The 114,105-nt window shown below is 60.5% G+C and carries 109 protein-coding genes (2 of these 109 cut by a window edge); 25 read left to right on the forward strand and 84 right to left on the reverse strand.

Translation table 11 applies throughout. From position 1 onward, the window contains the following. Both gyrA and mtnA read right to left on the reverse strand, forming a co-directional pair. On the reverse strand, positions 1-738 hold the 5' end (the start) of the coding sequence (gyrA, locus tag HU724_RS20400) for a DNA gyrase subunit A (protein ID WP_016770926.1). 1,917 nt of this gene lie to the left of the window's left edge; 738 of the gene's 2,655 nt are visible here — the first part of the coding sequence; it begins with the start codon at positions 736-738; its stop codon lies off the left edge, out of view. Positions 739-1,161: 423 nt separating this feature from the next. Then, positions 1,162-2,238: an S-methyl-5-thioribose-1-phosphate isomerase gene (gene mtnA, locus HU724_RS20405; protein WP_016770927.1), complete on the reverse strand. Its 1,077-nt coding sequence runs from the start codon at positions 2,236-2,238 to the stop codon at positions 1,162-1,164. A 108-nt stretch (positions 2,239-2,346) separates the two neighbouring features. Between mtnA and HU724_RS20410 the strand changes: the two genes are divergently transcribed. The 5 genes from HU724_RS20410 (at position 2,347) to HU724_RS20430 (ending at position 7,457) form a co-directional block, all read left to right on the forward strand. Further along, entirely contained in the window at positions 2,347-3,681 is a 1,335-nt protein-coding gene (locus tag HU724_RS20410; RefSeq protein ID WP_186567804.1) for a TRZ/ATZ family hydrolase, read from the forward strand. A gap of 58 nt (positions 3,682-3,739) precedes the next feature. Further along, positions 3,740-4,438 carry a bifunctional 2-polyprenyl-6-hydroxyphenol methylase/3-demethylubiquinol 3-O-methyltransferase UbiG gene (gene ubiG / locus HU724_RS20415; RefSeq protein ID WP_024013875.1) on the forward strand — a complete coding sequence of 233 codons (699 nt, stop codon included), beginning with the start codon at positions 3,740-3,742 and terminating at the stop codon, positions 4,436-4,438. Between the two features lie 4 nt (positions 4,439-4,442). Continuing rightward, a complete protein-coding gene (gene mupP / locus HU724_RS20420; RefSeq protein ID WP_186567802.1) occupies positions 4,443-5,114 on the forward strand; it encodes an N-acetylmuramic acid 6-phosphate phosphatase MupP in 672 nt (223 codons plus the stop codon). Positions 5,115-5,427: 313 nt separating this feature from the next. Further along, complete coding sequence (locus tag HU724_RS20425; protein WP_186567800.1) at positions 5,428-6,168, forward strand: YciK family oxidoreductase; 741 nt, start codon at positions 5,428-5,430, stop codon at positions 6,166-6,168. A 362-nt stretch (positions 6,169-6,530) separates the two neighbouring features. After that, a complete protein-coding gene (locus tag HU724_RS20430; protein ID WP_186567798.1) occupies positions 6,531-7,457 on the forward strand; it encodes a GGDEF domain-containing protein in 927 nt (308 codons plus the stop codon). A 103-nt stretch (positions 7,458-7,560) separates the two neighbouring features. On the opposite strand, the gene HU724_RS20435 is transcribed toward HU724_RS20430, so the two are convergent. The 7 genes from HU724_RS20435 to HU724_RS20465 all read right to left on the reverse strand — a co-directional run bounded on the left by HU724_RS20435 (position 7,561) and on the right by HU724_RS20465 (position 15,515). After that, positions 7,561-8,322, reverse strand: coding sequence for an iron-containing redox enzyme family protein (locus HU724_RS20435; RefSeq protein WP_166554491.1), 762 nt, complete (start codon positions 8,320-8,322; stop codon positions 7,561-7,563). Positions 8,323-8,401: 79 nt separating this feature from the next. Then, a complete protein-coding gene (locus tag HU724_RS20440) occupies positions 8,402-10,861 on the reverse strand; it encodes an EAL domain-containing protein (RefSeq protein ID WP_186567797.1) in 2,460 nt (819 codons plus the stop codon). Between the two features lie 137 nt (positions 10,862-10,998). Further along, positions 10,999-12,816 carry an ABC transporter ATP-binding protein gene (locus HU724_RS20445; RefSeq protein WP_186567795.1) on the reverse strand — a complete coding sequence of 606 codons (1,818 nt, stop codon included), beginning with the start codon at positions 12,814-12,816 and terminating at the stop codon, positions 10,999-11,001. Further along, complete coding sequence (locus tag HU724_RS20450) at positions 12,809-13,411, reverse strand: DsbA family protein (RefSeq protein WP_177180902.1); 603 nt, start codon at positions 13,409-13,411, stop codon at positions 12,809-12,811. Before HU724_RS20450 ends, HU724_RS20445 begins: the two co-directional genes overlap by 8 nt. 35 nt (positions 13,412-13,446) lie before the next feature. Further along, on the reverse strand, positions 13,447-14,388 hold the full coding sequence (gene trhO / locus HU724_RS20455; RefSeq protein ID WP_122603650.1) for an oxygen-dependent tRNA uridine(34) hydroxylase TrhO: 942 nt from the start codon (positions 14,386-14,388) through the stop codon (positions 13,447-13,449). 293 nt (positions 14,389-14,681) lie between these two features. Beyond that, positions 14,682-14,981: a BolA family protein gene (locus tag HU724_RS20460; protein ID WP_186567793.1), complete on the reverse strand. Its 300-nt coding sequence runs from the start codon at positions 14,979-14,981 to the stop codon at positions 14,682-14,684. 12 nt (positions 14,982-14,993) lie between these two features. Then, positions 14,994-15,515 carry a DUF2059 domain-containing protein gene (locus HU724_RS20465; RefSeq protein WP_039760068.1) on the reverse strand — a complete coding sequence of 174 codons (522 nt, stop codon included), beginning with the start codon at positions 15,513-15,515 and terminating at the stop codon, positions 14,994-14,996. 191 nt (positions 15,516-15,706) lie between these two features. Here HU724_RS20465 and HU724_RS20470 point away from each other — a divergent pair, with 191 nt between their 5' ends. After that, complete coding sequence (locus HU724_RS20470; RefSeq protein ID WP_186567791.1) at positions 15,707-17,101, forward strand: class II fumarate hydratase; 1,395 nt, start codon at positions 15,707-15,709, stop codon at positions 17,099-17,101. A 108-nt stretch (positions 17,102-17,209) separates the two neighbouring features. Here the strand turns inward: HU724_RS20470 and HU724_RS20475 are convergent, their stop codons facing one another. Continuing rightward, entirely contained in the window at positions 17,210-18,169 is a 960-nt protein-coding gene (locus HU724_RS20475) for a DMT family transporter (protein ID WP_186567789.1), read from the reverse strand. Positions 18,170-18,379: 210 nt separating this feature from the next. On the opposite strand from HU724_RS20475, the gene HU724_RS20480 reads away from it, so the two are divergent. After that, on the forward strand, positions 18,380-18,571 hold the full coding sequence (locus tag HU724_RS20480; protein WP_123443761.1) for a DUF6316 family protein: 192 nt from the start codon (positions 18,380-18,382) through the stop codon (positions 18,569-18,571). Between the two features lie 103 nt (positions 18,572-18,674). Here the strand turns inward: HU724_RS20480 and HU724_RS20485 are convergent, their stop codons facing one another. Next, positions 18,675-19,859 carry a thiolase family protein gene (locus HU724_RS20485; protein ID WP_186567787.1) on the reverse strand — a complete coding sequence of 395 codons (1,185 nt, stop codon included), beginning with the start codon at positions 19,857-19,859 and terminating at the stop codon, positions 18,675-18,677. A 103-nt stretch (positions 19,860-19,962) separates the two neighbouring features. Next, a complete protein-coding gene (gene pap, locus HU724_RS20490) occupies positions 19,963-21,477 on the reverse strand; it encodes a polyphosphate:AMP phosphotransferase (RefSeq protein ID WP_016770941.1) in 1,515 nt (504 codons plus the stop codon). Positions 21,478-21,791: 314 nt separating this feature from the next. Here pap and mnmC point away from each other — a divergent pair, with 314 nt between their 5' ends. Next, the gene (mnmC, locus tag HU724_RS20495) at positions 21,792-23,771 is read left to right on the forward strand and encodes a bifunctional tRNA (5-methylaminomethyl-2-thiouridine)(34)-methyltransferase MnmC2/FAD-dependent 5-carboxymethylaminomethyl-2-thiouridine(34) oxidoreductase MnmC1 (protein WP_186567785.1); all 1,980 of its coding nucleotides are present in this window, start codon (positions 21,792-21,794) and stop codon (positions 23,769-23,771) included. A 3-nt stretch (positions 23,772-23,774) separates the two neighbouring features. Here the strand turns inward: mnmC and HU724_RS20500 are convergent, their stop codons facing one another. Further along, positions 23,775-28,601 carry an NEL-type E3 ubiquitin ligase domain-containing protein gene (locus tag HU724_RS20500; RefSeq protein WP_186567783.1) on the reverse strand — a complete coding sequence of 1,609 codons (4,827 nt, stop codon included), beginning with the start codon at positions 28,599-28,601 and terminating at the stop codon, positions 23,775-23,777. Between the two features lie 365 nt (positions 28,602-28,966). Between HU724_RS20500 and HU724_RS20505 the strand changes: the two genes are divergently transcribed. From HU724_RS20505 to HU724_RS20520, 4 genes are all read left to right on the forward strand, one after another. Beyond that, on the forward strand, positions 28,967-30,739 hold the full coding sequence (locus tag HU724_RS20505; protein ID WP_186567782.1) for an N-acetylglutaminylglutamine amidotransferase: 1,773 nt from the start codon (positions 28,967-28,969) through the stop codon (positions 30,737-30,739). A gap of 3 nt (positions 30,740-30,742) precedes the next feature. Then, positions 30,743-32,491, forward strand: a complete 1,749-nt coding sequence (gene ngg / locus HU724_RS20510) for an N-acetylglutaminylglutamine synthetase (protein WP_186567780.1) — start codon at positions 30,743-30,745, stop codon at positions 32,489-32,491. A gap of 159 nt (positions 32,492-32,650) precedes the next feature. Next, positions 32,651-33,841: an osmoprotectant NAGGN system M42 family peptidase gene (locus HU724_RS20515; protein WP_137213866.1), complete on the forward strand. Its 1,191-nt coding sequence runs from the start codon at positions 32,651-32,653 to the stop codon at positions 33,839-33,841. A gap of 170 nt (positions 33,842-34,011) precedes the next feature. Beyond that, the gene (locus tag HU724_RS20520; RefSeq protein WP_003172962.1) at positions 34,012-34,239 is read left to right on the forward strand and encodes a YheU family protein; all 228 of its coding nucleotides are present in this window, start codon (positions 34,012-34,014) and stop codon (positions 34,237-34,239) included. Positions 34,240-34,243: 4 nt separating this feature from the next. Here the strand turns inward: HU724_RS20520 and csrA are convergent, their stop codons facing one another. From csrA to HU724_RS20535, 3 genes are all read right to left on the reverse strand, one after another. Next, positions 34,244-34,429: a carbon storage regulator CsrA gene (gene csrA, locus HU724_RS20525; protein WP_024013891.1), complete on the reverse strand. Its 186-nt coding sequence runs from the start codon at positions 34,427-34,429 to the stop codon at positions 34,244-34,246. A gap of 133 nt (positions 34,430-34,562) precedes the next feature. Continuing rightward, positions 34,563-34,895: a YnfA family protein gene (locus tag HU724_RS20530; RefSeq protein ID WP_016770946.1), complete on the reverse strand. Its 333-nt coding sequence runs from the start codon at positions 34,893-34,895 to the stop codon at positions 34,563-34,565. A gap of 63 nt (positions 34,896-34,958) precedes the next feature. Next, positions 34,959-35,774, reverse strand: a complete 816-nt coding sequence (locus HU724_RS20535; RefSeq protein WP_125926386.1) for an SDR family oxidoreductase — start codon at positions 35,772-35,774, stop codon at positions 34,959-34,961. 330 nt (positions 35,775-36,104) lie between these two features. Between HU724_RS20535 and HU724_RS20540 the strand changes: the two genes are divergently transcribed. Then, positions 36,105-36,257 (forward strand): DUF3309 family protein, encoded by a 153-nt coding sequence (locus HU724_RS20540; RefSeq protein WP_003183939.1) that lies wholly within the window; start codon positions 36,105-36,107, stop codon positions 36,255-36,257. Between the two features lie 72 nt (positions 36,258-36,329). Here the strand turns inward: HU724_RS20540 and HU724_RS20545 are convergent, their stop codons facing one another. From HU724_RS20545 to HU724_RS20590, 10 genes are all read right to left on the reverse strand, one after another. Next, positions 36,330-38,423 (reverse strand): LTA synthase family protein, encoded by a 2,094-nt coding sequence (locus tag HU724_RS20545; RefSeq protein ID WP_056788312.1) that lies wholly within the window; start codon positions 38,421-38,423, stop codon positions 36,330-36,332. Positions 38,424-38,737: 314 nt separating this feature from the next. Continuing rightward, positions 38,738-39,343, reverse strand: coding sequence for an START domain-containing protein (locus tag HU724_RS20550; RefSeq protein WP_056788309.1), 606 nt, complete (start codon positions 39,341-39,343; stop codon positions 38,738-38,740). A gap of 40 nt (positions 39,344-39,383) precedes the next feature. Continuing rightward, complete coding sequence (locus HU724_RS20555; RefSeq protein WP_016770949.1) at positions 39,384-39,638, reverse strand: YkgJ family cysteine cluster protein; 255 nt, start codon at positions 39,636-39,638, stop codon at positions 39,384-39,386. A 162-nt stretch (positions 39,639-39,800) separates the two neighbouring features. Then, positions 39,801-40,274 (reverse strand): translation initiation factor 2, encoded by a 474-nt coding sequence (locus tag HU724_RS20560; RefSeq protein WP_125917294.1) that lies wholly within the window; start codon positions 40,272-40,274, stop codon positions 39,801-39,803. A 78-nt stretch (positions 40,275-40,352) separates the two neighbouring features. Further along, positions 40,353-41,792: an aminotransferase-like domain-containing protein gene (locus HU724_RS20565; RefSeq protein ID WP_024013893.1), complete on the reverse strand. Its 1,440-nt coding sequence runs from the start codon at positions 41,790-41,792 to the stop codon at positions 40,353-40,355. A gap of 201 nt (positions 41,793-41,993) precedes the next feature. Next, positions 41,994-42,806, reverse strand: a complete 813-nt coding sequence (locus tag HU724_RS20570) for an OmpA family protein (protein ID WP_024013894.1) — start codon at positions 42,804-42,806, stop codon at positions 41,994-41,996. Continuing rightward, entirely contained in the window at positions 42,803-43,165 is a 363-nt protein-coding gene (locus HU724_RS20575; protein ID WP_038860459.1) for a DUF4398 domain-containing protein, read from the reverse strand. Before HU724_RS20575 ends, HU724_RS20570 begins: the two co-directional genes overlap by 4 nt. A 9-nt stretch (positions 43,166-43,174) precedes the next feature. After that, complete coding sequence (locus HU724_RS20580; protein WP_186567778.1) at positions 43,175-43,996, reverse strand: substrate-binding periplasmic protein; 822 nt, start codon at positions 43,994-43,996, stop codon at positions 43,175-43,177. 81 nt (positions 43,997-44,077) lie between these two features. Beyond that, positions 44,078-45,007: an electron transfer flavoprotein subunit alpha/FixB family protein gene (locus HU724_RS20585; protein ID WP_056788298.1), complete on the reverse strand. Its 930-nt coding sequence runs from the start codon at positions 45,005-45,007 to the stop codon at positions 44,078-44,080. Then, positions 45,008-45,757, reverse strand: a complete 750-nt coding sequence (locus tag HU724_RS20590; RefSeq protein ID WP_007908338.1) for an electron transfer flavoprotein subunit beta/FixA family protein — start codon at positions 45,755-45,757, stop codon at positions 45,008-45,010. It lies immediately after the preceding gene. 549 nt (positions 45,758-46,306) lie between these two features. On the opposite strand from HU724_RS20590, the gene HU724_RS20595 reads away from it, so the two are divergent. Next, complete coding sequence (locus tag HU724_RS20595; protein ID WP_186567776.1) at positions 46,307-47,971, forward strand: electron transfer flavoprotein-ubiquinone oxidoreductase; 1,665 nt, start codon at positions 46,307-46,309, stop codon at positions 47,969-47,971. Positions 47,972-48,093: 122 nt separating this feature from the next. Here HU724_RS20595 and HU724_RS20600 read toward each other — a convergent pair whose 3' ends face one another. Further along, positions 48,094-48,984, reverse strand: a complete 891-nt coding sequence (locus HU724_RS20600; RefSeq protein WP_016770956.1) for an AraC family transcriptional regulator — start codon at positions 48,982-48,984, stop codon at positions 48,094-48,096. 190 nt (positions 48,985-49,174) lie between these two features. Between HU724_RS20600 and HU724_RS20605 the strand changes: the two genes are divergently transcribed. Then, complete coding sequence (locus HU724_RS20605) at positions 49,175-50,227, forward strand: NAD(P)-dependent alcohol dehydrogenase (protein WP_016770957.1); 1,053 nt, start codon at positions 49,175-49,177, stop codon at positions 50,225-50,227. Between the two features lie 11 nt (positions 50,228-50,238). On the opposite strand, the gene HU724_RS20610 is transcribed toward HU724_RS20605, so the two are convergent. From HU724_RS20610 to HU724_RS20655, 10 genes are all read right to left on the reverse strand, one after another. After that, complete coding sequence (locus tag HU724_RS20610; RefSeq protein WP_016770958.1) at positions 50,239-51,042, reverse strand: IclR family transcriptional regulator; 804 nt, start codon at positions 51,040-51,042, stop codon at positions 50,239-50,241. 61 nt (positions 51,043-51,103) lie between these two features. Then, a complete protein-coding gene (locus HU724_RS20615) occupies positions 51,104-52,414 on the reverse strand; it encodes an MFS transporter (RefSeq protein ID WP_122611459.1) in 1,311 nt (436 codons plus the stop codon). A 191-nt stretch (positions 52,415-52,605) separates the two neighbouring features. Continuing rightward, complete coding sequence (gene dgoD / locus HU724_RS20620; RefSeq protein WP_016770960.1) at positions 52,606-53,754, reverse strand: galactonate dehydratase; 1,149 nt, start codon at positions 53,752-53,754, stop codon at positions 52,606-52,608. A 61-nt stretch (positions 53,755-53,815) separates the two neighbouring features. After that, the gene (locus HU724_RS20625; RefSeq protein ID WP_186567774.1) at positions 53,816-54,436 is read right to left on the reverse strand and encodes a 2-dehydro-3-deoxy-6-phosphogalactonate aldolase; all 621 of its coding nucleotides are present in this window, start codon (positions 54,434-54,436) and stop codon (positions 53,816-53,818) included. Between the two features lie 19 nt (positions 54,437-54,455). Next, complete coding sequence (locus tag HU724_RS20630; RefSeq protein WP_186567772.1) at positions 54,456-55,445, reverse strand: 2-dehydro-3-deoxygalactonokinase; 990 nt, start codon at positions 55,443-55,445, stop codon at positions 54,456-54,458. Between the two features lie 295 nt (positions 55,446-55,740). After that, positions 55,741-56,238, reverse strand: coding sequence for a hypothetical protein (locus HU724_RS20635; protein ID WP_186567770.1), 498 nt, complete (start codon positions 56,236-56,238; stop codon positions 55,741-55,743). Positions 56,239-56,243: 5 nt separating this feature from the next. Next, positions 56,244-56,978 carry an alpha/beta hydrolase gene (locus HU724_RS20640; RefSeq protein WP_186567768.1) on the reverse strand — a complete coding sequence of 245 codons (735 nt, stop codon included), beginning with the start codon at positions 56,976-56,978 and terminating at the stop codon, positions 56,244-56,246. Positions 56,979-56,984: 6 nt separating this feature from the next. After that, complete coding sequence (locus tag HU724_RS20645; RefSeq protein WP_186567766.1) at positions 56,985-57,479, reverse strand: PAAR domain-containing protein; 495 nt, start codon at positions 57,477-57,479, stop codon at positions 56,985-56,987. Then, positions 57,476-58,138 (reverse strand): hypothetical protein, encoded by a 663-nt coding sequence (locus HU724_RS20650; protein WP_186567765.1) that lies wholly within the window; start codon positions 58,136-58,138, stop codon positions 57,476-57,478. The genes HU724_RS20645 and HU724_RS20650 overlap by 4 nt, the downstream gene beginning before the upstream one ends. A 159-nt stretch (positions 58,139-58,297) precedes the next feature. Then, positions 58,298-58,777, reverse strand: coding sequence for a GNAT family N-acetyltransferase (locus HU724_RS20655; protein ID WP_071173199.1), 480 nt, complete (start codon positions 58,775-58,777; stop codon positions 58,298-58,300). 225 nt (positions 58,778-59,002) lie between these two features. On the opposite strand from HU724_RS20655, the gene HU724_RS20660 reads away from it, so the two are divergent. From HU724_RS20660 to HU724_RS20675, 4 genes are all read left to right on the forward strand, one after another. Continuing rightward, positions 59,003-59,656 (forward strand): HD domain-containing protein, encoded by a 654-nt coding sequence (locus HU724_RS20660; protein WP_186567764.1) that lies wholly within the window; start codon positions 59,003-59,005, stop codon positions 59,654-59,656. A gap of 108 nt (positions 59,657-59,764) precedes the next feature. After that, the gene (locus HU724_RS20665; RefSeq protein WP_071173201.1) at positions 59,765-60,109 is read left to right on the forward strand and encodes a hypothetical protein; all 345 of its coding nucleotides are present in this window, start codon (positions 59,765-59,767) and stop codon (positions 60,107-60,109) included. Between the two features lie 44 nt (positions 60,110-60,153). Next, entirely contained in the window at positions 60,154-60,411 is a 258-nt protein-coding gene (locus tag HU724_RS20670) for a hypothetical protein (protein ID WP_024013907.1), read from the forward strand. A gap of 61 nt (positions 60,412-60,472) precedes the next feature. Continuing rightward, on the forward strand, positions 60,473-60,853 hold the full coding sequence (locus tag HU724_RS20675; RefSeq protein WP_024013908.1) for a Rho termination factor N-terminal domain-containing protein: 381 nt from the start codon (positions 60,473-60,475) through the stop codon (positions 60,851-60,853). Between the two features lie 145 nt (positions 60,854-60,998). On the opposite strand, the gene HU724_RS20680 is transcribed toward HU724_RS20675, so the two are convergent. From HU724_RS20680 to HU724_RS20810, 27 genes are all read right to left on the reverse strand, one after another. Then, positions 60,999-61,928, reverse strand: coding sequence for a PfkB family carbohydrate kinase (locus tag HU724_RS20680; protein ID WP_186567763.1), 930 nt, complete (start codon positions 61,926-61,928; stop codon positions 60,999-61,001). Beyond that, on the reverse strand, positions 61,921-63,387 hold the full coding sequence (locus HU724_RS20685; RefSeq protein ID WP_186567762.1) for a purine-cytosine permease family protein: 1,467 nt from the start codon (positions 63,385-63,387) through the stop codon (positions 61,921-61,923). The genes HU724_RS20680 and HU724_RS20685 overlap by 8 nt, the downstream gene beginning before the upstream one ends. 202 nt (positions 63,388-63,589) lie before the next feature. After that, the gene (locus HU724_RS20690; protein WP_186567761.1) at positions 63,590-64,588 is read right to left on the reverse strand and encodes an ADP-ribosylglycohydrolase family protein; all 999 of its coding nucleotides are present in this window, start codon (positions 64,586-64,588) and stop codon (positions 63,590-63,592) included. Continuing rightward, entirely contained in the window at positions 64,585-65,298 is a 714-nt protein-coding gene (locus HU724_RS20695) for a GntR family transcriptional regulator (RefSeq protein ID WP_016770970.1), read from the reverse strand. Before HU724_RS20695 ends, HU724_RS20690 begins: the two co-directional genes overlap by 4 nt. A 272-nt stretch (positions 65,299-65,570) precedes the next feature. Further along, positions 65,571-66,539, reverse strand: a complete 969-nt coding sequence (gene araH / locus HU724_RS20700; RefSeq protein ID WP_038861078.1) for an L-arabinose ABC transporter permease AraH — start codon at positions 66,537-66,539, stop codon at positions 65,571-65,573. A gap of 12 nt (positions 66,540-66,551) precedes the next feature. Further along, complete coding sequence (gene araG / locus HU724_RS20705; RefSeq protein ID WP_186567760.1) at positions 66,552-68,099, reverse strand: L-arabinose ABC transporter ATP-binding protein AraG; 1,548 nt, start codon at positions 68,097-68,099, stop codon at positions 66,552-66,554. Between the two features lie 53 nt (positions 68,100-68,152). Next, positions 68,153-69,157, reverse strand: coding sequence for a substrate-binding domain-containing protein (locus HU724_RS20710; RefSeq protein ID WP_016770973.1), 1,005 nt, complete (start codon positions 69,155-69,157; stop codon positions 68,153-68,155). A gap of 137 nt (positions 69,158-69,294) precedes the next feature. Next, positions 69,295-70,113: an SDR family oxidoreductase gene (locus HU724_RS20715; RefSeq protein WP_186567759.1), complete on the reverse strand. Its 819-nt coding sequence runs from the start codon at positions 70,111-70,113 to the stop codon at positions 69,295-69,297. A gap of 270 nt (positions 70,114-70,383) precedes the next feature. Next, positions 70,384-71,259 carry an SMP-30/gluconolactonase/LRE family protein gene (locus tag HU724_RS20720; RefSeq protein ID WP_186567758.1) on the reverse strand — a complete coding sequence of 292 codons (876 nt, stop codon included), beginning with the start codon at positions 71,257-71,259 and terminating at the stop codon, positions 70,384-70,386. Between the two features lie 133 nt (positions 71,260-71,392). Continuing rightward, on the reverse strand, positions 71,393-72,109 hold the full coding sequence (locus tag HU724_RS20725; RefSeq protein WP_016770977.1) for a FadR/GntR family transcriptional regulator: 717 nt from the start codon (positions 72,107-72,109) through the stop codon (positions 71,393-71,395). 191 nt (positions 72,110-72,300) lie between these two features. Continuing rightward, the gene (locus HU724_RS20730) at positions 72,301-72,861 is read right to left on the reverse strand and encodes a DUF1285 domain-containing protein (protein ID WP_186567757.1); all 561 of its coding nucleotides are present in this window, start codon (positions 72,859-72,861) and stop codon (positions 72,301-72,303) included. 14 nt (positions 72,862-72,875) lie between these two features. Next, positions 72,876-73,481, reverse strand: a complete 606-nt coding sequence (locus HU724_RS20735) for a DUF4823 domain-containing protein (protein ID WP_186567756.1) — start codon at positions 73,479-73,481, stop codon at positions 72,876-72,878. 117 nt (positions 73,482-73,598) lie between these two features. After that, on the reverse strand, positions 73,599-74,567 hold the full coding sequence (locus HU724_RS20740) for a GTP 3',8-cyclase MoaA (RefSeq protein WP_186567755.1): 969 nt from the start codon (positions 74,565-74,567) through the stop codon (positions 73,599-73,601). 138 nt (positions 74,568-74,705) lie between these two features. After that, entirely contained in the window at positions 74,706-75,344 is a 639-nt protein-coding gene (locus HU724_RS20745; protein WP_016770981.1) for a TetR/AcrR family transcriptional regulator, read from the reverse strand. Between the two features lie 351 nt (positions 75,345-75,695). Beyond that, positions 75,696-76,487, reverse strand: coding sequence for a TatD family hydrolase (locus HU724_RS20750; protein ID WP_123443596.1), 792 nt, complete (start codon positions 76,485-76,487; stop codon positions 75,696-75,698). Positions 76,488-76,502: 15 nt separating this feature from the next. Continuing rightward, complete coding sequence (locus tag HU724_RS20755; RefSeq protein ID WP_016770983.1) at positions 76,503-76,859, reverse strand: PilZ domain-containing protein; 357 nt, start codon at positions 76,857-76,859, stop codon at positions 76,503-76,505. A 42-nt stretch (positions 76,860-76,901) separates the two neighbouring features. Next, positions 76,902-77,885: a DNA polymerase III subunit delta' gene (locus tag HU724_RS20760; protein WP_186567754.1), complete on the reverse strand. Its 984-nt coding sequence runs from the start codon at positions 77,883-77,885 to the stop codon at positions 76,902-76,904. Next, positions 77,878-78,510 carry a dTMP kinase gene (tmk, locus tag HU724_RS20765; RefSeq protein ID WP_016770985.1) on the reverse strand — a complete coding sequence of 211 codons (633 nt, stop codon included), beginning with the start codon at positions 78,508-78,510 and terminating at the stop codon, positions 77,878-77,880. The genes HU724_RS20760 and tmk overlap by 8 nt, the downstream gene beginning before the upstream one ends. Positions 78,511-78,529: 19 nt before the next feature. Next, complete coding sequence (gene mltG, locus HU724_RS20770) at positions 78,530-79,711, reverse strand: endolytic transglycosylase MltG (RefSeq protein ID WP_186567753.1); 1,182 nt, start codon at positions 79,709-79,711, stop codon at positions 78,530-78,532. Between the two features lie 3 nt (positions 79,712-79,714). After that, positions 79,715-80,530, reverse strand: a complete 816-nt coding sequence (pabC, locus tag HU724_RS20775; RefSeq protein ID WP_125917279.1) for an aminodeoxychorismate lyase — start codon at positions 80,528-80,530, stop codon at positions 79,715-79,717. Then, positions 80,530-81,774 carry a beta-ketoacyl-ACP synthase II gene (fabF, locus tag HU724_RS20780; RefSeq protein ID WP_038860467.1) on the reverse strand — a complete coding sequence of 415 codons (1,245 nt, stop codon included), beginning with the start codon at positions 81,772-81,774 and terminating at the stop codon, positions 80,530-80,532. The genes pabC and fabF overlap by 1 nt, the downstream gene beginning before the upstream one ends. Before the next feature lie 108 nt (positions 81,775-81,882). After that, a complete protein-coding gene (acpP, locus tag HU724_RS20785) occupies positions 81,883-82,119 on the reverse strand; it encodes an acyl carrier protein (protein ID WP_003175607.1) in 237 nt (78 codons plus the stop codon). Positions 82,120-82,315: 196 nt separating this feature from the next. Beyond that, on the reverse strand, positions 82,316-83,059 hold the full coding sequence (fabG, locus tag HU724_RS20790; protein ID WP_016770989.1) for a 3-oxoacyl-ACP reductase FabG: 744 nt from the start codon (positions 83,057-83,059) through the stop codon (positions 82,316-82,318). 16 nt (positions 83,060-83,075) lie between these two features. Then, positions 83,076-84,014, reverse strand: a complete 939-nt coding sequence (gene fabD, locus HU724_RS20795) for an ACP S-malonyltransferase (protein WP_024013921.1) — start codon at positions 84,012-84,014, stop codon at positions 83,076-83,078. Between the two features lie 123 nt (positions 84,015-84,137). Continuing rightward, the gene (plsX, locus tag HU724_RS20800) at positions 84,138-85,148 is read right to left on the reverse strand and encodes a phosphate acyltransferase PlsX (protein ID WP_083387041.1); all 1,011 of its coding nucleotides are present in this window, start codon (positions 85,146-85,148) and stop codon (positions 84,138-84,140) included. Between the two features lie 4 nt (positions 85,149-85,152). Continuing rightward, entirely contained in the window at positions 85,153-85,335 is a 183-nt protein-coding gene (gene rpmF, locus HU724_RS20805) for a 50S ribosomal protein L32 (RefSeq protein WP_003179396.1), read from the reverse strand. Positions 85,336-85,348: 13 nt separating this feature from the next. After that, positions 85,349-85,876 carry a YceD family protein gene (locus tag HU724_RS20810; protein ID WP_003204262.1) on the reverse strand — a complete coding sequence of 176 codons (528 nt, stop codon included), beginning with the start codon at positions 85,874-85,876 and terminating at the stop codon, positions 85,349-85,351. 105 nt (positions 85,877-85,981) lie between these two features. Between HU724_RS20810 and HU724_RS20815 the strand changes: the two genes are divergently transcribed. Further along, complete coding sequence (locus HU724_RS20815) at positions 85,982-86,560, forward strand: Maf family protein (protein ID WP_186567752.1); 579 nt, start codon at positions 85,982-85,984, stop codon at positions 86,558-86,560. 86 nt (positions 86,561-86,646) lie between these two features. Here the strand turns inward: HU724_RS20815 and sppA are convergent, their stop codons facing one another. The 3 genes from sppA to rluC are packed head-to-tail and all read right to left on the reverse strand — an operon-like array spanning position 86,647 to position 89,269. Beyond that, a complete protein-coding gene (gene sppA / locus HU724_RS20820) occupies positions 86,647-87,636 on the reverse strand; it encodes a signal peptide peptidase SppA (protein ID WP_076563808.1) in 990 nt (329 codons plus the stop codon). A gap of 24 nt (positions 87,637-87,660) precedes the next feature. Further along, positions 87,661-88,323, reverse strand: a complete 663-nt coding sequence (locus HU724_RS20825; protein WP_041479448.1) for an HAD-IA family hydrolase — start codon at positions 88,321-88,323, stop codon at positions 87,661-87,663. Continuing rightward, a complete protein-coding gene (gene rluC / locus HU724_RS20830; RefSeq protein WP_071173217.1) occupies positions 88,310-89,269 on the reverse strand; it encodes a 23S rRNA pseudouridine(955/2504/2580) synthase RluC in 960 nt (319 codons plus the stop codon). The genes HU724_RS20825 and rluC overlap by 14 nt, the downstream gene beginning before the upstream one ends. 699 nt (positions 89,270-89,968) lie before the next feature. Between rluC and rne the strand changes: the two genes are divergently transcribed. After that, entirely contained in the window at positions 89,969-93,235 is a 3,267-nt protein-coding gene (rne, locus tag HU724_RS20835) for a ribonuclease E (RefSeq protein WP_186567751.1), read from the forward strand. Between the two features lie 191 nt (positions 93,236-93,426). On the opposite strand, the gene HU724_RS20840 is transcribed toward rne, so the two are convergent. The 12 genes from HU724_RS20840 to HU724_RS20895 all read right to left on the reverse strand — a co-directional run bounded on the left by HU724_RS20840 (position 93,427) and on the right by HU724_RS20895 (position 104,894). Then, complete coding sequence (locus HU724_RS20840; RefSeq protein WP_186567750.1) at positions 93,427-94,023, reverse strand: nucleotidyltransferase family protein; 597 nt, start codon at positions 94,021-94,023, stop codon at positions 93,427-93,429. Next, on the reverse strand, positions 94,020-95,000 hold the full coding sequence (locus HU724_RS20845) for an XdhC family protein (protein WP_186567749.1): 981 nt from the start codon (positions 94,998-95,000) through the stop codon (positions 94,020-94,022). Before HU724_RS20845 ends, HU724_RS20840 begins: the two co-directional genes overlap by 4 nt. Beyond that, a complete protein-coding gene (locus HU724_RS20850) occupies positions 95,000-97,321 on the reverse strand; it encodes a xanthine dehydrogenase family protein molybdopterin-binding subunit (RefSeq protein WP_186567748.1) in 2,322 nt (773 codons plus the stop codon). The genes HU724_RS20845 and HU724_RS20850 overlap by 1 nt, the downstream gene beginning before the upstream one ends. Continuing rightward, positions 97,318-97,788 (reverse strand): (2Fe-2S)-binding protein, encoded by a 471-nt coding sequence (locus HU724_RS20855; RefSeq protein WP_039760186.1) that lies wholly within the window; start codon positions 97,786-97,788, stop codon positions 97,318-97,320. The genes HU724_RS20850 and HU724_RS20855 overlap by 4 nt, the downstream gene beginning before the upstream one ends. Positions 97,789-98,037: 249 nt before the next feature. Next, complete coding sequence (murB, locus tag HU724_RS20860; protein ID WP_186567747.1) at positions 98,038-99,057, reverse strand: UDP-N-acetylmuramate dehydrogenase; 1,020 nt, start codon at positions 99,055-99,057, stop codon at positions 98,038-98,040. Next, entirely contained in the window at positions 99,054-99,518 is a 465-nt protein-coding gene (locus tag HU724_RS20865) for a low molecular weight protein-tyrosine-phosphatase (RefSeq protein ID WP_186567746.1), read from the reverse strand. Before HU724_RS20865 ends, murB begins: the two co-directional genes overlap by 4 nt. Then, the gene (gene kdsB, locus HU724_RS20870) at positions 99,518-100,282 is read right to left on the reverse strand and encodes a 3-deoxy-manno-octulosonate cytidylyltransferase (protein WP_071173223.1); all 765 of its coding nucleotides are present in this window, start codon (positions 100,280-100,282) and stop codon (positions 99,518-99,520) included. Before kdsB ends, HU724_RS20865 begins: the two co-directional genes overlap by 1 nt. Then, positions 100,279-100,464 (reverse strand): Trm112 family protein, encoded by a 186-nt coding sequence (locus HU724_RS20875; RefSeq protein ID WP_003179363.1) that lies wholly within the window; start codon positions 100,462-100,464, stop codon positions 100,279-100,281. The genes kdsB and HU724_RS20875 overlap by 4 nt, the downstream gene beginning before the upstream one ends. A 23-nt stretch (positions 100,465-100,487) precedes the next feature. Next, positions 100,488-101,498 carry a tetraacyldisaccharide 4'-kinase gene (lpxK, locus tag HU724_RS20880; RefSeq protein WP_133339569.1) on the reverse strand — a complete coding sequence of 337 codons (1,011 nt, stop codon included), beginning with the start codon at positions 101,496-101,498 and terminating at the stop codon, positions 100,488-100,490. Then, positions 101,498-101,926 carry an ExbD/TolR family protein gene (locus HU724_RS20885; protein WP_016771006.1) on the reverse strand — a complete coding sequence of 143 codons (429 nt, stop codon included), beginning with the start codon at positions 101,924-101,926 and terminating at the stop codon, positions 101,498-101,500. The genes lpxK and HU724_RS20885 overlap by 1 nt, the downstream gene beginning before the upstream one ends. Beyond that, entirely contained in the window at positions 101,923-102,558 is a 636-nt protein-coding gene (locus HU724_RS20890) for a MotA/TolQ/ExbB proton channel family protein (RefSeq protein ID WP_174823890.1), read from the reverse strand. The genes HU724_RS20885 and HU724_RS20890 overlap by 4 nt, the downstream gene beginning before the upstream one ends. A 101-nt stretch (positions 102,559-102,659) precedes the next feature. Next, on the reverse strand, positions 102,660-104,894 hold the full coding sequence (locus tag HU724_RS20895; RefSeq protein WP_186567745.1) for a DNA internalization-related competence protein ComEC/Rec2: 2,235 nt from the start codon (positions 104,892-104,894) through the stop codon (positions 102,660-102,662). A gap of 135 nt (positions 104,895-105,029) precedes the next feature. Between HU724_RS20895 and HU724_RS20900 the strand changes: the two genes are divergently transcribed. After that, positions 105,030-105,548 (forward strand): DUF2062 domain-containing protein, encoded by a 519-nt coding sequence (locus HU724_RS20900; protein WP_016770668.1) that lies wholly within the window; start codon positions 105,030-105,032, stop codon positions 105,546-105,548. A 140-nt stretch (positions 105,549-105,688) separates the two neighbouring features. On the opposite strand, the gene HU724_RS20905 is transcribed toward HU724_RS20900, so the two are convergent. The 4 genes from HU724_RS20905 to HU724_RS20920 all read right to left on the reverse strand — a co-directional run bounded on the left by HU724_RS20905 (position 105,689) and on the right by HU724_RS20920 (position 108,857). Next, a complete protein-coding gene (locus HU724_RS20905; RefSeq protein ID WP_039760202.1) occupies positions 105,689-106,468 on the reverse strand; it encodes an ABC transporter permease in 780 nt (259 codons plus the stop codon). Continuing rightward, positions 106,465-107,397 carry an ABC transporter ATP-binding protein gene (locus HU724_RS20910; RefSeq protein ID WP_016771010.1) on the reverse strand — a complete coding sequence of 311 codons (933 nt, stop codon included), beginning with the start codon at positions 107,395-107,397 and terminating at the stop codon, positions 106,465-106,467. The genes HU724_RS20905 and HU724_RS20910 overlap by 4 nt, the downstream gene beginning before the upstream one ends. A gap of 133 nt (positions 107,398-107,530) precedes the next feature. Continuing rightward, positions 107,531-108,154, reverse strand: a complete 624-nt coding sequence (locus HU724_RS20915; RefSeq protein ID WP_076563819.1) for a glutathione S-transferase family protein — start codon at positions 108,152-108,154, stop codon at positions 107,531-107,533. Between the two features lie 43 nt (positions 108,155-108,197). Then, the gene (locus HU724_RS20920) at positions 108,198-108,857 is read right to left on the reverse strand and encodes a transglutaminase-like domain-containing protein (RefSeq protein ID WP_071173232.1); all 660 of its coding nucleotides are present in this window, start codon (positions 108,855-108,857) and stop codon (positions 108,198-108,200) included. 247 nt (positions 108,858-109,104) lie between these two features. Here HU724_RS20920 and HU724_RS20925 point away from each other — a divergent pair, with 247 nt between their 5' ends. Beyond that, entirely contained in the window at positions 109,105-111,552 is a 2,448-nt protein-coding gene (locus HU724_RS20925) for an acyl-CoA dehydrogenase (protein ID WP_186567744.1), read from the forward strand. 73 nt (positions 111,553-111,625) lie between these two features. Next, positions 111,626-112,033 (forward strand): PA2817 family protein, encoded by a 408-nt coding sequence (locus tag HU724_RS20930; RefSeq protein WP_039760212.1) that lies wholly within the window; start codon positions 111,626-111,628, stop codon positions 112,031-112,033. 641 nt (positions 112,034-112,674) lie between these two features. Here the strand turns inward: HU724_RS20930 and HU724_RS20935 are convergent. Continuing rightward, on the reverse strand, positions 112,675-113,673 hold the full coding sequence (locus HU724_RS20935; protein WP_186567743.1) for a LysR family transcriptional regulator: 999 nt from the start codon (positions 113,671-113,673) through the stop codon (positions 112,675-112,677). A gap of 89 nt (positions 113,674-113,762) precedes the next feature. On the opposite strand from HU724_RS20935, the gene HU724_RS20940 reads away from it, so the two are divergent. Further along, positions 113,763-114,105: the 5' portion of an alanyl-tRNA editing protein gene (locus HU724_RS20940; protein WP_186567742.1), read on the forward strand. Its footprint extends 284 nt past the window's final position; 343 of the gene's 627 nt are visible here — the first part of the coding sequence; the start codon lies at positions 113,763-113,765; the stop codon falls past the right edge of the window.

Below are 114,105 nucleotides of genomic sequence, written 5' to 3' on the forward strand. Positions count from 1 at the left end.
CGAGCGGGCACGCATGTAAATGCGCCCGCGACCGGTGCGGTAGGCTTCGATGATGCCGGCGCGACCGTTGATGATCGCAGCCGTCGGGAAGTCCGGACCGGGAATGTATTGCATCAGCTCATCGACGGTCAGCTCAGGGTTGTCGATGAGGGCCAGGCAACCGTCGATGACTTCACCGAGGTTATGCGGCGGAATGTTGGTCGCCATGCCCACGGCGATACCGCTGGAACCGTTGACCAGCAGGTTCGGCACGCGGGTCGGCATGACCGCCGGGATCAGTTCGGTGCCGTCGTAGTTCGGCACCCAGTCCACGGTTTCCTTGTGCAGGTCAGCCAGCAGCTCGTGCGCCAGCTTGGTCATGCGCACTTCGGTGTATCGCATGGCCGCAGCGTTGTCGCCGTCGACCGAACCGAAGTTGCCCTGGCCGTCGACCAGCAGGTAGCGCAGGGAGAAAGGCTGGGCCATGCGAACGATGGTGTCGTACACGGCAGTGTCACCGTGCGGGTGATACTTACCGATCACGTCGCCGACGACACGGGCAGATTTCTTGTACGGCTTGTTGTAGTCGTTGCCCAGCTCGCTCATCGCGAACAGTACGCGACGGTGCACGGGCTTGAGGCCATCGCGCGCATCCGGCAGTGCACGGCCGACGATCACGCTCATTGCGTAGTCGAGGTAGGACTGTTTCAGCTCGTCTTCGATATTGACCGGGAGGATTTCTTTGGCCAGTTCGCCCATGAGAAGCCTGATTCCTTTTTCTGGTGAAACTTCGTCATATCCATGTGGGAGCAACGAAGCTCGTCGGGGCCGGCCGAGTGCCATGCGCCGACTTACGACAAATCAACATTGGATCGCGGATTTGCGCAGTAAAGACAGCTCCGTGGAGCCGCCTCGGAAAACGCCGGATGTTATCACAAAGGCCGCCACGCACCTATCCCCCAGATGCGCATGGAGCATAGTTAGTTGACCGATGACAGGCTTGAGGGGGACGAGAGAGGCTCAGAGCTTGGTTGAATGTGAAATCGGGGTCTGAATTAGCGATGTTTATTGACATTACCGACCTCTTCGCGAGCAGGCTCGCTCCCACACAGGCCAGTGGCGTTCACAAAACCTGTGGGAGCGAGCCTGCTCGCGAATGGCTCAACACAACACCAAAGCCTGTCAATGCAGGCGTTTGCGACACATCAGCTGGGCCATTTTCGCGGTGTCCGGGCGTTCGACGATGCCTTTCTCGGTGACGATCGCATCAATCAGATCCGCCGGGGTGACATCAAACACCGGGTTGAACGCTTCAACATCGGCACCGACGCGTTTACCGCCGACTTCGAGCAGTTCGGCGCCATCACGCTCTTCGATCGGGATGTCATCGCCGCTGGCCAGATTCATGTCGATGGTCGAACTCGGCGCCACGACCATGAAGCGCACGCCGTGGTGCATGGCATTCACCGCCAGTTGATAGGTGCCGATCTTGTTCGCCACGTCGCCATTGGCGGTGATGCGGTCAGCGCCGACGATCACCCAGGTCACGCCTTTGGTTTTCATGATGTGCGCGGCGGCGGAGTCGGCATTCAGGGTCACCGGGATGCCTTCGTTGGCCAGCTCCCACGCGGTCAGCCGCGAGCCCTGCAACCATGGCCGGGTTTCGTCGGCGTAAACGCGCTCGACCATGCCTTCTATATAAGCAGCGCGGATCACCCCCAGCGCAGTACCGAACCCACCGGTGGCCAGCGCGCCGGTATTGCAATGGGTCAGGATGGCTTGAGCGTTGCCCTGATGCTTGCGAATCAGGTCGACGCCAAGCTGCGCCATGGTCAGGTTGGCCTCGCGGTCGCTTTCATGAATGGCGATAGCTTCGGCTTCCAGCGCCGCCAGCGGATCGGCGTTGCTTTTCAGCCGATCCAGGCGATCGTGCATGCGCCCCAGCGCCCAGAACAGATTGACCGCGGTCGGACGCGAATCTGCGAGCAGGGCAAAATCCTCTTCCAGCGCCGCGTACCAGTCGCCGCCTTCGGCAATCCGCGCCCGCGCCGCGAGGACGATGCCATAGGCCGCACTGATGCCGATGGCCGGAGCACCACGCACGACCATCGAGCGAATCGCCTCGGCCACGCCGGCGGCGCTGGTGTAGGCGATCCAGGTTTCCTCGAACGGCAAAATACGCTGATCCAGCAGGTGCAGCGCGCCATCACGCCAATCGATGGCCTTTACTTTCTCCGCAGCCAACAGTCGATCGCGCATCCCACACCCCGCACTCATGAACAAAAGCCGCCGATTATAGCGATCCCCCCGCGAAGACGCTCGGGTATACTTCGCCATCCTTTACAAAAGCACTGGAACCGACCCTCGATGCCGAAACCTGCCATTGCGCTCGACCTGTTATTGCTGCCGACCTGGCTGGTCCCCGTCGAACCTGCAGGCGTGGTGCTCAAGGAGCACGGCCTGGGCATCCGTGACGGTTGCATCGTGTTTATCGGCCCGCGCGCCGAAGCGTTGAAGTGTAACGCGACAGAAGTCCGCGAACTGCCGGATGTTCTGTTGGCGCCGGGACTGATCAATGCCCACGGCCACGCGGCGATGACGCTGTTCCGTGGCCTGGCCGACGATCTGCCGCTGATGACCTGGCTGGAAAACCACATCTGGCCGGCCGAGGGCAAATGGGTCGATGAGGACTTCGTCCGCGACGGCACCGATCTGGCCATCGCCGAGCAGATCAAGGGCGGCATCACCTGCTTCTCTGACATGTACTTTTTCCCGAAAGTCGCCAGCGAGCGCGTACACAACAGCGGCATCCGTGCGCAGATCGCCATTCCGATCCTCGATTTCCCGATCCCCGGCGCCAGCAGTGCCGACGAAGCCATTCGTCAGGGCGTCGAATTGTTCGGCGATCTCAAGCATCACGAACGCATCAAGATTACTTTCGGCCCTCACGCACCCTACACCGTCGGTGATGAGAACCTGGAGAAAATCAGGGTGATCGCCGAGGAGCTGGACGCCTCGATCCACATGCATGTGCATGAAACCGCATTCGAAGTGCAGCAGGCCGTCGAGCAGACCGGCGAACGGCCACTGGCGCGCCTGGGTCGCCTTGGCCTGCTCGGCCCGCGCTTCCAGGCGGTGCACATGACCCAGATCAGCGATGACGACCTCGCGCTGCTGGTAGAAAGCAACAGCAGCGTGATCCACTGCCCGGAATCCAATCTGAAACTGGCCAGCGGCTTCTGCCCGGTCGAACGTTTGTGGCAGGCTGGGGTGAACGTCGCTGTCGGCACCGATGGCGCGGCGAGCAACAATGATCTGGACCTGCTCGGCGAAACCCGCACCGCTGCCCTGCTGGCCAAAGCCGTGGCCGGTTCCGCCACGGCGCTGGACGCCCACCGCGCCTTGCGCATGGCCACTCTCAATGGTGCGCGCGCATTGGGGATCGAGGCGCAGGTCGGCTCGCTGGAGATCGGCAAAGCCGCAGACATCGTCGCCTTCGACCTGTCCGGTCTGGCGCAGCAACCGGTGTATGACCCGGTGTCGCAGCTGATTTATGCCACCGGGCGTGATTGCGTGAAACACCTGTGGGTCGCCGGCAAGCAACTGCTCGACGACCGGCGCCTGACCCGCATGGACGAACAACAGCTGGGCGCGACCGCCCGCCACTGGGGCCAGCGCATCAGCGGCCACACCGAATCGTAAACACCGCGGCGCAATATCCGCGGCTACAGCCCTTTTCAGGTTTTTCGAGGAATTGAACATGAGCAACGTCGACCACGCCGAAATCGCCAAATTCGAGGCCCTGGCCCATCGCTGGTGGGACCGCGAAAGCGAGTTCAAGCCGCTGCACGACATCAACCCACTGCGGGTCAACTGGATCGACGAGCGAGTCAATCTGGCCGGCAAGAAAGTCCTCGACGTCGGTTGCGGCGGCGGCATCCTCAGCGAAGCCATGGCTCAGCGCGGCGCCACCGTGATGGGCATCGACATGGGCGAAGCGCCGCTGGCGGTCGCACAACTGCATCAGCTGGAATCCGGGGTCAGCGTCGAATACCGCCAGATCACCGCCGAAGCCCTCGCCGACGAAATGCCCGAGCAGTTCGACGTGGTCACCTGCCTGGAGATGCTCGAGCACGTGCCGGATCCATCCTCGGTGATCCGCGCCTGCTTCCGCATGGTCAAGCCGGGCGGCCAGGTGTTCTTCTCGACCATCAACCGCAACCCCAAGGCGTACCTGTTCGCGATCATCGGCGCCGAATACATCATGAAGCTGCTGCCGCGCGGCACCCACGACTTCAAGAAATTCATCCGCCCGTCCGAGCTCGGCGCGTGGAGCCGCATGGCCGGCCTGACCGTCAAGGACATCATCGGCCTGACCTACAACCCGCTGACCAAGCACTACAAGCTGGCCAACGACGTTGACGTCAACTACATGATCCAGACCCTGCGCGAGGAATAAGCCGATGGCCATCAGAGCGGTACTTTTCGACATGGACGGCACCCTGCTCGACACCGCGCCGGACTTCATCGCCATCTGCCAGGCGATGCGCGCCGATCGCGGTCTGCCGCCGATCAACGACAAGCACATCCGCGACGAGATTTCCGGCGGGGCCAAGGCCATGGTCGCGGTGACATTTTCGATAGATCCTGAATCGCCGGGTTTCGAGGAACTGCGCCAGGAGTTTCTCGAGCGCTATCTGGTCGGATGCGCAGTGCACAGCAAACTGTTCGACGGCATGGGCGAACTGCTCGCCGATATCGAAAAGGCCAATCTGATCTGGGGCGTGGTCACCAACAAACCGGTGCGCTTCGCCGAGCCGATCATGCAGCGTCTGGGGCTGGCCGAGCGTTCGGCGCTGCTGATCTGCCCGGATCATGTGAAGAACAGCAAGCCGGACCCGGAGCCACTGATCCTCGCGTGCAAGATGCTTGATCTGGATCCGTCGACCGTGCTGTTTATCGGCGATGATCTGCGCGATATCGAATCGGGCCGCGATGCCGGCACCAAGACCGCTGCGGTGACTTACGGCTACATCCACCCGGATGACAATCCACGGCACTGGGGCGCGGACGTGGTGGTGGATCACCCGCTGGAGTTGCGCAAGGTACTCGACAGCGCGCTGTGCAGCTGCTGACCTGACTGCTGCAAGCTCCCTGTGTGGCGAGGGGATTTATCCCCGCTGGGCTGTGCAGCTGCCGACCTGACTGCTGCAAGCTCCCTGTGTGGCGAGGGGATTTATCCCCGCTGGGCTGTGCAGCTGCTGACCTGACTGTTGCAAGCCCCCTGTGTGGCGAGGGGATTTATCCCCGCTGGGCTGCGAAGCGGCCCCCGCTTTTATCCAGGCAATGTGACACACAGGTTTTGCGACGGCTTCGCCGCCGAACGGGGATAAATCCCCTCGCCACAGGGGTGAAGCAGGTCTTCATGAAATGGATTGTGAGGTTTTTATGTTTGATTACACCGCTCGCCCTGAATTGCTCAAGGATCGGGTCATTCTGGTCACCGGTGCCGGGCGTGGCATCGGCGCGGCTGCGGCGAAAACCTATGCCGCCCACGGTGCCACCGTGTTACTGCTGGGCAAGACCGAGGCCAATCTGACCGAAGTCTATGACGAAATCGAGGCTGCCGGTCATCCGCAACCGGCGGTGATCCCGTTCAACCTCGAGACCGCCCTGCCCCATCAATATGATGAGCTGGCCGCAATGATCGAAACCGAGTTCGGCCATCTCGACGGCCTGCTTCACAACGCTTCGATCATCGGCCCGCGTACGCCGATCGAACAACTGTCCGGCGACAACTTCATGCGCGTCATGCAGGTCAACGTCAACGCGATGTTCATGCTGACCAGCACCCTGCTGCCGCTGCTCAAGCTCTCACAGGACGCCTCGGTGGTGTTCACCTCGAGCAGCGTCGGGCGCAAGGGTCGCGCGTACTGGGGTGCTTATGGTGTGTCGAAATTTGCCACCGAGGGCCTGATGCAAACCCTGGCCGATGAAGTGGAAGGCGTTGCGCCGGTACGCTCCAACAGCATCAACCCGGGCGGTACGCGCACCAGCATGCGCGCGCAGGCTTATCCGGGGGAAAATCCGCTGAACAACCCGACACCGGAAGAGATCATGCCGGTGTATCTGTACCTGATGGGCCCCGACAGCGCGGGCGTCAATGGCCAGGCTTTCAACGCCCAATAACGCCATACGTCGCATTTGTTGCCGCGGCAGAATGCTGTCGCGGCAAGCCATTGCCGCTGATAACCGTCACAAAGCCGCCAATAACCCAGCGCGGCCGCCCGGCATCTGTCAGCAAGTCTTTGATTCGAAAAGCTTTAAATTAAATCGAACCGAATGGCACGGGTTTCGCTCTAAATTCCCTCAAAACATGCCGTGTGATGGCCATGGGGCAAACGCCGATTTCGATAGCTGACTGATCGTCTTGCGGCAGACTAAACTTACGCCAAACGTCCTACGGGACTGATGGATCAGTACGACGCGCAGCCCATAGCCGCTCTCACCCAGCCTGTAAGACAGACTTACTGCTTAGGGGCTCACGCCATATGAAATCTCCTTCCCAGACCCATGCAATTGACTTTGACAGTGCCAAATTGCAGCGCCTGGGCTTCGGTCAACTACCGGCGCTGATCGAGCGCCCGACCAGCCTGGCGCAACTGCGTCAGCAAATGAGCCTGCAACTGCAAACCAGCTTGGAGCCACAGCGCATCCTTGGCCTGTTCTTTCGCGAAATCCAACGCCTGGTGCCGCTGGACGCCCTGAGCTATGTGCATCAGGCCAGCGACTTGCGCCTGGAGTTCGGCGCGCGCGGTCACCATTCGGTCAGCTACACCCTGAGCCACGAAGGCGAGCACATGGGCGAGCTGGTCTTCCGCCGCAACCAGCGTTTCAACGACAAGGAACAGGGCGACCTCGAGTCGCTGCTGTCGTGCCTGCTGTACCCGATGCGCAACGCCCTGCTCTATCGCGCCGCAACGCAAAGTGCCTTGCGCGACCCGTTGACCGGTGCCGGCAACCGGGTGGCGATGGAGCAGACCTTGCAGCGCGAGATCGACATGTCGCGCCGCCATGCGCAACCGCTGTCGGTGCTGATGCTCGACATCGACCACTTCAAACGGGTCAACGATGACCACGGGCATGGCGCCGGTGATGAGGTGCTCAGAGCCATTGCCGCGTCGATCAAGGCGCAACTGCGCAACGTCGACATGGTGTTCCGTTATGGCGGCGAAGAGTTTCTGATCCTGCTGTCCAACACCGGTCGCGAGGCGGCGGCGATGGTCGGCGAGCGTTTGCGCCAGGCGACGCAGTCGGAGGAATACTTTGCCGATGGCCAGTTGATCGAGATCACCTTGAGCCTGGGATGCTCGACGTTACTGCCGGGCGAGTCGGCGGACAGCTTGCTGCGCCGGGCCGACAGCGCGCTCTATGTCGCAAAGCGCGAGGGGCGGAACCGGCTGGCGATGGCTGGCTGAAAAACAATTGTGGGAGCGAGCCGGCTCGCGAAGAGGGAGTGTCAGACAACGATTCGTTGCATGACCCAGCGCTTTCGCGAGCAGGCTCGCTCCCACAGTTCGATCAGCTTTCGGTTACGGTCCGGCGCTCGCGGTTGACCAGCAAGCGCTCCGAAGTCTCCAGCTGCATGCACCGCTCCAGAAAGAGGTACATGTAGTCATAACTCTTGCAGATCGCCTGCCGTAGCTCGGCCTGCAACGCCTTGCTCGGGTTCATGCCGGCCAGGGTGCAGATGATTTCCAGCGCTTCCCACGGATGGGCATCGTCGTACTGGGCATGCATCTTCAACCACTTCATCGCGCGCTTGCGGTCCTCTTCCGGGAACGCTGCGGCGTAGACCCCGGTCGAGCAGACCACCGCTGACCACTCCCCGGTCGCCCCCTCGATCGCATAGTTGGTCGCGGCAATCGCCACGATCAGCGAATCCGCCGAGCTGGTGTGCCAGCACCAGTGACTCAAAGCGTGCAGCTCCGGCGGCACTTGCTGGGCCTGGAGGTCTTCGAGACTGACGCCATGGGCGCGGCTCCAGTGCATCCAGTAGTCGGCATGGTTGAGTTCGACGCGGATGTTGCGCATCAGCCAGCGCCGCGCCATGTCTTCGCCGGGATGGCGGGCAAAGCGAGTCTTGGTCAGGTTCTGCGCCATGTACAAGGCAAACTGCTCGACCACCGGCCAGCCGCCGATGAGGTACTGGCGCATGGTTTTCGCGCTGAGTCTGTTGTCGCGCATGCGCTGATAAAGTTCATGTTCGACAACCCGGCGCTTGCTCTCGCTGCAGTCCTTGATGAGCTGTTGCGCCCAGGCAGGATAACTTGCAGCTTCCATGAGGGGTCCGGTTCGGTTGAATGTGTCGATCACTGTTCGGCTCCTTTTGAGTTGTGATGGCAAGGATCGGCGAGAGACTTCAACGGAACGTGCCAGGCGCTTTGAACAACAACGGCTGCGGTCTGGCAGGGCGACTTTGCAAACTGTCACAGGTAAATAATTGCGGACGCTCGATGACATACCCCTGAGCGTAATCCACACCTATTTCAAGCAATGCCTGTTCGATCTGGTTAGTTTCAACAAACTCGGCAATTGTCTGCTTACCCATAACATGACCGATGTGATTGATCACTTCGACCATTGCCCGATTAATCGGGTCGTCCAGCATATCCTTAACGAAACTCCCGTCGATCTTCAGGAAGTCTACAGGCAAATGTTTCAAGTAAGCGAATGAAGACATTCCGGCACAAAAGTCATCCAGAGAAAAGTGACAGCCTAAGCCTTTGAGTTCATTGATAAAACGAATTGCACTGCCAAGATTAGCGATTGCACTGGTTTCAGTAATTTCAAAACAAATCATTTCAGGCGGTATAGCGTAGTTAACAAACTGTTCCCGCAGGAAGTGCAAAAACGCGTCATCTCCTATAGTAATGCCTGACAGATTAATCGCACACATTGCCAAAGGAAGTTCATGTTCCTGTTCAATACACTGGGCAATAACCTTGAAAACATTTTCAACTACCCAGCGATCTAACTGAGTCATCAAACCATATCGCTCCGCTGCCGGAATAAAACTGTCAGGCAAAATCATCCGCCCGGATTCATCATGCAAACGCAGGAGTATTTCGATGTGCCCGGCCTGGCCGGGTTGTGGCTTGAGCGGTGCGATTTGCTGGGCATAAAGGCAGAAGCGGTTTTCTTCCAGCGCCATGTGCAGGCGCTGCACCCAGGCCATTTCACCGAAGCGCATGGACAGTTCGGAATCATCGGCATGGTAGACCTGCACGCGGTTGCGGCCTTTTTCCTTGGCCATGTAGCAAGCCATGTCCGCCGCACGCAACGAGGCCTCAAGGCTGGTGGGATTCTGCGCGATATGCACCAGGCCGATACTGACGGTGGTGAGGAACGGCCGCCCTTTCCAGACAAAATGCAGGTTCTGCACGGTCTGGCGCAGGCTTTCGGCAATCTTCTCGGCGATGTCCGGCGGGCAGTTCTCGAGCAAAATCCCGAATTCATCGCCGCCCAGTCGCGCCAGGGTATCGCCCTCGCGCAAGTCTGATTGCAGCAGCGTGCAGATGTGCCGCAGCAACTCATCGCCCGCCGCGTGCCCGCAGGTGTCGTTGACCAGTTTGAACTGGTCCAGATCGAGGAACATCAGCGCGTGCCGCCCGGGCTGGCGCGTCAGTTTGTGCAAGGCCTGTTCGAGGCGATATTCGAATTCGCGGCGGTTGGCCAGCCCGGTCAGCGCATCGTGGGTCGCCTGCCAGGACAGACTGGCGATGTATTGCCGCTCCTGGGTCATGTCGTGCAGCACCAGCACCGTGCCGCTGACATTCCCGGCATTGCGGATCGGCGCGCCGACCAGGGTCACCGACAGGGTGCTGCCGTCCAGACGTTGGATCAGCTTGGAATGTTCGCTACCGCCGCTGAGCTGGCCGCTGAGAATGCGCTCGATCAACGTCAGCCCTTCGGTCTGGGCGTTATCGTCAAGCAGGTTGAACAGCGCCGACAACGGCAGCCCTGCCGCCTGCTCGGCCTTCCAGTGCGTCATGGCCTCGGCGGCGGGGTTCATGTAATCGATCGCGCCGTTGACGTCTGTGGTGATCACGCCATCACCAATCGACTGCAGCGTGATATGCGCGCGATCCTTTTCCAGTTGCAGCGCCTGGGCAAACTCATGGCGCTGCCTGAGCAGTTTGTGCGTGCGCCAGAGCGCCAGCGCGATCAGACCCAGCGCGGTAGCCAGGTTGGTGAACAGCAGCAGGCGCATGATCACCCGCGAGCCTTCGCCCAAGGCATCGCTGAAGGCTCTGGCGGCTGGAGTCACTGCATCGTTGATCGCGAAAATCTGTGCTTTCCAGCGCTGCACATCGCCGGGACTGGCCTGGTTCTGCGCAATGCCTTGGTGCATCTCCTGCGCGACTTCGTGCAGTCGGTCGAGATAGGCATCGCCGATCGTCCAGCGATCGATGGCGGTTTCCAGATAACTGTAGTGGCGGAAATTGAGGTATAGCCAGATCAGGCTGGAGACATCTTCGGGGTGATTGCCACCTTTGAGAATGCCTTCGCGCGCCGCTTGCAGATCCGGCGGCTGACGATCCAGTGCCAGGCGCAATTGGTGGCCGCCCTGGGGCACGGCGATCGCCGTCAGGTACTTGTTATAGATCGCCTCGTCACGGCTGTCGGCGTAGAGGTTGAGGTAATAGATGGCGTCTTTCTGGCCCTTGGACCACAGGCTTTCGCCAGCCACGTAGCCACGCACGGCCGAAAGCACGTAAAGGCTCACGCCCCCCAGTAATGCCTGGAACACCACGACAGCAATAAAGGGCCAGACGATACCCAACAACCGTGGTGTTCCCAGAGTCTGCTTTTGCTTCATGAGAGTCCTTGCATGAGCACTGCCCGCTCGCCTTCCGGGCGAATTCGCTATGACGAGACTAGGTGGGGTTCTCGTTCAAGGCAAGGCGCGGCGTTACACCGCGCGCAGAACCTCTGACAGGTCGGCGAGGGTTTCGATCAGTGCTGTTGCAAGTTGCCGTAGAGCTTGGCGTACAGACCGCCGTCGGCGATCAGCTGGCGATGGTCGCCGTCTTCGGCGATCTGCCCGCCATCGAACACCAGCACGCGGTCCGCCTGTTTCACCGCCGACAGGCGATGGGCAATGATCAGCGTGGTACGGCCATGGAGAAACTTCGCCATCGCCTGGTGCAGGTTGTACTCGGTGGCGGCGTCGAGGGCCGAGGTGGCTTCGTCGAGAATCACCACTTTCGGCTCGGCGAGAATCATCCGCGCAATCGCCAGACGCTGGCGCTGGCCGCCGGACAGGCGCACGCCGGAGCGACCGACGATGCTGTCGAGGCCAGCGGGCAGCGCACGGATGGTCGCGGCCATTTGCGCGATTTCCAGCGCCTGCCAGCAGGCTTCGTCGCTGCGCATGCGGCCCATGGTCAGGTTGGCGCGCACGCTGTCGTTGAACAGCGCCGGATGCTGCAGCACCACCGCGACGTTCTCGCGCACCGTCTCCAGACCGATCTCCTGCTGGGTCGATCCGCCGAAGCGAATGGTCCCGGCCGCTGGCGTGTACAGGCCCAACAGCAATTGCACCAAGGTGCTTTTGCCGCCGCCGCTGGCGCCGACAATCGCGACTTTTTCACCGGGCAGGATCGACAGGTTCATCTGGTCCAGCACCAACTCGTCGCCATAACCGAAGCTCAGGCCTTGCACCTCGATGCCGACGGTGTCGCGCCCCTTGAACGGATCGACGCCGCCGGGATACTGCGGCTCGTCGGCGCGCGCCAGCAATTCATTGACCCGCGTCAGCGCACCGCCCGCCGCGTAATAGGCGTATTGCAGATTGAGCAGCTGTTCGACCGGGCCGATCATGAACCACAGGTAACTGAACACCGCGAGCATCTGCCCGATCGACAGGTCGGAAAACAGCACGGTGAGCATCGCCGCCGCGCGGAAGATGTCGATGCCGAACTGGAACAGCAAACCACTGGCGCGGTTCGAGGCGTCGGTTTTCCACTGCGAGTTGACTGCGTAGTTGCGCACCTCCTGCGCGCGCAAACCGAGGCGCCCGAGGAAATAGCCCTGACGATTGCCGGCGCGCACTTCCTGAATCGCATCGAGGGTTTCGCTCAGTGCCTGGGTGAAGCGCGAGGTGCTGTCGTTCTCGAGTTTTTTCAGGTGTTTGACGCGTTTGCCCAGCTGCACCGTGGCGTAGATCACCAACGGGTTGAACAGCAGAATCAGCAGCGCCAGCTTCCAGTGCATCCACATCAGAATGCTGGCGGTGCCGACCAGGGTCAGCATCGCGACGAGGAAGCGGCTGAGGGTTTCGCCGACGAATTTGTCGAGGGTGTCCAGATCGGTGACCAAATGCGTGGTCACCGTGCCGCTGCCGAGGCTTTCGTATTCGCCGAGGGAAATGCGCTTGAGCCGCTCGATCAGGCGTACGCGAATGCGGTAGACGATGTCCTTGGCCAGGCGCGCGAACAGCCGCGACTGCAACACGCCAAAACACAGGGCGCTGCAACGCAAGGTCAGGGTCACCACCAGCATCAGGCCGATATAACCCGCCGCCTGCTGCCACATGCTCGGCAGGAAATGGTTCATGACTTTCAGCGCGGCATCGCCGTGGCCGAGCAGCACTTCGTCAACCAGCAATGGCAGCAGCAATGGAATCGGCACGCTGCACAGCGTCGCCAGCACGGCCACGCCGTTGGCGATCCACAGAGATTTCTTGTGATGCAGTGCCAGACGCCGGACTTCAGCCCAGCTCAGCCGGTCGACACGCTCTACCGCTGGCGTGTCATCGCCCAGCTCAGACACAGGCCGCGCGCTCCAGCCAGCGGCCGAGCAACGGCGACAGCTCGCTGAGCGGTTGATAGCCGTTGGTCAGCAGCGCCAGTTGCCCGTTGCGCTCGGCCAGCAGGGTCGGAAAACCGGCGATGCCCAAGTCCTGCACCCAGGTGAAGTCGGCCTGGGTCGCCTTGTGCTGATCGGCGTGATCGAACAACGCGGCGAATTCGATACGCGGCACACCGGCCTGCTCTGCCAATTCGACCAGCACGCTGGCCTGAGTGACATCGCGACCTTCGGCGTAAAACGCTTGCTGGATCAGCCCGACCAATGTCCACGCGCAATCCGGCGCCAGGCTGCGCGCGGTGACAATGGCGCGACAGGCCGGCTCGGTGTCGTAGACAAAACCGTCGGGCAGCGCGCCGTCGAACTTGAACGGCTGGCCGGTGGCCTCGGTGACCGCTTGCCAGTGCTCAAGAATATAGCGCCGCGTGGTCGGCTCCAGCGCCGAACCGCTGCCGGTGCGCAAGCCGCCCACCACCAGATGCAGCTCGACCCCGGCTGCCTGCGCCTGCTCGACCAGTGCCTTGGCCACCGGAGCAAAACCCCAGCACCATGAACACATCGGATCCATCACATAGAGCAGGCGCGCAGACATGGTTAAGCCTCGGTGGATGCTTGCTTATAGTTGTAGCCGATCGGGTGCGGCTGGTTGCGCGCCTTGGCCAGTTCGATCTGCTTTTGCCGATCGATGGCGCTGCGCCGGGTTTTCTCGCTGAGCTTGTCCCAGCAGTGCGGGCAACTGATGCCGGCGACGTAGTGCTCGGAGGCGCGATCTTCAACGCTGACCGGCGTGCGGCAGGCATGACATTGATCGTAGTCGCCTTCCGTCAGGTCGTGACGCACGGTGACGCGGTTGTCGAAGACGAAGCAGTCGCCGCGCCACTTGGTTTCTTCCTGCGGCACCTCTTCGAGGTACTTCAGGATGCCGCCCTTGAGGTGGTAAACCTCTTCGAAACCTTCGCCGAGCATATAGCTCGAGGCTTTCTCGCAGCGAATGCCGCCGGTGCAGAACATCGCGACCTTCTTGTGCACGGCCGGGTCGAAGTGTTCTTTGATGTAGTCTGGAAACTCGCGAAAACTGGTGGTTTTCGGATCGATGGCACCTTCGAAAGTGCCGATCGACACTTCGTAATCGTTGCGCGTGTCGATCAGCAGCACTTGCGGGTCGCTGATCAGCGCGTTCCAGTCCTGCGGTTCGACGTAGGTGCCGACCTTCTTGTTCGGGTCGACGCCTTCAACGCCGAGGGTGACGATCTCTTTCTTCAGCTTGACCTTGGTGCGATAGAACGGCTGTTCGTCGCAATACGATTCCTTGTGATCGATGTCGACCATGCGCGGATCGTTCTTGAGCCAGGCGAGCAGACCGTCGATGCCTTCGCGGCTGCCGGAAACCGTGCCGTTGATGCCTTCTTCGGCGATCAGCAGAGTGCCTTTGATGCCGTTGTCGACCATCGCTTGCAGCAGTGGCTCGCGCAGGTCAACGTAATCTTCGAGGGTGACGAACTTGTACAGTGCCGCCACGACAATCGGTTGTGTCATGGGTATTTCTCCAGGTGGCTACCCTCGCAAAGGGTGAACCGGATTCAAAAAAAACGCGCCGGCTAAGCGGCGCGTTGCGGATTCTAGCAAAAACATGATGTGTTTTGGATTTACTCAGTCTTTGTGACAACACAAAACCTGTGGCGAGGGGATTTATCCCCGATAGGCTGCGAAGCGGCCCCAAACCCTGAGAATGCGGTCTTTCAGGGAGATTGGGTTCTGTGGCTTTCGGGGCTGCTTCGCAACCCAACGGGGATAAATCCCCTCACCACAAAATCCCGCCACATCCAAAATCAGTGCTTGCTACCGCCTGCACAGGTGGGCGACGCCGGGGCGCCGTCGATCCCTGCCCATTCCTGCGGGGTGTAGGTGTGCAGCGCCAACGCATGGAACTCGCCCATCAGCTCGCCGAGCGTGCCGTAGACTTTCTGGTGGCGCTTGACCCGGTTCAGGCCTTCGAACTGCGCACTGACCACCACCGCCTTGTAGTGGGTCTGTGACCCGCGACTGTGCATGTGGCTTTCGTCCAGCACTTGCAGGTGCTCAGGCTGTAACAGGGCCAGCGTCGATTCGATGCGTTGTTGCATGGTCATCACGAACTCCGCTTACTTCTTCTTGGCCGGCGCAGCAGCGCCTTTCGGGTCCAGCTCTTTGGTCATGTCGTCGAGCAATTTGTTGACCACAGGCACCGCGCTTTCCAGCTTGCCCTGGGTCATCTGCGCCGATTGCTGAGTCAGCTGCGGCATTTTTTCGAGGACTTTCTTGCCCAGTGGCGACTGGTAGAAAGCGACCAGGTCTTTCAGCTCGGATTCGCTGAAATTGCTGGTGTAGAGCTTGACCATGTCCGGCTTGAGCTTGTTCCAGCCGATGGCCTGATCCAGCGCGGCGTTGGCCTTGGCCTGGTAGGTTTCGAGCACGGCCTTCTTCGACTCAGGGGCTTTGGTCTGTTCAAAGCGCTGGGCGAACATTTGCTGCACTTGCATGTACACCGGGGTGCCCAGCTTGTCAGCGTGAGCCAGCGTCAGGAAAGCTTCGGCACTGGCGTTGTGGCTGGCGGTATCGGCAAGCACCTGGCCGCTGGCGCAAACCAGTGCAACCGCGGTACAGATGGCGCGAAGACGAGTCATCGAGTTTCCTTTAAGCAAAGCGAGGTCGAACCCCAAGGGCGACCATTCTGCGCCTAACAATCGCTGTGGCTCAACCCCCGGCCCTTGCCGCGCTTGATTGGCGGGGTTTTGCGGTCAACAATCGAGCCGATGGAACCACCCGGGCCGACGCCGGCCTAAATTGCGCCAACAGACCAACAGGAGTGTGCACGATGAGCCGTATCGAAACCGACAGCCTGGGCCAGATCGAGGTCCCGGACGACGCTTACTGGGGTGCTCAGACGCAACGCTCGCTGATCAACTTCGCCATTGGTCAGGAACGCATGCCGCTACCGGTACTGCACGCCCTGGCCCTGATCAAAAAAGCCGCCGCACGGGTCAACGACCGCAACGGCGACCTGCCCGCCGACATTGCCCGCCTGATCGAACAGGCCGCCGATGAAGTGCTCGCCGGCGAGCATGACGAGCAGTTCCCGCTGGTGGTCTGGCAGACCGGCAGCGGCACTCAGAGCAACATGAACGTCAACGAGGTGATCGCCGGTCGCGCCAACGAACTGGCCGGCAACCCGCGCGGCGGCAAGTCGCCGGTGCACCCGAACGATCACGTCAATCGCTCGCAAAGTTCCAACGACTGCTTCCCCACCGCCATGAGCATTGCCACCGCCAAAGCGGTGCAGGAACAACTGCTGCCGGCGATTGCCGAGCTGTCCGGCGGCCTTGCCGAACTGGCGGCGCGGCACATGAAACTGGTGAAGACCGGGCGCACGCACATGATGGACGCGACGCCGATCACCTTCGGTCAGGAACTGTCCGGCTTCATCGCGCAACTGGATTACGCCGAGCGCGCGATTCGTGCCGCGCTGCCGGCAGTCTGCGAACTGGCTCAGGGCGGCACCGCCGTTGGTACCGGTTTGAATTCACCACACGGTTTCGGTGAGGCGATTGCCGCCGAACTCGCAGCACTGTCCGGTCTGCCGTTCGTCACCGCGCCGAACAAGTTCGCCGCGCTGGCCGGTCATGAACCGTTGGTAACGCTGTCCGGCGCGCTGAAAACCCTCGCCGTGGCCTTGATGAAGATCGCCAACGACCTGCGCCTGCTGGGCTCAGGTCCTCGCGCAGGTTTCGCTGAAGTGAAGCTGCCGGCCAACGAACCCGGCAGCTCGATCATGCCCGGCAAGGTCAACCCGACCCAGTGCGAAGCGCTGTCGATGCTCGCCTGTCAGGTGCTCGGCAATGACGTGGCGATCGGTTTTGCCGCCAGTCAGGGGCACTTGCAGCTGAACGTGTTCAAACCGGTGATCATCCATAACCTGCTGCAATCGATCCGTTTGCTGGGAGACGGCTGCAGCAACTTCCAGCAGCACTGCATTGCCGGGCTCGAACCGGATGCGGAGGTCATGGCCAAGCATCTGGAACGTGGATTGATGCTGGTGACCGCGCTGAACCCGCACATCGGTTATGACAAGTCGGCGGAGATTGCCAAGAAGGCTTACAGCGAAGGGCTGACTTTGCGTGAGGCTGCGTTGCAGCTGGGTTATCTGACGGATGAAGAGTTCGAAGCCTGGGTGCGGCCGGAGAACATGATCGAGGCTGGTGCCAAGGGCTGAGTCATTTAGCGCCTGAAAATCCGTCTTCGCGAGCTGGCTCGCTCCCACAGGAAAATTGCATTGCAAAGTGGGAGCGAGCCTGCTCGCGAATACAGGCGCCGCCGACCGTCAGCCTGGCACAACCCTGGCCCGCCGCGCCCTGAGCCCTGCAATCAACGATGGCCCCAACGCCACCAGCGCCGAACCCAGCACCACCAGCACCGCCCCGCCATAGCCCAGCGCATTGATCTGCTCGGCATGCACGTAGTCCGGCCAGATCCGCGCCGCAATCGCCACCGCCACAAACGTCACCAGCGGCGTGATCGCCAGCGTCGCGCTGACCCGCGATGCCTCCCAGTGCGCCAGTGCTTCGGCGAAGGCGCCGTAGGCGATCAAGGTGTTCATGCAGCACGCCAGCAACAGCCAGCCCTGCAACGGGCTCAGGTTGAGCGCTTCCAGCGGATGCACCCACGGCGTCAGCAACAGCCCGCAGAACAGATAGATCACCATCATCACTTGTAGCGAATTCCACACCGTGAGCAATTGCTTCTGGCCCAGCGCATAGAAGGTCCAGACCGTCGACGCCAGCAGCACCAAGAGCACGCCGGCGGTGTAGTCGGACAGCGAGGTCAGCAGCTCGGCCAGACGCTGATTGAAGAACAGACCAAAGCCGATCAGTAACACCAGCAAGCCGATGCCCTGGCCGATGCTGAAGCGCTCCTTGAATACGAACAGGCTGGCGATCAGCAACATGATCGGGCCCATTTGCACCACCAGTTGCGCGGTACCGGGGCTGAGGAGGTTGAGGCCCATCAGGTACAACACGTAATTGCCGACCAGCCCCAGCACCGCCATCAGCACCAGCCAGCCACCCTTGGGCCCGAGCACCTTGCGACTTGGCAGGCGCTTGACCGAAGCCAGATAGATGAACAGGCAGCCACCGGACACCATCAGGCGAAACCAGGTCACCGTGACCGGGTCCATCACCTGCAATACCTGTTTGAGCTTGATCGGCAGGATGCCCCACAGAAACGCGGTCAGCAGCGCCAGGAACAGTCCGTACACCCAGCGCCCCGATGAAATGTGCATGCGAACCCCAAAAGCCTGCTGACAAGAGCACTCATTCTAGGCGTCCGGCTGCGCACAACACAGGGACAGTTACCGGCAGGCCGCGAATGAAACTGTGCAGGTCGCAGCAGTAAACCGGCGCGCCGCCGTTGATCGGCCGGGCAGGCGCGCCAAGTGCCTCAGGCATAAGCTGATTGCAGACTTTTCAACGCATTGATCAGGGAGACCTACATGTACGCCATGCGCGCCGAGGACAGCGCCCCCGCCACCCGTTTTCGCAGCGACCGCGTGTGTCGGGTCAATGGCGAGCTGTATTTCAGCACCCGGGAAAATACCCTTGAAGGGCCGTATGACAGTCAGGTGATCGAGCGGGAGATTCAGGCTTATATAGCGCGGATGCAGCGGCAGGATTCCAGCCGCTGAACCGTGGCGCTGCTTTCGCGAGCAGGCTCGCTCCCACAGGGGAATACCGTCACCTGTGGGAGCGAGCCTGCTCGCGAAGGGGCCTGAACAGGCAACCAATCCTTTAGCGCACCGCCTCAAACAACCCACTCGCCCCCATCCCGCCGCCCACGCACATGGTGACGATGCCGTAACGCAAATTGCGTCGCTGCAATTCCCGGATCAAATGCCCGACCTGACGCGAGCCGGTCATGCCGAACGGGTGGCCGATGGAAATCGAGCCGCCGTTGACGTTGTATTTGTCGTTGTCGATCTCCAGCCGGTCGCGGCTGTACAGGCACTGCGAAGCGAACGCCTCGTTCAACTCCCACAGATCGATATCCGCCACTTGCAGGCCCTTGGCCTTGAGCAGTTTCGGCACCGAGAACACCGGGCCGATGCCCATTTCGTCCGGCCCGCAACCGGCCACAGTGAAGCCACGGAAAAAAGCTTTCGGCTTGAGCCCCAGCTCCAAGGCTTTATCCAGGCTCATCACCAGCGTCATCGAGGCACCGTCGGACAGCTGCGATGAATTGCCCGCCGTCACCGAACCATCGTCGGCGAACACCGGCTTCAGTCCGGCAAGGCTTTCGTAGGTGGTGTCCGGGCGGTTGCAGTCGTCGCGCTCGACGACGCCGTCGACAATCTGCACTTCGCCGCTGTTCTTGCCCTCGACGCGATATTTCACCGCCATCGGCACGATTTCATCGTCGAACAAACCCGCAGCCTGGGCCTGGGCCGTGCGCAGCTGACTTTGCAGCGCATAACGATCCTGGGCTTCGCGACTGACGCCGTAACGGCGCGCCACCACTTCAGCGGTCTGGCCCATGGTGTAGTAGATGCCGGGGGTCTGTTGCTTGAGCAATGGGTTGATCAGGTGATCGGTGTTGACGCTTTTCAGGGTCAGGCTGATCGACTCGACGCCGCCGGCAACGATGATGTCGCTGCAACCGGAGGCGATCTGGTTGGCGGCAATCGCAATGGCCTGCAAGCCCGAGGAACAGAAACGGTTGAGGGTCATGCCGGCGGTGCCGGTGCCCAGGCGCGACAGTACCGCGACGTTGCGGCCGATGTTGTAGCCCTGCGCGCCCTCGTTGGAGCCAGCGCCGACGATGCAGTCCTCGACGCTGGCCGGGTCGATATCGTTGCGGGTCAGCAGCGCATTGACGCAGTGGGCCGCCATGTCATCGGGGCGGGTCTGGTTGAACTTGCCGCGAAAGGATTTGGCCAGGCCGGTCCGCACGCTGTCGACGATCACCACTTCACGCATGGCATACCTCATTGTTGTTGTCGGTTGAGAGTGGACCTGAGCATAAGTCCACCTTCTTGCCGACCGCGAGGATCATTCACCCGGCGTATGCGCGGCCATCGCTTCAGTCCTTGTGCTTTTTGGCCTTCTTGTCGGATTTCTCGAACGCGTCTTCCAGCGCGCGGTTGATGGTGCGCAAAACTTTCACCCGTGCCCAGCGTTTATCGTTGGCCTCGACCAGCGTCCACGGCGCGATCTCGGTGCTGGTGCGATCGACCATGTCGCCGACCGCCCGGCGATAGTCGTCCCACTTTTCCCGGTTGCGCCAGTCGTCCTCGGTAATCTTGAAGCGCTTGAAGGAAATCTCTTCGCGCTCCTGAAATCGCTCCATCTGCGTGTCCTTGTCGATGGCCAGCCAGAACTTGACCACGATGACGCCGGCATCGGCAAGCTGCTCTTCGAAGTCGTTGATTTCGCCGTAGGCGCGCAGCCAGTCGGCCGGGGTGCAGAAGCCTTCGATCCGCTCGACCAGCACCCGCCCGTACCAGGAGCGGTCGAACACGGTGAATTTGCCCCGCGCCGGAAGGTGTCGCCAGAACCGCCACAGGTAGGGTTGCGCGCGCTCTTCTTCGGTGGGCGCGGCGATCGGCACGATGCTGTACTGACGCGGATCGAGCGCCGCTGCCACGCGGCGAATCGCCCCGCCCTTGCCCGCCGCGTCGTTACCCTCGAACACCGCCACCAGCGCATGGCGACGCATGCGTTTGTCGCGCATCAGTCCGGACAGACGCGCCTGTTCGGTGATCAGTTGTTCTTCATAGTCTTTCTTGTCCAGACGCTGGGTCAGGTCGAGGCTGTCGAGCAGGTTCAACTGATCGACCGGCGTGCCCAGCGGCGCGGCACTGACTTCGTGGGGATTGACGTCGGCGCGCTTGAGCGCACTTTGCAGGCCTTCGAGGAGAATCTTGCCCACCGCCAGGCTGCGGTAATTGGCATCGACGCCTTCGATGACATGCCACGGCGCGTAATCGCGACTGGTACGGCGCAGCACGCGCTCGCCGTATTTGACGAACTTGTCGTAGGTCTGCGACTGCTGCCAGTCCAGCGGGCTGATGCGCCAGCTGTGCAGTGGGTCGTCGGCCAGCGATTTGAGCCGCGCTTTCATTTGCTTCTTGGACAGGTGAAACCAGAACTTGAAGATCAGCGCGCCTTCATCGCAGAGCATTTTTTCCAGACGCTCGGCGCCGGCGATGGCCTGGTCCAGACGCGGATCCTTGAACAACCCATGCACCCGCCCCTGGAGCATCTGGCTGTACCAGTTACCGAAGAACACGCCCATTCGCCCCTTGGCCGGCAGCATGCGCCAGTAGCGCCAGGCGGGTGGCCGCGCCAGTTCTTCATCGGTTTGTTGGTCGAAGGTGCGCACTTCGATCAGGCGCGGGTCCATCCATTCGTTGAGCAGCTTGACCGTCTCGCCCTTGCCCGCCCCTTCGATGCCGTTGATCAGGATGATCACCGGAAAGCGCTTCTGCTGCTGCAACTCGAACTGCGCTTCCAGCAAGGCTTCACGCAGCGCAGGGACGGCCGCCTCATAAGTGTCTTTGTCGATGGCGTGACCGATTTCAGCGGATTCAAACATTGGACGGCTCCTTCCAGGGTTCAGCAAGACTAGCGGATTGGGCACGGGCGCAGGGCAGAAATTCCCATGAACTCAGGACGGAATGAGAACTTTGTGGTGAGGGGATTTATCGTTGGCTGGCTGTGCGGTAGTCGCAGATCCGGGAAGTGCGGTTTGGATCGGGAAAACGGGGTGGATGGTTTTGGGACTGCTTCGCATTCCAGCGGGGATAAATCCCCTCGCCACAGGGTTCTTTTCACCGAGAGTCTTGTGCTGGATCAGGTAGTACCGGCGCGATCGGCTAGAATGGCCGCCTTGTGTTTGCCGAGCCTGCCATGAAAGCCGAAATGCCCCACGCCCAACTCGACTGGGACGACCAGGGACGCCCACGTTCGCGGGTGTTTGATGACGTGTATTTTTCCGATCAGTCGGGGCTGGAGGAAACCCGTTACGTGTTTCTTGACCAGAACCGTCTGGCCGAGCGCTTCGCTGCGCTACCGGCGGATGGTCGGCTGGTCATTGGTGAAACCGGCTTCGGCACCGGGCTGAATTTTCTCTGTGCCTGGCAGCTATTCGAACAACACGCAGTGGCCGGTGCGCGCCTGCATTTTGTCAGCGTCGAGAAGTACCCGTTGGCGCCTGCGGATCTGCGCCGGGCCTTGGCACTGTGGCCGGAACTCAAGCCGTTGGCCGATCAGTTGCTCAAGCACTACGTTGCGATTCATCAAGGCTTTCAGCGCATTACTTTGGCCGAAGGTCGAGTGACGCTGACCTTGCTCATCGGCGATGCGCTGGAGCAACTGCCGCAACTCGATGCGCAGATCGACGCGTGGTTTCTCGACGGTTTCGCTCCGGCGAAAAATCCGGACATGTGGACCGCTGAGCTGTTCGTCGAACTGGCGCGCCTGGCCGCACCGGGATCGACTATCAGCACCTTCACCAGCACCGGTTGGGTCCGGCGTCTGCTCAACGCTGCCGGGTTCAAGATGAAGCGAACACCGGGCATCGGCCACAAGTGGGAAATCCTGCGTGGCGAATTTCTCGGCTGGCCCGCCGAGGTGGCGGCGCCAATACCGGCGAAACCCTGGTTCGCCCGCCCTGCTCCGTTGCGCGGTGAGCGCCGGGCGCTGGTGATCGGCGCGGGCCTGGCCGGCTGCGCGACGGCGTCGAGTCTGGCGGCGCGCGGCTGGCAGGTGAGTCTGCTCGAGCGCCACGCGGCGGTGGCGCAGGAAGCTTCGGGGAATCCGCAAGGCGTGCTCTATCTCAAGTTGTCCGCCCATGGCACGGCGTTGTCGCAGTTGATCGTCAGCGGCTTCGGTTACACCCGGCGCCTGCTGGAAAGCCTGCAACGCGGCAGCGACTGGGATGACTGCGGCGTGCTGCAATTGGCGTTCAATGCCAAGGAAGCCGAGCGCCACGGGCAACTGGCGGCGGCGTTTCCTGAAGATCTCTTGCAGTGGCTGGAACAACCCGAAGCGCAGGCTCGCGCCGGTGTCGGCGTAGCCCACGGCGGCTTGTATTACCCCGAAGGTGGCTGGGTGCATCCGCCGGCACTGTGTCAGGCCCAGGCGATGCACGCCAACATTGAATTGCTCAGCCATCACGAAGCTTTGGAACTGCGCAAAGTCGCTGACCAGTGGCAAGCGTTCGACGGCGAGCGAATGCTCGCCAGTGCGCCGGTGGTGATCCTGGCCGGTGCTGCCGAAATCAATCGTTTTGCCCAAAGCGCCGAATTGCCGCTCAAGCGCATTCGCGGACAAATTACGCGTCTGCCTGAAACCGCAGACAGTCGTGAGCTGGCCACCGTGGTGTGCGCCGAAGGCTACGTCGCCCCGGCGCGTCTGGGCGAGCACACCCTGGGCGCGAGTTTCGACTTCAACAGCGACGACCTGACGCCCACGACTGCCGAGCACCAAGGCAATCTGGCGATGCTCGAAGAGATTTCCAGCGATCTGCTGAGCCGTCTGAACATCAGCGAGCAGCCAATTGAGAACCTTGAGGGCCGCGCAGCCTATCGCTGCACCAGCCCCGATTACCTGCCGATTGTCGGTCCGCTCGCTGATCTGCAAACCTTCAATCAAACCTACGCTGCATTGAGCAAAGACGCCCGGCAAGTGCCGGACATCGCCTGCCCATGGCTCGATGGTCTGTACGTCAACAGCGGCCACGGTTCTCGCGGGCTGATCACCGCGCCGCTGTCCGGCGAACTGCTTGCCGCATGGCTGGACAACGAGCCACTGCCGTTGCCGCGCAGCGTAGCCGAAGCCTGCCATCCCAACCGTTTCGCCTTACGGCAGTTGATTCGCGGCAAGTGAATTTCACGGGTCGGGCATTTCGCAGATGCCCAGATCCATCAGCCGTATCGCGTCTTCCGTCAGACTCTTGAACAGCACGTCTTCAGCCTGGTCCTTTTCAAGCTTGAGTGCCTGGTTCTGACTTAAATAATCGCCAGAGGGCAGCGTGTCCTTCTTGTCGAACAGTGCGCTCATTTGCGGATCGTACACGTCATCGATCAGCGCAAACTTGCGGACAAATGTGCGTCGCAGATAGTCACGCCAGAACGTGCGCCCCTGCATGTATTCCAGCCATTGCGGGGAGAGTTCGGCGGTGAAGATGCGATTTTTTGCCACCTCAAGATCCGCGGCCGTCACGCCACTCTGGGCACTGAACAGCATATTTTCCGGTTGACCGCGCAGCCCCAGCGCATCGGTGAGACCGATGCGGTAAGCGAGGTTCATTTCCAGCGCATCGACCTTTGGAGCCCGGAGTGAGTGCTCCAGGGCGATTTCTTCCAGCCTGTCCAGCCGGAACAGACTGCGGCCCAGTTCCAACAGCGCCTTGGCAGTGCCCCTGCTCCCGCTTGCGGCGCTGCTCACCCGCTCGACTTCCACTGCGACCTCAATACGACTGAAAACCAGCGCCGCGTTATCGGTGCAGTGCAGCGGATCGGCCGCAATGTCGAGCAGTTGACGACTCAGTGGCTCGTCAGCTTCCGCCGCCTTCAGTACCGCCCAGACGCGTCGCTGCATGTCAGCGCCACCCTGTTTGCCGTCCGCGGTATCGCCCAGTTGCGCCAGCAACGTGAACAAGCCATCGGCCGTCTGATCGCTACGCAATGCCGCCCAAATGCGCGACTGCTCTGCCCACTCTTCGCCACTGACCTTGGTCAACCAGAGCGAGCGCGCCGTTTGCTCGTTCATCCGTGCGATGTCATCGGCGATGTAGCCCATACCGATGCCGAAATTATCGCGATAGTTTTCCAGATGCGTTTGGGCCGTTTCGGAAAAGGGATTGAGTCCCAACTTGAGTGCGCCTGTGAAACGGCGTGATTTCTCGAACAACCACTCAGGCAGTTCTGTGATTTTGTTGGCGCTCAGATCCATCAGTTCAATGTGCGCAGAATGATCAAGGCCTTCTGGCAGTTCGGTGATGCCGGTATCGTTCAGCGACAAGCGGCGCAGTTGCGTCATTTGACTGAAATCCGGGGTGGCGCCCAACGGATTCTTGTCCAGATTCAGGTAACGCAACGTGCTCAGGTTGTTCAGCTTCGCCAGGGTCTGTTCGGTCAGCTTGAGCTGATTGCCTGCCAGACTCAGCCGTTGCAGACGCGGCATGTGCGACAAAATTTCAGGCAGCCGGGTGATCGCGTTGCTGCCCAGTTCCAGCGAGTCGAGCTGTTTGAAGGACTTGAGAAAGTACGCAACATCATCACCCAGCGCCATGTTCCGCATCGACAATTGCCCTACATGGTCGAAGCTCACCGACGGCGGTAACGTCGGCACCTTACCGATGCGCATGCCGTCAAGGTCAAGGGTACAGAGGTTCTTTCCCTCGTCGTTGGTGGCCCAATGAAAGCGTCGAAACGCTTCCTCGATCAGCTCGGCGGCCATTTTCCGACTGTGCCGCGCTTCGGCCAGATCGCCACCCATGGCTTGCAGCGCGGCGCTATCTTCACTCCAGACAAACAGCGCGTCCCGCAGGGTTTGCAGATTCTGACGCAGGGCTTTGATCCGGGTTGCACGGCTCAACGGATCACCGCCCAGTTCGTTGAGCAATTGATTGAGCTGCGGCTCGTTCAGACGCGGATAAAGCCTGCGGGCTTTGCGCAGCAGTTTGCGTGAATGGCCAGCCACGGGGACCTGATCGCCTTGCACACAGGCCGGCTCGACGGGAAGTGATTCCGTACTGCCTCCGCGCAATGCCCGCGCAGTGAACTCGCGTTCGTCGAGGGCAACGTTGAGCAGCTTTTTGCGTAACTGTTGCGTACTGACCTGTCCGGCATCGGCAAGACCGAGTGCGGTTCGCTGACGTGGCGGCAATGCCTTGAGGATGGCCATGTACAAAGCGTCGGGGCCGGATACCACCTTGCCCAAGGATTTTTTGTCGCCGCCAAACGCCTCATAGCCCTGCGTGGACTTCACCAGATAGCCGGTATTTTCCGAGGTCGCCGACGCATCGCCGATGTCTTCGAGTATCGGTCCGGCCAAGGCCTTGTCGCGTACTTGCAGACGCAGCTGCGCGTTCCAGCTGCTCAGGCGCGGCAGTAATTTCATGGCCAGCCGGTCGGTGTCGGCATTGGCCAGCCACGAGCAGTGCAACCCACTCAGCGCCCGGTCAAGCCGCACCTCGGCAATACCGGCCCGCGCCCGCTGTCCCAGGCGCAAGGGCGCGCTCCCGCTCGAGCGCAGGTGCAGGCGCTCGACAGTAGAGGCGCGGTCGATCAGCCTTTGACCATGGCGCGCCGAAATGTCGGCGAAGACCTGACGCAATTTGCCCAGGTCCTGCGCATCACTGTGGTCATAGCGCTTGTACATCCGCTCTAACGCCGCGCGGTAATCGGACTCGAGCGCAGCACCGAGTTTTCTCGCCAGCGCAGGTGCTTGCGTGCTTTTTGCGACTTTGCCGCCGAGCAAGGCCTCGACTTCATGCTCGTAAAGGCCATCGATGACGGTTTGCAGCAAGCGCCCGAGTGCCAACTGGCCTTGGGTCACCGGCACTCCCAGGTTTTCGTCAAGCGTACTGTTTGCAGGATAAGTCGTGTCGACGTCTCCTTCATGACCGATGACCTCAATGTATCGGTCAGTCGGCCAGCCCGGCAGTTGCGTCAAGGCATGCATCTGTTCTTCAAGAGGCTGCTCGGAGTGGATCTCGCCGTTTTCCAGTTCCGTGGTCAACTCACGCAGCTGGCGCCCGATGCGCACGCGCTCGACGGTATCGCGCAGGCGTACCGGCAGGCTCAGATTGTCGTTGAAGGTTTCCAGCAAGGTCTGCTGCGAGGTGTTGCTCAGCCGGCGAAGGATATCCAGATCGCTGTCAGCAAATTCGCTCAACTGCGGATCGATGCGCTTGAGCGTGTAGGCGCTGCTGCCCCATTCTTCAGGCTCTTCAGCGGGAAACCGCCAGCCGCCCTCGACGTGGCGGATCAGTTCCGGAGCATAGGCGTGTGCGCGTGCGGGGTGTTCCAGGCGCCAGTGCTGGGTGTCGATATCAAAGTTGCCAGCCAACAGGCGGTGCTCGAGGCGGCCGATGGTCTTGTTGCCAATCTGATAGAACTCCTTCGAGCCGGCATCGATGGTGAATCCGGCCGGCAGAGCATGCTCGTACGGGCTCAAATCAGGCTTCCACAGGCGCGGCTTGCCTGCCCGATCAAGAATCGCGGTGAACTGCGCGAAGAACTCCGGATGCGCGCGCAGCAGTTTTTTGCCCAGTGTTCCCAGCGCCTTCTGACCGCCGGCAAAAACGCCCATCAATGCGATGTTCTCTACCACACTGAGCAAATGTGACAGCGCTTGCTGATGATCACCGCGGCGCCAGTCCTCGACGCCGTCATACACCTCACCGAGCAATTGCCCGACCGCGACGCCCATCATCAATTGCCCCAGGACCGGCACGAACAGCCCTGCCAACGACGCCACGGTGACCCCGCGCTGAATGAAATCCAACAGACGTTTTTGTCGGATCTCTTCATCGATATCAGCGGTTGGCACCGCCAGTTTGCGCGCGTCGATCTGCAATTTTCCGACATGGCTTTGCACCATGAAATCGAAAAGCGGCACATCGATCGGCCAATGCTCGACGACGCCCAGGTCAGGCTTTTCAGCTAACGCCTTGAAGAAGTCCGCCTTGTCATCTTCATCCAGAGTACCGGCGAAATACCCTTGATATTCCGTACTCTTGAGTTGTTGCGCGAGGTAGCGCTTGAACGCATTGAAACTCGGGTATTCATACACGGCGCGCTCGGGCTCGCCGGGCATATACACCATGCATCCGTCCTCAGGGTGTTGTTCCACGCAGCGTTTGGAAAATACCACGACGCCCCAAACGCAGCTGTCGAGGATTCTGATGCCCTGCATGATCATCGGGTCTTTGCCGTAGCGCAGGTGCTGCGCCGAAGCGACGCCTTCGCCCAGCATCAGATCCTGCAGCATGCGCAAACCTGCTGCGGTGATATCGCCCCTGAGCTGCGCAAGATGAGCATCCAGCTCCAGCAGCGATTGCTTCAATGCGGCGATATCGCGGGTCATGGCACTGGTGGCCACGACTTTGCCGCAGTCTTCACGCAGACCGAACACTTGCTGCAGATGCTCCTGGTATTTCTTGCCCAGATCCAGCTCGCGGCAAAACGCTGCGAACGCTGCCGGCGTCAGGTCTTTCACGCCGTCGGGCGCGCTGTTGATGCGCACCAGACTGCCGGCGGGGAAACCGTCGGCCTGCTCCTCGTCTGCGCTGAAGTTCTGCATGGCTGCCTGCAACAGGCTTTGCGTCGCGTGATTGACCAAGCCGATATCGGCCTGCTCCGTCGCCGTCACATCGCAGCCGCAATCGACGCCGGGCAGACTGAGCAGATCCTCGCTCACGTCATAGACCGCTGGCCATTTCTCGCTCAGCGCCGCGTTGAGTTCGCTGATACAGAAGCTGTGCAATGGTTTGAGCCGGGTCAGATCCTTGTCGACTTTGACTTGCAGGGTGTGCAGTTCACGATTGATTTCGTCCAGCTTGTTCAGCGTGGCCGCAGAAGCCGTGAGCAGATGCGCCGGCAAGCTTTTTTCCAGGCTTTCAGCGGTATCGAGATCACCGGTAGCGTCGTACAGGGTGCTCAGGACCGAGTCCTGAGTCTGCGGATTGGTCTTGTCTTGGCTGGGCATGGCAATAGTCCTTTATTGCGAGTTTGAACTCTCGACCCTAGCGCTGCCGGACAACCGATAACAGTTCAAAATGCTGGACAGTATCCGCGCAGATCAAACGTTTTTTTGTATGGGAAAAACAGCCCTGCACCACCCCACCCGGAACGTCCGTGCACGTGTGGGCTTATGCAAAAAAAGCGTAACGGCACAAGGGCAAATCCCGACACTCGATCACCGCCGATAGCGTTACGGCAGGAGCCAGCTTTGCCGCCTTATAACTTATCGATCTAAAACTCCACATACCGAGACAGGTCAGTTTCTGAGTACCCGCACTTTTCGCGTGGTACGGCTTGACCTTCCCCAACGGAAAAACCGGTAAGGACTTTATGTGCGGATTAGCTGGCGAGTTACGTTTTGATCAACAACCTGCAGACCTTGCAGCGATCGAGAGAATCACCCATCACCTGGCCCCTCGCGGCCCTGACGCGTGGGGCTTCCATGCCCAAGGGCCGATTGCCCTGGGTCATCGACGCCTGAAAATCATGGACCTGTCGGACGGCTCGGCGCAGCCGATGATCGACAGCCAATTGGGCCTGTCCCTGGCGTTCAATGGCGCGATCTATAACTTCCCGGAATTGCGCGCAGAGCTGGAAGCACTGGGGTATGCCTTCTATTCGGGCGGCGACACCGAAGTGCTGCTCAAGGGTTATCACGCCTGGGGCGAGGCACTGCTGCCGAAACTCAACGGTATGTTCGCCTTCGCCATTTGGGAGCGTGATGCCCAGCGCCTGTTCATCGCCCGTGACCGTCTCGGCGTAAAGCCGTTGTACCTGTCGCGCACTGGCCAACGCCTGCGCTTCGCCTCGGCATTGCCAGCGCTGCTCAAGGGCGGCGACATCAACCCGATCCTCGATCCGGTGGCGCTCAATCACTATCTGAATTTCCACGCGGTCGTACCTGCGCCGCGCACGTTGCTGGCCGGTATCGAAAAACTGCCGCCTGCCACCTGGATGCGCGTTGAAGCCGATGGCCGCACCGAGCAGAAAACCTGGTGGACCCTGCCCTACGGCCCGAATGAAGACGAGAAAAACCTCAATCTGGAAGACTGGGTCGATCGCGTCCTCGACAGCACCCGCGAAGCGGTGGCGATTCGTCAGCGTGCGGCAGTGGACGTCGGCGTGTTGCTTTCGGGCGGTGTCGATTCGAGCATGCTCGTCGGCCTGTTGCGCGAAGTCGGCGTAGAGAATCTGTCGACTTTCTCCATCGGTTTCCAGGATGCCGGCGGCGAGCGCGGCGACGAGTTCCAGTACTCGGACCTGATCGCCAAACACTACGGCACTCGCCACCATCAGTTGCGCATCGACGAGAAGGAAATCATCGAGCAACTGCCCGCCGCCTTCCGCGCAATGAGCGAACCGATGGTCAGCCACGACTGCATCGCGTTCTATCTGTTGTCCCGCGAAGTGGCCAAGCACTGCAAAGTGGTGCAGAGCGGCCAAGGCGCGGACGAACTGTTTGCCGGTTACCACTGGTATCCGCAGGTCGACGGCGCGGCGGATCCGTACGCCGCTTATCGCGATGCATTCTTCGATCGCAGCTACGACGACTACGCGGCGACGGTCCAGCCGAAATGGCTGGTCGATCATGATGCGGCGGGCGACTTCGTCAAACAGCATTTTGCCGAGCCCGGCGCCGATGCTGCCGTGGACAAGGCGCTGCGTCTGGACAGCACAGTGATGCTGGTCGATGACCCGGTCAAACGCGTCGACAACATGACCATGGCCTGGGGCCTGGAAGCGCGTACGCCGTTTCTCGACTATCGACTGGTCGAACTGTCGGCTCGCGTTCCGGGCAAATTCAAGCTGCCCGATGGCGGCAAGCAAGTGCTCAAGGAAGCCGCACGTCGGGTCATTCCAAGCGAAGTGATCGACCGCAAGAAAGGCTACTTCCCGGTGCCGGGTCTCAAGCACTTGCAGGGCGACACACTCAATTGGGTGCGCGAGCTGCTGCTGGATCCGAGCCAGGATCGCGGCCTGTTCAACCCGAGCATGCTCGACAAGCTTTTGACTGATCCGCAAGGCCAGCTGACCCCGTTGCGCGGCTCGAAGCTGTGGCAACTGGCAGCCCTGAACCTGTGGCTCAGTGAACAAGGAATCTGATTGATGAAACCCCATGCCATGTCCATCAACCAACGCCTGTTGCGTGGTCAGGCCCCCTCGTATGAACGTTTGCAGGCGCGCCTGGCCGAAGACGGCAGCGAGCCTGCCAGCGCCCCGATTGCCGTGCATTGCGGTTGGGGCCGGCTGCTGATCGGCCACACCTTTCCCGACCCGGCGTCGCTGGCGCAGGAGCTGCTCAACGAGCAACCCGGCGAGCGCGACATCGCCCTGTATGTTGCCGCACCGCAGCAGATTCTCGGCCTGGAGCCGACGCAGCTGTTTCTCGATCCATCCGACACCCTGCGTTTGTGGTTCAGCGATTACCGGCAGGCCACGCGGGTGTTTCGCGGCTTCCGCATTCGTCGTGCGCAGAGCGAAACCGACTGGCAGGGCATCAACCGTTTGTACCAGGCGCGCGGCATGTTGCCGATCGATCAGGAGTTGCTCACCCCGCATCATCAGGGCGGCCCGGTGTACTGGCTGGCGGAAGACGAGGACAGCGGCGCGGTGATCGGCAGTGTGATGGGTCTCAATCATGAAAAAGCCTTCAACGACCCGGAACACGGCAGCAGCCTGTGGTGCCTGGCGGTCGACCCGCATTGCTCGCGCCCCGGCGTCGGCGAAGTGCTGGTGCGACATTTGGTCGAGCACTTCATGAGTCGCGGTCTGGCTTATCTGGATCTGTCGGTGCTGCACGACAACCGTCAGGCGAAAAACCTTTACGCCAAACTGGGTTTCCGCAACCTGCCGACCTTCGCCATCAAGCGCAAGAACGGCATCAACCAGCCGCTGTTTCTCGGCCCGGGCCCGGAGGCGAATTTCAATCCTTACGCGCGGATCATCGTCGAAGAAGCGCATCGACGCGGTATCGACGTGCAAGTCGATGACGCCGACGCCGGGCTGTTCACCCTTAGCCATGGCGGCCGTCGCGTGCGCTGCCGCGAGTCGCTGAGCGATCTGACCAGTGCGATCAGCATGACCCTGTGCCAGGACAAAAGTCTGACCCACAAGGTGCTCAAGGCCGCAGGCCTGAAACTGCCGGCGCAGCAACTGGCGGGCAATGCCGACGACAACCTGGCCTTCCTCGATGAGCACCAACGGGTGGTGGTCAAGCCTCTCGATGGCGAACAGGGCCACGGCGTCGCGGTGGATCTGCGCACCATCGAAGAGGTGCAGAAGGCCATCGAAAACGCCAAGCAGTTCGACAGTCGCGTGCTGCTGGAAAGCTTCCACGAAGGTCTTGATCTGCGCATTGTGGTGATCGGCTTTGAAGTGGTGGCGGCGGCGATTCGCAAGCCCGCCGAAGTGGTCGGCGATGGTCAGCATTCGATCGGTGCGCTGATCGAAGCGCAGAGCCGCCGCCGGCAAGCCGCCACCAGTGGCGAAAGCAAGATTCCGCTGGACCACGAAACCCAACGCACGCTGCATGCCGCCGGTTACGACTACAGCAGCATCCTGCCGGCCGGCGAGCATCTGTTCGTGCGGCGCACGGCCAACCTGCACACCGGCGGGACGCTGGAAGACGTGACCGACATTCTTCATCCGACGCTGGTCGACGCGGCAGTGCGCGCGGCGCGGGCGCTGGATATTCCAATGGTCGGGCTCGATCTGATGGTGCCGGCAGCGGATCAGCCCGAGTACGTGTTCATCGAAGCCAACGAACGCGCCGGCCTCGCCAACCATGAACCGCAGCCGACGGCGGAGCGCTTTGTCGATCTGTTGTTTCCGCATAGTCAGCCGGCTGTTTCGTGACCCATCGTTGTTCCGGCTGACGCCTTCGCGAGCAGGCTCGCTCCCACAGGGGAATGCATTCCAAATGTGGGAGCGAGCCTGCTCGCGAAGAGGCCCTGAACGTCACCACCAATTTTCCTCATCGAAACCATCGATGTGCTCAACCCATCAGGAGTTTCCATGACCACACAAATCCCTGAACCGGATCTGGCTTACCTGCAAAAAGTCCTGCTGGAAATGCTCGCCATTCCCAGCCCTACCGGGTTCACCGACACCATCGTGCGCTATGTCGCCGAGCGTCTCGAAGAGCTGGGCATTCCGTTCGAAATGACCCGGCGCGGCACGATTCGCGCGACGTTGAAGGGCAAAAAGAGCAGCCCTGACCGCGCGGTGTCTGCGCACCTGGACACCATCGGCGCCGCTGTGCGTGCGGTGAAAGACAACGGTCGCCTGACCCTCGCCCCGGTCGGTTGCTGGTCGAGCCGCTTTGCCGAGGGCAGCCGGGTCAGCCTGTTTACCGACACCGGGGTGATCCGCGGCAGCGTTCTGCCGCTGATGGCGTCCGGGCATGCGTTCAACACCCAGGTCGATGAAATGCCGATCAGTTGGGATCACGTTGAACTGCGTCTGGACGCTTACTGCGCGACCAAGGCTGATTGCGAATCGCTGGGCATTCACGTCGGCGACGTGGTGGCGTTCGACCCGCTGCCGGAGTTCACCGAGAGCGGCCATATCAGCGCCCGCCACCTAGACGACAAGGCCGGTGTTGCCGCATTGCTCGCTGCTCTGAAGGCGATTGTCGACAGCGGCCAGGAACTGAACATCGATTGCCATCCACTGTTCACCATCACCGAGGAAACCGGCAGCGGTGCAGCGGCGGCATTGCCGTGGGACGTCAGCGAGTTTGTCGGCATCGACATTGCACCGGTCGCCCCCGGCCAGCATTCCAGCGAACACGCGGTGAGCGTGGCGATGCAGGATTCGGGCGGGCCGTATGACTATCACCTGTCGCGGCATCTGTTGCGTCTGGCCGATGAACACGAATTGCCGGTGCGCCGTGACATGTTCCGCTATTACTTCAGCGATGCGCACTCGGCGGTCACCGCCGGCCACGACATCCGCACCGCCCTGCTCGCTTTCGGCTGCGATGCCACCCACGGCTACGAGCGTACGCACATCGACAGTCTGGCGGCGCTCAGCCGTTTGCTCGGCGCGTACATTCTGAGCCCGCCGGTCTTTGCCAGCGACGCGGCGCCGGCCAATGCTTCACTGGATCGCTTCAGCCATCAGATCGAGCATGACACGCAGATGGAAAGCGAAACCCGCGTGCCGCCGGTGGACAGTCTGGTGGGGCAGCGTTCTGACAGTTGAGCCTTCGGTGAACAGATAACCGCTTTCGCGAGCAGGCTCGCTCCCACAGGGATCGCATTTCAAAGGTGGGAGCGAGCCTGCTCGCGAATGGGCCGGCACGGCCAATACAAAAACTGGCAGGCAAAACCCAATCCCCGTAGCATCCCGACATTGATTTGACCGAGGTGCCCATGCTCATTCCCCACGACGCGCTTGAAGTCGACACCCTCACCCGCCTGATCGAGGATTTCGTCACCCGCGACGGTACCGACAACGGCGATGACACTCCGCTGGAAACCCGCGTCCTGCGCGTGCGTCAGGCACTGACCAAAGGCCAGGCACTGATCGTGTTCGACCCGGAAAGCGAACAGTGCCAGCTGATGCTCAAGCACGATGTACCCAAGCATCTGTTCGACTGAACCGTCAGCCAGCCTTTGCGGCGGCCTCCTTGCGCTTGATCCGGTCATAGACCTCGGCGCGGTGTACATGGACCTTTTTCGGCGCCTCGACGCCGAAGCGCACGCTGGAGCCGTTGACCGACAGAACACGCAGGGTGATGTCGTCTCCGATTGAAATCAACTCACCGACCACACGGCTGAGTACAAGCATGGGATTCATCCTTCAGGACTGGCAAACCCTGAAGATGCGCGGCTTACAGCGTCTTCACAATCCACGACGAGCAAATCAGTCTTGCCCTACAGCTGCCCACGCCCGCAGCTGTCAGACGCTTCGCACAAAAGCCTCAGGCGGCGGAAAAGCGCGGCCCGAACAGAATGATGCTGGCACCGACCACGCACAGCGCCATGCCGATCCAGTCCGAGCCCAGCGGACGCACGCGCTCGACCACCGCCAGCCAGCCAATTGACGCAACGATGTAGATTCCGCCATACGCGGCATAGGCGCGCCCGGCGTAGGCCGCTTCAACACGGGTCAGCAATAGCGCGAACAGGGTCAGGCTGAGCAACGCGGGAATCACCCATAACGCACTCTTGCCCTGGCGCAGCCACATGTAGAAGGCAAAACAGCCGGCGATTTCAAACAGCGCCGCAAGGAAGAACCACAAGTAATTGAGCATGGAGGCGTCTCGACAGGGTGACCGTGGCGGCCACCCTAACGACGCGGCGGGAATCGAACAAGATCAAGCGTTGTTTTGTTTGGCCTTGGCGCGCATTTTCTCGGCCATGGAAGTCATTTCGTTGTAGAGCAGTTGCGGATTCTTCTGTTTCAGCGCCCAGGCCATGCGCCCTTGTTCGTGGGGCAGAATCAAGAACTCGCCGGCGGCGACTTGCTGATAGATGTAGTCAGCGATGTCGGCGGCACTGATCGGCGAACTTTCCAGCAACTTGCCGACCTGGGCTTTCATGGCCGGGGTCGGGCCACGGAAAGAATCGAGCAAGTTGGTCTGGAAGAATGAGGGGCAAACCACATGCACCGCCACTTCCTGCTGCGCCAGTTCGATCAGCAGACTTTCCGACAACGCCACTACGCCGGCCTTGGCCACGTTGTAGTTGCTCATTGCCGGGCCTTGCATCAACGCGGCCATGGAGGCGATGTTGATGATCTTGCCCTTGCTCTGTTCCAGCAGCGGCAAGAACGCCTTGCAGCCTTTGACCACACCCATCAGGTTGATCGCGATCTGCCAGTCCCAGTCTTCCAGCGACAACTCGCTGAAGAATCCGCCCGAGGCGACCCCGGCATTGTTGACGATGATGTCGATGCCGCCGAGCTTCTCCTCACAGGCCTGGGCGAAGGCGGTGAGCTGGCTGTAATCGCGCACGTCACAGCGCTGGATGAAACCGTCACCGCCCGCCTCGCGCACCAGTTTCAGGGTTTCCTGCAGGCCGGGCTCACTGACATCGGACAAGGCCAGCCGCCAGCCTTCACGGGCCCAGCGCAGCGCGATTTCGCGACCCAGGCCTGAGCCTGCACCAGTGATCATCATGCGATTTTGCATAGCGGACAGCCTTGTTGTTCCGGGAAAGATGCGCCGAGTGTAGCGAAGGAACTTCGTTCGCCCACGCTCCATCCAGTTGCTGAATGGAGGATCAAAAGATTGCAGTTGTCATCGTTTTGGGGATGGTCCGCAGTAGGAGCTGCCGAAGGCTGCGATCTTTTGCTTTTCTGCTTTAAAGGAAATAACCGAGCAATCCAAATACATTAAAAAAACATTGAATTATTTTTCATCGGCGCAAGTCGGAACATGTAAGCCGGCTGGAATTTAGTTGCTCTCCAGCTGCCCACTGAGCATCAAGACTCTTCCAGACTCTGAACAAGGAAATCACCCATGGGCACAATTCTAATCATCATCCTGATCCTGTTGCTGATCGGTGGTCTGCCGGTCTTCCCGCACTCCAGAAGTTGGGGTTATGGCCCGTCGGGCATTATCGGCGTGGTGTTGGTCGTGCTGCTGGTGCTGTTGTTACTCGGCAAGATATGACGATTTGAAGCTGTAAAAAAAGAGGCCCTTTTGCAAGGGCCTCTTTTTTATTGCGTGGACTTTAGCCAGTCATCAGTCCGGCTTGCCATGAATGACACCGGCGGTGTTATCGAGCAAGCTCTTGGTCGCGGTTTGCAGGAACGCTTCAAGTTTGAGTTTGAGTTCGGCAGTGCGCGGCGCGTCCGGTACAACTTCGGCGTGCGGGTTGGCGCCAAGCTGGTATTTCCAGATTTTCGGCCCCATGTCCTTGTCACGCGGCAGCACCAGAATCTCATCGGCGGTGACGATGGCGGTGGTCTGCTCGCTGCCCGATGGCTTGATCACACCGAAACCGGTGTCGCCCTGCGGCAGGTTGAGCAGGTCGCGACCCCAGCACTGGTGACGTACTTCGCCACCGAGACGGCCCATGATGGTCGGCACGATGTCGATCTGCGTACCCACGGTGTGGTCGCGGGTACCGAACTTCTGCTGAATGCCCGGGGCGATCATCAGCATCGGCACGTTGAAGCGGCCCAGGTCCATTTCGGTGATCTGGCGCTCGTTGCCGAAGCCGTGGTCGCCGACGATGACGAACAGGGTTTCGTTGAAATACTTCTCTTTGCGCGCCTTCTCGAAGAACTGGCCGAGTGCCCAATCGGAGTAGCGCATGGCGGTCAGGTGTTCGTTGAGGCTGCCACGGTCAGTCACGCGCTCGACCGGCAATGGCGTCGGCAAGGCGTACGGCGTGTGGTTGGACAGGGTTTGCAGCAGTGCGTAGAACGGCTTGCCGTTTTCCCGCGCCTTCAGTTCCTGCAGGCCACGATCGAACATGTCCTGGTCGGAGACGCCCCAGGTCGGGTCGGAGAACACCGGGTTGACGAAGTCGTTGCGGCCAACGAAGTTGGTCATGCCCTGGTTGCTGAAGAAGCCCGACTGGTTGTCCCAGGCGAAATCACCGTTGTAGACGTACACGTCGTCGTAGTCGCGGGCACTGAGCAGCTGCGGCAGGCCGGACAGTTTGTGGCTGCCTTCCGGGGTCTGCATCAGGTATTCGAAACCTGGCAGGTTGGGGAAGCAGGCCATGGTCGCGAACATGCCCTGGTGGGTGTGGGTGCCGTTGGAGAAGAAACGGTCGAACAGCAGACCTTCCTTCGACAGCTTGTCCAGGTACGGGGTGATATTGCCCGGCGCGCCCAAAGCACCGACCGAGTGACCGGCCATGCTTTCCATGAGGATCACGACGACGTTCTTGATCGGCAGGGTCTTGTCGGCCGGCGGCATGTAGTCGCGGCGAACAGCGGCGATGTCGGCATCGACCAGTTTGTCGTCGGGCATCAGCAGCATGTCGCGCACCACTTGCTGCGCCTGTTCCTGCGGCAGCGTGGCTTTCCAGATGTTGTCGCGGTCTTCACCCATGCGTGCCTTGGCTGCAGCGACCAGCGACAGCGTGCCGTTGAGGCCAAGCTGGTTGGCGAAGTTGGAATCGGTGGTGTACACGTCACCCCAACGCATTGGCGGGCCTTGACGCAAGGTGCCGCGAGCGGCGACGACGCAGATCAGCAGGCAGACCACGAACACCGCCAGGCGGGTGTACCACGGCGCAACCTGACGGGAGCTGACGCTGCCGCCGCTGAACGGCCCGCGCGGGCGGGTGGCGCGGTCGGCGCCTTTGAACGCCAGGGTCAGAATGACCGTGCCGATTACCCATGCCAGCACGTAGCGCACCACCGGGAAACCGTACCAGAGCATGCTCATTACGGTTTTCGGGTCTTCCTTCACGTACTGGAACACCAGACCGTTGAGGCGCTGGTGAAACTCGCGGTAGAAGTCCATCTCCATCAGGCCGAGGAACAGCGCGATGCTCGACGCGACGGTCAGCCACAGACGGAAGAAACCGCGCGCGGCCATGGCCCGGGCACTGAACAGTGCCAGCACCAGCGGAATGCACAGGTAGACCACCAGGCGCAGGTCGAAACGCAGACCGTTGACGAACGCTTCAAGGAAGGTCGCGGCCGGCGTGTCGAGGATCATCTCGCGGTTGTAGACCAGCAGCGCGAGGCGCAGCGCGGAAAACATGACCATCATGACCAGTGCGCACAGCAGCGTGTAGGCCAGATGCGATTTGACGGTCGGTTGCAGCAGGCGAGCAGAAGATCGCTGCTGATTCAGGGCGTCCGGGTTTGCCATGTCGTTTTAGGACCCATTGGAAGTTGAAGTTGCAAAAATACAGCGGCGCCAGGCCCTCTATTGGTCATTCCAGACCCCGGGGCGTGCGCGGTGCGCAAATGTTGCACGATCGTTCACACCATTGCCATTGATTACTGCCCTGCTCTTCGAGACTTTCATTTGAAGGGCTGACAGCGCAATGGCAGGCAACAAGTGCGGGCGAATTGTCTTGGAGACTTTGTGAAAATTTCGTGCAACGCATATCTGGAAATACAATTTACAGACAAAACAAAACGCCCCGAAGCGATCGGGGCGTTTTGCTTAAAGCGAATTGATTATTTCTCGGCGCGTTCTTTCAGCGCTTTCAGGGTGTTGAATGGCGCATCCACCACAAACTTGTTGGCGACCATGGCCGGCACGCTACCGCCCGGCTCGGTGTGCACTTGATAAGTCACTTCGACCTGATCGCCCTTTGGCACGAACTTCCAGAAGCCTTTGACCTGCTGAACCCGCACGAAACCTTTTTCTTCCGGCAGATAGGTCGGTACACCTTCAAGGTTCCGGGTCAGGCTGCCATCGGCACCTTCAACGGTGGTGATCTTCAGCACCGAATCACGCGGGGTCACCGGCCATGGCGTGTTGAATTGCGAATAGGTCCAGCTCAGATCGCCTTCGTGCTTGAGCAGTTTCTGGCTCTTGCACTCGTGAATCCACGCGCAGGCGCCAGAGACGTCTTCCTGCAAGGCGCGCAGTTTGGCAACGGTGGTTTTCATCAGCGCGACGCCTTGGTAGGACTTGTAGTCCGAACCGGGTATTTCGCTCAGGGAAACCTTGATGCCGTCTTCGTTCTTCGCCACTTTCCAGTCTTCCGCGTGGGCGACCGAAGTGGCAAGTACGGCAGTCAGACCACACAACACAGCGATACGGTGCAGCGAACCCATAGTGTTATTCCTTATTGTTGAAGTTCCGTTCGTGAACACATCACGCCGCCGTCATCTGCTCCCACCAGCCGATCAATCTGATCGCTTCTTCCGAACTGCTGCCGCACACCTCGACATCCGCAGCGAAGCCCGAGCACACAGCCGGACGTTCCGGACGGCCGAAAATGCTGCACAGGTTATCGACCGACAGTTGCACGCAACGTTCGCCGGCGGGCTTGCCATCGGGCATGCCGGGGATCGGCGAACTGATGGAGGGGGCAATGCAGCAAGCGCCACAGCCTTCACGGCATTTCATGACGAACAGATCCTCGCGACGGGCGATGTGTAAAGAGACGGGAACAGAGTAACCGCTAAAACGACTGTTTCAAATTGCTACGAGCGGCTTTTCAACGATAAGTAAAAGTGACCGGGCAGTCTCCGACAAAGCGTCTGCTCTGCGCGTTGCAGAGGGCTGCATCTATTGCTTGAATTCGAAATCCAGCGCCGCGCCTTCCACATCGCGTCGCGCTTCGTTGCGCAATTGCAATTCCATTTCATTGCTGAGCAAGCGGCCGTTGAGCTGGAAGCCGTTATCTTTCTCGCCAAACATCTGCGGCAGGATCGCCTCGCGCTTGGGCAGCTCCACGGTGCCCTTTGGCTTGAGATCTTCAACCATATCCTTGGGCAGGCTGAGATCGAGTTTTGCCGGCGGCAATTTGGTCTTTGCCACTTCACGGGCGGATTTCGATTTCGAGGCCACCGGGCGGCGCTTCTTCACCGTGGCGTTTTTTTTCGCCTGGGCTTTTTTTGCCGGAGCCGCGGTTTTGGTGGCTTTGTTCGTGGTACTGGTCGCTGCCGGTTTTTCCTGGGCTGCGGCCGCCAGGACACCCGGCGCCTGGCCGATCATCAGCAAACCCAGCAGTACCCACGCGGCAGGAACAATCGCTTTCATGGACCCAACGAACTAACGGCAGAGGGCCACATGCTCGCCTGTTGTGCGTCACATGACAAGCCTCAGCGCCCTCCCCGTTCAGAATCCGCCAGCGGTTTCCTGACACAGTTGGGTGGCCAACAGACCCAGCGTCATCAGCGCCCGCTCCGCTTCGCGGTTCCACGGAATGCCGCAGTTGAGGCGGATACAGTGGTTGAACTGCTCGGTATTACTGAAGATCAGCCCCGGCGCGATGCTGATGCCTTGTTGCAGCGCGCGGACATGCAATTCCTGAGTGTTGACTCGCCCAGGCAAACTCACCCACAGGATGAAACCGCCCGTGGGCCGGGACATTTGCGTGCCCTCGGGGAAGTGCTGCTGCACCGCCAGCTGGAAGGCACTGAGGTTTTTCCGGTACTCCTGGCGGATGTAGCGTAAATGCCGGTCATAACCGCCGTTTTCCAGGTACGCGGCAATCGCCATCTGCGTAACGCTGCACGCCGAATGGGTACTGAAGGTTTGCAGGCGCTGGATTTCCTGCTGGTATTTGCCGGCGATCATCCAGCCGATGCGCACACCCGGTGACAGGGTTTTGGAGAAGCTTGAGCAGTAGATCACCCGATCCAGGCGGTCGTAGGCTTTCAGCGCTTTGGTGCGGCCCTGTTCGAACATCAGTTCGCCGTAGATATCGTCTTCGACAATCTGAATGTCGAAATCCGAGGCCAGACGCAACAACTGTTTCTGCCGCTCTTCCGGCATGGTGCCGCCAAGGGGATTGCTCAGGCGCGTGGTCAGCACAAGTGCCTTGATCGACCATTGGTTGGCGGCCAGTTGCAAGGCTTCCAGACTCATGCCGGTGGCGGGGTCGCTGGGGATTTCGATGACTTTCAGACCGAGCAGATCGGCCAGTTGCAGCAGGCCGTAATAGGTCGGCGATTCGGCAGCGATCAGATCGCCCGGCCGGGTCAGCACGCGCAACGACATCTGCAAGGCGTCGACACAGCCGTGGGTGATCACCACTTCCGATGGATCGACCACAACGCCAGCGTCACGCATGCGGATCGCCACTTGCCGGCGCAGCGGTTCGAAGCCGGGGCTGAACATGTAGCTGAACGCCCGAGGGCTGTGGAAGCGGGTGACCTTGGCCAATTGCTGATGCAGCGCGCGCACCGGCAGATAATCGACACTCGGCACCGCAGCGCCCAGCGGAAACACGCCTTCGCGGCGGGATTCGACCAATACCTGTTGAATGATGCTGCTGCGCGTCACCAGCCCAGGCCGTTCGACCCGGGCAATGTCCGGCGTCGGCGCGGTCAGCGCCGGGGTCTGGTGTACGTAGTAACCCGACTGCGGCCGGGCGCGGATCAGGCCCTGATCTTCAAGGTTGGCATACGCCTGCAACACCGTCGCATGACTGACGTTGAGCTGCGAACTCATCTTGCGCACCGAAGGCACGCGCTCCCCCGGTTGATAAACACCACGGCGGATGTCTTCGGCCAGTTGCTGAGCAATACGTTGGTAGAGCAAGAGATTGGTCATGACGCAGCACTCGATTTCACGGGCGTTTTATTCTTGTCTGAAACAATACCGGAACAGTTTAGAAGTGTACTGGGACAGTTGCCAGATTACTCGACCGTACAGTGCGGTGTCTGCCCCATCTGTACGGTTTTGCGCGGCAATCGACAGACACAAAAAAGCCCGGCACTGCATGACAGTCCGGGCTTTCCAGAGACGCGGCCCTTAGCGGGCGGCGCCGAGCTGGCCTTTTTCGTCAGAGAACACAATCTCTACGCGGCGGTTCTGCGCCCGTCCACGCTCGGAGGCGTTGGCGTCGACCGGGAACTGGTCGCCGTAACCTTCGACCTGAATGCGTTTTTCGTCGATACCCAGATCGACCAGCACGTCAGCCACCGATTGCGCACGATCGCGGGACAGTTTGAGGTTTTCCTGTCTGCCACCGGTGCTGTCGGTGTAACCCTCAATGCGCACCACGCGCTTGGGGTTCAGTTGCAGGAACTGGACGATCTTCAGCACGACGCGGTTGGCTGAATTTTTCAGTTCCGCCTGGCCGGTGTCGAACAACACGTCGCCGAGGGTCATCACCAGGCCGCGATCGGTCTGCGTGGTCGCCAGCGCGACGATTTGTTCCTCCAGCCACTTGCCTTGTTGCTGCACGCTGAGCAGTTTCGATTCGCGCAGGGCTAGTTGCAGACGCTGGCGCTCAAGCTCGAGCTTGGCGGCGCGCTCCTCGTTAAGCGCCTGATTGGTATGCTCGCGAGCGATTTCGCTGTAGCGCTGACTCAGGTAGGCGTAATGCACCACGTCGGCACCGCTGCCCCAATAGGTCGACAGCCGATCGGCGCGGGCCAGGGATTCGCCGGCGCGGATCACGTCTTTCGGCGCGATGCGCAGGACGTTGGAATCTTCCTTGACCTTCTGGAAATCAGCGCCGGCCTGTTGCAGCGCCGCCTCGCTGTGCTGGCCGGCGCAGCCGTAGAGGCTGGCGCAACCGGCGAGGAGCAGAATGCCGAGAGCATTGGACTTGAGGCTCATTGTGCTTCCCCCAGTTGCAGCTGCTTGCGCAGGCGGACAATGCGGGTATTGAGCACATTCAGCTGTTCTTCACTTTTTTTCGTCAGCACCTTGGCCTCAGCCAGACGCGCATCCAGTTCGGCCTGCTCGGCACGCATGCGCGCGTTGCGATAGGACTCGTCGGCCATGCTGCCTTTGGCGCGGTTGTATTTTGTTTCGGCCAACTGCATTTCCGGCACTTCGTCAGCGGTGGCGCCGACTGCCTTGGCCTGCACGATGGCTTGTTCGGTCAAACGCATTTGTTCACTGGGTGCCGGATCGGATGCGCACCCGGCCAGGGCCAGAACGGCCACAGCCGCGAAAAGAGGTCGAATACTCACTAAGAATCCCTACTGTTTTGGGGCACTGACAGGTTGTGGCGGCTGCTGCTGTTGCGCCTTCCAGCGCTCGATGTTGCGTTGCAGCGCGGCTTCCGTCAGTCCGGACGAGGGCAATTCTGTCATCTTTTTGGCGAGCTGTCCGCGCAACCACGGATCGTTGCAGGCCGAGTTATGCGAAACCGCGAGGAACAGACCCGGCCGGTCGATGGGTTGTTCGAACGCCAACAGATCGCTGGTCATGCCCAATGTCTGCGCGGCGGCAAGGCCTGAGTAACGTCCGGCGAGCACATATTCCACCTCGCCCAACAGCAGTTTCTGTAATGCCTCGGTAAGGTTTGCTGTGCGGGTCAGGGTCAGATTCTGTTCGGCGAAAGTGCCGAATGCCTGGGTCATCCGCGATTTTTCCGACACCGCACCGGCGTGCCCTTTCAGGTCGCTGGCCTCGGCATAGGTCAGCGTCGAGCCTTTGCGCGTCCACACCAGATAGTCGTTTTCCAGCAGTGGCGGATGGATGTAGTCGAGGTATTCCAGCTCGGTCACGGTCAGCGGCGCGTCGGCCAGCATGTCCATGCGCCCACTGCGCACTTCATCGAGGGCCTGCGAGCGTTTGCCGGCATACAGCAGGTCGACTTTGATGCCCAGATCCTTGGCCACTTGCTGCAACAGATCGGCACTGGCGCCGATCAAGCGCTTGGGGTTTTGCGGGTCCTGCCACAAGTACGGCGGCGCGTCAGGGCTGCCGGTGACGACCAGGCGCTCGCACTTCCCCGCGGCCATGGCCAAACCTGGCAACAGCACCAATCCCAACAACCATCCGCAGCGCAGATCCATGGCAAAACGCTCCCGCTTGAAATTCGAGACAAAAAAAAGCCCGACCAACAGGCCGGGCTCTTTATAAGTGAAGCCGCCGGATTAGACCAGCTTCTCCAGCTCAGGTACTGCTTCGAACAGATCCGCCACGAGACCGTAATCGGCCACCTGGAAGATCGGCGCTTCTTCGTCCTTGTTGATCGCAACGATCACCTTGGAGTCTTTCATGCCGGCCAGATGCTGGATCGCGCCAGAGATACCGACGGCGATGTACAGCTGTGGCGCAACGATCTTGCCGGTCTGACCGACCTGCATGTCGTTCGGTACGAAACCTGCGTCGACCGCAGCGCGCGAGGCGCCCACAGCAGCGCCGAGCTTGTCGGCCAGCGCGTACAGGTGTTTGAAGTTGTCACCGTTCTGCATGCCGCGACCGCCGGAAACGACGATCTTGGCAGCGGTCAGCTCAGGACGGTCGGACTTGGCCAGCTCTTCGCTGACGAAGCTCGACGTACCGGCGTCGTGAGCAGCACCCACGGCTTCAACGGCAGCCGAACCACCTTCAGCAGCAACCGGATCGAAACCGGTGGCACGCACGGTGATCACTTTGATCGCAGCAGTCGATTGCACGGTAGCGATGGCGTTACCGGCGTAGATCGGGCGCTTGAAAGTGTCAGCGCTTTCTACCGAAATAATCTCGGAGATCTGGTCAACGTCCAGCGCAGCAGCAACGCGCGGCAGGATGTTTTTGCCGTTGGACGTGGCGGCAGCCAGAATGTGGCTGTAATTCTTGCCCAACTCTGCAACCAGAGGAGCAACGTTTTCCGGCAGCTGATGCGCGTAGGCAGCGTTGTCAGCATTCAGGACTTTGCTCACGCCAGCGATCTTCGCAGCGGCTTCGGCCACCGGGCCTGCGCCCTGACCTGCTACCAGAACGTGGATGTCGCCGCCGATTTTGGCAGCCGCAGCCACGGTGTTCAGCGTGGCCGGGGCCAGCACTTTGTTGTCGTGTTCAGCAATAACCAAGATAGTCATTTAGATTACCTTCGCTTCGTTCTTGAGTTTTTCAACCAGTTCAGCCACCGACTTGACCTTGATGCCCGCGCTGCGTGCAGCCGGCGCTTCGACTTTCAGGGTCTTGTTGGTGGAGGCGGTGGAAACGCCCAAAGCGTCCGGAGTCAGCACTTCGAGAGGCTTCTTCTTGGCTTTCATGATGTTTGGCAGGGACGCATAGCGCGGCTCGTTCAAACGCAGGTCGGTGGTGACGATGGCCGGCAGTTTCAGCGAAACGGTCTGTGCGCCGCCGTCGATTTCGCGAGTCACGGCAACGCTGTCGCCGGAGACTTCGACTTTCGACGCGAAGGTGCCCTGACCGTAGCCGCTCAGTGCCGCGAGCATCTGGCCGGTCTGGTTGTTGTCGCTGTCGATCGCCTGTTTGCCGAGGATCACCAGCTGCGGCTGTTCCTTGTCGACGACGGCCTTGAGCAGCTTGGCCACGGCCAGCGAGGTCAGGTCTTCAGCGGATTCGACGAGGATGGCGCGATCGGCACCCAGAGCCAGTGCGGTACGCAGCTGCTCCTGAGCGGTGGTCGGGCCGATGGAGACGACGACGATTTCAGTCGCAACGCCCTTCTCTTTCAGGCGTACGGCTTCTTCCACGGCGATTTCGCAGAATGGGTTCATCGACATCTTGACGTTGGCGAGGTCGACGCCGGAATTGTCCGCCTTGACGCGGACCTTGACGTTGTAATCCACAACGCGTTTGACAGCTACAAGAACCTTCATGGATTCCTCGTTACTCTCCGGTGAAAAGAAAGTCGCCTAGGCGAACCTGGCGGATGATGCTCATCGGGCGACAAGGGCACCTCTAAAAACGCCGGCTTGAATGTGAGGTGATTCACTTCGCGAAGGGAGGTGACCGTTCGTCAGGGGTGACTGCCGGGTCATTCATTCTCACGCTGTGTAAACTGCGCGCCGGACTTGCGCTGCGCATCACCGTCTACTGCCTGTGCCCTGTCTTTAGAGGTGCTCTTGAAACCGCCAGTCTGCCTACGGCGAGCGCAAAACCGCCCGTATCTTGACCGGAACGCCCATTCTGGTCAATACGCCAAAATGCCCTGTCATAAGCCGCGCTTCTTTGATTTATCAGGGCTGGAGGCGATTCAAACAAACGTTTGTATTGGACGCTCGGAGTGGTGTAGATATAATGCGCCGCCTAGAGAGAAAGGTGGATTCGCCAATATTCCCTTTGACGTTAACGTAAAGGCAATACGGATGCGAGATCAAACCTCCATATTAGAAAAAAACTGTTGAGCCTTGAGTAGGAGATAGCCTGTGGAACGCGAATACATGGAATTCGACGTCGTCATCGTCGGTGCCGGCCCCGCTGGTCTGTCCGCCGCCTGCCGCTTGAAGCAGAAGGCCGCTGACGCCGGTAAGGAAATCAGCGTCTGCGTGGTCGAAAAAGGCTCCGAAGTCGGCGCACACATCCTCTCCGGAGCGGTGTTCGAACCCCGCGCCCTGAACGAACTGTTCCCGGACTGGAAAGAACTCGGCGCGCCGCTGAACACGCCCGTCACACGCGATGACATTTTCGTGCTGAAAAACGCTGACAGCGCGCAGAAGATTCCTGACTTCTTTGTGCCCAAGACCATGCACAACGAAGGCAACTACATCATCTCCCTAGGCAACCTGTGCCGCTGGCTGGCTCAGCAGGCGGAAAACCTCGGTGTGGAAATCTACCCGGGCTTCGCCGCTCAGGAAGCGCTGATCGATGAAAACGGTGTGGTGCGCGGGATCATCACCGGTGATCTGGGCGTGGATCGCGAAGGCAACCCGAAAGAAGGCCTGTACACCCCAGGCATGGAACTGCGTGGCAAATACACGCTGTTCGCCGAAGGCTGCCGTGGCCACATCGGCAAGCAAATGATCAAGCGCTACAACCTCGACAGCGAGGCCGACGTCCAGCATTACGGCATCGGTCTGAAAGAAATCTGGGAAATCGACCCGGCCAAGCATCAGCCAGGCCTGGTGGTGCACACCGCCGGCTGGCCGCTGGACATCATGGGCACCGAGAACACCGGCGGCTCGTTCCTCTATCACTTGGAAAACAATCAGGTGGTGGTCGGTCTGATCGTCGACCTGTCCTACAGCAACACTTACCTGTCGCCGTTCGACGAGTTCCAGCGCCTCAAGCATCACCCGGTGCTCAAGCAATATCTGGAAGGCGGCAAGCGCGTCAGCTACGGCGCCCGCGCCATCGCCAAGGGCGGCCTGAACTCGCTGCCGAAAATGGTCTTCAAGGGCGGCGCGCTGATCGGTTGCGACCTCGGCACCCTGAACTTCGCCAAGATCAAAGGCAGCCACACCGCGATGAAGTCCGGCATGCTCGCGGCGGAATCGGTGGCAGATGCGCTGTTCGCCGAGCAGGATTGCACGGTCGAACTGACCACTTATGTCGACGCGTTCAAGAACAGCTGGCTGCACGAAGAACTGTTCGCCAGCCGCAACTTCGGCCCGGCGATCCACAAGTACGGCGCAATAATCGGTGGTGGTTTCAACTGGCTGGACCAGAACATCTTCGGCGGCAAACTGCCGTTCACCCTGCGCGACACCAAGCCGGATTACGCCTGCCTCAAGCTCGCGGCCGACTGCAAGAAGATCGACTACCCGAAACCTGACGGCAAACTGAGTTTCGACAAACTCAGCTCGGTGTTCATCTCCGGTACCAACCACGAAGAAGAGCAGCCGTGCCACTTGAAGCTGACCGATCCGAGCATCCCGATCAGCAAAAACCTGCCGCTGTACGACGAACCGGCGCAGCGTTACTGCCCGGCCGGCGTATACGAAGTGATCACCAAGGAAGACGGCGAGAAGCGTTTCCAGATCAACGCCCAGAACTGCGTGCACTGCAAGACCTGTGACATCAAGGATCCTGCGCAGAACATCACCTGGGTGGCGCCGGAAGGTGCCGGCGGCCCGACTTACCCGAACATGTAAGTCGAAACACTGAACAACAAGGCTCCCGAAATGGGGGCCTTTTTGTTGCCCAAAATTCTTCTGCCACCACAAAACAACTGTGGGAGCGAGCCTGCTCGCTCCCACAGGGGATTATCGGCGGATCAGGCAGCGCGCTCATCCCCCGGGCTGCGTTCGAAGTAACGCTTGTACTCGCGACTGAACTGCGACGTGCTTTGATACCCCACCCGATGCGCCACCTGCGCCACGCCCAGCCCCTCCGCCACCAGCAGCGTCTGCGCCTTCAACAAGCGTAAACGCTTCAGATACTGCACCGGCGACAACAGCGTGCTGCGTTTGAAATGCTCATGAAACGTCGACACGCTCATGTTCGCGCAACCGGCCAGTGTCTCGACATTCAGCGGCTCGGTGTAATGCGCATGCAGATGGCTGATCGACGCCGCCACCCGAGCGAATTGCCCTTGTTGCTCGACCAACGCTCGCAACACATCCGCTTGCGGCCCGCGCAGCGCGACGAACAATAACTCGCGAACCCGCGCCGGGCCGAGAATCTGGCATTCCAGCGGATCGTGCAGACAGCTGAGCAGCCGTTCGACGCAACCGCGCATGCCATCGTCGAGCACCACCGAAGTCATCGACTCCGGCGTCTGCGCCGGAATATGCCGCCCCGGCGCCAGCCCCATGGCCAGCACCAGTTCGCCGAGCAGGACGCGATCGATCGCCACCGACACACCGAGCAATGGCGCATCGGGCAAGGCAAAGGTTTCGCATTCGAACGGCACCGGCAGCGCCTGGATCAGGTAATGCCCGGCGCCGTACTCCATGGTTCGTGGGCCGAGGAACGCCAGTTTGCTGCCCTGGGCGATGATCATCAGGCTCGGCTCGTAAATGTGCGGGCCACGGGCGACGTCGCAACTGGCGCGCAAAATCTGCACACCGGGCAGGCCGGTCTGGCTGTAGCCATCGCGCAGCGCCAGCGGTTCGATCAACGAAACCAGCCGGGCATTGGCATCAAGATGACGGGTCAACTGCATCGAATAGGTCTTCGTAAAATTCACGGAAAAAGGGATGAAAACATCATCGCAGATCCGCTGGCCAATGCGATCGCCGAAACCCGCATGCCGGAGGATTAGGCATGAGACCCGGAGAAATCGTCATGGCCGCACCCGCCTCTGGCGCCCAGAATTCACCGCCTCACTTGTCACTGTTTTTGCGAGGTCACCCATGTACACCGCCATCGGCTATGCCGCCCAATCGGCCACCACTCCCCTCGCCCCGATGAAATTCGAACGCCGCAGCCCGCGCGCCGACGACGTGGCGATCGAAATTCTCTACTGCGGCGTCTGCCATTCCGACATCCACCAGGCACGCAACGAATGGGGCATCGCCGTTTATCCGCTGATGCCCGGCCATGAGATCGTCGGAAAAGTCACCGCTGTCGGTGCGAATGTCACCCGTCACAAGGTAGGCGATCTGGTCGGCGTCGGCTGCATGGTCGATTCCTGCCGCAGCTGCGAAGCCTGCCAGGCGAACCTCGAGCAATATTGCCTCGAAGGCCCGACCATGACTTACGCCACCCCGGACCGGGTCGATGGCAGCAACACCATGGGCGGTTATTCCGACAGCATCGTGGTCAGCGAGCACTTCGTTGTGCGCATCCCCGAGAAACTGGCTCTGGCCAGCGCCGCACCGATTCTCTGCGCCGGCATCACCACCTATTCGCCGCTCAAGCACTACGGCGTCAAGGCCGGTGACAAGGTCGGGATTCTCGGCATGGGCGGCCTCGGCCACATGGGCATCAAGTTCGCCAAGGCGATGGGCGCGGAAGTCACGCTGTTCACCCGCTCGGCGAGCAAGGCTGAAGAAGGTCGCCGTCAGGGCGCCGATCACGTCATCGTCTCCACCGATGCCGAGCAGATGAAGGCCGCGGCCGGTTACTTCGACTTCCTGCTCGACACCATTCCGGTGCAACACGATTTGAACCCGTACCTCGACACCCTGCGTTTCGACGGCGTGCACATTCTGGTCGGCCTGATCGAGCCGGTGAACCCGCCCGTTCACGCCGGCAAACTGGTGATGAGCCGCCGCGTACTGGCCGGGTCCTTGATCGGTGGTATCGCCGAAACCCAGGAAGTGCTGGATTTCTGCGCCGAGCACAACATCACCTGCGACATCGAAATGCTCGACATCCGCCAGATCAACGAAGCCTACGCGCGGATGATTGCCGGTGACGTCAAGTACCGTTTCGTCATCGACATGGCGACGCTGAAGGCTTAAACCTTCACGGCTTACACCTTCAAGCCCAGCTCCGCCGACAGCCGGGTTGTGACCCCTTTGAGCAGGGGGATCAACTCGGCCATTTTTTCCAGCGGCATGTACGGCACGGTGCTGGCGATACTGATCGCCGCGACAATGCCCTTGCTCGCATCACGAATCGGCGCCGCCACGCAGCGGATCGACGGTTCGTTGTCTTCCAGATCGAACGCGTAGCCACCGGCAACGTATTCGCCCATGCGCTGCTCAAGCTGTTCCCAAGACTGCTGGGGATGCTGCGGCCAGAACTGACTTTTGCCACCCGCCGGCAGGCTGATGTCGTACAGCCGCCGCCAATCCTGCGGCGAATCATCGAGCATCAAGGCCTTGCCGATCCCGGTGCGCACCAGCGGCATGCGATGGCCAACCCGCGAGCGCATTTCCGGCCCGTTGCGTCCGGGGTTCTTCAATAGATACAGCACTTCGTCGCCTTCGCGGATTCCGAGGTGCACGGTATCGCCGGTCAGCGCCGACAACTCATCCAGATACGGCCCGGCCAACGTCACCAGCGGCAACTCTTCGCGGGCCTGAAAGCCCAGTTCGATCAGTTTCGGCCCGAGCAGATAACCGATCTGCGGCACCACGCGCAGATAACGCTCGTCGACCAGGCAACTGGCCAGACGATGGGTGGTGCTGCGCGTGGTGCCGATCAGCCGGGCGATCTCCTTGAGATCACGCGCGCCACTGGCCACCGCCTGTACCACACCGAGGCCGCGCAGCAGCGTCTGGGTGCCGGTGGGCGCGGCGTCCTTGGTTTTTTCCGGGGCGTCTTCCTGCATATCCAGCCTTTTACCGTTGAGCGAAGGAACGGGCGGCATTATGGTCGCCCGAGACTGAGCACTACAACTCGATACGCTCGACCTTGCCCACCAGCAGCACGTAGGACAACGCACCGACCAGTGCGAGCACGGCGATGTAGGTGATCGCCGGCGCGAACGAATCGCCGCTGGCGAGGAAGCCGATCACGATCGGCGTAGCGATCGCCGAAAGATTGCCGATGAAGTTGAACACGCCACCGGTCAGACCGAGCAAACGCGCCGGTGCCAGCGTTGACACCAGCGACCAGGTGATCGACGCCAGCCCGTTGCCGAAAAATGCCAGCGCGAGGAAAGCAATCACCAGCGGGGTCGACTCGACAAAGTTGGCACCGATAATCGAAGTCGAAATCAGCAGCCCGCCAATGATCGGCAGCTTGCGCGCGAAGCCCACGGTGTAGCCGCGCCGGATCAGGAAGTCGGAAAAGAATCCCGAGCACAACACGCCGACGAACGCGGCAAGAAACGGCAGCGATGCGAGCAGACCGGACTTGATAAAGTCCATGCCGCGATATTTCACCAGATAGGTCGGGAACCAGGTGAGGAAGAACCACAGCGTCGAGTTCAGGCAGAACTGGCCGAGGTAGATGCCCCACAACTTGCGCTTGCTGAGGACGATGCCCAGATCGGTCCAACTGAATTTGGCTTTGACCTTGGCCGCCTCGGCCTGGATATCCACCAGCCCGCCGCCTTCGCGGATCAGGTCGATTTCCGCCTGATTGGTGCCTTTGAAATCGCGCGGCTCGCGATACACCGCGTACCAGATCACTGCCCAGAGAATGCCCACCGCACCGGTGGCGACGAACACCATGTGCCAGCCGAATGCATGTTGCAGCCACGCCAGCACCGGGGTCAGGAAGGCCAGGCCGACAAACTGCCCGGAGGTGTAGAAACCGATCGCCGTGGCGCGCTCGCGCTCGGGGAACCAGGTGGTGACCACGCGGCTGTTGATCGGATAGGCCGGCGCTTCCAGCGCACCGACGGCCATGCGCAGCACGAACAGCGCGATGAAGCTGCTGACGAAACCGAGCATCACCGTCGCCACCGACCACAGCAGCAGCGCGACGCTGTAAAGGATGCGCGGCGGCACGCGATCGACCAGCCAGCCGCCGGGGATCTGCATCGCGGCGTAAGTCCAGCCGAAGGCGGAGAAGATCAGACCGACATGAACCGGATCGATGCCCAGCTCACTGGTCAGCGCCGGCGCGGCAATCGACAGGTTGCTGCGGTCGAGGTAATTGATGACCACGGTGATGAACAGCAACACCATGATGAAAAATCGCTTGCGGCTAGGCGTGACTAAAGACGCCTGCCCGGAGAGGGTATGCGTTTGCATGAGAGATGCCTCTTTTTATGTTTGTTGAGGTCATGACGCAGATCTCCTCTCCCTCGGAGAACTGATCGTTCCCACGCTCGGCGTGGGAATGCAGCCCGGGACGCTCCGCGTCCCAGCAGCGGACGCAGAGCGTCCATTGAGGCATTCCCACGCAGAGCGTGGGAACGATCTGATGCTAGCGAGTCAGAGACTCACCACTCGGCAAAGCTGCCATCGGCATGACGCCAGATCGGGTTGCGCCAGCGGTGGCCGACGGCGGCACGCTCGATCACGTATTCCTCGTTGATCTCGATGCCCAGCCCCGGGCCGTTCGGAATCTTCACGAAGCCTTGGTCGTAGTCGAACACGCGCGGATCCTTCACATAGTCGAGCAAGTCGTTGCTCTCGTTGTAATGGATGCCCAGGCTCTGCTCTTGGATAAACGCGTTGTAACAAGCCGCGTCCAATTGCAAACAGGCAGCCAGGGCGATTGGTCCCAGCGGGCAATGCAGCGCCAGCGCGACGTCGTAGGCTTCGGCCATGTTGGCGATCTTGCGGGTTTCGGTGATGCCGCCAGCGTGGGAGGCATCCGGCTGGATAATGTCGACGTAGCCTTCGCTCAACACCCGTTTAAAGTCCCAGCGCGAGAACAGCCGCTCGCCGAGGGCAATCGGCGTGCTGGTCAGCGGCGCCAGTTCTTTCAATGCTTCGTAGTTTTCGCTGAGCACCGGTTCTTCGATGAACATCAGTTTGTACGGGTCGAGCTCCTTCATCAGCACCTTGGCCATCGGCTTGTGCACGCGGCCGTGGAAGTCGACGCCGATACCGACGTTCGGCCCCACCGCATCACGCACGGCGGCAACGTTGGCCAGGGCGAGGTCGACTTTCTCGAAAGTGTCGAGGAACTGCAGTTCTTCGGTGCCGTTCATTTTTACCGCAGTGAAACCACGGCTCACTGCTTCTTTCGCCGCACGCGCGGTGTCGGCCGGACGGTCGCCGCCGATCCACGAATAGACACGAATCTTGTCGCGCACCTGGCCACCGAGCAGATCGCTGACCGACACGCCGAGGGCTTTGCCCTTGATGTCCCACAGCGCTTGGTCGATACCGGCCAGCGCGCTCATGTGAATCGCGCCGCCACGGTAGAAGCCACCGCGATAGAGCACGGTCCAGATGTCTTCGATATTGCGTGGGTCTTTGCCGATCAGGTAGTCGGACAATTCTTCCACCGCAGCAGCTACGGTATGGGCGCGCCCTTCAACCACAGGCTCACCCCAACCGGTCACGCCCTCGTCGGTTTCGACCTTGAGGAAGCACCAGCGCGGCGGAACGATGAAGGTCGTGAGTTTGGTGATTTTCATCTCTGCTCTCTTTTGTAAATGCAGCTTTTATTAGATGCAGCGCGCACAGCGCCGAAAAGTCTTAACGCAGGGCTTTCCAGGCAGCCACGTAGGCCTTGGCATTGACCGCCACCTGCTCGGGCGTCATGCCCGGTTTGAACAGGCCGGAACCGAGACCGAAACCTTTCACACCGGCGTCGATAAAGGCCTGCATGTTGTCCGGCGTAATGCCGCCGACCGGCGCCAGCACCGTGCCGGCTGGCAACACCGCGAGCCAGGCCTTGACGACCGCCGGATTCATTTGCTCGGCCGGAAACAGCTTGAGAATGTCCGCGCCCTCGGCCAATGCGGCGAAGGCTTCGGTCGGCGTGGCCACGCCCGGCGACAGGTACAGCCCCGCCGCTTTCGCCGCGCGCAACACTTTGGCATCGCTGTGCGGCATGACGATCACTTGTCCGCCAGCCGCTTTGACCTGCTCGACCTGCTCGGGGCTGATCACGGTGCCGGCACCGATCAGGCAATCGGCGGGCAGCGCATCACGCAGGATGCGGATACTTTCGTACGGCGATGGGGAATTGAGCGGTACTTCAATGACGCGAAATCCGGCGGAATAAAGGACTTCTCCGACAGCCGCCGCTTCCTGCGGTTGCAGGCCACGCAGAATCGCGATCAGACCGTTTTGTGCCAGTGCTTGCTTGAGCATGTCAGGCCTCCAGTCAGGGTTAACGGGATGAGGAATCGATCAGTCCGGCGGCGCGCGCCAGTTGCCACAGGCCACGCTCGGTCGCTTGCTCGGCCAGCGTCACCTGAGCAAAGCCGCAGGCGTCGAGGGCGCGTCGATAGCGTGCGCACAATTGCGCGTTGCCGATGAGCACGATCGATGGAAGATTCGCTTGATTGCGCCGGCGCCGCTGCACGTTGGCGAGTGCGGCCAGCTCATGGCCGATCATCAGGCCGGAGAGATAATCCGCTTGAGCAGTCGGGCTCAGTTCACCGGTCAGGCCGAGGGTGCGGGCGCTGAACAAGGTCGACAGCACACCGAGCGCGGCATCTGTCGACAGCGCGATCTGTACGCCGCGATCAAACGCCTGCGCATCGAAGGTCGCGCTCGGTTGTTGGGTACGACCGAGGATGCTGTGCTCGCTGAGCACGGCAAACACTTCGCCGGTCATGAACGTGTCGAAATGGATGATGCGGCCATCGACCACTTCCACCCATTTCGAGTGGCTGCCGGGCAGGCCGATCAACAGATCGTTACCCGCCTCGGCCGGCAGACTCTGCAGCACGCCGAGGACTTGGGTTTCTTCGCCACGCATTACATTCGGCAGTCGCGAACGCTGAGTCACGCCCGGGACGATATGCACCGGTGTACCGCGCAAGCTGACAACGGTTTGTAGGGAATTTCCGAGATGGGCGACGTCGGCGGGCGTCTCGCAGTAAGCCGCTTCGCGCCAGCCCTGTGCACTGCCGACCATGCCGCAAGCGATTACCGGCAGATCCGGCTGCGCATCGAGCCAGTCACCACAGGCCTCGTCGAAGGCCAGTTCAAAACCATCGGCGCATTCACGGCCGTGGATGATCCGCGGAGTCTTGGGCAACTGCATGATCCCGGACGACAGCGCACGCTGCTCGAGCACCACACCGTCCGCCGCGAGTTTGTAAGCACGTAATGAGGTCGTCCCCCAATCGAGCGCGATCAATTGCGCCTGCATCGCTTCACCTGTTTTGTTTTTGGCAGTGAGTGCGATGGACTATAAACCCGGGCGGGCTAAAATCTCAATATATAAATATCAATCCCATATTTTGGGATTCGCGCAAGTGGCGAGCTTGTCTTCTCGCGGGTACAAATCGTGCTCCGTGAGGATCAACGGAGAAAAAGCCAGGGTATTAAGGATTCTCTGCGAAAGGCGCTGCATGCATCTGCTCAGCGGACATTGAAAGGCGGCAGAGGAGCAATCGAGATCAGGCTCCCTCCCGCCAGAAAAGGAGCCTAGATGAATGAAGGATTCACTCCCTGTTGATAGCTCGCGCCAGGTCGGCAGTTGGCACACGCATGATTTGGGAAAAATACGTTTTGTAAGGAGTCGTATGAACGCGGAACACGCAGGAAATAAAAGGTCTGTTCGTTAACCAACGATTGAGCACTGGCCCCTCCGGAAAGATTTCCGCGCCCTTTTCGCCAGTCGACTCTCTGAAAATCACGTCGGCTTTGTACTCGTTTGCAGCGCCACTCTCATCGCGTTCAACAAGGCCAAAACCGGAGCGTTTTATCTGGTGCCCAACAGAAAAGTCCACATCATCATCCACAGTACATACCAACCCTTGGCTTATATGTGATGTGAACAACTCGAGTAATTCCACATCGGCGAGAAAGTGAACCTGATAGATTCCGGTGTCTTCCAACTCATCAACACCGGAATAAAACAGCTTCGCAGCCGGCTTTTCGTGATTCATTGAACATGCAGAACATAGGACCAATAAACCCATCAAAAAAAATCGAGACACGATGTTCATTCCTTGAAAAAACTCAAGACCGACTCGTTAAATATCTGACGAGCAGTCTTACCGTTATCCAACGGCCGCAAATACATAATATTTGCATCCGCATGATTCACATCTACGCGCCCCATTACATTAGGCCCGTTAGAAACCTCCCATTGTTCACCAAAACTAGCAACCGTATCTGATACGTTCGTTATCTTCGGCGCAGCGCGAATATTAACCCAGTACTGAGCCTTGGGCTTGGGTGGCAACCGGTAGATATTGGAAATACCCCAGACCATTACACCTTCGCCAACCGGATCGATGGTCAATAACATTCTCACTGTATAGCCCTTCTCCGTGAGAGTGGCTGAAAGGTGGGCGCCATTCCAGCCTCCCAGACTATGACCCACAATGTACACAGCGGTTGAGCAGTCAGGGATCTTCGCCAGTACCTTTTCAGATAGGTCTTTATCGGTAATGAAATCATTATAGCCAAGAGGCCACGACTCAAATTTTCCCACAGGAAATTTCAACGCCTTGGCATCTCTGATAAAGATTTCGCGCACCGCGTCGACATTATTATTTGGCCCACTGAAGTAATAACTTTCCTGGTCTCCAGCACCACCAATAAAAAAAACTACAAAATTCCGCAGAGATATGGCCACCTGCTTATTGGTCTGATCGGTCTTGCATGTAAGTTTATGTGCTTTTACTTCCCTTTTCGCGTGAGGTACTTCAGTAGGTGCATTGACTTCGGACACAAGCAATCACTCCACGAATAGTTTGATGGTTTCTGCCAGGTGCGAACTGACCATATGAGTGAATCCGTTCGCATCAGTAACACCGTGTTCCTCACTTCCGTCGCCTCGTTGAATGGTGTAGGCGTGATAAGGCACTGGCTGCCCAGTCGCTTCATTCGTCACTTGCAACCTGTCAGTGAAATGCACCGGCATCGGCGACAGCCCACTAAATGCGGCCCCTCCCCCACTTTGGCCGATGATCACCGTGCCCGAGCCACCGATCACGACATTGCCATGCCCACCAGTGCTATCGAGCATCGCGGCATTCAGGCCGTTAATGAAAACAGTGCCGGAGACCGCTCCGGTGATAGGGCTGCCACACGCTGATTTATCGGTCATGCGTGCAGCAGCGAGGCCGTCGAAGAATACGTCCGGCGAGCCGGAGACAATCGGGTTGGTGCCGTGACCAGGCAGTGGGCAGGCGGTTGGGTCGGTGACGCGAGCTGCGGGTTTACCACTCAATTCAAAGCTCCTTGCTTAAGGGGTGCCGCGGATGGCTGATAGATGTCGATGTCGGTCGCGGCAAAGCGCCAGCGATTATCGACCGGGTCGAACAGAGCATGACAATGCTCACGGCTTTCAGGTGACGTCGCGGTTTGTATAGCCCGCCAGGCTTCGTTGGCTTGCCACCTCAACTCGGCAGGCGTTGCATCATCAAGTTCGTTGAGCCAGGCGTTGTAGTTGCGCAGGTGATTGCGCTCGAAAGTCGATTGCAGCAAGTCGCCCATTTCCACGCCAAGGTCCAGATGATGCCTGGAGGTCCAGCGCCCCACTTCGGAGTAAACGTGCCAGCCCATTGGGATCAACGCACCGTTTTTCAACAGAGTATGGCCGGCGAGAGCGACGAAGCCGCAACAGATGTGCAGCATCAGCCAGCCTTGATGAGAGTCGATAATCGCTGTGGGATCAAAGGTTCTCAGCGCTACCACACGGTATTCGCCGAGGCCGGCGCTGCGCGACATCAACTCAGCGTCGAGCCGCGACACGAAAGCCCGTATAGCCACGCCGCCAGTGCGCTGGGCCATGCAGAGAATTTCCACAGCCTGTCGATTCGGGTCGTCAGAAGAGCCGGTAGTTTTCACCAGACCATACAGACGCATGGACGCCTGCAGTCCCCTCATAGCTGGTCACTCATTGACGAAGCGAGGGCTCCACAGGCGCGGAGAAATTTTGCCAGATGCATTGCAGGTGTCGTCCGTGAGCGCGCAAAAATGGCGCACAGAATGCCGGACTAGAGCGGTGGCGACAACTGAATCAGCAGTAGATTGCCATCATTGTGCTCAGCCCTCGGCAAATTCGCGCAACACCTTGCCATCCATGCGATACCGCACCCATTCCTCCTGCGGTTGCGCACCGAGCGACTTGTAGAATTCGATGGCCGGGGTGTTCCATTCCAGCACGCTCCATTCGAAGCGGCCGCAGTCGTTGGCGCAGGCGATTTTTGCCAGGTGGCGCAGCAGGGTTTTGCCGGCGCCGCCGCCACGTTGTTCGGGGGTGATGTAGAGGTCTTCGAGGTACAGGCAATTGCTGCCCAGCCACGTTGAATAACTGAAGAAGAACACCGCGAAGCCGATCGGCGAGCCGTCGCGCAGGCAGATCAGGCCGTGGGCGGTGGCGCCTTCGCCGAACAGGCTGCGTTCGATGTCAGCGACGCTGGCGATGACTTCGTGACGGGCCTTTTCGAAATCTGCCAGTTCGGTGATAAAGGCGAGGATTTGCGGCGCATCGCTGGGGGTCGCCGGGCGGATTTCGATCGTCATGGACGGGCCTTGTGTGCAAATTAAAGCGCCATACTAAGGCGCGCAGCGGCACTCGTCACATGGCAAACATACTGACCTGCCCAATTTGCTGAACACTGTTGCCTTTGTGGGAGCGAGCCTGCTCGCGAAAGCATTCTGTCAGTTGAATCAACGCCTGACTGAAATGACGCTTTCGCGAGCAGGCTCGCTCCCACAGTTGATATCGCAAATTCTGAAAGGATGCTTATGACCGTTAACTGTTTTGCGCCGATGGAAACACTGGCATCAGCGCTGATTCGGCATGCACTCGAACCCTCGGACGACGGCGCCCACGATCTCGCTCACTTGCAGCGGGTGTGGCACAACGCCCGCACCGTGCATGCAACCGAAGGCGGCGATCTCGAGGTATTGCTCGCAGCCGTGCTGTTGCACGATTGCGTAGCGGTCGAAAAAAACTCACCATTGCGCGCGCAGGCTTCGCGTCTGGCAGCGGACAAAGCCTCATCCGTGCTGAAGGAATTGGACTGGCCCAACGAGAAAATCAGCAACGTCGCCCACGCCATCGAAGCCCACAGTTTCTCTGCCAACATCACCCCAATCACGCTCGAAGCGAAAATCGTCCAGGACGCCGATCGCCTCGACTCGCTGGGCATGCTCGGTGTTGCCCGAACCTTCTATGTGGCCGGGCGCATGGGCTCGGCGCTGTACGACCCAGAGGATCCCGAAGCGCTTGAGCGCGAGTACGACGACACGCGTTTTTGCCTCGATCATTTCCAGACCAAACTGCTGCATCTGGCCGACGGTTTTCAGACCGTGACCGGCCAGCGCCTGGCACAGATTCGTCATCAACGTTTGAAGGGTTTCATGGAGCAGTTCAAGGAAGAGGCCGGCATCGTCTGAACAGCAGAGACGTGACCCCGGCGAAGACCGTTCGTCGATCATCAGGCACCAATCCGTCACCAGGGCTGACCAACAAAGTGTAAGGATTCCAATCACTGGAGAAGCCCTATGATCCCGTCAAGGTTGACCGCTTTAGTCTTCAGCGCCCTGCTCTGCCCTGCGGTGTTCGCCGCCTCGTCCACGGCAGCGGGCACTGGCCCTACCGATCCGACCCCGCCACGCGCGCCCGCCATTAACAGTGCCCCCGGTATGAACACCGATGGTTCCGGCGTGCCGCTGATCAATCAGCCACCCGCCACTGGCACCGATCCGCGCACTCAAGGCAGCGATCCGGGCCGCCAGGGTGGCATGAACACGCCCGACTCTCCTGCCACTGCGCCTGACAATGCCGGCCCCGGTGTCGGCTCGAAAACCACCACAGGTGGCTCCGGTTCCGAAGGTGCCGGTCAGTAGTTCGCCGACGCGAGCGCCCTATTCACTCCCATGAAGAGGTAACCATGAACGTCGACAAAGACCTGGAAAAAGAAGTCCTCACCCGCCTGCTGCACGCGCATCCCAACGGCTTGGGCAAGGAGGTGCTGGACAATTACCGGGGCGAGAAAGTCGTGGCCAGCGCCCTCGCCGCCCTGCAGGATCGCGGGCTGATTCATCATGGTCACGTGACCTTGAGCGAAGCGGGCGAACACTCGCTGAACCTGCCGATCAAGCTCAGTTCTGCCGGCGTCGAAGCGGCGCGCAAACTGGATCTGCAGTAGTGCCAAGCCGCTCGCCGTCGAAGCGGCGAGCGGCCGGATCCGCAACTTGAGGAGAAATCCCATGCCTCGTGGAAGCAAAGACAAATACACCAGCGAACAGAAGCGCAAAGCCGAGCACATCGAAGACAGCTACGAGAAAAAGGGCGTGTCGAAAGATGAGGCTGAGGCGCGAGCTTGGGCGACGGTCAACAAACAGTCCGGTGGTGGTGAGAAGTCCGGCGGCTCGGGGCGCAAGAAGCCCGCCAGTGCCAAATCGGAAGATCGCAAAGAGTCATCGCGCCGCGCGGTGGCCAGCCGCAAGGGTCATTCGCGTAACAGCGAAACTTCGAAGGATACGCAGACTGTCGATAGCTTGATGAAGGAAGCCCGAGCGAAGAATATTCCGGGGCGGTCTTCGATGCGCAAGCAGGAGTTGATTGAGGCGTTGCGCAAGGCTGGCTAGAACGACGCCCACTGTAGGAGCTGCCGAAGGCTGCGATCTTGTGCTTTTCAAGATCAAAAGATCGCAGCCTTCGGCAGCTCCTACACAAGATTTGTGTACAACGTAGATCTAATGTGGGAGCGAGCATGCTCGCGAAGGCCTCATGTCAGTCGCGGCAGGACTGACAGATAAAAGCATCCACCTCACTGGCCCCCGGCGATGTCGCCGGTCCCCAGCGAGTCACCGCCAGCGCCGCCGCCGCATTGGCCCGCCGCGCCGCTTCCGGTGCCTCCAACCCCTGCGCCAATCCAGCAACAAACACCCCGGCATGCGCATCACCGGCGCCATTGCTGTCCACTGCTTTGACAGCAAACCCCGGCACCTGTCGACGCTCGCCACGCTGCTGAATCCAGCACCCCTGCGGCCCGTCACGCACAACCATCAGTACATTTTCCGGCAGCAGTTCCGCGAGGCGATCCATTGCGATAACAATCTCATCGGCTCCGGTAAACCGCAGCGCTTCGACACTGTTGCTGGTCCACACATCAATGCGCGGCAGCAACGTCTGCATCATCGGCGCATCGGGCGACTCCACCAACGGCCCCGGGTCGAACACCACATTGACCGCCGCCGGCAGCGCCAGCGTCCAGTCGAGCAACGCCTGCGCCTTGCCCTCGTGCAGCAGGCTGTAACCACTGAGATAAACATAATCGCCGGGCTCGGCAGCCACGCTGTTCAGGTCCTCCTCGGTCACCTCGCCTTCAGCGCCGATGTAGGAAATGAAGCTGCGTTCAGCCGAGGCATCGGTCAGCGCCACGCACAGACCGGTATCGCGCTCGGCCGGTTCGCGGATGCCGATGCAGATACCTTCCGCCTGCATCGCTTGGCGCGCCAGGTCACCAAAACGCCCCGTGCCATGGCGACCGAGGTAAACCACCGGCAGACCGTTACGCACCGCAGCAGCCATCACGTTGAAACCGCCGCCGGCTTCGAACCCTGCCGACTGCGCCAGCACGTCGCCGCCAATCTGCGGCAGTTTATCCACGGCCATGACCAGGTCGATGATGACCTGGCCGGTGTGCAACATCTTAGGCATGAGCATTCTCGGGTTGCGCGGCGCGGCGATCTTTCGCACCGCCAAGTATCAGGTAAATGCCGCCGGCGACGACGAAGGTCACGATCCAGCCGAGGCCGTTGTGGCCCAGCCAGGAGTCAGACAAAAAGCCCTTGAACCAGACGTTCTCCGCCGTGGTGCCGATGGTGGTGAAACTGAAACCAAGGACGATGGCGATCGCCCAGGCGCCAAACGCGCGCCACTCGATGCCGCCGCGATACCAATAGGCGCTGCTCGGGCTGACGTCGAGCAGGTCTTTGGGGCTGTAGTAGTGACGGTGAATCAGGTCGACCACGAAGATCCCGACCCAGGCAGTGATCGGCACTGCCAGCAGGGAAATGAAGGTGATGAACGGGCCGTAGAAACTGTCGGCGATCAGCATGAAGTAGATCGAGCCGGCGAAGATCGCGACGATATCCACCACTACCGCGTAGACGCGTTTGACCTTCAGGCCGAGGGTCAGCGTGGTCAGGCCGGCGGAGTACACCGACAGGTTGTTCGACAGCAGCAGACCGCCGAACGCGGTGATCAGGTACGGCACGGCCATCCACGTCGGCAGCATGTCGCGGATCGCCACGATCGGGTCAGTCGCCGACGCCAGATCATTGTTGCCCACCGACAACAAGCCGCCGAGAGCGATCAGCAGCACCAGCGGAATGCCCGCGCCGAACGCCGCCGACGCCACCAGCCGCACGGCTTTGACGCTGCGGTGCTGGTAGCGCGACATGTCGGCACCAGCGTTGGCCCAACCGATGCCAGTGCCGGCGGCCATGGTGCCGATGCCGATGATCATTGCGCTCAGCGGTGCTGGCGTGGCGTTGAACACCGCACTCCAGTCAATCGTCGCGCAGAGGAAGCCACCGACGAGAATGTTCAGCGCACCGAACACATAGGTCGCCCACTTCTGGATCACCAGCAGAGTCGCGTGGCCGAGGCCGGACACCGACAAGGTCAGCAGGACGAAGATGGCGATAAAGATCAGCGTCAGTATCGGCGCACTTTTCGCCTCGACCGGCGAGCCGAACAGGATCGAACACAGCGACAGCAGCACGAACGCGGCGGTGGTGGTGTTGACGGTTTCCCAACCCAGACGCGACATCAGCGAAACCAGCGTCGGGCCGATGTTGCCGCGCACGCCGAAGATCGCCCGCGACAGTGTCAGACTCGGCGCGCGGCCACGTCGCCCGGCAATCGAGATGATCCCGACCACGGCAAACGAACCGGCGGCACCGAGGATGGCGACGATGATCGCCTGCCAGATCGCCAGCCCGCGAAACGCCACCAGCGTGGCGCCCAGCGGCAGGCCAAGGATGGAAATATTCGCCGCAAACCAGACCCAGAACAGCTGCAGCGGATGACCGTTGCACTCGGCTTCCGGTACCGGCTCGATGCCCCGGGTTTCCAATTGCCCGACGCTTTGCCCGGCGGTTGATGAACTCATGAAGATGCTCCTGTTTGCCTTTTTTGTGGTTGTGGCAATGATGCAAAACGACAAGACAACCGGCCTTCCGAGGCCTGTCTGTGCGATCCATTGCTGTGTGAATTCATTAGAAATGCGCCGCCCCTTTCGCGAGCAGGCTCGCTCCCACAAGGGAATGCATTCCAATTGTGGGAGCGAGCCTGCTCGCGAAGAGGCCAGCCAGTCAACGCAAGGCCAACAGCCCCTGCACCAATGGCTCAAGCTCGAGATGATTAACAGCTTTCACCGTCTCGATCATCGGCTGCGGCCAGCACTCAAGCCCCAGGCAAGCCCCGAGCATGGCGCCAAGAATCGCCGCGATGGTATCCGTGTCGCCGCCCAGGCTGGCAGCCATACACAGCGCTTCGAATGCCGTCATCTCGCCGATGGCCACTTGCTGGGCCAGGGCGAATGAAACCACCACCGACTCCTGCGACGCCACCGATGTGCCGATTACGTCGTAGAGCAGATCGGCGAGCAGTGCTTTGTCGCTGTCGACACTGATACTGCGCGCCCAACTGATGCGCGAGGCGATGCGCCCGCCAGCAATCCAATGCCCGTGCGCTTCGGCTTGCTGCGCGATCTGCTGGCCGAGGTTCAGCGCCTCGCCGAGATCGACGTCATTGATGCCAGCGGAGACCACCGCCGCCACCGCCGCCGCACTGGAAATTCCCAGCGTGGTGTTATGCGTCACTTGGCAAGCCTGCACGACCGCCGCAATGAAGCGCTGCGGATCGGCCACGTTTGCGGCAATGCCCACCGGGGTGATGCGCATCGCCGCGCCATTGGTGGTGCCGTAGCGCCCGGCTTCTTCCGGGGAATGCCCGGTGAGGATCATTTCAATGGCGCGCTTGGTCGACGGGCCGAGCAAGTCCTGCGAGCCTTTGGCCTGCATCTCGGCTTCCCACTCGATCAAGCGCTGGGCGAGGACCGCCGGCTCGATGCGGCCGTGGCCTTCGACCAATAACTCGCCGACCAGAATCGCCTGCTCGGTGTCATCGGTAATCGAGCCTTTGGGCATGTTCGCGGCGATCGGTTGCAAGGGACCTGCGTCTTGCAGATCAGTGATCTGGCCGAAGCGCGCCTTGATCGTTTCGCGATCGAGCGATTGCGTCGGCATGCCCAGCGCGTCACCCAGGGCCAGACCATAGAAAGCGCCAAGCGCACGATTGAGCGCGGTCATTTCGATTCTCCGAATTGCAGGTGCAGACGAAAGTGCACCGGGTCGAGCAGGCTCTCGACCTGTTCCATGAAACGGTTCTGCCGGTCGTAGGTGGTGCGCAGGGCTTTGAGAAACACCGTGCCGACCGGGCGACCAAGCAGCTCGGCATCTTCAGCATTCAACGGCTCGGCGCCGATCCACTGATCGCCGCGCTCGCCGATGTAGCCGTAGGCGGCCAGGGTGATGGTCAGGGAATTGTCGATCAAACCGACGCGAGGCAGGCTTTCCAGGCCGCCGTTGGCCGGCATCAAGGATCGTTCCAGAGACACCAGCGTACCGTCGGTGGCGCGCCGGCGACGGTCGAGGGTGATGAATTGATCGGTGCCGAAACGCACCAGCAGATCCGGGCGGGTAACGGCTTCGAGGCGTAACACTTCGGTATTGATCAGCGCCCCGCTGTCGGCCAACGCCTGCGCCCAGCCGCTGCGCTGATCCAGTGCGACACCGTCGAAAGTGACGATGGAACCGACACCGCTCTGCGTGGCGATGTAATTACGCCGCTTCAGTTCGGCCAGCGCCTCACGCAAGGTGCCACGGCTGACCTGGAATTCTTGAGCCAACTGATGTTCGCCGGGCAACAGAAAACCGTCCTCCATGAGGCCGCTCTCGATGCGTCGGACGAGCTCGTCGACCACCCGTTGTTTCTTGTCGAATCGTACCTGTCTAATCATGTACAAATTGATAACCGAAACGGGACGTGGCGGGCAACAAAAATTTGAGGGAGGTGACCGGTGGAGAGAGCAAAATCAAGAGCCCCTCACCCTAGCCCTCTCCCGGAGGGAGAGGGAACTGATTGGGGAGTGCTCAGGAAATGCGCCGAACTGATGTTGTGTTAGAGAATCCACAATCGACCCGATATTTCAGGTCGATGTAGAACGCAAGACACCTCGGTCGGCCCCCTCTCCCTTTGGGAGAGGGCTGGGGTGAGGGGTAGCTTTTGACGTTAGCGTTGTTTCAAGCGATCAATGACCACGGCCAGCAACAGAATCGAACCCCGAATCACATACTGATAAAACGTGTCGATGTTCTTCAGGTTCATCGCATTCTCGATGATCGCCAGAATCAGCACCCCGGCAATCACATGGCGAATCATGCCGATGCCGCCACTCAGCGAAACCCCGCCCAGTACGCAAGCCGAGATCACCGTCAGTTCAAAACCCTGACCAATCATCGGCTGCCCGGAAGTCATCCGCGAGGCCAGAATCACACCCGCCAGCGCACCGATCAAACCATGCACGGCGAAGATGATGATCTTGGTCCGGTCGACGTTGACGCCCGCCAGCAACGCCGCTTCCTGGTTGCCACCGATGGCCATGGTGTTGCGCCCGTAGGTGGTGTAGTTCAGCAGCCAGCCGAAAAACAGGAAGCAGACAATGGTGATCAGAATCGGCACCGGCACACCGAACAGCTGGCCGTTACCGAAGACGAAGAACGATTCCTGCGACACACCGACCGCTTTGCCGTTGGCAAAAATGTAGGCCAGACCGCGAACAATCTGCATGGTCGCCAGCGTCGTGATCAACGCATTGACGCGCAACTTGGCAATCACGATGCCGTTGATCAGACCAACGATCAGGCCCATCACCAGTGCTGCGCTGACGCCGAGAAACACGCTGTTGGTGTCACGCATCACCACCGCCGCGACCACGCCGGCACAGGCGATCACTGAGCCGACCGAGAGGTCGAAGTGCCCGGATGCCAGGCAATAAAGCATGGTGCACGCGGCGATGCCGGTGGTGGAAATCGCCAGGCCCAGGCCACGCATGTTCAGCGGCGAGAGGAAGTTGTCGATCAGCAGTGTGCAGGCGACGAAGATGCCGATCGCCGCCAGCAGCATGACCCAGTCATCGAGGAAGCGCCGCAGGTCCAGCGGTTTGCGCTCGGTCGGCAGGGTTTCATTTTGCGTAGTCATCATAGTCACCTCTCAGTTCGCCACGCCGTCAGCGCGGTGGCGTGGCAAAGCCAGTTGCAGCAGGTTGGATTCATTGGCCTGGTCGCGGCTGACTTCGCCGCGCAGGGCGCCTTCGCACAGCACCAGGATGCGGTCGGAAATGCCCATCACTTCCATCAGATCGCTGGACACCACGATCACCGAAATACCGTCGGCGGCGAGGTTATGAATGATCTGGTAGATCTCGGCCTTGGCGCCGATATCGATGCCACGGGTCGGTTCGTCGAGCAGCAGGACTTTCATCGGCATCGACAGCCAGCGGCCGAGAATGGCCTTCTGCTGATTGCCGCCGGAAAGGAACTTGATCTGCTGGCCGGCGTGCGGGGTTTTCACTTTCAGGGCCTTGATCTGCTTGTCGGCGTTGCCCTTTTCCCACAGGCCGCGAATCAGGCAGCCGAGCCCGGAATGCGCACCACGGGCACTGATGTTGATGTTCTCGGCGACACTGGCCAGGGGGATGATGCCTTCTTTCTTGCGATCTTCCGGGCAGAGCAGAATGCCGGCGGCAATCGCGTCACGGGGCGAGCGCAGCTTCAGCTCATGACCGCGCAATTCGAGACGGCCGGCGGTGTTGCGCTCCAGTCCGCTGAGCAGGCGAAGCAGCTCGGTGCGCCCTGCCCCGACCAGTCCGAACAGGCCAAGGATTTCGCCTTTGTGCGCTTCGAAACTGATCGGCTCGCGCAGGCCCGGGCCGAGCAAACCATCGACTTTCAACGCCACGGCGCCACGCGGACGATGGCGGTAATCGTAGATGTCCTGAATGTCGCGACCGACCATGCAGGTCACCAGTTGATCGTGGGTCAACTGGCTCATGTCCTCGAAGGTACGCACGTAGCGGCCGTCCTTGAACACAGTGACGGCGTCGCAGATACGGAAGACTTCTTCCATGCGATGGGACACGTAGAGCACCACTTTGCCTTCGTCGCGCAGACGACCGATGATCGCCATCAAGCGATCGATCTCGCGCGCCGAAAGGCTGCTGGTCGGTTCGTCGAAAGCGATAACGTGGGCGCCGCGCGACAGCGCTTTGGCAATTTCCACCAACTGCCGCTGACCCAGCGACAAGCGCCCGACCTTGGTTTGCGGATCGATTTCGTCGGCCAGGCCTTTCAGGCAATTCAAGGCTTTCTGGCGCAGCTCACTGCGATTGATCAGGCCGAAACTGGCCGGCAGATGCCCGAGAAACAGATTCTCGGCCACGGTCATTTCCGGGACCAGATGCAGTTCCTGGTGAATCACCGCGACGCCGCTGCCGATGCTGTCAGCGGTGGACTTGAACGCCATCGCCTGCTCGCCGATCTGCAGCTCGCCGCTGCTCGGAATGTAGGCGCCACCGAGGATTTTCAGCAGGGTCGATTTGCCCGCGCCGTTCTCGCCCATCAAGGCATGAACCTGGCCGGGGTGGGCGACGAAGCTGATGCCGTCGAGCGCTTTCACGCCGGGAAAGGTCTTGCCGATCCCGTTGAAGCGCAGGCTGCCGCTGGCGCCATGTTGTTCTTGTGTCTGTACTTGCGCGTGCATAAAGCCACCTCTTCACACCGAAAAACGGCCCGGCTGCCCGGGCCGTCGCTGCCTCAGTTCCACAAGCCGATTTTTTCCAGCTCTTGCTTGAAGTTTTCGCGGGTGATCAGGGTGACGTCATCCATGGCGGTGTACTTCGGCGGCTCTTTGCCGGCGGTGATCCACTCGTACATCATCTCGGCAGTCTTGTAGCCTTCGATGTGCGGACTTGGCAGCATCGAACCGAAGAAGCCGCTGTTAGGCTTTTTCAACTCGCCGATGGCGTCGGTGCCGTTGATGCCGATGCCGATCACGTTGCTCGCGGCAAACCCGGCCGCTTCGGTGGCGCGCACGCCGCCGAGCACGGTGTTGTCGTTCATGCCGCCGATGATCAGGTTCTTCGCCGCGCTCGGCAGTTTCACCAGCGCCGAGTTGGTGGCGTCCATGCTGCCCGGTACGTCGAGGGTTTTCAGCGCGGCGAAGAGGATGTGGTCCTCCGGCATGCCGGCCTTCTTCAGGGCATCGACCGAACCGTCGGTGCGCTTCTTGCCGGTGTCGAGTTCGTTGTAGGTATTGACCACCGCGTAGGTGTCTTTCCAGTCCCAGTTACGCTTTTTCGCTTCGGCAGCCATGGCGGCGCCCTGCTTCTGGCCGACTTCAAACGCGGCCATGCCCAGGTACGGCACGTCTTCCATGAATTTGCCGTTGGCGTCGACAAAACGGTCGTCGACGGCAATTACTTTCAGGTCGTTGATCTTGGCTTTGGCCATGATGGCCGGGCCGAGGGACACATCCGGCGGGCAGATCACGAAGCCCTTGGCGCCGTTGGCGGCCAGGCTGTCGATGGCCGAGAGGGTCTTCTCGCCATCCGGTACGGCAATCTTGATCAGTTCAAAGCCTTTGTCCTTGGCGGCTTTTTCGGCAAAAGCCCATTCGGTCTGGAACCACGGTTCTTCGGCCTGCTTGACCAGAAAACCGATCTTCACCGCGTCGGCGGCGAGCAGCGCACTGCTCAGGCTGAACGCAGTGACCGCCAGGGCAGTGCTGCACAGGGTACGAATCCCGAAACGACGTTTCATCAGATGACTCCTTGTTATTTTTTTTGAGCAAGGTTTGAAAAGCGTTGAAGCGTGTTCTCAGTGAAGCTGGTTGAAAATAGTCATATCGTATGATGATTGGATTTCAAGCGTAGTTCAGCGCTGGAGATCCGTTTTATTCAGTCGTGGTACATCACCGAGCGACCACCATCGATGGTGATGCACGAAGCATTGATAAACGGTGCCTCATCGCTGGCCAGAAATACCGCCGTCATTGCCACTTCGATCGGCTGGCCGATGCGCTTGGGCGGATGCAGGTCGAAGGCGCGCTGCCGCTCGGCATGCGGATCGGCAAAGCCGTTCCAGTAATCGACGTTCAGCTGCGTTTCGATGTAGCCCGGCGCGATGGCGTTGACGCGAATGCCTTTGGCCGCGTATTCGATGCCGAGTGCACGGGTCAGGCCGAGCAAGCCGTGCTTGGCTACCGGGTACGGAAAGCAGCCGGGAATGATGTGGCTGGAATGCGTCGAGGCGATGTTGATGATGCTGCCCACGCCCTGCTCGATCATCTGCGGCAGCACGGCTTTGCAACCATACCAGGCGCCGTCCAGATCGATGGCAAAGCAGCGGCGCCAGTCCTCTTCGGTCATCTGCATAGGATCGCGGAACACATTGACCCCGGCGCAGTTGACCAACACATCGATGCGGCCATGCAATTCCACGGCGCGTCGGGCCAGGGCATGCAGATCCTGCTGATTCGATACGTCGACCTTGAGCGCCTGCACGTCATGGCCCTGATCGCGCCAGTGAGCGGCGACCTGCTCGACCTTGTCGGCCTGGATGTCGCTGATGAGTAATCTGGCTTGCTGCGAGGCGAAGGCGGCGACAATCGCTTCGCCGATGCCCTGAGCGGCCCCGGTCAACAGCACGACCTTGTTTTTCAGGCGCTCGCCTTTCGGCGGCGCCGGCACTGGTGGCAATGTCAGCGCTTCAGCCATGGCTCAGGCCTCCTGCACGCAGGCGCAAAAAAACCGGGCATCGGTCGATGTCCGGTTCTGACGGCTGGGGAAAACAAACAGGCAAGCGTCGCCGACGGCATTAAGCCGTGACAAAAGGCGGATCCCGCTTGCGCGGGCGAGAAGAATTCGCTGCATCACTTCACCTGTTTTGTTCTTTTTAAGTGTGAGTGCGTGTCACTGCTGGAGCCGACTATAAACCCGACCGCCAAATAATCTCAATATATAATTTTGCATCCCATATTTTGGGATCTAGCCAGCAAAACGCGTACAGAGTTTTCCTGCAACGTCGACGCGCATGCTCAGCACCGCGCCATCCAATGGATGATTCAGTGGACTCTTCGCGCTAGTGATGAACAGGGTTTTCAGGTCTTCGCCACCGAAAACGCAACTGGTCGGGCGACTGACCGGCAGATCGATCTTGCGGTCCACCTGCCCGTCCGGCGTCAGGCGCAGAAGGCAACTGCCGTCCCAACGTGCATTCCACACGTAGCCTTCGGCGTCCATCGCCGAGCCATCGGGACCACCGTGTTGATCGGACGAGTAAAACACCTGCGGCGCATCGAGACTGCCGTCGGTGCGGATGAAATATCGATTGAGCGTGCTGTCGAGACTTTCACCAAACAGCAGCATGGTGCCGTCGTCGCTCCACAACAAGGTATTGGGAATGCCCAGACCGAGCAGCAGCGGTGTCACGCGCTGATCGGGATCGATACGGAACAGGCCTCCGGAACGGCGCACCAGCGGCAGATCCTCGCCGTGCTCGCCGATGTTGTTTTGCATGGTGCCCAACCACAACCGACCCAGGGCATCGCAACGGGCTTCGTTGGGGCGGTTGCCCGGTTGCGGGTCGGCAACGCAGAACAACGTCAAGCGTGGCTCGAGGCCGGGCGAATCGAGATCCAGCCGATATACACCGCTGTTCAGCGTGACCAGCGCATCGCCGCTGGCGCAAGGAATGAAGGCGGAGATGTGCTCGGGCATCTGCCAGATCTGCACGTTCTGACCGATCAGGCGCAACGCTTGCTTACCGGCGATATCGACCCAGTAAAGCGCTTGGGTCGGCGCATCCCAGAACGGGCCTTCGCCGAGTTTCGCGCGGTGTTGGGTCAGGGCGGTGAACGGCATATCAAGTCCTTCTGAGTTGTTGTTTTACTGTGGAAGCGAGCTTGCTCGCGAAGGCGGAGTGTCAGTCAATGATGATTTATCTGACCTCACGCATTCGCGAGCAAGCTCGCTCCCACAGGATGTCTCGACATTTTCAGCTAGCTTTTCTACTGGCCATGACTTTCGGGTAAAAGCGTTTTATCGCCAGGTCGGCGTTGTCGATCAAGGTCATGCACGCCCACACGCCACGGGTCGAATCGCGCGCGGCGATGGCGTCGGCCATGTCTTTATGGATCGGCAAGGTGCGGCGCAGTTCATCGGGATCGGCGGCGGAGACTTCGAACGACACCGCCAGCAACGCGCCGAGGGCCGGGACCATTTGTTCGATGAACTGATTATGGCTGGCGGCCAGGATGCATTCGTGGAAGGCCTGGTCGGCACGGTTGTAATCGATGCCACTGTCGACTGCACGTTCCAGTGCATTGAAAGCCAGTTGCACCGCTTCGATCTGCTCCGGCGTTGCGCGCTCACAGGCCCAACGCACCGCCATCGGCTCAATGGTGCGGCGCAAATCCAGCAGGTCATCGACGAAGTTTTCCGGCAAGCCGTTGCGCGATAGCCAACCGACCACTTGCGGATCGAACAGATTCCAGCGCCGGACCGGCAACACCCGCGTGCCGACTTTCGGCCCGACTTCGAGCATGCCTTTGGCGACGAGGGTTTTGATGGCTTCGCGAATCACCGTGCGGCTGACACCAAGCTGTTCGCCCAGATCCGCCTCGACCTTGATGGTCTGCCCCGGCTTGACCTGACCGGCAGCAATCCAACTGCCCAGCCAGTCAACGGTCGACGCATGAAAGCTGCTGGACATGTACACCTCAAGGCGAATCGCGATGGGTGCCTACGCTAATCATCATATGAATAACAGTCAATCGGATTTTTCAGCTTGCACAGACCATCGTGGGAGCGAGCCTGCTCGCGAAAGCGTCGTGTCAGTCAAGATTGCTGGCGACTGATACACCGCGTTCGCGAGCAGGCTCGCTCCCACATTTTGATGTTGTGTCAGGGTTCCAGGCCGATGCGAAAGAACTCGCCGCCACTCCACACGCCCAACCAGCGCTGACCATCGATCTCGCGGCTCACCGCCAGTTCCACCAACTGGTAAAACACATTGCGGTGAATCAGCGCTTCAAGGTTGCTGCGCACATGCACATAGGGCGCAGGCTCTTGGGTCTGAGGATCGATCTCGACACGGAGCGGATGCTCTGCCCCCGCCTCGATGGTTTCCTCGACGTTGCTGGTAAAGCGCAAAACCTGCGCCTCGCCCTCGCCTTGCACTTCCACGGCAACCGCTACGAACGGCGCATCATCGACCTTGATCCCGACCTTCTCGACCGGGGTGATGAGGAAGTAATCATCGCCGTCGCGGCGGATGATGGTGGAGAACAGTTTGACCATCGGCTTGCGCCCGATCGGCGTACCCAGGTAGTACCAGGTGCCGTCGCGGGCAATGCGCATGTCGATGTCACCGCAGAAATCCGGGTTCCACAAATGCACCGGTGGCAGGCCTTTGGTCTTGGGGATCTGCCCCAGCAGGTCATTGGCTGTTTGCGGGTCACTCATGGCGTACTCCTTGATTACTGGTCGCCGATCCCCAGCAGGCTGCGTGCGTATTGCGCCAGTGGCGGACCGATGAGGTCTTCGGGTTTGGAGTCATGTAACGTCAGTAAACCGCCACGACTCTTGATCCGTGCAGTATCAATCAAATACTGGGTGCTGGTCTCGATCAACATGATCTGAATCACGCCGCCGTCGATACCGAGGCGATCCACGGCTTCCTGGTCCAGCCACTCGTCAGAGTTGCCGATGCGGTCGTCAGCCTTGGCGAAACGTGTGTACAGCAGATAATGCGCGCCGGCATCACGGGCTTCGCCCATGGCTTGATCGAGGCCTTCCGGCGCACGGGCGCGGCGGACCATCGGGAAATATTCGACAAAGCCCTTGAAGGCTTCTTCGGCGACCACGTTCGGCCGTGGATAGGAACCACCCGGCGGTGCGAACGCGCCCTGGGCGATGAAGATGAACGAGTCCGGCTGAATGCGGATATTGTTCACCCGGCGGCTGTCGCTGTGGTCCAGAAGCCCCGCATCGCTCATGTGATAACGAGTGCCTTCGGCCATATCGCTGACATTCATGCAGCCACCAAGCGCCAAAACGGCCAGCAGCAAAACCAGGCTACGCATCCTATTCCTCCAGAAGCCGGTGTCGGAAAACCGGCGAATGGCCGTTGGATGCAGCTTTTGCGCCAGCTCGACAAATTCAGTGATAGAGGCATTCGACCTGCTCGCGAAAGCGATTACTCAGCCACCAATAATCTTCATGACAGTAGCGCCGCCAGAGAACGCCACCTCCTGCTTGTCACCCAACGCTTTGACCAGCAAACGTTGCAGCGCCGGCAACGCCTGGTGGCGCGGCTTGTCGAGCAGATCGCCGACATAGTGGCGGTTGCTCGACGACAAACAGCCATGCAGCCAACCGGTCGATGACAGGCGCAAGCGCGAACAAGTGCGGCAGAACGGCACGCTTTCGTTGGCGATCACCCCGAAATTGCCGCGACCGGGAATCGCATAGCGCACAGCCGTGGCGTCCACCGGTGCGTCGGTCTGGGCGTATTCATAACGTTCGCCGATCAGGCCGAGCAACTGCTCAAGGCTGACGAACTGCTGCAGGAAGGCATTGGAATCCTTGGCCAGGTGGCCCATGCGCATCAGCTCGATGAAGCGCAGTTCGAAACCGCGCTCCAGACAGTAGTCGAGCAGCGGCATGACCTGATCGAGGTTTTGCCCGCGCAACGGCACCATGTTGACCTTGATCTTCATCCCGGCGGCGGCAGCCTGATCCATGCCATCGAGCACGCTGGGCAGGTCGCCGCCACGGGCGATGCTGCGAAAAGCCGCAGCATCGAGAGTATCGAGGGAAACGTTGATCCGGCGCAGACCGGCATCGACCAGCAGCGGCAGTTTTTTCGCGAGGAGTTGACCGTTGGTGGTCAGGCTGATGTCGTCGAGGCCCATCTGGCCGACGGCAGTCATGAACGATTCGAGTTTGGGGCTGACCAGTGGCTCGCCGCCGGTGATGCGCAGGCGCTCGATGCCGGCCGCTTCGATCAGGTATTCGACGCCGCGGGCCATGGCCTCGGCCGACAACTCATCCTGCGCAGCCACCAACCGCTTGCCGTTGGGCACGCAGTAGGTACAGGCGTAATTGCAGGCAGAGGTCAGGCTGATGCGCAGATTGCGAAAACGCCTGCCTTGACGGTCAACGATCATGAAACACTCCGGCGAAAGAAAATCGAGCGAGCAAAACTTGACTGAGAAATCAGGTTTTAGCAAGCCCTATGCCTGAGTATATTCCTGCGCTATTGCGCCATGTTGTGAAAACACGGCGCAATCAGCCCGCTGAATGACTTAGGTGCTCGGCGTTTCCGGGTCGCGCTTGCGCTTGTTGCCCATGCGCACGCCGATGTCCATCAGGAACTGGAAGAAGCCTTCCTGATCTTCCAGCACGTTGCTCCAGAACGGCGAGTGATACAGCGCCACCGCGCCGTGCACCAACGCCCAGGATGCGCAGTAGTGGAAGTACGGCGGCACGTCTTCGAGCTTGCCTTCGCTGATGCGACCCTTGATCAGCAGGGTCAGGCGTTCGAAGTTCGAGGCACGGATCTTGTGCAGCTCCTCGACCATCTCCGGCACCTGATTACCCTTGACCACTTTCTCTTCGAGACGGTCGAACAGGCGATAGCGCTGCGGGTCGCGCATGCGGAATTCGAAGTAGGCGCGCGACAGCGCTTCCTTGTCCTTGTCGACATCCGCCGAATGCAGCAGCTCGTTCAGATCGCGCTCGTAGTCGAGCATCAGGCGCAAGTAGATCTCCGCCTTGGATTTGAAGTGCTTGTAGATCGTGCCTTTGCCGATACCCACGGCATCAGCAATCATCTCGACGGTGACACTGTCTTCACCCTGGTCGAGGAACAGCTTGAGCGCGGTATCGAGAATTTCCTGCTCGCGGCGACGAAATTCACGGACCTTACGAGGTTCTTTATGCATAAGAAAAAGGTCTGATGGGTCAAAATTCGAAGCCGCGTATTATGCCTAACTTGCGCAAAAAAGCACGGTTCATCGACCAAATCTGTGTTTCTTGTTCATTTCGAGAACGATTCGAGTGCAATGAGAACTCAACTGAAGCAAACGTATTCCAAATTTGTTTAAAAACCCCGACCGGCTCACTGGACTGCACGCCAGACTGATCAATACTTGAACTGTCGGGCGACATCTCCCCCAAGTGTCGTGCCGGTAAAGGTACCAACGGACCGCGTGCCTTTGTTTTACTCCTAATGGTCTTAACCCGGATTCACCCCCCAGAACCCGGGTTTTTTTTGCCTGCGATTTGGCCAGCCGTCACAGGGCAGATTTAACACTCGCCAGCGGGAACAGACGCTTGAAGTTCTCTGTGGTCTGCTCGGCAAAGCGCTCGTAGTTCTCACCACGCAGCATCGCCAGAAACTCCGCCACTTCGCGCACGTACTGCGGCAGGTTCGGCTTGCCGCGATACGGAATCGGCGCCAGATACGGCGAATCGGTTTCCACCAGCAAGCGATCGGCCGGCACTTTGCTCGCCACGTCACGCAAGGCATCGGCATTGCGGAACGTGACGATGCCCGACAGGGAAATGTAATAGCCCATGTCCAGCGCCGCTTTGGCCATGTCCCAGTCTTCGGTGAAGCAATGCAACACACCGGCCTGAGGCAACGCCGCTTCGCGCAGCAGTTCCAGGGTGTCGGCACGGGCGCCACGGGTGTGGATGATCACCGGTTTGCCGGTCTGCTGCGCCGCTTGCAGGTGCAGGCGAAACGACTCCTGCTGCAACTCGGCAGCTTCCGGCTCGTAGTGATAGTCGAGACCGGTTTCGCCGATCGCCACCACTTTCGGGTGATCAAGTTCGTGCAGAAGCCAATCCAGCGCCGGTGCCGCGCCCGGCTGAACATCCAGCGGATGCACGCCGACCGAACAATCAACATCGGCATACCGCTCGGCAAGGGCTTTGACGTCAGCGGCGTTGTCGGCACTGACGCCGATGCACAGAAAATGTCCGACCCCACGCTCGCGGGCCGCAGCGAGTGCGGCATCCAGCGAGCCGTCATGGGCGGCGAGGTCGAGACGATCAAGGTGACAATGGGAATCTACGAGCATAAAAAGGACTGCAACTTACATCGTATGAGTGGGACGGTCGGATTTCAGCGCTCCGGCCAGATGAGTTTCGATGCGACTGCGCGCGGTGTCGTCGCCGTCGTTGAATTGCACGCCGACACCGGCGGCGCGATTGCCTTGTGCGCCTTTGGGGGTGATCCAGGCGACTTTGCCGGCGACGGGAATTTTTTCCGCTTCATCCATCAGGTGCAACAGCATGAACACCTCGTCGCCCAACCGGTAGCTTTTGTTGGTCGGGATGAACAGGCCACCATTCTTGATGAAAGGCATGTAGGCGGCGTAAAGCACCGACTTGTCCTTGATGGTCAGGGACAAGATGCCGTTACGCGGCCCCGGGCTGACAGGCTCAATCATGTTCACCTCCACTGCTGATCTTCAGAGTCTAGGTACACATTCTTATCTTTGACCAGGCAATCCCACCCATTGCACCAACAATGCTTCCAGCAACAGGGCCGGATTGAGGTTGGCCTTGCTCAACACTTTCTGCCGTTGGGCGAGAATCCAGTCCTGAATATCCAGCACTTTGCCCTGCGCGCTTTTCTGCGCCAGGTACTGCACGACCTTGCGCATGTCGGCCAGGCCGAGGCCGGTTTCGTCCTGAGTCAGTTGATAGCGCAGGATCAGGCTCGACCAGTCGCAGAACCAATCGAACAGGCGCAGCATAGGAATGCTTTTCCACTCTTCCGCCAGTTGCGTCGGCGATTGCTGGCCCTTGAGCAATTTCTTCACGCCTTCGACCACTTGTGCACGTTGTTCACGCACACCTTGCGATTGCAGGCTGACCGCCATCAGCGGCGAACCTGCGGCCAGCGTCAGCAGTTCGACGCGTTCGTCTTCCGCGCAATCCGGCAGCGCCTGGGCCAGCCATTGCAGGCTCATCGCCTCGCCCGGCAGCGGGCAGGCCTGCTGCACGCAACGGCTCTTGATGGTTGGCAACAAACGGCTCGGCTGGTGACTGACCAACAGCAGCACCGTATCGCCGGACGGTTCTTCAAGACTTTTGAGCAAGGCGTTGGCAGCGTTGATGTTCATCGACTCGACCGGCTCGATCAACACCACCTTGCGCCCGCCGAGCTGCGCGGTCTGCACAACGAAACTGACCAGATCACGAACCTGATCGACCTTGATCGCCTTGTCCGCCTCTTCCGGCTCCAGGATGTAATTGTCCGGATGACTGCCGGCCCTGAGCAGCAAGCAGGATTTGCACTCGCCGCACGCCTCAGGCGTAGGACGCTGACACAGCAGGCTGGCCATCAAGCGTTCGGCCAGAGCACGTTTGCCGATACCGGCGGGACCGTGCAGCAGATACGCGTGGGCATGCTGACTGCGTCCGGCCAGTTGCTGCCAGAGGCTGTCCTGCCATGGATAGGCCTCAGCCACGGGCCAGCTCCAGCAGATTCGGCAACAAGGTGTCCAGCGATTGCTGGACCTTGGCCAATGGCTGACCGGCATCGATGCGCACGTAACGCGACGGGTCGGCTTCGGCGCGCTTCAGGAACGCATTGCGCACGTTTTCGAAAAACGCCCGGCCTTCGAGTTCGAAACGATCCAGTCGGCCACGGGCACTGGCGCGGGCCAGACCGATCTCTACGGGCAGATCGAAAATAAGTGTCAGATCGGGCCGCAAGTCACCCTGCACGAAAGTTTCCAGGGTGGCGATGCGTTCCAGCGACAAACCACGACCGCCGCCCTGATAGGCGTATGTCGAGTCGGTGAAGCGATCACACAGCACCACAGCGCCACGGGCCAGCGCCGGGCGAATCACCTCGGCCAGATGCTGGGCGCGCGCGGCGAACACCAGCAACAGCTCGGCGTCCGGATGCATCACTTCGTCGGCCGGGGTCAGCAACACGTCACGAATCCGCTCGGCCAGCGGCGTACCGCCGGGCTCACGGGTGAGCAGCACTTCGATACCGGCGGCGCGCAGGCGCTCGGCGAGGTATTCGCGATTGGTGCTCTTGCCCGCGCCTTCCGGGCCTTCCAGGGTAATAAACAAGCCAGTCACAGGCAGTCCTTCATCAAAGTCATTGCGCGTTCTGTGGTGCAGCGGCGTCCGGTTCTTGGGCTGGCGCCGGATCTTGCGGCGGCGCTTTCGATGGCACTTCGGGCAGCACCTCGGGCGCGGTGTTCGGCGAGGCCGCCGGAATGGCCTCATCGGTGGCCGGCGCGCTCACCGGTGCCGGGCTGGAACGGTAATCGGCGCGGCGCTTGAGCTGGTATTCGCGCACCGCGTTGTTGTGCGCATCCAGATCATCGGAGAACACATGGCTGCCATCGCCACGGGCGACGAAATACAGGCTGCTGCCCTCCACCGGGTTGAGCGCAGCATGAATCGCTTCGCGTCCGACCATCGCAATCGGCGTCGGTGGCAAACCGGGAATCACGTAAGTGTTATAGGGTGTCGGTTCTTTCAGATGCGCGCGGGTCAGCTTGCCGGTGTAGCGATCACCGAGGCCATAGATCACTGTCGGATCGGTCTGCAACTGCATGCCCAGCGCCATGCGTCGTACGAACACACCGGCAATCTGCCCGCGCTCCTGCGGAACGCCGGTCTCTTTCTCGACCAGCGAGGCCATGATCAGCGCTTGATAAGGTTCGCTGTAAGGCACATCGGCAGAACGCTGCGCCCACTCTTTGGCGAGCACTTCATCGAGGCGATCAAAGGCTTTCTTCAGCAGCTCGGCATCGGACATGCCGCGCACGAAGCGATAGGTATCCGGGAAAAACCGACCTTCAGGGAACAAGCCTTTGTGGCCAATCTTCGCCATGACGTCGCTGTCGCTCAGGGCGGTGAGAGTCTGCTCGAGCTTGTCGTCCTTGGCCAGGGCGGCGCGCACTTGATGGAAAGTCCAGCCTTCGACCAGGGTCAGGCTGTACTGAACCACGTCGCCGCGCTTCCAAGAATCGATCAGACCGTTGACGGTCATGCCCGGCTGCATGCGGTACTCGCCGCTATGAATCGGCGTGCCGGCAAGATTGAAGCGCCAGTAGACGCGCAGCCAGAACGCGTCCTTGATGACGCCATCGGTTTCGAGTTCAAGGAAGGTACGGGTCGGTGTAGAGCCTTTCAGCACATCCAGCAGTTGTTCCTGCGGGATGTTCAGGGGCTGTTCCAGCGCCGAATGAATTTTCCAGGCGCTGGCGCCCAACAGCAGCCCTGCCAGAACCAGTCCGGTTTCCAGCAGCAGCAAAAGTTTACGTCTCACGAATCAAGCATCCAGTAGCGCGCGGGCAATGGTTTGCAGTTTACGGGTGAGCGGGCCAACCGGCCAGCTCAGTGCAGCACAGGCGCGTACCGGCCAGACGCCATAAACGCTGTTGCAGACAAACACTTCATCAGCCCATTGCAGCTGTTCGAGGCTGATATCGGCGATTTGCGTGGGGATGGCCAGTGACTCGGCCTGAAACAAAATTTCCGCGCGCATGACACCTGCGACACCGCAGCGCTTCAAGTCGGGCGTGATCAGACCACCGTCGCGCACCAGGAAAATATTGCTGAACACGCCCTCAACGACGCGCCCGGCCTGATCAAGCATCAAGCCTTCGGCATGCTCGCTGTCCTGCCATTCGGCGCGGGCGAGCACCTGTTCCAGTCGATTCAGATGTTTGAGCCCGGCCAACAACGGCTGCGTAGATAAACGGGTGTTGCAGGGAAACAGGCGGATGCCGTGCTCGGCATGGGCAGCGGGATAAGCCGCCGGCGGATTGCCTTGCAGAATGCGTCGGCCCTGCGCCGCAGGATCGGGCGCATAACCGCGCAAGCCGTCGCCACGCGTGAGGATGAGCTTGAGCACGCCCTCGCCCATCGCAGCGGCATAGCTGAGCAGCTCATGGCGAACCAGCTCGAGGTCGGTCGCAATGGCCAGACGCGCGCAGCCATCGGCCAGGCGCGTCAAGTGTCGATCCAGCAGGACCGGCTGTCCACTGCGCACGGCAATGGTCTCGAACAGACCATCGCCGTAAGCCAGGCCGCGATCTTTCAGCGACAGCGCGTCAGCCGGTTGACCGTCGACCCAGCTGTCCATCAGCCGGCGAACCGACGGAACGCCAGCGTGCCGTTGGTGCCGCCAAAACCGAAGGAGTTGGACAGCACGACATCGATGTCCATGTTACGCGCGGTGTGCGCAACGAAATCGAGATCGCAGCCTTCGTCCGGTTCATCAAGGTTGATGGTCGGCGGTGCCACCTGGCTGTTGATCGCCAGCACGCTGAAAATCGCTTCGACCGCGCCCGCCGCACCCAACAGGTGGCCAGTCATCGACTTGGTCGAGCTGACGGCCAGTTTGTAGGCGTGATCGCCGAACACCGACTTGATCGCGTTGGCTTCGGCAAGGTCGCCGGCTGGGGTCGAGGTGCCGTGGGCGTTGATGTACTGCACTTGATCGACATTGATCTTCGCGTCGCGCAGGGCATTGGTGATGCAGCGCGCGGCACCGGCGCCATCGGCGGGTGGCGAGGTCATGTGGAACGCATCGCCACTGGTGCCGAAACCGATCAACTCGGCGTAGATCGTCGCGCCACGAGCCTTTGCGTGTTCCAGTTCTTCAAGAACCAGGGCGCCGGCACCGTCGGACAGAACGAAGCCGTCACGACCCTTGTCCCATGGACGGCTGGCGCGGGTCGGCTCGTCGTTGCGGGTCGACAGCGCACGGGACGCGCCGAAGCCACCCATGCCCAGACCGCAAGCGGCCATTTCCGCGCCGCCGGCAATCATCACGTCGGCTTCGTCGTACATGATGTTGCGCGCCGCCATGCCGATGCAGTGCGTACCGGTGGTGCACGCGGTGGCGATGGCGTAATTGGGTCCCTGTGCGCCCAGATGGATCGACAGGAAACCGGAAATCATATTGATGATCGAGCCAGGCACAAAGAACGGCGAGATCCGTCGCGGACCGGTCTCGTGCAGGGTGCGACTGGTCTCTTCGATGTTGGTCAGACCGCCAATCCCCGAACCCATGGCCACGCCAATGCGTTCACGGTTGGCATCGGTGACTTCCAGACCGGCGTTGCGCACGGCTTGAAAGCCTGCGGCGAGGCCGTACTGAATGAACAGGTCGAGCTTGCGCGCTTCCTTGACCGACAGGTATTCCTCGACATTGAAGCCTTTGACCGAACCACCGAAGCGGGTCGAATAGGCAGAAAGGTCGGTGTGTTCGATCAGACCAATGCCACTGCGGCCAGCCAGAATGCCCTGCCAACTGCTCGGCACATCCGTGCCCAGTGGCGACAACATACCCATACCGGTGACTACGACGCGTCTACGCGACACAGCACTCTCCTTTTTCAAATGACGACTTTGCATCAGGCCTAAAGAAAAAACCGCACGCCATGATGGCAGTGCGGTTTTTCCATGACAGCAAGCAACGATTACAAACTGTTACGCCTGGTGGCTGGTAACGTAGTCGATTGCAGCTTGTACAGTAGTGATCTTTTCAGCTTCTTCGTCAGGGATTTCGGTCTCGAATTCCTCTTCCAGAGCCATCACCAGCTCAACGGTGTCAAGGGAGTCGGCACCCAGGTCTTCTACGAAGGAAGCGGTGTTGACCACTTCTTCTTCTTTAACACCCAGTTGCTCGGCAACGATTTTCTTGACGCGCTCTTCGATGGTGCTCATACCTTGTTTTCACTCCTAATGGACAAATTCAGGCAGCTGGCCAGTGGGTAAGTGTATAGAAAGCCTTTTCAGTTTTTCAACTGAAAGCTTCACTCCTCAAACCCTGCGAACCTCTGCCTATAAATAGATTGCAGCTTTATAACGGATTTTAGACAGCTCGTATGACATTTTTTTGAAGCAATCCGTCACATTTTACTTACATGTACATCCCACCGTTCACCGGGATTGTAGCCCCGGTAACGTATGCCGCACCGTCGGATGCAAGAAAAGCGACCACGGACGCGATCTCTTGAGCTTGCCCCAGACGACCCAGCGGAATCTGCGTCTGCAAGGCTTCACGCTGTGCTTCAGGCAGCTCGCGGGTCATATCGGTGTCGATGAACCCAGGGGTTACCGAGTTGACCGTAATCGAACGCGAACCGACTTCACGCGCCATCGCCCGGCTGAAACCTTCCAGACCGGCCTTGGCGGCTGCATAGTTTACTTGGCCAGCGTTGCCCATGGCACCCACCACCGAGCCAATACTGATAATTCGACCCCAGCGCGCCTTGGTCATGCCACGCAAAACGCCCTTGGACAGGCGATACAGACTGTTCAGGTTGGTATCGATCACGTCGTACCACTCGTCGTCTTTCATGCGCATCATCAGGTTATCGCGGGTGATACCGGCATTATTGACCAGAATCGCCACCGGCGCACCGAACTGCTCCTGAATGCCCGCCAGCACGGCGCTGACCGATTCGTCGCTGGTGACATTGAGTTCGAAACCGGCGCCCTGGATACCGTTTTCCTTCAGGGTCGCGGCAATGCGCTCGGCGCCCGACGCGGAGGTCGCGGTGCCGACAACGATGGCGCCCTGACGACCCAGTTCCAGCGCGATGGCCTGGCCGATACCGCGGCTTGCACCGGTAACCAGTGCAACTTTACCTTGCAGACTCATGCAAGTTTCTCCTGATTCAGGCCTGCGCTGCGCGAGCGGCAGCGAAGGCGTCTGGGGTATTGAGATTGGAAGTCGAAACGCCTTCGGCGCAACGTTTGTTCAGGCCAGCGAGGACTTTGCCCGGGCCGCATTCGACCAGATTGGTCGCGCCCTTGGCGGCCAACGTCTGCACCGATTCAACCCAGCGCACTGGCTTGTAGAGCTGTTCGAGCAGATCGCGCTTGAGGGTTTCCAGATCGGCCGGCACTTGCGCGCTGACGTTCTGCACCACCGGGATCTGCGGCGCCTGCCAGTCGATGGCGGCGATGGATTCGGCGAAACGCTCGGCAGCCGGACGCATCAACTCGCAGTGCGACGGCACGCTCACCGGCAACGGCATGGCGCGTTTGGCACCACGGGCCTTGCAACCTTCGATGGCGCGCTCGACAGCGGCCTTGGCACCGGCGATCACCACTTGGCCCGGCGAGTTGAAATTCACCGCGCTGACGACTTCGCCTTGCGCCGCTTCGGCGCAGGCAGCCAGCACGTCGGCATCTTCCAGGCCGAGGATCGCGGCCATGCCGCCCTGCCCGGCCGGCACCGCTTCCTGCATCAACTGACCACGGCGCTCGACGAGCTTGACCGCGTCAGCCAGGCTCAGGCTGCCGGCGGCAACCAGCGCACTGTATTCACCCAGGCTGTGGCCGGCGACGAACGCCGGACGCGCGCCGCCTTCGGCCAGCCACAGACGCCACAGGGCAATCGAAGCGGTCAGAATGGCCGGTTGGGTTTTGTCGGTTTGATTGAGCAGCTCTTCCGGGCCCTGCTGGGTCAGTGCCCACAGGTCGTAGCCCAGCGCAGCAGAGGCTTCTTGAAAGGTTTCGAGGATCAGCGGATGTTGCGCGCCCAGCTCGGCCAGCATGCCGAGGGACTGCGAACCCTGTCCTGGAAAGACGAATGCGAGGGAAGCAGACATGTAACAAGCCCCTAATGATCTTGTCGTCGGAAAATAACGCCCCTTTGGGGACGCCAGAAACTGACAGTTTGGATGGCCCTTTGAACCGGGCGGTCACATTTAAGCATTGTCCGACGAAAACGCCTAAGACAACAGTTCCTCCAGACGACCGTGGAGACGCTCGGGCAGGTTCTCCTGAATCTCGATCAACGCCCGTTGAATGGCACTCTGAAAGCCCTGCACCCCGGCCGATCCGTGGCTTTTCACAACGATGCCCTGCAAGCCGAGAAAGCTTGCGCCATTATGTCGCGCCGGGGCCAGATCAGCTTGCAGACGCTTCATCAACGGCAGCGCGAGAGCGCCGACAGCGCGCGAAGCCAAGTTTTTCTTGAACAACGCCTCGATGCGCGCGGCAATCATCGTCGCAAGACCTTCGCTGGACTTGAGCAGGATGTTGCCGACGAAGCCGTCACACACAACCACGTCGGCCTCACCGCGATACAAGCCGTCGCCTTCGATAAAACCGATGTAGTTGATCCCGCGCGCAGCCTGCAACAACGTGGCGGCCAGTTTGACCTGCTGATTGCCCTTGATGTCTTCGGTGCCGATGTTCAGAAGCGCCACACGTGGACGGGCGATACCCAAGGTCTGCGCGGCCACCGAACCCATCACCGCGAACTGCAACAGATGCTCGGCACTGCAATCGACGTTGGCGCCCAGATCGAGCAACTGGCAATAACCGGTCTGCGTCGGAATCGCCGCGACCATGGCCGGCCGATCAATGCCGGGCAATGTCTTCAGCACGAATCGCGACAAGGCCATCAACGCACCGGTATTGCCGGCACTGACACAGGCCTGCACCTTGCCATCGCGCAGCAGTTCGAGGGCCACACGCATCGACGAATCCGGCTTGCCACGCAGGGCCTGGGCAGGCTTCTCGTCCATGGTGATGACTTCGCTGGCCGCAACAATCGTCAGGCGCGCGCGATCGGCAGCCGACTGGCCGTGGATCAGTTCTTCAAGAAGGGAGGGTTGACCGACGAGGGTCAGGTGCAGCGAGGGTGTAGCAGACAGGCAAGCGAGACTGGCCTGAACAATGCTGCGGGGACCGAAGTCCCCGCCCATTGCGTCAATCGCGATGACTTGAGCAGACAAGTGATTACTCGTCAGCGCCCTTGTCGATCACTTTACGGCCACGGTATACGCCTTCTGGCGATACGTGGTGACGCAGGTGAACTTCACCAGTGGTTTTTTCTACAGACAGGGTGCTAGCCTCGAGAGCGTCGTGTGAACGGCGCATGTCACGGGCAGAGCGGGATTTTTTGTTCTGCTGAACAGCCATAATTGATTAACTCCTAAACGTTTGGGTCACGCTTTAACTGCGCCAATACACTGAACGGGTTGGACCGCGTTACCTCGTCCTCGCTCGGTTCGGGCTCATCTGCTCCCGCCGGCTGCTGGCATTCTTCCGGATGATGAGCAGGCACAATGGGCAAGGCGAGCAAAAGCTCCTCCTCGATCAGTGACTGCAGATCCAATGGATCTTCGCCCAGTTCCAGCACGTCATAACCTTTCGGCAACGACTGGGTATTCGCACCCTCCTTCACCACCGCGTAACTGCATTCGCTGTGGATCGGCAGGGTGACCAGCTCAAGACAACGCTGGCAAACCATTTTGACTTCGGTGTCGATAAAGCTGTGGATGACCACAGACTTACGTTCATCTCGTTCAAAAACGAATTTGGCCTGCACCGTACCGACATCGTCGGAAAGCGGGTCGCAGAGTCTCTTCAAATCGGCCAGCAGCAGTTCACCTTGAAGGGTGGTGCCACGGTCAGCCAATTTGCGCGGGTCAACGTGAGGTGGAATCGGGTCATTCAACATAGGCGCAGCATTATAGGGATGCACCCACCCATGTCAAAGGAAATTGTGCCCTGTCCGTCACTTGCGCGCCTCCGCTAGAATCCGCACCTGCCTCAGGAGACGTCCATGCTGCCTTTATTACTCGCTTCAAGCTCGACTTATCGCCGCGAATTGCTCGCCCGCCTGCACTTGCCGTTCGTCTGCAGCTCGCCGGACATCGACGAAAGCCATCGCCCGGGCGAGTCCGCAATCGACCTGGTCAAACGCCTCGCCGAGGAAAAAGCCCGCGCCCTGGCGGACAGCCACCCTGCTCATCTGATCATTGGCTCGGATCAGGTCGCCGTCCTCGGCGAACAGATCATCGGCAAGCCGCACACCTTCGAGAAGGCTCGCGAGCAATTGATGGCGGCGAGCGGCGCGAGCGTGACATTCCTGACCGGCCTGGCACTGCTCAACAGCCAGACCGGGCAATGCCAGGTCGACTGCGTGCCGTTTACCGTGCACATGCGCCAGCTGGATCAGGCGCGCATCGAACGCTACCTGCGCATCGAGCAACCGTACGACTGCGCCGGCAGCTTCAAGGCCGAAGGACTGGGCGTGAGCCTGTTTCAATCGACCGAAGGCCCGGACGCCACCAGCCTGATCGGCCTGCCGCTGATTCGCCTGATCGACATGTTGTTGATCGAAGGCGTGCAAATCCCTTAAAAGCAAAAGATCGCAGCCTTCGGCAGCTCCTACACCGATTGTGCAAGAGCTGCCGTTGACCTGCGATCTTTTGACCTTGAAACAATTTACCGCAACGAAGGCCCGTGGAAACCCATCCACATCGCCAACTGCTCGGCCACGCTGGCGCCGAGCTTTTTCGAGAAGCGATCGAACGGCGATTCCTGCACGGTGAAGTCCACCAGCTCCTTCTCGCCAATCACATCACGCGCCACCGAACTGGCACTGCCCAAGCCATCGATCAGACCCAGCGGCAGCGCCTGCTCACCCGACCAGACCAGCCCGGAAAACAGCTCCGGATGCTCTTTGTCCTTCAGGCGATCACCACGACCCTGCTTGACGCTGTTGATGAACTGCTTGTGCGTGGTGTCGAGCACGCTTTGCCAGAAGGCGGTTTCTTCAGGCTTTTGCGGCTGGAACGGATCAAGGAATGCCTTGTGCTCGCCCGAGGTATAGGTGCGGCGCTCAACCCCGAGTTTTTCCATGGTGCCGACAAAACCGTAACCCGCTGCTGTCACGCCGATTGAGCCGACCAGACTCGCCTTGTCGGCGTAGATCTGATCCGCCGCGCTGGCGATGTAATAGGCGCCCGAAGCACCAAGATCGGAAATCACTGCGTAGAGCTTGATCTCCGGATGCAGCGCACGCAGGCGCTTGATCTCGTCATAGACATAGCCGGACTGCACCGGACTGCCGCCCGGACTGTTGATGCGCAGGACCACGCCCTTGACCTTTTTGTCTTCGAACGCCGCGCGCAGACTGCCAACGATATTGTCGGCGCTGGCAGGTTCCTTGTCGGCGATTACACCGTCGATCTCGATCAACGCCGTGTAGTTCGGGCCGCGGGTGGCGCTTTTTTCCATGTCCATCAGCGGCGTGAACAACAGCAGAGCAACAAACAAATAAACAAACGTCAGCAGCTTGAAGAAAATCCCCCAACGCCGCGAACGGCGTTGTTCCTGCACGCCGGCCAGCAAAGTCTTTTCCAGCAGCTTCCAGCTTTTCGCGTCACCGTCGTCGGCACTTGCCTTGGCCGGTGCTTTCCATTCGTCGGTCATGCCATCTACCCCAGCAAAAACGTATTAGGCCCGCTGACCCAGCCAGGCGTGCAATTGAGAAAAACGGTCGATCGACAGGCGCGGCTCGAACTGTTGCAGGGACTCGATCGATTGCGCGCCATAACTGACCGCCACCGAATCCATCCCCGCGTTGCGCGCCATCAGCAGATCGAACGACGAATCACCGACCATCAACGCCTGCTCCGGGCGTACGCCGCAGTGGCTGACAATCTGCTCAAGCATCAGAGGGTGTGGCTTGCTGGCAGTTTCATCGGCAGCGCGGGTGATATCGAAATAATCTTCCCAGCCATTGGCCTTGAGCACCCGATCCAGACCGCGACGATTTTTGCCCGTCGCTACCGCCAGGTGATAACCCTGCTCGCGAAACGATGCCATCGACTCGACCACACCCTCGAACAGCGGCGAAGGCACGGCTTCGGCAGCGATGTAGTGATCGGCGTAGTACTCGCGAAACGCGAGCATCTCTGCGTCGCTAATTTCGGGATATAGGGTGCGAATCGCTTCCGGCAAGCCAAGACCGATGATGCCTTTGACGGCGAAGTCATCGCGCAGCTCGAAACCGGAACGCCCGGACGCCGAGTGCATCGCCTCGACGATCCGATGAATGGAATCGGCGAGGGTGCCGTCCCAGTCGAAGATCAGCAGTTTGTAATCAGATGGGCGCACTCAATCGCTCCACGGTCTTGGCCCACATTTCGTCGACGGGCGCTTGCAGATTCAGCTTGCCGCCGTCGGGCAGCGGCACGGTCAGCATGTAGGCGTGCAGGAACAGGCGCTTACCGCCCAGATCGCGGATTTCCCTGGTGAAATCCTCGTCGCCATACTTGCTGTCACCGGCAATGCAATGGCCAGCATGCAAGGTGTGCACGCGAATCTGGTGGGTACGACCGGTAACCGGTTTCGCCTCGACCATGGTGGCAAAATCGCCGAAGCGGCGCAGCACCTTGAATAGCGTCAGGGCTTCTTTGCCCTCGTCATTGACTTCGACCATGCGCTCGCCGGAGCGCAGATTGCTCTTGAGCAACGGTGCGCGAACCTGCTTGATCGAGGTTGCCCAGTTGCCACGGACCAGCGCCATGTAGCGCTTGTCGACGCCATCGCCACGCAGCTGCTCGTGCAGATGGCGCAACATGCTGCGTTTTTTGGCGATCATCAGCAGGCCGGAGGTGTCACGGTCGAGACGGTGAACCAGCTCCAGCTCCTTGGCGTCGGGACGCAACTGACGAAAGGCTTCGATCACGCCGAAATTCAGCCCGCTGCCGCCATGAACCGCAATGCCGGCGGGCTTGTTGATCACGATCAGGGCCTTGTCTTCGAAGACGATCGAGGCTTCCAGGCGCTGCAACAGCCCCTGGGCCAGCGGCACCGGCTCGTCGCGCTCAGGCACGCGAACCGGCGGCACGCGTACGATATCGCCGGCCTGCAGCTTGTATTCGGGCTTGATCCGACCTTTGTTCACACGCACTTCGCCTTTGCGCAAAATGCGGTAAATCAAGGTCTTGGGCACGCCTTTGAGCCGGGCGAGGAGAAAGTTGTCGATTCGTTGGCCGGCATACTCCGGCGAGACTTCAAGCAGTTGAACGCCTGGAGTCGAAGGGGCAGTAGTTGTCATGCCGCGGATGATAACAATTTTTATGGAATTGAAGCACTTAATCATTGCTGCTATAGTCGCGAACGCCGCCAAAAGCGGCCTGGACAGCGGAACCACGGTCAAAGACCGGCCCTGACCAACGCAATTCACCAGGGCGCGAGGCCGTCCTACGGGGCTTTCGCTACGTAACGGTGGAGTTTGCGGTTGTAACGAGCGCAGGTGACATGAGGCCTGAATTACACCGCCGAGCAGAGTTCTCACTCGCCCGGCAGGCAACATTCAAGGCCAGTTCACAAAGTGCAGTCGACTGCGAATGACCCCGAGCGATTGCTTCGGAAACATCGCCTGAATTAGCCATGATGCGTGACCTCCCCTTTCGGAGCTCACGGTAAATGCCAACCCGCTGCGGATTCTGCGCGCGGCAGCACCCGAATTATCAGGGATACGTGTAGGGTGGAGATGCACAACCGCCGGACTGTGTAGCAACAAGCTTTGATCAAGACGCTTCATCTCGTCCACAGCCGCTGGTTGATTCCTCCTCCTGACTGAGTGCTTAAGTAGCCACAGCAAGCAGGACGCGTACGTCGCGGTATCGGCCCAATTGGCCGCACATCGCTGGACACGGGAATGGCCAACCACTCCCGACGCACCTGACACCGACCGTGAGAAGTCGTGTGTGCCGAACGCCGTTTCCGGCAGCCCGGAAACCGACGGTACTACATGAAAAGAATGCTGATTAACGCAACTCAACCCGAAGAGTTGCGTGTTGCACTGGTAGATGGCCAGCGCCTCTACGACCTGGACATCGAATCCGGTGCACGCGAGCAGAAGAAGGCCAACATCTATAAAGGCCGTATCACTCGCATCGAACCAAGCCTTGAGGCTGCCTTTGTCGATTTCGGCTCCGAGCGCCACGGCTTCCTGCCCCTCAAAGAAATCTCCCGCGAATACTTCAAGAAAGCCCCCGAAGGCCGCGTCAACATCAAGGACGTCCTGAGCGAAGGCCAGGAAGTCATCGTGCAGGTCGAGAAAGAAGAACGTGGCAACAAGGGCGCCGCCCTGACCACCTTCATCAGCCTGGCCGGTCGTTACCTCGTACTGATGCCGAACAACCCGCGTGCCGGCGGCATCTCCCGTCGCATCGAAGGTGAAGAGCGCAACGAACTGCGTGAAGCGCTGAACGGTCTGGTTGCTCCGGCCGACATGGGTCTCATCGTGCGCACTGCCGGCCTGGGCCGCAGCAGCGAAGAAATGCAGTGGGACCTCGATTACCTGCTGCAACTGTGGACCGCCATCAAAGAAGCCTCGCTGGATCGCTCCGCGCCATTCCTGATCTACCAGGAAAGCAACGTGATCATCCGCGCCATCCGCGATTACCTCCGCCAGGACATCGGCGAAGTGCTGATCGACAGCGTTGAAGCCCAGGACGAAGCCCTGACCTTCATCCGCCAGGTGATGCCGCAGTACGCCAGCAAGATCAAGCTGTACGAAGACAGCGTGCCGCTGTTCAACCGTTTCCAGATCGAAAGCCAGATCGAGACCGCATTCCAGCGCGTCGTCGAACTGCCCTCCGGCGGCTCCATCGTCATCGATCCGACCGAAGCCCTGGTGTCCATCGACATCAACTCGGCGCGTGCCACCAAAGGCAGCGACATCGAAGAAACCGCCCTGCAGACCAACCTTGAAGCCGCCGAAGAAATCGCCCGTCAGTTGCGCCTGCGCGACATCGGCGGCCTGATCGTCATCGACTTCATCGACATGACCCCGGCCAAGAACCAGCGCGCCGTGGAAGAAAAAGTCCGCGAATGCCTGGAAGCTGACCGCGCCCGTGTGCAGATCGGCCGCATCTCGCGTTTCGGCCTGCTGGAAATGTCCCGTCAGCGCCTGCGTCCATCGCTGGGCGAAAGCAGCGGCATCGTCTGCCCGCGTTGCAACGGCACCGGCATCATCCGTGACGTTGAATCGCTGTCGCTGGCCATTCTGCGCTTGATCGAAGAAGAAGCCCTGAAGGACCGCACCGCCGAAGTTCGCGCGCAAGTGCCGATCCCGGTCGCTGCGTTCCTGCTCAACGAAAAACGCAACTCGATCACCAAGATCGAACTGCGCACCCGTGCTCGTATCGTCATTCTGCCGAACGATCACCTCGAGACACCGCACTTTGAAGTTCAGCGCCTGCGTGACGACAGCCCGGAAGCCGCGACCAACCAGTCCAGCTACGAAATCGCTGCGGCCGCTGCCGAAGTCGAAGAAGTCCAGCCAGCCGCTGCGACCCGCACTCTGGTTCGCCAGGAAGCTGCAGTGAAAACTGCGCCGGCCCGTGCCAACGCACCGGTGCCGACTGAAGTTGCACCTGCCGCACCTGCTCCGGCACCAGTTGCCGCGCCTGAGCCAAGCCTGTTCAAGGGTCTGGTGAAGTCGCTGGTCAGCCTGTTCGCTACCAAGGAAGAGCCAGCCGCACCGGTCGCGGTTGCGAAACCGGCTGCCACCGAGCGTCCTGCCCGCAACGAAGAGCGCCGCAACGGTCGTCAGCAGAGCCGCAACCGTAACGGTCGCCGCGATGAAGAACGCAAGCCGCGCGAAGAACGTGCTCCACGTGAAGAGCGCGCACCACGCGAGCCGCGCGAAGAGCGCCAGCCACGTGAAGCCCGCGAGCCGCGTGAAACCCGCAGCGAAGCGCCGGTAGCCCGCGAAGAGCGCGCACCACGTGCCCCGCGTGAAGAACGTGCACCGCGTGCCCCACGTGAAGACCGCAAGCCGCGTGGCGAGCGTGAAGAACGCGTACGTGAATTGCGCGAGCCACTGGACGCCGCGCCAGCCGCAGCCGTTGCTGCCGTGACCGCTGAAGAGCGTCCGGCCCGTCAGCCACGCGAGGAACGCGCTCCGCGTCCGCCGCGTGAAGAGCGTCAACCGCGTGCCGAGCAGGCCGCTGCTGCCGTCGCTGAAGAAGAAGTGAACAGCAACAACGAAGAGCAACTGCCGGAAGACGGTCAGGACAACGCCGAAGGCGATCGTCCACGTCGTCGCTCCCGTGGTCAGCGCCGTCGCAGCAATCGTCGCGAGCGTCAACGTGATGCCAACGGCAACGTGATCGAAGGTTCGGAAGAGTCCGAGTCCGCTGAAAACGCTGGCGAGCCAAGCACTGCCGATCTGGCCGCTGGCCTGGCCGTCACCGCCGCCGTTGCCAGCAGCACCATCAGCGCTCCGGCAGAAGCCCAAGCCCACGAGCAGGCTGAACGCGCCACCGCCGCCACACTGGAAACCGCTCCAGTCGAAGCGCCGGTTGTCGAAGCCACCACCCCTGTGGAAGTGACTGCTGCACCGGAAATCGAAGTCGCTCCGGTCCGCGAAGCTCAGCCTCAGGCTGAAGCAACTGCCGAACCGGAAGCCGTTGTCGAAGCACCAGCGGCCATCACTGAGCCAGCGGTAGAAACCGTCAGCGAAAACGTGACCAAAACCGTGCGTGAAGTTCGCGAAGAGCAGACTGCGTTCAACTGGGTTGCCGAACCAGCTGTGACCGAAGCTCCAGCGCCAGTCGCTGAAGCCGAAGTGCCGCAAGCCATGGTTTCCGAGCCAGTAGTTGCAGCAGCAGAGCCGGCGCCGACACCAGTGGTTGAAGCTCCGGTTGCCGATGCTCAGGTTGAAGAAGCGCCAGCCGCAGTCGAAGCGCCAGCCCCTGTGGTTGAAGCGCCGGCTCCGGTCAGCGCCCTGACGCCAAACGGCCGTGCGCCAAACGACCCGCGTGAAGTGCGTCGTCGCAAGCGTGAAGCCGAGCGTCTGCAGAAGGAAGCCGAACTGGCTGCCGCTGCGGCTCCGGTTGCTGCCGAACCAGCCGCTGCGGCTGAAGTGATCGAGGCAGCCCCTGCCCCGGTCGCGGAAGAAGCATCGGTTGAATCGGTGATCGCTGAAGCACCACGCTCCGTTCAGGACGCGGTTGAACAGCGCGAAGAAGCCCAGGAAAAAGAGCACGAGCCTAAACCACTCGTGTAATTCCTGAAGCCAATAAAAAGCCCCGCCTGGTGAAAGCCTGGCGGGGCTTTTTTATGCCTGAAATTCCAGCATCATCCGGAATCTTTGTGGGAGCGAGCCTGCTCGCGAAAACGCTGGGGCAGACACTATTCATGTAACTGAACCAGCGCATTCGCGAGCAGGCTCGCTCCCACAAGGAATTTCAACACGGCTCAGGGCTGAGGAAATATCAAAGATTCAGGCACATCGATATCCCACAACACCCCTGGATCATCCACCGCCACTTCCACCACCCTGCCCTGCGCAAACAACGGCCGTGCGCCACGATCGCCGGTCAGCGCCTGCAATTGCGCGCCAAACGAACGACCAAACCCCACCGGATGACCAAACTCCCCACCCAGCACCGGCACGCTCACCGCATCATCAGCCATCGCCGCGACCACTCGCTCGATACTCGAAGGCAAGATAAACGGCATATCGCCGAGCACAATCAACCAGCCATCAGCGCCCGGGCAAGCGGCAACACCTGCGGCAATGCTGTCGCCCATGCCGGTCGATTCGATCGACACCACGTCGCAGCCGTAAGCCTGAGCCATGCGCATCGCCTGCGGTCGAGCCTCGTTGGTGACCAGTACGCGTTTGTCGAGACTGGCCGGCAGGTTCACCAGCACCTGCTCGATGACCGAGCGAACCGCGCCGTCGCGCCCGGTGCAGTCAGCGAGCAATTTGTCTTTGTCGCTGCCGGCGATCTGGCGAAAGCGTTTGCCCTCGCCTGCTGCCAGCACAATCACTGCGATGGATTGGCTCATGCACCCTCCAGCGGTTTTTTCTGTTTCAGCTCCACACCGTTCTTGATCGCAACAATTTCCGCCAGCAAGGACAAGGCGATTTCAGCCGGCGAATGACTGCCGATGTGCAAGCCGATCGGCCCGTGCAAGCGATCAATCGACGCTTGCGACAAGCCTAGCTGAGCCAGATTTTCCCGGCGCTTCTGGCTGTTGACCCGGGAACCGAGCGCGCCGACGTAGAACGCCGGCGAGTCGAGCGCAGTGAGCAAAGCCATGTCATCCAGGCGAGGATCGTGAGTCAAGGCGACAATCGCCGTGCGCTCGTCGGTCTGGATGTTCAGCACAGCCTCATCCGGCATGCCGGGGACGAAACGGCCGTGCTGCTCTTCCCAGCCGTAAACGAACTCGGTGCGCGGATCGCAGATCAGCACTTCGAAATCCAGCAGCCGCGCCATGTCGGCGACGTAGCGCGACAACTGCCCGGCACCGATCAGCAACAAGCGCCAGCGCGGACCATAAATCGCTCGCAGAGTCTTGTCGTCGAACACCAGCGAATCGGACTTGCTCGCCGGAGCCAGCCGCACTTCGCCGGTTTCGATGTTCAGTTCTCGGGCGACGATTTCATGGTTTTCGCAACGCTGCAGCAGCTCGGCCACCCACTCCGGGTCACCAACGCGCTCCTCGGTCAGGCGCAAGGTGCCGCCGCAAGGCAAGCCGAAACGCGCGGCCTCCTCGCGGGTCACGCCGTAGGTAATCATCTGCACTGGCGGACCATCGGTGGCGATGCGGCCGTCGTGCAGCCGCGCGATCAGGTCATCTTCGACACAGCCGCCCGACACCGAACCGATCACTACGCCGTCCTCGCGCAAGGCGAGGATGGCGCCGGGCGAGCGCGGCGCGGTGCCCCAGGTCTGCACCACGCTGAACAGGACCACCCGCTGCCCTGCGCGGCGCCACTCGAGGACGCTGCGCAGGACGTTGAGATCGACGCTGTCCATTACGCTTGCGCCTTCTGCCAGCCCTGCAACTGATACCGCACCGGCAGATTACGGATGCGCTTGCCGGTGGCGGCGAAGATGGCATTGCACAACGCCGGGGCAATTGGCGGCACACCCGGCTCACCAACGCCACCCAACGGCACGTCACCCGGCGGCGTCACCAGATGCACGGCGACTACCTTCGGTGCCAGCGACATGCGCGCGACCTCGTACATATGGAAGTTGTCCTGCTGGACCTTGCCGTCCTTGAAGCTGATTTCACCGAGCACGGCGTTGCCCAGACCCATGACGCACGCACCTTCGAACTGCGAACGGATGCGCTCAGGGTTGATCTGCGGCCCGCAGTCCACGGCAATGTCCGCCTTGTGCACGATCAGCGAACCGTCGTCCTTGACCTCGACTTCGATCACTGCCGCGACATAGGTGACGAAGCTGTAATGCACCGCCAGACCGAGACCACGACCCTTGGGCAGTTTGCGCCCCCAACCGGCGGCCTTGGCGGCAGTTTCCAGAACCGTGCGCATGCGTCCTGTGTCGATCGGGTAACGCTCGGGCGATTCGCCGTAGTTCCACTCTTCGCTCAAGGTGCGAGGATCGATCTGCCGGTCCGGGCCGAGCAATTTGATCTGGTACTTGAGCGGATCTTCACCGGCCTTGTGCGCCAGTTCATCGACGAAGCTCTGAATCGCGAAGCCGTGGGGAATGTTCGACACCGAGCGATACCAGCCGACCCGCGTGTGTACCTTGGCTTCAGGATTTTCCAGGCGCACGTTGGGAATCGCATAGGCCATGTTGGTAAAGCCCATGCCCAGCTCGAACGCCGCCTCATGGTTCATGTCCGGCGCAAACAAGGCGGTGATGCTCGGCGCCACGGTGCGATGCAGCCACCCGGACGGCATGCCGTTCTTGTCGATACCCGCCTTCAGATATTCCGCCGACACGGTGTGGAAATACGAATTGTGGATGTCGTCTTCGCGGGTCCACTGCACCCGTACAGCCTTGCCCGGAAACTCCTTGGCGAGGATCGCCGCTTCAACGACGAAGTCCGGTTTTGACTTGCGCCCGAACCCACCGCCCAGCAGCGTTACGTTGAAGGTGACCTTTTCGAACGGCACGCCAAGACGCTCGGCGATGCGCTCGCGGGTGACCTGCGGTGCCTGACTCGGCGCCCAGGCTTCGCACACGCCGTCCTTGTAACGGGCGATGGCGACCATCGGTTCCATCGGCGCCTGCGCCAGGTGCGGCAGGTAATACGAGGCTTCGAGAGTGCTGGCGGCGCCGCTCAAGGCCTTGTCGATATCACCGGTGTTGCGCACCACTTTGCCGGCCTTCAGCGACGCGGCTTCAAGCTCTTTGCGATAGGCAATCGAGTCATAACTGGCATTCGGGCCGTCATCCCACTCGATCTTCAGCGCCTCGCGGCCCTTGATCGCCGCCCAGGTGTTGCTGGCCACAACCGCGACGCCGCCCAATGGCTGGAACTCCGACGGCAATGGTCGGCCTTCGATCTGCATGACTTTAAGCACGCCGGGGACTTTCAGCGCGGCGCTGTCATCGAGGCTTTTGACCTTGCCGCCGTACACTGCCGGGCGAGCGATAGTGGCGTAGAGCATGCCGTCGAAATGCACGTCGGCGCCGTACACTGCGCGGCCATTGACGATATCGGCACCGTCGATGGCCTTGGTGCCTTCCTTGCCGATGTAGCGAAATTCCGACGGCTGCTTGAGACGCAGGCTGTCACGTGCCGGTACTGCCAGCGCACTGGCGGCAGCGGCGAGTTCGCCGTAGCCCAGTTCACGGCCGGACGGTTTGTGAATGACCTTGTGCAGTTGCGCATGGCATTCGCCAACCGGCACTTTCCACTGCGCAGCGGCCGCCTGTTCAAGCATGGTCCGCGCGGCGGCGCCGCAACGCCGCATCGGCTCGTACCAGTGACGCATGCTGCGCGAACCGTCGGTGTCCTGATTGCCGAAGCGCACTTCGTCACCCGGCGCCTGCTGCACTTTGACCTGAGCCCAATCGGCCTCAAGTTCATCGGCAACGACCATGCTCAGGCTGGTGCGCACGCCCTGGCCCATTTCCGAACGGTTGCACACCACGGTGACGCTGCCATCGGCAGCAATGCTCACGTAAACCTTGGGGTCGTCGATCCAGCCATTGGGCATGCCGTCGGCACCGAACTTCTTCGGCGCGTCATCGGCCAGCGCATCCTGCCAGCCCCAGCTCGCGGCGAGGACCAGCGCGCTGGTGGCGCCGACGCCTTTGAGAAAGCCACGGCGGCTGAGGTTGCTCAGGGCGAAATCATTCGGGACGCGGCTCATGCCTTCACCCCCTTCAGTTGGGTGGAGGCCTGGCGGATCGCGGTTTTGATCCGGTTGTAAGTACCGCAGCGGCAGATATTGCCGACCATGGCTTCTTCGATCTGCTCGTCGCTCGGGTTGGGGTTGGTTTTCAGCAGAGCGGTGGCCGACATGATCTGGCCGCCCTGGCAATAACCGCATTGAGCCACAGCGCTGTCGAGCCAGGCTTGCTGCACGACCTTGCCTACCGGGTCGGCGTGGAGATTATCGATGGTGGTGACGTTCTGGCCGATCACCGAGCCGATCGGCGTGATGCAACTGCGTGCCGGCAAGCCGTCGATATGGATGGTGCAGGCGCCGCACAGGCCCATGCCGCAACCGAATTTAGTGCCGTTGTAACCGGCGACGTCACGAATCGCCCACAACAGCGGCATGTCTTCGGTGACATCGAGGGAGTGGTCTTGACCGTTGAGTTTCAGGGTAATCATGGGCACGCCCGCATATTTTTTAGTGGTTATGGGGTCGAGCAATCTGCCGCCGGAAAATCAGCGGTGGGTTCGCGCAGATCGACTCAGGCTAATCAGGCTCTCTCGCGCCGACGGGAACGTCTGCACCGGGCCTTTGGGTGGAGCAAATGGTAGGTATCGTTAGGTCGCTAAGTTAACCCAGCATTAACAAAAAAGCCCTGCACTTTTTCATCAGTGCAGGGCTTTTGATGGCCTCAGGCAAGCGTAGCCTCAATACCGATTGGGCTCCATTTCCAGTTCGACATGAAACCGTTCGGCGATGTCTTTCTGGATACGTTGCGCCAGGTCGAGCAGTTGCAGGCCGGTGGCCGTGCCGTAGTTGACCAGCACCAGCGCCTGCAACTTGTGCACGCCGGCATCGCCATCGCGAAAACCCTTCCAGCCGGCGCGTTCGATCAGCCAGCCAGCGGCCAATTTCATCTGCCCGTCCGCTTGCGGGTAAGCCACCAGATCCGGGTGCTGCGCTTTGATCTGCGTGACCACAGCGGCAGGCACCAGCGGATTCTTGAAAAAGCTGCCGGCATTGCCGAGCACCGCCGGGTCCGGCAGTTTTTCACTGCGGATGCTGCAGATGGCGCGGCTGACATCGCTGGGCGTCGGCTGCTCGATGCCCTGCTCGCTCAGGCGCTGACGGACCGGGCCGTATTCCAGATGCAGGTGCGCGGCGCGATCAAGCTTGAAGCGCACCCGCAGGATCAGCCAACGTCCCGGCTGCTGCTTGAACACACTGTCGCGGTAGCCGAAATTGCACTGCTCCAGGCTGAAATCCCGCAGCTCGCCGCTCTCGCGATCCAGCGCAGTCAGGCCGGTAAACACGTCCTTGATCTCGACACCATAGGCGCCGATGTTCTGCATCGGCGCGGCGCCGACGGTGCCGGGAATCAGGCTGAGGTTTTCCAGCCCGGCAAAACCCTGGGCCAGCGTGTGCTGCACGAACGGATGCCACGGTTCGCCCGCTTCCGCCTCGACCACCACACGACTGCCATCGTCGCTGAGCACGCGGATGCCGCGCGTAGCCATGCGCAACACCAACGCCGGAATATCCGCCGTCAGCAGCAAGTTGCTGCCACCGCCGATCACCAGCAACGGCACGTCATGGGACGCGGCAAAGGCCAGCGCTTCGCGGACATCGTCATCGCTGTGGGCTTCGGCAAACAGCTGCGCGCGCACATCGACGCCAAACGTATTGAAGGCCTGCAAAGATACTTGCGGTTGCACCTGCAAACTCATAAACGGCCCTTCACTTCGATCAGCAACTGGTCGCAGGCCGTTTCGATCAGATCGAGCACCTGCTCGAAACCCTGATCGCCGTCGTAATACGGGTCCGGCACTTCATCGACCAGCCCGGAATAACGACGCAAAAACAGATCCAGCTCGGCTCTGCCGGTGGACGGCTGCAGGGCCTTGAGGTTGCGCAGATTGCTGTTATCCATCGCGAGAATCAGGTCGTAGCTGGCGAAATCGGCCCGGCTGACCTGTTGCGCGCGTTGCGTCGACAAGTCATAACCGCGCAGTTTCGCCGCGGCCTGGCTGCGCTTGTCCGGCGGGTTGCCGACGTGCCAGTCACCGGTGCCCGCGGAGGCCACTTCGACCACATCCGCCAGCCCGGCTTCACGCAACTTGTGGCGCAACACGCCTTCAGCGGTGGGCGAACGGCAGATGTTGCCCAGGCACACAAACAGAACGCGCATCAGGCCCCCAGCAGGCGACGAACCCGCTCAAGGTCTTCAACGGTGTCGACACCGGTCGGCGGCGCGATCAGCGCGTCGGCAACATGGATACGCACGCCATGCCACAAGGCACGCAGTTGCTCAAGGGATTCGGTGTTTTCCAGCCAGCACGGCCCCCAGCTCACGAAGTCGTGGAGGAACCCGGCGCGATAGGCATAAATACCGATGTGGCGGCGATAGGGCACACCTTGCGGCAGCTGCTCGCGGCTCTTGGCAAATGCATCGCGAGCCCATGGCAAGGTTGCACGACTGAACGTCAGGGCCAGACCGTTGATATCGCTGGAAACCTTCACAACGTTGGGGTTGAACAGGGTTTCCACGTCTTCGATCGGCTCGGCCAGCGTAGCCATGCGCGCTTCGGTGTGAGCGGCAAGGTTAGCGGCGACCTGATCGATCACACTCGGCGGTATCAGCGGCTCATCGCCTTGGACATTGACCACGATCGCATCAGGCGCAAGACCGAGTTTCGCTGCGACCTCGGCCAGACGATCGGTGCCGGAGTTGTGATCTTCACGGGTCAGCACCACTTCGGCGCCAAAGCTTTTGCATGCCTCGACGATGCGTGCATCGTCAGTTGCAACAACGACGCGGGTCGCGCTGCTTTTGCTCGCCTGTTCCCAGACATGCTGGATCATCGGCTTGCCGGCAATATCCAGCAACGGCTTGCCCGGCAGACGGGTCGAGGCGAATCGCGACGGGATGACAACGGTGAAGGCTGTGGTCATTTATCCAGACGCTCGTCGGTGGTCAGGGTGCGCGCTTCGCTTTCCAGCATCACCGGGATGCCGTCGCGGATCGGGTACGCCAGGCCGGCGCCCTTGCTGATCAGTTCGGTCTTGTCGGCGCTGAGCTTGAGCGGGCCTTTGCACACGGGGCAAGCGAGGATGTCGAGCAGTTTGGTGTCCATGAACATTCCCAGAAATAAAAGAGTTAAGGCAGCAGACGATCCGGCAACAGGCGCATCAGTTGAGTGTCGAACCAGGCCACGAAGGCCGGCGACGGCACGGCATCGACCGCCAGATACCACCAGTCGGCAGCAGCAAAGGCACGGCACTTCACCGCGTCCTTTTCGGTCATCACCAACGGTAATGACGGGGTGAAATTCAACGCCTGCACGCTGTACTCGGCGTGGTCGGCAAATGCATGGGCGATCGGCCGCCAGTCTAGCGCTTCGAGGGTATTGAAGAAACGTTGCGGATTGCCGATCCCGGCCACCGCATGCAGCGCTTGCCCGGGCGGGAAATGCTCCAGTGACTGACGTTCGCCGCTGCGCAGATTGACCAGCGCGGTGGGTTGCAGGCGGAAGGCGAAACCATCGTCGCGATCATCAAGGGCTCCGTTGAACAGCACGCCATCGACACTTTGCAGGCGCTCGACCGGCTCACGCAACGGCCCGGCCGGCAGACAGCGCTGGTTGCCCAGGCCCCGTGCGGCGTCGATCAGCACCAGTTCCAGATCCCGCGCCAGGCGATAATGCTGCATGCCGTCGTCGGACAGGATCAGATCCAGCGGTTCACTGGCAATCAAGGCTTTGACGGCGGCGCTGCGATCAGGGTCGATCATCAGCGGCACACCGGTGCGCTGGACGATCAGCAACGGTTCGTCACCGGCGATCTCGGCGCTGTGCTCGGCCTCAACCCGCCACGGCAGTTGCGGCGGTTTGGCGCCGTAACCGCGACTGACCACGCCGACGCGCAGTCCACGGCGTCGGCAATGATCGATCAGCCAGAGAATCATCGGCGTCTTGCCGGTACCGCCAACGGTGATATTGCCGACCACGATCAACGGAACCGGCGATTGGTAGATTTCACCTTCGCCGTCGAGAAAGCGCTGACGCTTGTTGATCACCACGCGGCGATACAGCATTTCCAGCGGCCGCAGCAGCGTCAGGGCCGGATGCCCCTGATACCACGCGGCGAGCAGGCGATCGGACAGGCTCATCAGGATTTCGGCGCCGCCTCGACCGTGGTCATGCGCAGATGGCTGAAACCGAGCTTGCCGGCCGCGTCCATGGCGGTGATCACCGATTGATGCTGGGCCTTGCCATCGGCACTGATCGACAGCGGCATATTGGTGTCGCCGTTGGATTCTTTCTGCATGGCTTCCATCAGCGTCGCCAGATCATTCTTCGGCAGAATCTTGTTGTTCACCGAGAACACGCCTTCGGCACTGATGGCGACGTCCAGCTGTTTGACCTGCTGATCTTCGGCAGGCGAACCGCTGACCGCTTCCGGCAGATCCACGCGCAACTGGGTTTCCCGAGTGAAAGTGGTAGTGACCACGAAAAACAGCAGCAGGATAAACACCACGTCGATCAGCGACGCGAGGTTGATGTCTACGGTTTCCCGGGGCTTGCGACGGAATTTCACGCTTTGCCCTCGGCCAGGTCGACATCACGGTCGCCCTGCACCACTTCCACCAGTTTGATCGCTTCCTGCTCCATACCGACCACCAGCTCGTCGATGCGGCGCTGCAAAAACCGGTGGAAGAACACTGCTGGAATCCCGACCATCAGGCCCGCTGCGGTCGTGATCAGCGCTTTGGAAATACCGCCGGCCAGCACCGAGGCATTGGTGCTCATGCCAGAGCCGGTGAAGGCACTGAAAATGTCGATCATGCCCAGCACCGTGCCGAGCAGGCCGAGCAGCGGCGCCATGGCTGCGATGGTGCCGAGGGCGTTGATGTAGCGTTCGAGTTCATGGATGACCCGCGCGGCGGCCTCTTCGATGCACTCTTTCATGATCTCGCGACCATGCTTGGAATTGGCCAGGCCTGCGGCGAGGATTTCCCCCAGCGGCGAGTTGGCGCGCAACTCCTTGAGTTTTTCCTTGTTGAGCTGCTTGTCCTTGATCCAGACCCAGACCTGACCCAGCAGATGCTCGGGGGTGACGCGACTGGCGCGCAGTGTCCACAGGCGCTCGGCAACAATCGCCATGGCCGCGATGGAACTCAGAATGATCGGCAACATCATCCAGCCGCCGGATTTGACCAATTCCCACACAGTGACAGTCCCCTCGAAAAAGTGCGCCACTTTACCATACCGATCCGCGATTAAGAGTCGCCGCCCCGACGACCGTGAGGTGGCACTCATGCTGGCACCGATCAACGGCCAGCCACCGGTGGATCGCGCCAGAAACGCCGCTGTTGACGCATCGTCCACGGCGGCTTGAAGCTGCCCAGTTGCAGATGAATGGCACCGTGCTCGGCGCTGTCGTAGATACGCAAGCCCTGCTTGCGGTAGCGCGCCAGCACGGTTGGATGCGGATGACCGAAGGAGTTGCCGTGGCCACGGGAGATCAGCACCGCTTCGGGCTGCAAGGCTTTGAGCAGGGCCATCGATGATGAACTGCGACTGCCGTGATGGGGCGATTGCAGCCACTGCGTCGGCACGGCCAGTGGGCTGTCGAGCAGAACGCGCTCGGCGTGAGTGTCGATGTCGCCGGTAAGCAGCAGGCGTTCGCCGTTGGCCTCGATCTGCAAGACACAGGAGCGCTGGTTGCTGTCATCGGCTGCCGACCATTGCCAGAGCTGGAACTGCACGCCATCCCACTGCCACTGTTCGCCACTTGCGCAAGCTTCGGCGTTCAGCTCCGGCGGCAGGTTTGGCTGGTCGCCACTGACGACGCGGTGTACTTGCACTCCACCCGCCACCGCCCGGGCGCCGCCAGCGTGATCGGCGTCGGCATGGCTGAGCAGCATCAAATCGAGCGCTTGCACATTGAGTTTACGTAACGCTGGCAATACCACTCGGTCGCCGAGATCGAACTCGCCGAAACGCGGGCCGGCGTCATAGAGAAGCGCGTGATGGCGGGTGCGGATGAGGATGGCCAGGCCTTGACCGACGTCGAGTTGCCAGACATCGGCCCGCCCTTCTTCTACTCGCTCTTGAGGCGGCAATGCCAGGAGCAACAGCAGCGGCCAGCCCAACGGTCGCATTGGCACGCCTCGGGGCAACAGCAATAAAATCGCGCCAAGGCTGCCCAGGACCAACGCCCACCATGGAATGGCGGCAGGTATCCACGCCGGCCATTGCCCGGCAATCAGCGCCAGCCCGATAAACAGCCAGTCGATCAAACCACCGGCCAGCCACAACAGCCCTTCGCCGACATAAGGCACGGGCAGCAATAGCGTGCCAAGCAATGCCGGCGGCAGCACCACGAGGCTGACCCACGGTACGGCCAGCAGATTGGCTACAGGCCCGCTGACGCTGATCGGCAAGCTCAGCGCCAGCAATACCGGACACAAGCCGATCGCGATCAGCCACTGCGCGCGGGTCCAGGTCTGCCACCAGCGCCAGGCCCCCAGCCGCCCGCCGAAAGTGAAGATCAACACTGCCACCGCCGCGAAGGACAGCCAGAAGCCGGGACGCAAACTGGCCAGTGGATCAAGCAGCAGCACGCCATTGAACGCCAGCAATAACGGCCACCACGCACCAAGATGGCGAAAACGCAGGCGCCACAGCAGCACCAGCGCCACCATCACGCAGGCGCGCTGCACTGGCACGTCGAAACCGGCGAGCAAGCCGTAACCCAGCGCCGCCGCGAAGGCCAGGCCACACGCCCACGGCAACCAAGGCCAGCGCAATGGCCACAATCCGTAACGCGCCAGCCCGGCGACCAGCATATACATCACCGCCGCCAGCAAACCGATGTGCTGGCCGGAAATCACCAGCAAATGCACGGTGCCGGTGTCTTGCAGCACCTGCCAATCCTCGCGACTGAGGCCTGAACCGTCACCAAGCACCAGCGCCGCCAGCGCGCCCTCTCGGCCTTGTGCATCGGCCGCCAGCAGGCGCTGGCGAACGCCGTCGCGCCATGCATACCGGGCCTCAGCCAGGCGCTGGCCATCCTTGATCGTGCCGGTCGCCCCGATCCGTTGCGCCAGCAGCCAGGCCTCGTAATCGAAGGCGTCCGGGTTGAGCAAGCCACTCGGGCGCTTCAATTTCACCGCCAGACGCCAACGCTCACCACTATTCACCGCCGGCCCGGCGTACCAGGCCAGGCGCAGCAGCGACGGCAGCTTTTCGTGGCGTGAACGCGCATCAGCCAGCTCGAAACGCACCACGCCATCGTTGTGTTGCGGCAAGCCGACCACTCGCCCTTCAAGCCAACGGGTTTTTCCGTCCAGACTCGGTGGCAAGCGGTCATTCAGCGCCCACTGCGCGCCAACGCAGGCCCAGGTAAAGCCAAACAGCAAACATGCCAATGGATAGCTGCGAAACGGCAGCAGCATCAGCGCCACCACTGGCAGCACTGCCAGCAAGCCGACCGGCGGCAAGGCCGGCAATAAAACCGGGGCCAGCAGACCGACTGCCAGCGCCATCATCCCTGTGCGCATATGCCCGTCCTGAGAGTCCCCTCCTTAGGCATAGCGGGTCTGCGGCACCACCGTCGTCAACAATTGTCACAAAGTCTGAATGGGCGGTTCGTAGAATCCAGACATACTTGCCGCCTTAACCGACCGAGAAGCCTTATGCCCCGGCGCTTATTCAAACGTTACATGCCCGACCCGACGAGCATCAGGGAACACAAGTCCTTACGCTTTCTCGGCACGTTGCTGCATGACCCGAACCTCTGGCATCTCAACCGCCATTCGGTCGCCCGGGCGATGGCGGTCGGCCTGTTTGCGGCATTCCTGCCGATACCCGCGCAGATGCTGGTGGCGGCGGCATTGGCGGTGATGGTGCGCGGCAATATGCCGATCGCGGTGAGCCTGGTCTGGCTGACCAATCCGATCACCATGCCGGCGGTGTTTTTCTGCACCTACCAGGCCGGAGCGTTCCTGATGGATGTGCCGGCGCGGCATCTGCCGGACGAGCTGACCTGGGAATGGATCAGCGGTGAGCTGTCGACATTGTGGCAGCCGTTTTTGCTGGGTTCGGTGGTCGTCGGTCTGGTGCTGGGCGTTCTCGCCTACTTTCTGGTGATGCTGTACTGGCGCTGGTGGGTGGCGCGGCAATGGCGGCGGCGCAAGAAAAGTCGGCAGAAATGAATGCAAAAACGGCCTCCGCGATGGGAGGCCGTTTTTTGTTGTGTCCGGGCTGGCCCCTTCGCGAGCAGGCTCGCTCCCACAGAGAACATCATTCCAGTGTGGGAGCGAGCCTGCTCGCGAAGAAAGCGACGCGGTCGGGATCAGGTACGCATCCCGCGCCCACTCACCAGCAACCGCGCACAGCCGAGATACAGCACCACGGTCGCCACCAGCATGAAGGTAATGGCGATGCCGATGCGGATATCCGAGACACCCAAGATGCCGTAGCGGAAGGCGTTGACCATGTGCAGCACCGGGTTGGCCAGCGACACGGTCTGCCAGAACGGTGGCAGCAAAGTGATCGAGTAGAACACGCCGCCCAGGTAAGTCAGCGGGGTCAGCACAAAGGTCGGAATGATCGAAATATCATCGAAGTTGCGCGCAAACACCGCGTTGATGAAGCCCAGCAGCGAGAAGATTGTCGCGGTCAGTACCACCACCAGAATGGTCACGCCGAGGTGATGCACCTGCAAATCCGTGAAGAACAGCGACAGAATCGTCACGATCAGACCCACTGCCAGACCGCGCAATACACCACCAATGGTGAAGCCGATCAGGATCGTGTGCGGTGACACCGGCGAGACCATCAACTCTTCGATCGAGCGCTGGAACTTGCTGCCGAAGAAGCTCGAGACCACGTTGCCGTAGGAGTTGGTGATCACCGACATCATGATCAGCCCCGGCACGATGTACTCCATGTAAGTGAAGCCACCCATGTCGCCGATCTGCCGGCCGATCAGGTTGCCGAAGATCACGAAGTACAGAACCATGGTGATCGCCGGCGGCAGCAGGGTCTGCGGCCAGATCCGCATGAAGCGTTTGACCTCGCGGTAGACGATGGTTTGCAGGGCAACGAGGTTGGGACCGAACTCGGAACTCATACCGCCACCTTCGACAGATTTTTCTCCACCAGGGACACGAACAACTCCTCGAGGCGATTGGTTTTGTTACGCAGGCTCAGCACTTCAATGTTCTGCTGCGCCAACTGGGTGAACAACGCCGTGATACCCATGGATTTGTCGACCTGCACTTCCAGGGTGTGGCCGTCGAGCAATCGGGCCGGGTAGCCGAGCAATTGCGGCGCCGCGCTCAAGTCGTTCTTCAGGTCGAGCAAAAAGGTTTCCACATGCAACTGACCCAGCAACTGTTTCATGCTGGTGTTTTCGACGATGGTGCCGTGGTCGATGATGCCGATGTTGCGGCACAGCTGCTCGGCCTCTTCCAGATAATGCGTGGTCAGGATGATGGTGATGCCTTTCTGGTTCAGCTCGGTGAGGAAGGTCCACATCGAACGGCGCAGTTCGATATCGACGCCCGCAGTCGGCTCATCGAGAATCAGCAGGCGCGGTTCATGCACCAGCGCACGGGCGATCATCAAACGCCGTTTCATGCCGCCGGACAGCGAACGCGACGGCACATCACGCTTGTCCCACAGGCCGAGCTGGGTCAGGTACTGCTCGGCGCGTTCCTTGGCGACTTTCGCCGGAATGCCGTAGTAGCCGGCCTGGGTCACGACGATGTCGAAGGTCTTTTCGAACTGGTTGAAGTTGAATTCCTGCGGCACCACGCCGATCGAGCGCTTGAGCGCCGCCGGGTTCTTGTCCAGGTCATTGCCGAAAATATTCACGGTGCCGCTGGTCTTGTTGACCAGGGTCGAGAGGATGCCGATGGTGGTGGATTTGCCGGCGCCGTTGGGGCCGAGCAAGGCGAAAAAGTCACCTTCGGCGACGTCCAGATCGATACCACTCAAGGCCTGGAACCCGTTGCCGTAGGTTTTGGTTAGCTGCCGGATGGACAGAGCGGAACTCATATCGGATTTACGCACCAAGAAGGAAGGAAAGAAGTAAATAAGGGCGGGCGGCGAGGGAAACAACCGCGGCGCAAGTTCGCAATGGTGCTTGCCGCCGCCGCACAAGTACAGTCAAGTGTGTCGATAGTAATTATCAAGTCAACGCGGTCATGACCGCTTTCTGGTAGGCCGGACGCTGTTTCAAGCGTTCATACCACGCTTGCAGATGCGGTTGCGGGGCGCGCTCGATGGGCATTTCGAACCAGGCGTAAATGAAGCTGCCCAGCGGAATGTCGCCCATGCCGATGTCATTGCCGGAGAGATAAGGCTGGCTGATCAAGGCGTGGTCGGCCATGTTCAGCAGTTCATCGCATTCCTTGATCGCGGCGTTGATCGCCTTCCAGTCCTGCTTCTCCGCAGGCGTACGCAGCACACCCCAGAACACCGTGCGAAACGGCCCGGCGAAACTGGAAGTGGTCCAGTCCATCCACTTGTCCGCCGTGGCGCGGGCTTGCGCATCCGCCGGATACCAGGCGCTGTCCGGGGCGTGTTTAGCCAGCAGATAGCGCACGATGGCGTTGGATTCCCACAGCACGAAACCGTCATCCTCGATCACCGGCACCCGGCCATTCGGGTTCATCGCGCGGTACTCGGGCGTGTCGACCACACCGAACGCGCCGCCGGCATCAATGGCCTCGTACGCCAGGCCCAGCTCTTCGGCAGCCCACAAGGGCTTTCTGACGTTCGATGAATTTTTCCGTCCCCAGATCTTCAGCATGACCGCCTCTTTGCAAGTGAGTGGACGGCCAGCATACGCCGGATCAGGTGCGACTCAAATCGGCCTGCATATCGCCCAGCAGCACCGGCAGTTGCTCACTGAACAGATGCGGATAGCACTTTTGCAGGTGCTCGAAGAAGAAGGTTTCCGGCACGTCGGTGAACTGGCCGTGATCGAGCAGATACTCCATCAACTGCGCGCCGTCACGGTTGAACGGATGGAAAACGCTGTCATTGATGCCATCGAACTCCAGCGCTGCGACGTTGAACAACTCGCACAGTTGCTGGTTGAACGCTGGCGTCGCCTTGACCCAGCGGCCGTCGAGAAACAGCTCGGTGTAGCCATGCATGGCGAACACATCGCTTTTCAGCAACTCGAGCAGACGTGGCGTCGACAGATGATTGCGCACATCGGCCAGACCGATGCGCGCCGGGATCCCGCAATGCCGCGCACAACCGGCGAGCAGCGTGGCTTTCGGCACGCAGTAACTCTCCCCTGCTGCGAGTGCGTAACTGCCGCGCAGGGTTTGCGGATCACGGCTGAAAGTGTAAGGGTTGTAGCGCACCGCCTCGCGCACGGCGTAATACAGACTGATCGCCTGCTCACGCGGATCATTACTGGCACCGCGGTGCTGCTCGGCGAACTCCACCACCGCCGGGTGGTCACTATCGATGAAGCGGCCGGGGCTCAGATATTCGTGCATGGCGGCAATCTCCTGGATGAGTCACGAGTCTAGCGACAGCTTGAGCACAGAGATAACGACGTTTCGGCCAAACCTGAAAGCAAAGCTGCGCAGCAACGAACGATTTCCCACACGTGTTGCCCACCGAACCTACGAAAACCATCCGGGGTTTCCCACGATTTCAATCACCATGCTCTGACCACCCTTATTTGCAGATGCCGTCTAAGCTCTGGAGGGTCGATTTGCCTTGGTTCACGGAGGACTGAATATGCTGTTGTTGTGGATACTGGTTTTGATCGTCGGCGTGGCGTATCTCGCCCATCGACGCATCGCCCCGCTGCCCGCGTTGGGCATCGTGGCGGCCTATCTGGTCGCCATGGGGATTTTCAGTCACGCGCCGGGCTGGCTGCTGTTTGTCTTCTGGGTCCTGTTGGCGGTGGTCGCCGCGCCATTGTTGTTGCCTGACCTGCGTCGCAAACACTTCACCGCGCCGCTGTTCAACTGGTTCCAGAAAACCCTGCCACCGATGTCGCAGACCGAACGCGACGCGATCGATGCCGGCACCGTGTGGTGGGACGGCGAGCTGTTCAGCGGCCGTCCGGACTGGGACAAACTGCTGTCCTATCCCAAGGTGCAACTGACTGAAGAAGAACAGGCGTTCATCGATGGCCCGACCGAAGAACTCTGCGCGATGGTCAGCGACTGGCAGATCGGCCAGTCCATGGACCTGCCGCCCGAGGCCTGGACGCACATCAAGGAACATGGCTTTTTCGCCCTGATCATTCCCAAGGAATACGGCGGCAAAGGCTTCTCGGCCTACGCTCACTCACAAGTGGCAATGAAACTGGCGACGCGCAGCGGTGACCTCGCCTCTACCGTGATGGTCCCGAACTCCCTCGGCCCGGCCGAATTGCTGCTGCATTACGGCACCGATGAACAACGTAATCACTACCTGCCGCGCCTGGCGCGTGGCGACGATATCCCGTGCTTCGCCCTCACCGGCCCGCTGGCCGGTTCCGACGCCGGCGCGATGCCCGACACCGGGATCATCTGCAAAGGCCAGTGGGAAGGTGAAGAAGTCATCGGCCTGCGCCTGAACTGGGAAAAGCGCTACATCACCCTCGGCCCGGTCGCTACCCTGCTTGGCCTGGCATTCAAGGCTTATGACCCGGATCACCTGCTCGGTGAGGAAGAGGACCTCGGCATCAGTCTGGCGCTGATCCCGACCGATACCGCAGGAGTGGAAATCGGTCGTCGACACCTGCCGCTGGGCGCCGCGTTCATGAACGGCCCGAACTCCGGCAAGGACGTGTTCATTCCGCTTGACTACCTCATCGGTGGTCAGGAAATGCTCGGCAAGGGCTGGATGATGCTGATGAACTGCCTGTCAGTCGGGCGTTCGATCTCGCTGCCAGCCGTCGGTACCGGTGCGGCCAAGTTCACCAGTCTGGTCACCGGCCAGTACGCGCAGATTCGCGAGCAATTCAATGTACCGCTGTCCGCGTTCGAAGGCATTCAGGAAGCCATGGCGCGCATCGGCGGTAACGCGTGGATGATGGACGCCGCCCGCATGCTCACCGCCAACGCGGTGGACCTGGGGGAAAAACCCTCGGTGCTGTCGGCGATCCTCAAATACCACCTCACCGAACGCGGCCGCGAATGCATCAGCCACGCCATGGATGTGCATGGTGGTAAAGCGATCATCATGGGGCCGAACAACTACCTGGGCCGCAGCTGGAACGGCGCGCCGATCTTCATCACCGTCGAAGGCGCGAACATCCTGTCGCGCAACCTGATGATCTTCGGTCAGGGCGCGATCCGCTGCCATCCATTCGTACTCAAGGAAATGGCCCTGGCCGGACGCGAGGACAAGGATCAGGCGCTCAAGGAATTCGACGGCCTGCTGCTCAAGCACATCGGTTTTGCCGTGAGCAACGCGGCCAGCACACTGGTGCTGAACCTCGGCCTTGGTCACTTCGAACATGCGCCGGGCGACAGGATCAGTCAGGGCTACTTCCGCGCGCTGAACCGTCAGGCCGCCGCATTCGCCATGCTCGCCGACTTCAGCATGATGCTCCTGGGCGGCGAACTGAAACGCCGCGAACGTCTGTCGGCTCGCCTTGGCGATGTACTGAGCAACCTGTATCTGGCCTCCGCCGCGCTCAAGCGTTATCACGACCTGGATTCGCCGGCGTACATGGAGCCGCTGTTCCGCTGGGCCATGGAAGAAAGCCTCGGCCAGTCGGAGCGTGCGCTGGATGAACTGCTGAGCAACTTCCCGAACAAAGTCTTCGGCTGCCTGCTGCGGGTCATCGTCTTCCCGTTCGGTCGCCGTCACAAAGGCCCATCGGACAAACTCGGCGCCGAAGTCGCTGCGGTCATCGGTCGCGCCAAAGGCGATCCGGCGCTGGAAGAACTGCTCGCCGGCTGCTACCGCCCGCAATCGGCGGACGATGCCGTGGGCGCGCTGCAACACGCCAGCGACCTGCTTAACGCCGCGCAACCAATGCACAAAAAACTGCACACCGCACTGAAGAGCGGCCAGGTCAAACCGGCAGCCGGCGAACACGCCATCGATGCCGCGCTGGAAGCCGGCGTACTGCAAGCCGTCGAAGCGCAAAGCCTGCGCGACGCCGAAGCGGCCCGCCGCAAGGTGATCGACGTCGATGATTTTGCCAAAGAGGAACTGACCCAGGCAGCGGGCAAAGTCCGCTGATCCCGGTTTATGTGAAAAAACGGCGCGAGGGCTTTATACTCCCGCGCCCGTTTTGCTCTTGAGGACTTATCTCGTGTCCAACGTCGTTGCCGATCATCTCGTGTTGCTCGACCACCTGCGCAGTATCCTGGTCGCCGTAGGTGAGGCCGAACAAGTGCCCGAAGAAAGCCATGCCCTGTTCCTCGAGCGCTTCGACGAACTGCTGGCCTCCCTGCCGATCGACCCTATCGAAAGCCAATACCTGGGCCAGGACATCCTCACCCAAGTCATCAGCCGCTACCCGCAAATCGCCCACCTGATCCCGCGCGACCTGCTGTGGTTCTTCGCCGGCGACTGCCTGCACTACCTCTCCGACGAAGAAATCGACCTGTACCAGGCCCTCGAAGAACGCCGCTACGAAGCCGAACAGAACGATGAACCGTTCGACTGGAACCAGGAAAAACAACTGCTGGCCATGTCTGCGCAGGACAGCAAGCACTGATTTTTCAAACGGTAATGAAAAGGCCCGCACTGGTGATTCCATGCGGGCCTTTTTTTCAAGATCAAAAGCCCCTCACCTAGCCCTCTCCCGGAGGGAGAGGGGACTGACCGAGGTGTTTGGGCGAGTTACGTCGATGTGAAAGTCCGAGTTGAACTCAGGATTTGAAAAGCCCACAAATCAGCTCCCTCTCCTCGGGGAGAGGGCTGGGCGGGCGGCGTTCCGATGAGGGGCGAATCCAACACAGATCCAAAGCAGACCACACGCTTTTCACCACTCAAAACAATGAGCGCAAGCTCGAGTACCGCTTTTGATCTTGATCCACCGGCGACGTCGGAAGGCTGAGTGGAGGGATTGATCCGGGCGTGGGAGCGCAGCGACCGTACGACGCAGTCGTACACAGCGGAAGGAGGTGCAGCGAAGCAAACCGGAGCCGCTGCGCCCGGATCAGTCCCGGAGCGAAGGAACCCGAGCCTGCGAGGGCCGAACGTAGGAGCAAGCGTTTTGGTTACTTTTTGGCGTCTGAAAAAGTGACTCGCCGTAAGGGCGAAACCGCCAGAAGCAACACCCGCAGAAACGGATATTCACCCAAAACCCCAAGAACCTGGTCGGCCCCAAGGCCGCCAAGTCCCACCAAAAAAACCTCAAAGCAACCCCTCACTCTCCGGCAGCTCATACGCCACAGCCAAATTGCCCCCGCCCACCGACTTCCCGGGCCTACCCAACGTCGGCTCCTTCTGCAAACACTCCACCAGATAATCAATAAACACCCGCAACTTCGGCGGCAGATAACGCGTCGGCGAATGCAGCAACCACAACCCACCATGATAGGAAGCAAGAAACGTCCAGTCCGGCAACACCTGCACAATCAACTTCTGCTCCAACGCGTAACGCGCCGTGAAATACGGCAGACTGCCAATGCCGATGTGCTGCAACACCGCCCCCAAGCGCACGCCCGTGTGATTGGCGGCATAACGCCCACGCACCCCGACCGTCACCGCCTTAGTGCCCTTCTTGAACTTCCAGCGTGCATCGCTCGGCGTTTCGCCCAGATAAATACAACTGTGATTGAGCAAATCGTGAGGATGCGTCGGCGTGCCATGTTCCGCCAGGTATTGCGGCGTGGCGCAAAGCAAATGATCGATGGTCAGCAACTGCCGCCCGACCAGACCGGCCGGTGGACGATCAGTGATGCGAATCGCCAGATCGACATGATCATCGATCAGATCGACCTGACGATCTTCCAGCAACAACTCGACATCAACCTTGGGATAGCGGCGCAGAAACTCCGGCATGTGCGGATGAATCACAAAGCGCCCCACCGCTTTCGGCACACTGACCCGCACCAGACCTTCGGCTTCGTGGGTGAACTGGCCGCTGATTTCCATCACCGACCTGGCCGCGCTGACCATTTCCTGGCAGCGCTTGAACACCTCTTCACCGCCATCGCTCAAGCGCAGTTTGCGTGTGGTGCGTTGCAGCAAGCGCGTGGCCAACGCCTTTTCCAAGCGGGAAATACTGCGGCTGACCGCCGAGGGTGAGGAACCCATCTGCCGCGCCGCTTCGGAGAAGCTGCCGGTCTCGACAACCTTGACGAAAATCGCCATTTCACCCAACAGCGGCAGCGGAAGATTGATGCTCACAACGCACAAGTCCTTTGATGTTCGAACGGATTATCACGTTATTGCACGATTCATATAATAAAAACAGAACTTCGATCAGGGCATGGAATATGACGCTTCGCCTGTTTTTTCACAGTGACGACCTCAAGGCGAATGTCGAAGTCCTCGACTGCACACCCCACGAGAACGAATTCGCCGTAGTGCTGCGCGCTACCCTGTTTCACCCCCAGGGCGGCGGTCAGCCTTGCGACACCGGCTGGATCGGTGAAAGCCGGGTGTCGCGCGTGGTGCAGGAACCTGAGCGCATTGTGCATTTCGTCGACCGCCCGCTGCCGCTGGGCATGACCGCTATCCGCATCGATGAAGAGCGCCGCCGCTTCAACACACGCATGCACTCGGCCGGGCACCTGATCGGTCATTTCATTCAGGCCATGGGCTGGATGCCGATCAAGG

It is taken from the genome of Pseudomonas iranensis (genome assembly GCF_014268585.2).
Taxonomy (GTDB): Bacteria; Pseudomonadota; Gammaproteobacteria; order Pseudomonadales; family Pseudomonadaceae; genus Aquipseudomonas; species Aquipseudomonas iranensis.

Excerpts from the sequence above, each read along its gene's own strand:
- mtnA (WP_016770927.1), bottom strand. The coding sequence starts at position 2,238 with ATGCGCGATCGACTGTTGGCTGCGGAGAAAGTAAAGGCCATCGATTGG.
- HU724_RS20410 (WP_186567804.1), top strand. The coding sequence starts at position 2,347 with ATGCCGAAACCTGCCATTGCGCTCGACCTGTTATTGCTGCCGACCTGG.
- ubiG (WP_024013875.1), top strand. The coding sequence starts at position 3,740 with ATGAGCAACGTCGACCACGCCGAAATCGCCAAATTCGAGGCCCTGGCC.
- mupP (WP_186567802.1), top strand. The coding sequence starts at position 4,443 with ATGGCCATCAGAGCGGTACTTTTCGACATGGACGGCACCCTGCTCGAC.
- HU724_RS20425 (WP_186567800.1), top strand. The coding sequence starts at position 5,428 with ATGTTTGATTACACCGCTCGCCCTGAATTGCTCAAGGATCGGGTCATT.
- HU724_RS20430 (WP_186567798.1), top strand. The coding sequence starts at position 6,531 with ATGAAATCTCCTTCCCAGACCCATGCAATTGACTTTGACAGTGCCAAA.
- HU724_RS20435 (WP_166554491.1), bottom strand. The coding sequence starts at position 8,322 with ATGGAAGCTGCAAGTTATCCTGCCTGGGCGCAACAGCTCATCAAGGAC.
- HU724_RS20440 (WP_186567797.1), bottom strand. The coding sequence starts at position 10,861 with ATGAAGCAAAAGCAGACTCTGGGAACACCACGGTTGTTGGGTATCGTC.
- HU724_RS20450 (WP_177180902.1), bottom strand. The coding sequence starts at position 13,411 with ATGTGTTCATGGTGCTGGGGTTTTGCTCCGGTGGCCAAGGCACTGGTC.
- trhO (WP_122603650.1), bottom strand. The coding sequence starts at position 14,388 with ATGACACAACCGATTGTCGTGGCGGCACTGTACAAGTTCGTCACCCTC.
- HU724_RS20460 (WP_186567793.1), bottom strand. The coding sequence starts at position 14,981 with ATGACCATGCAACAACGCATCGAATCGACGCTGGCCCTGTTACAGCCT.
- HU724_RS20465 (WP_039760068.1), bottom strand. The coding sequence starts at position 15,515 with ATGACTCGTCTTCGCGCCATCTGTACCGCGGTTGCACTGGTTTGCGCC.
- HU724_RS20470 (WP_186567791.1), top strand. The coding sequence starts at position 15,707 with ATGAGCCGTATCGAAACCGACAGCCTGGGCCAGATCGAGGTCCCGGAC.
- HU724_RS20475 (WP_186567789.1), bottom strand. The coding sequence starts at position 18,169 with ATGCACATTTCATCGGGGCGCTGGGTGTACGGACTGTTCCTGGCGCTG.
- HU724_RS20480 (WP_123443761.1), top strand. The coding sequence starts at position 18,380 with ATGTACGCCATGCGCGCCGAGGACAGCGCCCCCGCCACCCGTTTTCGC.
- HU724_RS20485 (WP_186567787.1), bottom strand. The coding sequence starts at position 19,859 with ATGCGTGAAGTGGTGATCGTCGACAGCGTGCGGACCGGCCTGGCCAAA.
- pap (WP_016770941.1), bottom strand. The coding sequence starts at position 21,477 with ATGTTTGAATCCGCTGAAATCGGTCACGCCATCGACAAAGACACTTAT.
- mnmC (WP_186567785.1), top strand. The coding sequence starts at position 21,792 with ATGAAAGCCGAAATGCCCCACGCCCAACTCGACTGGGACGACCAGGGA.
- HU724_RS20500 (WP_186567783.1), bottom strand. The coding sequence starts at position 28,601 with ATGCCCAGCCAAGACAAGACCAATCCGCAGACTCAGGACTCGGTCCTG.
- HU724_RS20505 (WP_186567782.1), top strand. The coding sequence starts at position 28,967 with ATGTGCGGATTAGCTGGCGAGTTACGTTTTGATCAACAACCTGCAGAC.
- ngg (WP_186567780.1), top strand. The coding sequence starts at position 30,743 with ATGAAACCCCATGCCATGTCCATCAACCAACGCCTGTTGCGTGGTCAG.
- HU724_RS20515 (WP_137213866.1), top strand. The coding sequence starts at position 32,651 with ATGACCACACAAATCCCTGAACCGGATCTGGCTTACCTGCAAAAAGTC.
- HU724_RS20520 (WP_003172962.1), top strand. The coding sequence starts at position 34,012 with ATGCTCATTCCCCACGACGCGCTTGAAGTCGACACCCTCACCCGCCTG.
- csrA (WP_024013891.1), bottom strand. The coding sequence starts at position 34,429 with ATGCTTGTACTCAGCCGTGTGGTCGGTGAGTTGATTTCAATCGGAGAC.
- HU724_RS20530 (WP_016770946.1), bottom strand. The coding sequence starts at position 34,895 with ATGCTCAATTACTTGTGGTTCTTCCTTGCGGCGCTGTTTGAAATCGCC.
- HU724_RS20535 (WP_125926386.1), bottom strand. The coding sequence starts at position 35,774 with ATGCAAAATCGCATGATGATCACTGGTGCAGGCTCAGGCCTGGGTCGC.
- HU724_RS20540 (WP_003183939.1), top strand. The coding sequence starts at position 36,105 with ATGGGCACAATTCTAATCATCATCCTGATCCTGTTGCTGATCGGTGGT.
- HU724_RS20545 (WP_056788312.1), bottom strand. The coding sequence starts at position 38,423 with ATGGCAAACCCGGACGCCCTGAATCAGCAGCGATCTTCTGCTCGCCTG.
- HU724_RS20550 (WP_056788309.1), bottom strand. The coding sequence starts at position 39,343 with ATGGGTTCGCTGCACCGTATCGCTGTGTTGTGTGGTCTGACTGCCGTA.
- HU724_RS20555 (WP_016770949.1), bottom strand. The coding sequence starts at position 39,638 with ATGAAATGCCGTGAAGGCTGTGGCGCTTGCTGCATTGCCCCCTCCATC.
- HU724_RS20560 (WP_125917294.1), bottom strand. The coding sequence starts at position 40,274 with ATGAAAGCGATTGTTCCTGCCGCGTGGGTACTGCTGGGTTTGCTGATG.
- HU724_RS20565 (WP_024013893.1), bottom strand. The coding sequence starts at position 41,792 with ATGACCAATCTCTTGCTCTACCAACGTATTGCTCAGCAACTGGCCGAA.
- HU724_RS20570 (WP_024013894.1), bottom strand. The coding sequence starts at position 42,806 with ATGAGCCTCAAGTCCAATGCTCTCGGCATTCTGCTCCTCGCCGGTTGC.
- HU724_RS20580 (WP_186567778.1), bottom strand. The coding sequence starts at position 43,996 with ATGGATCTGCGCTGCGGATGGTTGTTGGGATTGGTGCTGTTGCCAGGT.
- HU724_RS20585 (WP_056788298.1), bottom strand. The coding sequence starts at position 45,007 with ATGACTATCTTGGTTATTGCTGAACACGACAACAAAGTGCTGGCCCCG.
- HU724_RS20590 (WP_007908338.1), bottom strand. The coding sequence starts at position 45,757 with ATGAAGGTTCTTGTAGCTGTCAAACGCGTTGTGGATTACAACGTCAAG.
- HU724_RS20600 (WP_016770956.1), bottom strand. The coding sequence starts at position 48,984 with ATGCAGTTGACCCGTCATCTTGATGCCAATGCCCGGCTGGTTTCGTTG.
- HU724_RS20605 (WP_016770957.1), top strand. The coding sequence starts at position 49,175 with ATGTACACCGCCATCGGCTATGCCGCCCAATCGGCCACCACTCCCCTC.
- HU724_RS20610 (WP_016770958.1), bottom strand. The coding sequence starts at position 51,042 with ATGCAGGAAGACGCCCCGGAAAAAACCAAGGACGCCGCGCCCACCGGC.
- HU724_RS20615 (WP_122611459.1), bottom strand. The coding sequence starts at position 52,414 with ATGCAAACGCATACCCTCTCCGGGCAGGCGTCTTTAGTCACGCCTAGC.
- dgoD (WP_016770960.1), bottom strand. The coding sequence starts at position 53,754 with ATGAAAATCACCAAACTCACGACCTTCATCGTTCCGCCGCGCTGGTGC.
- HU724_RS20625 (WP_186567774.1), bottom strand. The coding sequence starts at position 54,436 with ATGCTCAAGCAAGCACTGGCACAAAACGGTCTGATCGCGATTCTGCGT.
- HU724_RS20630 (WP_186567772.1), bottom strand. The coding sequence starts at position 55,445 with ATGCAGGCGCAATTGATCGCGCTCGATTGGGGGACGACCTCATTACGT.
- HU724_RS20650 (WP_186567765.1), bottom strand. The coding sequence starts at position 58,138 with ATGAGGGGACTGCAGGCGTCCATGCGTCTGTATGGTCTGGTGAAAACT.
- HU724_RS20655 (WP_071173199.1), bottom strand. The coding sequence starts at position 58,777 with ATGACGATCGAAATCCGCCCGGCGACCCCCAGCGATGCGCCGCAAATC.
- HU724_RS20660 (WP_186567764.1), top strand. The coding sequence starts at position 59,003 with ATGACCGTTAACTGTTTTGCGCCGATGGAAACACTGGCATCAGCGCTG.
- HU724_RS20665 (WP_071173201.1), top strand. The coding sequence starts at position 59,765 with ATGATCCCGTCAAGGTTGACCGCTTTAGTCTTCAGCGCCCTGCTCTGC.
- HU724_RS20670 (WP_024013907.1), top strand. The coding sequence starts at position 60,154 with ATGAACGTCGACAAAGACCTGGAAAAAGAAGTCCTCACCCGCCTGCTG.
- HU724_RS20675 (WP_024013908.1), top strand. The coding sequence starts at position 60,473 with ATGCCTCGTGGAAGCAAAGACAAATACACCAGCGAACAGAAGCGCAAA.
- HU724_RS20680 (WP_186567763.1), bottom strand. The coding sequence starts at position 61,928 with ATGCCTAAGATGTTGCACACCGGCCAGGTCATCATCGACCTGGTCATG.
- HU724_RS20685 (WP_186567762.1), bottom strand. The coding sequence starts at position 63,387 with ATGAGTTCATCAACCGCCGGGCAAAGCGTCGGGCAATTGGAAACCCGG.
- HU724_RS20690 (WP_186567761.1), bottom strand. The coding sequence starts at position 64,588 with ATGACCGCGCTCAATCGTGCGCTTGGCGCTTTCTATGGTCTGGCCCTG.
- HU724_RS20695 (WP_016770970.1), bottom strand. The coding sequence starts at position 65,298 with ATGATTAGACAGGTACGATTCGACAAGAAACAACGGGTGGTCGACGAG.
- araH (WP_038861078.1), bottom strand. The coding sequence starts at position 66,539 with ATGACTACGCAAAATGAAACCCTGCCGACCGAGCGCAAACCGCTGGAC.
- araG (WP_186567760.1), bottom strand. The coding sequence starts at position 68,099 with ATGCACGCGCAAGTACAGACACAAGAACAACATGGCGCCAGCGGCAGC.
- HU724_RS20710 (WP_016770973.1), bottom strand. The coding sequence starts at position 69,157 with ATGAAACGTCGTTTCGGGATTCGTACCCTGTGCAGCACTGCCCTGGCG.
- HU724_RS20715 (WP_186567759.1), bottom strand. The coding sequence starts at position 70,113 with ATGGCTGAAGCGCTGACATTGCCACCAGTGCCGGCGCCGCCGAAAGGC.
- HU724_RS20720 (WP_186567758.1), bottom strand. The coding sequence starts at position 71,259 with ATGCCGTTCACCGCCCTGACCCAACACCGCGCGAAACTCGGCGAAGGC.
- HU724_RS20725 (WP_016770977.1), bottom strand. The coding sequence starts at position 72,109 with ATGTCCAGCAGCTTTCATGCGTCGACCGTTGACTGGCTGGGCAGTTGG.
- HU724_RS20730 (WP_186567757.1), bottom strand. The coding sequence starts at position 72,861 with ATGAGTGACCCGCAAACAGCCAATGACCTGCTGGGGCAGATCCCCAAG.
- HU724_RS20735 (WP_186567756.1), bottom strand. The coding sequence starts at position 73,481 with ATGCGTAGCCTGGTTTTGCTGCTGGCCGTTTTGGCGCTTGGTGGCTGC.
- HU724_RS20740 (WP_186567755.1), bottom strand. The coding sequence starts at position 74,567 with ATGATCGTTGACCGTCAAGGCAGGCGTTTTCGCAATCTGCGCATCAGC.
- HU724_RS20745 (WP_016770981.1), bottom strand. The coding sequence starts at position 75,344 with ATGCATAAAGAACCTCGTAAGGTCCGTGAATTTCGTCGCCGCGAGCAG.
- HU724_RS20750 (WP_123443596.1), bottom strand. The coding sequence starts at position 76,487 with ATGCTCGTAGATTCCCATTGTCACCTTGATCGTCTCGACCTCGCCGCC.
- HU724_RS20755 (WP_016770983.1), bottom strand. The coding sequence starts at position 76,859 with ATGATTGAGCCTGTCAGCCCGGGGCCGCGTAACGGCATCTTGTCCCTG.
- pabC (WP_125917279.1), bottom strand. The coding sequence starts at position 80,530 with ATGGACAGCTGGGTCGACGGTCAACCGGCTGACGCGCTGTCGCTGAAA.
- acpP (WP_003175607.1), bottom strand. The coding sequence starts at position 82,119 with ATGAGCACCATCGAAGAGCGCGTCAAGAAAATCGTTGCCGAGCAACTG.
- fabG (WP_016770989.1), bottom strand. The coding sequence starts at position 83,059 with ATGAGTCTGCAAGGTAAAGTTGCACTGGTTACCGGTGCAAGCCGCGGT.
- fabD (WP_024013921.1), bottom strand. The coding sequence starts at position 84,014 with ATGTCTGCTTCCCTCGCATTCGTCTTTCCAGGACAGGGTTCGCAGTCC.
- rpmF (WP_003179396.1), bottom strand. The coding sequence starts at position 85,335 with ATGGCTGTTCAGCAGAACAAAAAATCCCGCTCTGCCCGTGACATGCGC.
- HU724_RS20810 (WP_003204262.1), bottom strand. The coding sequence starts at position 85,876 with ATGTTGAATGACCCGATTCCACCTCACGTTGACCCGCGCAAATTGGCT.
- HU724_RS20815 (WP_186567752.1), top strand. The coding sequence starts at position 85,982 with ATGCTGCCTTTATTACTCGCTTCAAGCTCGACTTATCGCCGCGAATTG.
- sppA (WP_076563808.1), bottom strand. The coding sequence starts at position 87,636 with ATGACCGACGAATGGAAAGCACCGGCCAAGGCAAGTGCCGACGACGGT.
- rluC (WP_071173217.1), bottom strand. The coding sequence starts at position 89,269 with ATGACAACTACTGCCCCTTCGACTCCAGGCGTTCAACTGCTTGAAGTC.
- rne (WP_186567751.1), top strand. The coding sequence starts at position 89,969 with ATGAAAAGAATGCTGATTAACGCAACTCAACCCGAAGAGTTGCGTGTT.
- HU724_RS20840 (WP_186567750.1), bottom strand. The coding sequence starts at position 94,023 with ATGAGCCAATCCATCGCAGTGATTGTGCTGGCAGCAGGCGAGGGCAAA.
- HU724_RS20845 (WP_186567749.1), bottom strand. The coding sequence starts at position 95,000 with ATGGACAGCGTCGATCTCAACGTCCTGCGCAGCGTCCTCGAGTGGCGC.
- HU724_RS20850 (WP_186567748.1), bottom strand. The coding sequence starts at position 97,321 with ATGAGCCGCGTCCCGAATGATTTCGCCCTGAGCAACCTCAGCCGCCGT.
- HU724_RS20855 (WP_039760186.1), bottom strand. The coding sequence starts at position 97,788 with ATGATTACCCTGAAACTCAACGGTCAAGACCACTCCCTCGATGTCACC.
- murB (WP_186567747.1), bottom strand. The coding sequence starts at position 99,057 with ATGAGTTTGCAGGTGCAACCGCAAGTATCTTTGCAGGCCTTCAATACG.
- HU724_RS20865 (WP_186567746.1), bottom strand. The coding sequence starts at position 99,518 with ATGCGCGTTCTGTTTGTGTGCCTGGGCAACATCTGCCGTTCGCCCACC.
- kdsB (WP_071173223.1), bottom strand. The coding sequence starts at position 100,282 with ATGACCACAGCCTTCACCGTTGTCATCCCGTCGCGATTCGCCTCGACC.
- HU724_RS20875 (WP_003179363.1), bottom strand. The coding sequence starts at position 100,464 with ATGGACACCAAACTGCTCGACATCCTCGCTTGCCCCGTGTGCAAAGGC.
- lpxK (WP_133339569.1), bottom strand. The coding sequence starts at position 101,498 with ATGAGCCTGTCCGATCGCCTGCTCGCCGCGTGGTATCAGGGGCATCCG.
- HU724_RS20895 (WP_186567745.1), bottom strand. The coding sequence starts at position 104,894 with ATGCGCACAGGGATGATGGCGCTGGCAGTCGGTCTGCTGGCCCCGGTT.
- HU724_RS20900 (WP_016770668.1), top strand. The coding sequence starts at position 105,030 with ATGCCCCGGCGCTTATTCAAACGTTACATGCCCGACCCGACGAGCATC.
- HU724_RS20905 (WP_039760202.1), bottom strand. The coding sequence starts at position 106,468 with ATGAGTTCCGAGTTCGGTCCCAACCTCGTTGCCCTGCAAACCATCGTC.
- HU724_RS20910 (WP_016771010.1), bottom strand. The coding sequence starts at position 107,397 with ATGAGTTCCGCTCTGTCCATCCGGCAGCTAACCAAAACCTACGGCAAC.
- HU724_RS20915 (WP_076563819.1), bottom strand. The coding sequence starts at position 108,154 with ATGCTGAAGATCTGGGGACGGAAAAATTCATCGAACGTCAGAAAGCCC.
- HU724_RS20920 (WP_071173232.1), bottom strand. The coding sequence starts at position 108,857 with ATGCACGAATATCTGAGCCCCGGCCGCTTCATCGATAGTGACCACCCG.
- HU724_RS20925 (WP_186567744.1), top strand. The coding sequence starts at position 109,105 with ATGCTGTTGTTGTGGATACTGGTTTTGATCGTCGGCGTGGCGTATCTC.